The sequence below is a fragment of the Empedobacter sp. UBA7620 genome, assembly GCF_002484185.1.
In the GTDB taxonomy this organism is placed as follows: Bacteria; Bacteroidota; Bacteroidia; order Flavobacteriales; family Weeksellaceae; genus Empedobacter; species Empedobacter falsenii_C.
The window spans coordinates 28111-120273 of sequence record NZ_DLJI01000032.1; the positions used below are offsets into that span (position 1 = coordinate 28111).

Consider the following 92163-nt stretch of genomic DNA (forward strand, 5'->3'; position numbering starts at 1 on the left):
GAACTTTTTTACGATTAATCGCAACATACGAAGTGGTATCTTTTACCTCAATAATTCCGACATCATTTTTCTCTAAACCTCCTTTTTTGAACAAAAATCCGACAATATCAACTTTATTGACTTTGTCTTTTTTTCCTGCAGAAATATAAATCGTTTGGTAAGGTGTACGTTCTGGAATTTTATATGTTCCACCTAAATTTTCGATCGGTAAATTTTCATTTACAAATGGAAAATGTTCTTCATTACTGATAATTAAATATACAAAACCTTTCGCATTCATACGCGCTGTACGTCCATTACGGTGAATAAAAGCAGCTTCTTTTGCAGGTAATTGATAATGAATAATCGAATCTACTTCTGGAATATCCAAACCACGCGCAGCCAAATCTGTTGTAATTAAAACTCTAACCGAATCATTTCTGAATTTCAGTAACGCACGTTCACGTTCGTCTTGTTCCATTCCTCCATGAAAACTTTCGCGCGCAATTCCTTTTTCATGCAACAAATTACTTATACGGTCAACAGCATCGCGGTGATTACAAAAAATCAACATACGTTTGCTTCCAATTTTACAAATCAAATTGAATAATGTATCCAATTTTTCTTCTGAAATGGTATTAACCACTTTCATATGTAAATCTGGTTTTACCTCGATTTGTTTTAGATAACTCACAATTTTTTCGTCATTCAATCCAACAAATTCTGGAATGTTTTCCATTTCTGTAGCAGAAGTCAAAATACGTTGTTTCAAGCCAGAAAGTTGCTCAACAATAAAACTCATGTCTTCTTGAAAACCTAATTCTAACGCTTTATCAAATTCATCTAAAATTAAAGTCTGAACAGTTGAAGGATCAAAATTTTCGTTACGTAAATGATACGCAATACGTCCAGGAGTTCCGATTAACACAGCTGGAGCTTCTAACAAAGTATTTTGCTCAACTTTTGTATTATGTCCACCATAACAACACGTTACTTTATAATCAGATTTCATCGATTTGAAAACTGTTTCGATTTGTAAAGCTAACTCACGAGCAGGAACTAAAATTAAGGTTTGAACACCTTTTACATCTGGATTTAAATCTCTTAAAGTCGGAAATAAAAACGCCAATGTTTTACCAGAACCTGTTGGTGATAATAGAATTAAATCTCGTTGATTTTCGGACATTTTGAATGCTGAACGTTGCATTGCATTCATATCTTTAATGCCCAAATTTTTATAAAGTAAATCGATTTGCATGCTGCAAAAATAGTCTATTCTTTCGAATTAATCATTTTTTGATGCTGTAGAAATCTTATAATCTTCCATAAATTCATCAAAAAGATTCATGATTTCGAAGTGATTTTTATCTAATGTATTTGCATCAAACGAAACAACAGCACCATACATTTTATTCCAAAATCTCATGCGTGCTTGTAAGAATTTTTGAGATTCATTATTGATAAAATCATCAGCACCAACAACTTTTATATTGATGACACGCTGACGAGGTAATTTCAGTTCTTCAATTTCCAGAATTTTTCCCCATTCAATATAATTCAATTCATCAGAAGGTTTGTAAACGATTCCTTTTTTATCGATCAATAAAATCGATTGTTTTTTCATCAACTTTTTGATTGAAATTATGATAAATAGTAAACTTGGAAGAAATAAACTTCCACTTAAAACTTTTGCAGTTTGCGGAGAATTAACTTGATTGGCATTTAAAAATAAATAAATTGAACAAGCAAAAAATAAAAGACTACCAAATAATAATCCCCAATTGCTTGTCTGTTTTGCGTAAACTTTAACTGAATTCAACTGATTTTGTTTTTACAAAAATAAAGATTTAATATTTAAGTTATTTTTAAGAATAAACTCTTTTGAGTCTATAAAATATTAAAAGTGTAAAAATACCAAAACACATAGAAGTTATTAGGAAAAAATAGAAATTACTAAAATGTGAAAAATTCAAAAATGACAATAAATTATATCCATTAAAAGTTTTTAAAATTTTCAAGAAAATAAACGACAATAGAATAATTAAAACAAAATTTATTAAACTTATTTTTTTCTTTATTAATAATAAACCAAATAAAAGAAAACCCAAAAATAAACCTAAATAAGTTGATAATTTAATCCATAACAAATAATAGAAGATATCTCTAGGAAAACTCTGTTTCGAAGAAAGTTTAGTAAAAGTTTCATCTGTCCCTAAATTAGATACATTTCTTAATAATTCGATATTTGTTAAAAAAGAAAATTGATTAATTGTTATTGTTAAAAAAACAGTTATAACAATACCTACTATTAGTTGTCTTAAATCTTCTTTTCCCATAATTCAAAATAAGATATATAAATTTGTTTCAATAAATATACAAAAAAAAGAGCCTCAAAAACTGAGACTCTTTCTAATTATCCAAAAATTTCTTGGTATTGTTTCTTATATTTTTCTAAAATTATTTTACGTTTAAACTTTAACGTTGGCGTCAACTCTCCTCCTTCTACAGTCATTTCATTTGGAATAATTGCAATCTTTTTGATTTGCTCCCAATGTCCAAAATTAGTATTCAGTTGATTAATTTCTTCTTCTAATTTCTTTTTGACAACATCACTTTTCTGAAATTCATCATGAGGAAGATTTACAATTTCTGGAGCATTTGACTGTGCCCATTTTTTGAGATTTGTATAACTCGGAACCACGAAAGCTCCAGGAAACTTCTCTCCTTCTCCAACAACCATCAATTGCTCGATGAATGGCGATTCTACCATTTTCATCTCAATTTGTTGCGGAACAATATATTTTCCTCCCGAAGTTTTGTACATTTCTTTTTTACGGTCAACAATTTTCAAGAATTTATTGTCTACCCATTCTCCAATATCGCCCGTATATAGCCAACCATCTTTTATTGTTTCGGCAGTTTTTTCTGGTAAATTATGATAACCCATCATCACAATATCACCTTTTACTAAAATTTCACCATCATCGGCCAATTTTACTTCAACACCTTTCAATGGAGGTCCAACAGTTCCAATCTTTTTCCCTCGACGAAAACAATTCACCGCAATTACTGGCGAAGCTTCTGTCAATCCATAACCTTCATAAATTGGAATTTCAGCGGCTAAAAAAACGCGAACAATTCGTTGTTGAATCGCTGCACTTCCCGTTACAATTGCTTTTAATTCGCCTCCAAGTCCTTCGTACCATTTGTGTAAAACTAATTTTCGAGAAATTGTTAATTTCAAATTATAAAATGTAGAACGCTTATCATCTTCTAAAACAAACTCATCGCCAATTTTTACAGCCCAATCAAAAATAGATTTCTTAAAACCTGATAATTGCGCTCCCGTTTGCATGATTTTTTCATACACTTTTTCAATCACACGAGGAACTGCCGTAATCATATGCGGTTTGATTTCTTTTAAATTATCGCCAATCTTCTCCATCGATTCTGCAAAATATATCGAAATTCCCATGTAAACATACAAGTACTGAATTGTTCGCTCATATGCATGACAAGCTGGAAGAAAGGTCAAAGCACGATCGTAAGGATCAAGTGGTGTTGAATATTCGCATGCCATAACATCTGCAATAATGTTTTTGTGCGACAACATTACGCCTTTCGGATTTCCTGTTGTTCCTGATGTATAGATTAAAAAAGCTAAATCTTCGTGCTTTACATTTGCGGCACGTTTGTCTATTTCTTCTTGTTGAATTGTTTTTCCTTTTTCGATTAAAACATTCCAACTTTCTGTATTTTCAAATTCATCAATCGAGTACAGTTGCTCTAATGAAGGCAATTTTGTTTTGAGTTGATTGATTCGCGTATACAAATCGAGATTACTTGTAAAACACAATTTTATAGCCGAATCGCTAAAAATATATTCGTAATCGCTGTCAGAAATATTCGGATAAATCGCTATCACAACAGCTCCGATTTGTTGTATCGCATAATCTATCATATTCCATTCGACACGATTTTCTGAGATTAATCCCACTTTTTCACCTGGTTGAACTCCACAAGCGATCAATCCTTTTGAGATTGCATCAACATGTTCTAAAAAAGTTGTGGTTTTCATTGGTTTCCATTCTCCATTTTGTTTGGATACAAACATGGATAAATCAGGAAACTTTTCCAGCTGACGTTTTGGTAAATCAAAAATTCTGGTTGCTTCCATAGCGTACTTATAGTTTTGTAATTTTGAAAAGAATTCGTCGAAAATAGCGTAAAATGATGAGTTTTTCAAAAATTTTATCTTCAACTTAAAAAGAATTATATTCGTCATAACTATTACAATTATGAAATATCTAATTTTATTTCTCTTATTATTTTACTCTTGCAGTTCTGATTTTAAAAAGTCTTATATAATTGGAGATATTAAATTATATGAATTACAATGTTCTGGACACTATTATTTAAGCACTGATAATTGTGATTGTAAACATTTACCAACTAATTATTTTATTCCAAAAGGAGAAAATGATTCATTTTTTGAATTATTCTTAAGAGAGAATAATGGTAAACTTCAAGTTAATTCACTTTATAATGAATTTGAAACTCATGGAAATAGCTAAGAGAAAGTAGATTTTATTATATATACCGATAACGCTTCTTTTATGGATAGTATTGAAAAAGTAGATTATACTGTGATTCGTGGTTATACTAACGAAAGAATGAATCCATAAAAAAATCCCTCAACTCATTATGAATTGAGGGATTTTTTTATTTATAAATTTCTTCGAATTCTTTCTGATATTTCTTTAGAATAACTTTACGTTTTAATTTCAAAGTTGGAGTTAATTCTTCACCTTCAATCGTAAATTCATGCGCTAAAATTGCTGGTTTCTTAATCTGTTCCCAATTTCCAAAAAACTGATTTGCTTTACGAACTTCTTGATTAATTACTTTATGAACTTCTGTAGATGCTATGAATTCATCGCGAGAAAGATTACTAATTTCAGGTGCATTTTCTTTTGCCCATTCTTTCAGATTTGCATAATTCGGAACAATAAAAGCTGACGCAAATTTTTGCGCATCACCAACAACCATTGCTTGCTCAATAAAATTTGATTCGACAAGTTTTGTTTCAATTGGTTGAGGAACAACATATTTTCCACCAGAAATTTTGAACATTTCCTTTTTACGATCAATGATTTTCAAGAAATGACCTTCTCCTTCCTCCCAAACTCCAATATCACCTGTGTGCAACCATCCATCAATAATGACCTCATCGGTCGCTTTTTGATTTTTATAATAGCCCATCATCACATTAGGACCTTGAACCAAAATTTCTCCATCTTCGGCTAATTTTACCTTAACATCTTTTATTGGTAAACCCACAGTCCCTATTCGAACACCTAATTTATGCGGATTATTTACAGTGATTAAAGGCGAAGTTTCCGTCATTCCATATCCTTCAAAAAATGGTAATCCAGCCGCCATAAAAACACGCGCAATTTTACCTTGCAACGAAGCACTTCCCGAAATAATATATTTGAAATTACCTCCTAACGCTTCATAAAATTTATTCAAAACTAATTTTCGAGCTAAAGCTAACTTCACATTATACACCAAAGATCGTTTCTTCGCATCAGGTTCATATTGAGAAGCAATATTAATCGCCCAATCAAAAACTTTTCGTTTTTTTCCTGTTAAAGCGCTACCTGTTTTTAGGATTTTCTCATAAACTTTTTCCATCACTCGAGGAACAGCAGTCATGATATGAGGTTGTACTTCATTGATATTATCACCAATTTTTTCAAAACCTTCGGCGAAATAAACCGTTACACCAATATATAAATAGGTATAAATTACAGTTCTTTCGTATGTATGACAAGGCGGTAAAAAAGTCAAACCTCTTGTTCCTTCTTCTAACACAACAATTTCTTTTGCCGCAATAAAATTCGAAACCAAATTATTATGAGACAACATTACACCTTTCGGTTTTCCTGTTGTTCCAGACGTATAAATTAAAGTTGCTAAATCTGAATTTCGAACAATTGAACTAAGATTATTTACATATTCGTCTGTTATATCTTTTCCAATTTCTTTTAATTCTGACCAATTTCTAGAATCTGGGAACTCATTAATTGCAAAAACATATTCTAAACTATAAATTGTCCCAAACATATTATTGATACGTTCATACAAATTTTTTGTACTTACAATACACAATTGTATTTCGGCATCATTGAAGATAAATTGATATTCAAAATCTGTAATATTTGGATAAATCGCTACCACAACCGCACCAATTTGCTGAATTGCAAAATCAATCACATGCCATTCATAGCGGCTTTCACATACAAGTCCTACTCGATCACCAGGTTTAACTCCCAAAGCCAATAAACCTTTAGAAATTTCTCTTGTTTGCGCAATAAATTCGGCTGGTTTTGTAAACTTCCATTCGCCATCAATTTTACTTGCAAACATATTATGATTGGGGTAAAGTTCTTGTTGACGATAAGCTAAGTCAAAAATTCGTGTAGGATTATTCATTTTCTAAATACTAAACTTTATAAAAAAGAGTGCAAATTTGGTGCAAAATTTTCATAAATCAGTTTTATTTCATGAAAAAAGCAAGATTAATAAAAATCTTGCTTCATTATTTTTCTAAAAAATTGATGTTTTTATTGATAAATTCCGTCAATTTCTTTTTTATATTTTTCTGAAATGATTTTACGTTTCATTTTCAAAGTTGGCGTTAATTCTCCAGCTTCAATTGTAAATTCATAAGGTAATAAATGAAATCTTTTAATCTTTTCCCAATTTCCAAAATTGACATTTAATTTATTGATTTCATTTCCTATCAATTCATAAATTTTTGGATGCGTTAAAAACTCTTCACGAGGTAAATTAATCAATGAAGATTCATTTGCTTTTGCCCAATCAATGCAGTTTTCATATGAAGGAATAACCAAAGCAGCTGGGAATTTTCGTCCTTCTCCAACAACCATAATTTGTTCGATATAATTAGATTCTGAAAGAATTTTCTCAATTTGTTGCGGCACAACATATTTTCCTCCAGAAGTTTTGAACATTTCTTTTTTACGATCGATAATTTTTAAGAATTTATTATCAACCCATTCGCCAATATCTCCCGTATATAACCAACCATCTTTCAAAACTTCAGCAGTCGCTACTGGATTTTTATAATATCCTTGCATGATATTTTTCCCTTTTGCTAAGATTTCTCCGTCTTCAGCTAATTTAATTTCAATATCAATCAAAGGAATCCCTACAGTTCCGATTTTCATTCCACGTTTGATACAATTTACAGATAAACAAGGCCCAGCTTCTGTTAAACCATAACCTTCGTAAATTGGAATTCCGGCAGCTAAATACAATTTCAATAAACGAGTTTGTAATGTTGCACTTCCCGAAGCAATTCCTTTTACATTTCCGCCAAGCGCTGCTTTCCATTTCGAAAAAATTAATTTTCGAGCAATGTTTAATTGAAATTTATACCAAGCAGAAAGTTTTGATTCGTCTAAATCATACTGTTCTCCTAACGAAATTGCCCAAAAGAATAAAGCTCTTTTTACTCCTGTCAATTGTTCTCCAGTCGCCATTATTTTATCGTAAACTTTCTCTAAAACACGTGGAACAGCCGAAAAAATATGTGGTTGAACTTCTTTCATATCTTGCCCAATCGTATCCATTGATTGTGCAAAATAGATTGGTAATCCCATTTTGATGTACACGTATTGAAAGACGCGTTCATACGCATGACAAGCAGGTAAAAAAGACAACGCTTTATCATACGCTTTTACAGGAAAAGAATATTCGGAACTATTGACATCAGCCAATAAATTTTCGTGAGAAAGCATAACACCTTTCGGGTTTCCTGTTGTTCCAGAAGTATAAATAAGAGTTGCTAAATCAGTTGGTTTTACATTGTCCATCTTCGTTTGTAAAACCTCATCAGAAATAGAAATTCCTTTCGAAATTAGCTCAATCCAATTTGGTGTATGCGGATAAGTATTAAATGTATAAACTTGTTCAAGATTTGGAATACGATCTTTGATTCCTAATAATCGTTGATACAACGCATCATTGCTCACAAAACAAAGTTTGATTTCGGCATCATTTAGAATAAATTCGTAATCATTATCCGAAATATTGGGATAAATTGCCACAACAACAGCTCCAATTTGCTGAATTGCAAAATCTACTAAATTCCATTCTAAACGATTTTCGCTGATTAACGCAACTTTATCATTTTGTTGAACACCATTTGCAATCAAACCTTTCGAAATATTATTTACTCGATTGATAAAATCTGTTGTCGAAATTCCCTTCCATTCTCCTTTTTCTTTGTAATTAAAAATCGAAATGTTAGGTGTATTTTTTTCTTGAAATCGAGATAAATCGAATACTCTTTGTGGTTGTTTCATATTCTTGAAATAAGGATACAAATTTCTGCTAATTCTTTCTACTTTAGAAATTATTTACTCATTCTTTTCTCAAAAAAATTAAGTTTATTATCAATAAAAATCATTTTATTTTTTTGCAATAATTATACTATACTCTCTTTCAACTTTTTCGCCAGCTTTGCTAATTACACTTTCTGAAAATGTTTTTCTATTTTCAATAGAAAATTTAGCTGATTTCAATAGTTTTATCACTTCGTCTTCTGTGTATAAATTGAAGCCAAATTGAGTAAAAGGTAAAGTTTCCATAAATTCCTTTTTAGCAAAAGTAAGAGCAAATTCCCCATTGAATTTCAAGACTCTATAAATTTCACTCAAGAAAAATTTAGGATTTTTCCAAAAATAGATTGTATTCACTGTGAAAATTTTATCAAAACGTTTTTCATAAAAATGAATTCTTTCATCCATAATTATTTCAAATCTAATATTTGCATTCAAATAATCAGAATTGTTCGTGATAGCACTATTTTTCATGACCTGTGAAAGTTCTAAACCAATATATTCTAAATCCTTTGCTTGATTTAATACATAAGGTAAATGCTTACAATTTCCATGACCTAACTCTAATATTTGTTCTTTATTTTGTAATTGTAAATGATCTATTGTCGTTTTTATCATACCAAAATTACTTTCATTCATTTGCTCACCAACTTCAATTCCTTCGTCTCCATTTGGACAACTCAATTGTTCCGCAAGATTTTGTAAATCAATATTATTTTTCATTAAATTTATTTATATAGAATAATTCTAAATTAATAAATATTAATCATTGTTCGCGTGATTTTAATCATTTAAAAATTACATCTTACCTTTGAAAAATAGTAAAATAGATGAAGGATATTATACGAACTGAAGACGAAGATGATTTCAAATTGTTTTGTTTGGAATCTGTAGCAGATATTGAAGAGCAAAATGATTCGCAATTATTGGAATTTTTGGAACATTTGGCTCGAGAATTTCAGATTACAAATGTTTATAAAACGACTGATAGCTTTGAAGGTTTCGAAGAAAGTTTGACCAATCTTCTTTATCATGATAAATATTTTAGAGATTATAAAATCATTTATTTAGTTTTTGAAGGCGAAGGAAATCAAATTCAAATTGATGATTATTACTATAGTTTGGAAGAAGTAGCAGAAATTTTTCAAGGAAAACTAACCGATAAAATTGTTCATTTTGCAAATACAATGAGTTTAAATTTGGAAGACGAAAGTTTTCAATATTTTATTGATGTTACAGGAGCAAAAGCCTTATCTGGATATGTAAACCCTTCTCCAATTTTGAGTACAATTTTAGATCAATATTATTTTTGTTTAGCAAAAGAAATTGATGACGAAGAAGAGCTTGTACATGCATTGTTTGATAAACACGCCAATATATGCCTGAAATTAGGATTTAGATTGTATCATTAATAAGATTTAACAATAAGCTAAAATACTTTTCAGAAATAATCTATTCATTTACAAAAACAATAAAATGGATAGACGTAAATTTCTTAGAGGATCGGCATTAGTTTCTACTGGTTTAATTCTAAATCCTTTCGATTTATTTGCTCAAAATAAAATCAAACCTAATCTTTCTACAAATACTACAAAGAATATTATTTTTATGATAAGCGATGGAATGAGTTCTGGGACTCTTGCTATGGCTAATTTATACAACAAACAATTACACGGAAAAAATGGTAATTGGATTAATCTTTATGAAGAAAATAAAGTAAAAAGAGCTTTGATGGACACTGCTTCTGCAAGTTCTATTGTTACCGATTCTGCGGCTGCGAGTTCTGCTTTTGGAGGTGGAATTCGTGTAAAAAATGGTGTATTGAACATTGGTGCGAATGGAGAAAATCATGTTCCGATTTGGCAAAAATTCAAAAAAGCTGGTAAAAGAACGGGTTGTGTGACAACGGTTACGATTACTCATGCAACTCCTGCTGGTTTTTGTGTGAATTCTGCTAGTAGAAATGCTGAGCCAGAGATTGCTGAAAAATATGCCGAAATTGGTATTGATGTTTTATTAGGTGGCGGTGACGAATTTTTTAATTCAGCCAAAAGAGAAGACAAGAAAGATCTGTATACGGTTTATAAGAAAAAAGGTTATCAAATTGCGAAAACAAAGGAAGAATTAGCAAAATCTCAAAACAATATATCTTTATTGGGAATTTTCAATACTGGAGCAATTCCTTATGCAATTGACCATAAAAATCTCTCAAAAAATAAATCTATTCCTACGCTTGCAGAAATGACTAAGGTTGCGATTGATAATTTGAAAAGTCATCAAAATGGTTTTGTATTGCAAGTAGAAGCGGGAAAAGTAGATTGGGCAGCGCATGCGAATGATGTTGCAGGATTAATTAATGATCAACTTGCATTTGATGAAACTATCAAAACTGTAATGGATTTTGCTGAAAAGGATGGAAATACATTAGTTATCATCACAACTGATCACGGAAATGCAAATCCAGGAACAATTTATGGAGCTGATGTAAACAAAAATTTTGAAAGTATTGTTAATTATAGATATACCAACGAACATATTTTGAATGAAATTCACGAAGATTTTAACTTACAAGAAATCAAAGATTGGATTGTCGAAACAAATGGTTTTAGTTTGACAGATGATGAAGCAAAACATATGTTAGATTTTTACAAAGGTTTGGATAAAGAAGAAGGATTGTATAATTTCAAAAAACTTCCATTCAAATTTTTCTCTGAAATTCAGAAAAAACGCAACAATGTTGGTTGGATAAGTATGGATCACTCGGGCGATTACGTAGAATTGGCAATGTATGGACCTGGAAGTGATTTGTTAAAGCCATTTGTAAAAAATACAGATCTTCATCAACTTATGTTACAAGCAACAAATGTAAATGTATAAACAAAAACCTCTCAAAGTTGAGAGGTTTTTGTTATTTATCTATCTTAATAATTACATCGAATGTGCTTTATTTCCTTCAAAATGAATCATCCAAGGTGTTCCAAATTGATCAATAAAAGACGCATAAAGCTCAGCAAAAAACTGTTCTGCCAAAGGCATTTCTAATGATTTTGCATTTACCGAAAGACGATCATATAATTGATGCGCTTCTGCAGGATTATCGACATCAAGCATAATGTAATTGTTATTTCCAGCTTTGTATTGATGTCCAAATTCTTCAATAATATCAGAACCCATTAACATTGTTGTTTCATTAATAAACAATGCCACATGCGAAACTTTATCCTTTGCACTATCTGGAATCTGAAATTCTGGACTTGGCGGCATATCACCCATTTTATACATCCCAATATTTTGCGTTTCAAAAACAGTTTCATAAAACTGAAATGCCTTTTCGCAATCTCCGTTAAAATTTAAGTAAGCGTGTACTTTAGCCATAATATTGTATTTTTTGTGATTATTTTTTTAATATAATGGTTGACCATTTTCATCGGTTGTTAAAACCTCGGTCATATAATCTAAAAATGGTTGAAGAACTTGAATTGATTTTGCTACTTTTTGTGGAAAATCTTTTGCTAAAACTTCTTCATCTGTAAAATTCTTAATAAACAAATATTGCTTTTTACGCAACAACTCAATTCTTTCATGATCTTTAGAAAATCCTTTTGGCGCAGATTTCACTTCATCTCCTTGCATTTCTCCAAATTCTTTCTGAATCATTTTTGATTGCAAAATCTTTGCTAATTCATCCGAAACTTCAATATCTTTTCTAATACGAAGCAAATCTTCACGTTCTGGTCCCCAAAAACCAACACCAATAAAATTATGATTCGGTTGAATATGAAAATAATATCCACCTCTATTAAGTGGTTTTTTACGACCTGTTTGTGCAGAAAAATGAGTTTTATAAGGAGTTTTATCGTGAGAAAAACGAACATCTCTGTAAATTCTATAAATTTTGAGCGGTTCTAATTCTTTCTTTTTAGTTAATTCTTGGTAAATCGCATTGAAAATTGAATCTGCTTCAGCTTTCGCCGTATCAAATTCAACTTTGTGCTCCGTAAACCATTCGCGGTTATTATTTTTTTCTAATTTTTTTAAAAATTTAACGATTTGTGACATGATTTATTTTTTTCGAGTAAGTAGTACTTTTTCATAATTTTCTATCCATTGTTGTGGCGTAATTCTTTGCGCTAATTCTCCGATTAATTCGAATGGAATATCCTCCACTTTTTTGAAACGAATACAACTTTTTCCCATATCTAATTTACGTTTCGAGTATTTTGGATATTCGGCGACAAACCAATTCAGCAATTTGTCGTCCATATAAATTCCCATGTGATATAACGCAATAAAATTCTTTTGAGAAGCGATATTGATAAACGGCAACGGCGATTTCGGATCGCAATGATAACCATTCGGATAAAGTGAATGCGGCACAACAAACCCAAGATGACCATAGCTCAACTGCAACTCGAAACCAACGGGTAAATTATCTGCCAAAATTTTAATTAATTTCTCAATAGCTTCTTTTCTTTCTACAGGAATTGACGTTAAATATTCTTCTAAATTTGCGACTTCGTATTGCATTATTTTCGGTATTTATCATTCAAACCTTTGCCTTCCATAATCATAGGTTTTATTTTTTCGATGCGAGAAATTTTCGTTTTTTCTTGTTTTGCTTCATCAATATATTCGATGTATTCTTTTTGCTTTCCAGGACTTAAAATTTTAAATGAAGTAAATAATTTATCATCCTGATTTAGAGTTTCTTTCAAAATTCCATTAACTTCTTTTGGTACAGATTTTTGAGGCTTTATTTCCTTTCCATCTTTCAGCAATTGAATCGCTTCTAAGACATATTCTCTTACTTTTTCGACATCAATTTCATCAGCAGAATTAAATCTCCATTGACGTAAAGCTTTCGTTTTTTCCACATTTGCGTTCACCAAAACTTTGTATTGATCTTTCAAGAAAACGCCATTGTGAAACCACAACGCAAAATGATTTTTAAAACCACTAAATGCCAACACATTTTTCTTGTTGAACGTATAAATATCTCCACCCCATTTAAACTCTTTTACCAATTCTGTTTCATTTACAACTTGTTGAATTTTCTCATTCGCTTCAACCCAATTACCATTGTATTTTGTCCATTCTCCAGATTTTTGATTCTTCATCAAATTAACTTTATACAACACAATTTCCTTCAATAACTTCTTTGGTAAAGCCTTATCCAAAGGAAGTTGTATTGCTCCTTTTGATGTTTTATAATCGGTTAAATCATTTTGAAAATGTTCGATTGTTTCTGCTCCAGGATAAATTCCTACATGATTTTTGAACATCGCAAAATGAATTACATTTCCATTCAATCGGAAAGTGGGCATTTTATAATTAATCGTTTCTGTTGCTTGTGGTACAGCTTCGTGAATAATTTTTCTTACGTTTTCTAAAATATCTTGTTTGGCTTGATCAAACCCAAGAATATATTCATCAATAGTTGTAAAATTATTTGTCATCATCATTAATCCTCGCAAATCTCTTTCAGCTTGCGTAGTGCATTTATCCACATTTCTCTGACTTGAGTTTCTGGAAAAACCTGATCATCTATTTCTACCGAACAAGTTAATCGTGTATGACCTTCTACATCTTCCAATTTATACGTTTCTTCTGTATTTTTCCACACATCAATTTCTGGTCCATCAAAAATCTCTTGACCATCTTCGTTCAGCTTTCCGATATGACGCATTTTGATTGATTTTCCTACAATATTTTCATCTATTGTAGCAATCATCGCAGCCGAACCTTTTTCGGTTTCATAAGTGAAATAAACATGAGAACCTTCGGACCAATCTCCTTTGAAATCTGAAGTTTCACTAAACGGCGTTGTCCAAATTTTATACGAATCTGGTGCAATCATTACTTTATGCACATGCTTAGGCTGCGCATAAATAACTTCTGTAAACGATACTTTTTTCATATTTTAAGCATTTGCTAATCCAAAAACAGCTCCAGCAGGATCTTCTACAATTGCAAATTGAAGATTTCCTTCTTTATTTTTAATCTCATGAATAGATTTCCCTCCCATTTCCAACGCTTTTTGCAAACTTTCCGCAACATTATCTACACTAATGTACATAATCCATTGTGATGGAATTCCTTTATTCATGCCACGTTTCGTACAAACTCCACCAGCCGCATTTTCTGAAGAAGACATCATTGTATAATCATTGTATTCCTCTTCATCATCTTTCATCGCAACATTTTTGACTTCCCAACCAACAACTTCTTTGTAAAAATCTTTTAATTCAGTCGAATTTTCAACAGTTAAATCAGCCCAAACCATTTGACCAATTTTCGATTTATTTTCATCCATCTTCAACTATTTTTAGCTTTTCGATTCAACATAATTCTTGAAACTATTCAAAATAGCTTGCCAACCTTGTGTCTGCATTTCAGTAGGATTTTGACTTTCTGGTTCAAATTTTTCTGTGATTTTGGTTAAATTATTCTCTTCATGAAAATTTATTTCAACCTTGCGACCATCTGCAATGTAATAACGAATAAATTTATTTGGAATGATTTCGTCATATTTAGCTTCAAATTCGAATTGAAAACTACCATCTTTTGCAGCCATCGTACTGTTTAATTTTCCACCAACTTGCAAATCATTTTCTGCTTTAGGACAATGCCAATCATCAGAAGCTTGATTCCATTTTACAATATCTTCAGGAGAATTAAAAGCTTTCCAAACCTGATCTATTGGAGCATTTATTATTGTTTCGATTGTAATCATACGTATAGTTTTTTGTTGATTTTTAAGGTTTCATAAAATCAAAAGCACCTTTGCGCAAATTAATTCCGTATTCGAGATAAGCTTTCAGACAAGCCAAGAAATTCGCCCAACCTTCTGTTTGTCCCATCAATTGCTTAATTCCAGCTTCATCATCATTCATTTCATGTTCAATGACTTTAACAATTGTCGAATCATTTTCTCCTTTTTCGAGAAAAATCTCCACCAGCATATCATCAACTCCACCGCTCCAATCAAAAGAAATGTATTCATCTTGTTTTAAATCGCCTCCCATTACAGGAAAAATATCATCAAACTCAGGAAATTTCCATTCAACAATTTTTCCAGTTTCGATAGCTCCTGATGAAGAAGCAATAAAATATTGATTCATTTTATTTGGATTAACAATCGCATCAAAAACTTCATTTTTAGATTTCTGAATTTGAATTGTTGCTTTTGCAGTTAACTTCATTTCAATTAATTTTGGCTAACTAATTTAATCAAAAAAAGTGTTCGAATTTTCGAATTCATAAAAAATAATTAAAACTTTATCGATATTGAAATCATTTATAGAAAATAATTCGATTTGTACTTTTAAAAAATAAAAGTTTTTTACATTTATAGTATTGTAAAATTGATAAACACGTGAAAAAATTTACTCAAAAAGCAACTCTACTTAGTCTTATTTTGATGAGTGGAATTAGCTATGCGCAAGATGCAAAAGCAGATTCTGCCTATGTTAGAGAGCATTATGAAAAGACCGAACAATTGATTCCGATGCGAGATGGAACGAAATTGTTTACAGCTATTTATACGCCAAAAGATCAAACCAAGAAATATCCTGTTTTACTTAATCGAACGCCTTATACAGTGGCGCCTTACGGAGCAAATGAGTATAAAAAATCGCTTGGAAATTTCCCTGCAGAAATGCGCGAAGGATTTATATTCGTATACCAAGATGTGAGAGGAAAATGGATGAGCGAGGGTGAATTTGAAGATGTACGACCAGTTAATAAAACGAAAAATAAAAAGGCAATAGACGAAAGTACAGATACGTACGACACGTTGGAATGGTTGGCAAAAAACATGAAAAATTACAACCAAAAAGCTGGAATTTATGGAATTTCTTATCCTGGTTTTTATTCGACAATGAGTTTGGTTAATTCGCATCCAACGCTGAAAGCTGTTTCACCACAAGCACCAGTTACGAATTGGTTTTTAGGCGACGATTTTCATCACAATGGTGTTTTATTTCTAAATGATTCTTTCAAATTTATGTCATCATTTGGTGTTAAACGTCCGCAACCAATTACACCAGATAAAGGTCCGAAATCTTTAGAATATCCAATCAAAGATAATTACCGTTTTTATTTGGAAGGTGGATCTGTAAAGGAATTGAAGGATAAATATTTCCAAGATAATATCAAATTCTACAATGATTTGTTTGCACATCCTGATTATGATCAATTTTGGCAAGATCGAAACCCTTTACCACATCTTACCAATGTGAAACCTGCTGTGATGACGGTTGGTGGTTTCTTTGATGCAGAAGATGTTTATGGTGCATTTGAAACCTATAAAGCAATTGAAAAGCAAAATCCGAATGCAACAAATATTTTGGTAGCTGGACCTTGGTTTCATGGTGGTTGGGTTCGCTCTAAAGCCGATACATTTGGTGATATGCAATTTGGAACGCCAACAGGAGAATATTATCAGCAACAAATTGAGTTACCTTTTTTCAATTATTATTTAAAAGACAAAGGAAATTTCAAACCAACAGAAGCGCAAATTTTTATCACAGGTTCTAATGAATGGAAACAGTTTGATAATTGGCCTCCAAAGAATGTGACAACGCAGAAAATGTATTTACAAGCTAACGGAAAAATATCTTTTCAACAGACTAATAACGCAAGTTTTGATGAATATGTAGCAGATCCAAATAATCCAGTTCCGTATCAAGGTGGTGTTTTAGAAAGTCGTCCGCGAGAATATATGGTCGATGATCAACGATTTGCGTCAACTCGTCCTGATGTTATGGTTTATCAAACCGACATTTTAACTGAAGATATGACGATTACAGGTCCAATTATCAATCATCTATTTGTTTCATCAACGGGAACAGATGCTGATTATGTAGTAAAATTGATTGATGTTTTCCCTGAAGACACACCAAAATATAATGGAAAATTGATGGCTGGATATCAAAATTTGATTCGTGCCGAAATTATGCGAGGAAAGTACCGCAATAGTTTTGAAAAACCTGAAGCAATGGTTCCTAATCAGAAAACAAATGTGACGTATTCTATGCCAGATGTTGGACATACTTTCAAGAAAGGACATCGTATCATGATTCAAGTTCAGAATACATGGTTTCCTTTAGCCGACCGTAATCCGCAACAATTTATGAATGTTTACGAAACAACTGCGAAAGATTTCTTGAAACAAACACAACGAATTTATCACGATTCTTATATCGAAATTCCAGTTTTGAAATAACAAAAAAATCCAACAAATTACTTGTTGGATTTTTTATTTTTGGACCCAACAATTTATTCAACTAAAACTGCCGAAACCAATACTTTTTCGAAGCTAAATGAAACACTTATCGGACAAGTTTCTTCTGCTTCTTTTGCTATTTTCTGAAATTCTTCATCTGTAATCGAAGGAATTTTTGCTGTTAAACTTAATTCTGAGCGAACAACTTTCCCTCCTTCAAAAACAATTTTACAATCGGTTTCTAATTTTTCTGCTGTATATCCTGCTTCTCCTAATAAACCTGATGTTTTCATTGTAAAACAACCTGCATGAGCTGCTGCCAAAAGTTCTTCTGGGTTTGTTCCTACTCCTTCTTCAAATCGACTTTTGAACGAATATTGTGTATTATCTAATACTGTACTTTGTGTGGTTAGTGTTCCTGATCCTTCTGTAACCGAACCATTCCAAACTGCTTTTGCACTTCTTTTCATTTTGAATATTTTTTAGATTGAATTTTATTAAAGTTAAAAATTATGAAATCATTAGAGGAATTAATTCTCAACTTTATGAATAATTTTAACGAAAAAAGTTCAGATAAAATTTATCTGAACTTTTACTAAAAAAACTACTAACCACCCTTTACTATGAATTGTATTAGGTTATTCAAATTTACAAAGAAACTAGTATTTATAAAATTGAAAATCAATTTCTAATCTAATTTTAATTTTAGAAACTTTTAAAACGTAATTTTTCCAATCTTTCCTTTATTTCCCACCAAAATCACATATTTCTTATCTGGCGAAACTGTACACGTATTGTAACTATCTTGTGTAATAGTTGTCCAATTATGTCCTCCATCTGCAGAATAATCTACTCCAGAATAACCACAAACCAAGACTTTATCTTTTGAAATAATTGTTACACCAGATTTATATCCTTTTGGATATTTCCATGAATCTTGAAAATCAATTTTACCATTTGTCAACTTAAATTTATAGAAATTATAGCTCGAATCTTCTGGTTTTGTAAAATCTCCACCAACCAAATATCCTACATTATTTGTTGCGTCATAAGCCATTCCATTAATTCCAGAAGTAGAACTTTTTGTTTTCTCTAACGCATACATTTGACCACCTTTTGGCGTATAATAGTATAAATTCGATAGCTCTCCTCCTGTCACAATCAAGGTTTGCTTTGCATCTACATACAAATTACTTCCACTTGAAGCAAAAAAAGCTTCTTTCGGATTTTTTAAACGCAAAGGTTGACCATGAAGCGATTTTGCAACTTCCCATTTTGTCGGATCAGTAATCGAAGACGTTAATACAAATGGTTTATCTGGCGACATTGGATCGCCCAAGACAATAATCTTTTTCGAAGTTTTATCCACATAAATTGCATCTAAAAAAATACCTTTTTCATTATTTTCATACACTTTATTCCATGATTTTCCGCCATCTTTCGTTTGCAAAACATAAGCAGGAGAATCAATTCCTAAAGCTAAATAGTTATCTTTTCCTAAAACTTCTACATCTCTAAAATCTCTATTTTCAACAACTTTCGGGTTAATCCAACTAAATGTTTTACCACCATCTATCGTTTTACCAATTGTATTTTTTGAGCCAGAAACAATAAACGTTTTTGCATCCTGAAAAGCCAAACCTCGGTAACTAACAGACGAATTTTCCTCATTAATCACTTGATAGGTTTGCGCAAAAGACAAACTCGATAACAATAGGACGAAATATTTCATTTTTTTATAAATTTTAGATTCTACATTTTATATAAAACTATTTTATCTCGGCGAATCAACCAAATATTTTTTAAGTTTGTGTTTTACATCAAATAAAATGAAACGATATACATTCTCAACATTACTTCTAAGTCTTACTTTAACATGTTTTAATCCAATTAATCAAACTGTTTATGGACAAAATATGTCAAAAAATAGTTCGAGAAGTTTACAGATTAATGAAAAAACATTAAACGATATTCTTGAGAGAAATAAAGCTTTTTACAAAGAAGGAAAAGTTGCCGATTATATTCCAGAATTAGGAAAAATGCAAGCGGATAAAATTGCTTTTTCTGTAGTTAATGAAAATGGTAAAGTGATAAATGTTGGCGATATCAATCAAAAATTTACAATTCAAAGTATTTCTAAAATCATTGCGTTGATGATTGCTGTTACAGAAAAAGGGGAGAAAAATGTATTTTCTAAAATGGGTTATTTCGGAACAGATAAACCATTTAATCATTACGCAAACCTTGAAACGACAGGAAAACCTCTGAATCCAATGATGAATGCTGGTGCGATTTTAACAACTTCTATGATTGATGGTGAAGGTGAAATTCCTTTCAAAAAAATCCTTGAAATGGTTCGCTACATCACCAAAAATAATTCGATAGATTATAGCAAATCCGTTTATAATTCTGAAAAAGAAACGGGACACAAAAATCGTGGAATGTTTTATTTGATGAAAAATAATGGCTTGATTGAAGGTGATGAAGAAAAGTTGAACAACTATTTCAAACAATGTTCTATCGAAGTAACTGCCGAAGATTTAGCTAAAATTGGTTATTTCTTTGCGCATCAATGCACACGTTTTGATGGTGATACAACGTATAAAAATCCAGAAATCTCACAGTTAATTCAATCTCAAATGTTGACTGCTGGAATGTATGAATTTAGTGGCAAATATTCACGCACCGTTGGTTTACCAAGTAAATCTGGCGTTGGTGGCGGAATTACCGTTTCCGTTCCAAACAAAATTGGTATCGGCGTTTTCAGTCCTGCACTTGACGAACATGGGAATTCCGCAGCTGGATATCATATGATTTTGGATTTGGTAAAGCAATACAATTTAAGCTTATTTCAATAATTTCTTATGTTCGATTTTAGATTAAAAGTTTTTGATACGGTTGCTAAACGATTGAATTTCACGAAAGCAGCAAACGAATTAAACATAACACAACCAGCTGTTACAAAACACATTAAAGAAATTGAATTAAATCTTAACATTAAGTTATTTGAACGAAATGGGACGAAAATAAAATTGACCAAAGCTGGTGAAATTCTATTAAAATATACAGAAGAAATTTTTTCTGTTTATCAAAAAATAGAATTTGAAATTGGGCAATTACAAGAAAAACAAAAAGGAATTTTACGTTTGGGTGCAAGTACGACAATTGCGCAATATGTATTACCTCCTATTTTGGCAGAATTTCGAAAAAGATTTCCTGAAATTCAATTGAGTTTGGTGATTCAAAATTCTGAAAGAATTGAAGAATTATTAGGAAATCATAAAATCGATGTCGGTTTAATTGAAGCTCAAATCAAAAATAGAACGTTTCATTATTTTCCGTTTATGAAAGATGAAATTGTGTTAGTTTCTCGTCAAAATCATTCTATTTTTACCAAAAATAATATCAAATTAGATGATTTAAAGAACATTCCGTTGGTTTTTCGGGAACCTGGTTCTGGAACTTTAGAAACCATTGATTTAGCTTTAAAATCGAAAAATATAAAGCTAAATGAACTCAATATCGAAATTCAATTGGGAAGTACAGAAAGTATAAAATCGTATGTGTTACATTCTGATGCTTTAGCGTTTTTATCAATTCAATCTATTTTACAAGAACTTAAAAATCAAACTTTAACTATTATTGACATTAAAAACCTTGTGATAGAACGTAATTTCAATTTTATCATTCCAGAAGGTGATCAATCTAAATTGGTGAATTTGTTTATTAATTTTTGCAATAGTTATAACTTAAAGTAATAATAGATTACTTTTTATCATTTCTTTTTGAATAATAAGTACAAGAAATTTGTACCATAAAATTATTCAAATCATGAAAATTATACATTCAGAAAAAGGCTTATTTCAACAATTCACTACACAAAAAGTTATCTTTTTAATTTGTGCATTTCTATGTTTAATGCCTTTTATAAGCTCTCCTATCGCATTAGTTTTAGGATTTGTTGTTGCGCAAATATTTGGAAATCCATACGAAGTACAATCACGAAAAGTATCAAACACTTTACTGAAAGTTGCTGTGGTAGGTTTAGGATTCGGAATGAATATTTTTTCGGCTATACAAGCAGGAAAAGAAGGAATTGTATTCACCGTTGTAAGTATTTCTACGTTGATGATTTTAGGATTTTTATTTACCAAACTCTTCAAAATTGAAAAAGCTACAGGCTACCTAATTTCCGCTGGAACAGCAATTTGCGGAGGAAGTGCAATCGCTGCAATCGCGCCAATTACAAAAGCAAAACCCAATCAAATTTCGGTTGCTTTAGCAGTAGTTTTCACATTAAACTCAATTGCATTATTGATTTTCCCACCGCTTGGACATTTATTCAACTTATCTCAACACGAATTTGGTTTATGGTGCGCTATCGCAATTCACGACACAAGTTCTGTCGTTGGAGCAGCAAGTAAATACGGAGAAGAAGCTTTACAAATCGCTACAACAGTGAAATTAGCTCGCGCACTTTGGATTATTCCATTATCGTTTTTAACCTTATTGTTTTTCAAAAACAACACATCAAAAATTAATATTCCGTGGTTTATTGGTCTATTTTTAATCGCTATTTGTGTGAATACCTATGTACCTTTTGTCCATCAATTTAGTCCAATTATTATCGATCTATCTAAAGCTGCTCTTACGCTTACATTATTCTTAATCGGCACAAGTTTATCATTCAAAATGATGAAAAATATCGGCTACAAACCGTTATTAATGGCGATTATTTTATGGGTAATTATTGGTGTTGGAAGTTTAATTATGATTATGAATTTAGCTTAAAATCATTCAGATTTCTATATTTGTTGTTATCTTTAGAACAAGAAAATTTACAATGAATCATCGATTATTAAAAAATATTGCTCTCGGAATTGGATTTTCAATTTCGAGTTTTGTTTCTGCGCAAACCTATACTTTAAAATTCAAAACTAATTACGGAAAATTTGATGTAATGTTATATGATTTCACTCCCAAACATCGCGATTTGATTTTGAGTGAGATTAATAAAGGAACTTATACAAATGCACAATTTAACAGAGTTGTGAAAGATTTCGTCATTCAAGGAGGCGAATTAGATGATCCTATTTTGGCGCGAGAAGCCGAACATCCAGAACAAAAACCGATTCGTTTAGCACCAGAATTTAATCCGAAAGCTTTTCATAAAATGGGTGCTCTAGGCGCTGGTCGAGATGGAAATAAAGAGAAAGCATCGTATTACAATCAAATTTATTTTGTTGTTGGAAAGAGAATTACAGAAGAAGAATTAGATAACTTAGAAGCTAAAAAAGGAATCAAATTTACAGCAGAACAACGCGCTGAGTATTTGAAAAATGGTGGTCAGCCTCGTTTAGATCATGATTTTACAGTTTTTGGAGAAATTACAAAAGGCTTAGACAAAGTCATGAAAATTAGTAATGTTGAAACGAAAAACGAATTACCATTAGAACCTGTTATTTTTTCAATCAAAGTGAAAAAGAAAAAAACGCCTACGAAATATAACAAAACAAGTGTTTCTTTGGGCGGTACAGCGATTGGTTTTTAATTATTATTTTTGTACCTCAATTATAAATTATGCAACCATCAATTTTATTAACGACTTTAAACGCAAAATATATTCATCTCAATTTGGCGATTCGTATTTTGTACGATTTGAATCATCATCGAGGAAATATTTTTTGGAAAGAATTCACGATTAAATCTGACTTTGATGAAGTTGCAGAAAAATGTGCTAAATACGATATTATCTGTTTTAGTTGCTACATTTGGAATATTACGCAGACGTTAGAAGTTTGTAAACGTATCAAACAAATTTCTCCTGAAACTAAAATTTTGTTGGGAGGACCAGAAGTTAGTTACGAATATGATGATGTGATTGCAAATAATTATATCGACTATATTATTGTAGGTGAAGGAGAAATTCCGTTCGAAGAATTTGTTGCTAACTATCCATCAATAGAAAATGTACCGAATTTAGTTTACAAGAAAGAGAACAAAGTTGTTTTCAATGCGCAAAATATTCAGTTTGATATCAAACGATTAAAAGGTAGAAATCCTTATCAATACGATAATCCAGCGGATTTGGAAAAGAAGGTTTGTTACATCGAAACTTCTCGTGGATGTCCTTATAAATGTGAGTTTTGCTTGGCAAGTTTAGACAATAAAATGCGCTATTTGCCGATGGAAACCATCAAAGAAAATTTGTTGTATTTGATGAAACATGGGAAAACTATCAAATTTTTGGATCGTACATTTAACATAAAACGTGATTTTACAATTGAATTGTTTCAATTTATTTTGGATCATTATCGTGAAGGAAATGTTTTTCAGTTCGAGATTACAGCCGATATTGTTCATCCAGATATTATTAAATTCATCAACGAAAAAGTTCCGAAAAATCTTTTTCGTTTCGAAATTGGGATTCAAACCGTTAATCAACAAAGTAATCGAGAGGTTTCGCGCAAACAAAATTTTGAGAAAACATCAAATGTCATCAATCAATTAAAAGACAGAATTGAAATGCATTTGGATTTGATTGTTGGTTTGCCTTTAGAGTATATTGATGATTTGAAGTTTAGTTTCGAAGAAACTTTCAAGCTTTATCCACCCGAATTACAATTAGGTTTTTTGAAATTTTTGAAAGGAACGCCAGTTCGTCAAAAATACGAGAATTATGGCTATCATTTTGATCAATTACCTCCGTATCAAATTATAAAAAGTGATTTTTTAAGTGAAAAAGATTTAGAAAATATTACGGCTTTAGAAAATGCTTTGGAGATTTATTGGAACAAACCAAGAACACCCGAAACGTTGAAATATATTGCACAAAAGTATTCTATTTTTGATTTTTTAATGGGATTAGGACAATATTTTGAGCAACATCATTTGTTCCACAAACATACATTGAATGATGTTTTTCAGACGATATTTGATTTTGCAAAAACATTTACAAACGATAAAATTGTGTTAGAATTGATCGCGATTGATTATTATAGTTTTCATAAATCAAAGCCAAAAGATTTGTTTGAAATGGAACAAAAAATAGAAGAAGATTTGAGTGAACTTGCCTCGCATCCGAAAAGTAAATTCGTTTCGATTCCGATTTCATTTGATTATCAAATTTGGAAAGACGAAGATCGTATCGAAAAAACAACAGAAAATTGGTTAATCGAATTTGTAGGAACTTCACATAATATTATTCATTGCGAAGTGTTTGAATAACAAAAAAGATGTCTTTGCAGACATCTTTTTGATTTTTATAAAATCCCCATCAATTCTACTTCGAAAATCATAGTAGAATAAGGTCCTAATTCTTTAGAAATTTCACGATCTTTGTAACCTATTTCTGGTTTAACAACGAACCTAAATTTGCTTCCGACAGGCATTAATTGCACTCCTTCTGCCCAACCTTTTATTACATTTTCCAAAGGAAAAGCAGCAGGTTTCTTGCGTAGAACCGAACTATCAAAAACTTCTCCATTGATATTTGTTCCATGATAATGACACAAAACGGTATCTGACAAAGTTGGTTTCACTCCTTCTCCCATTGTGATTACTTCGTACAATAATCCACTTTCGGTTTCGGTTACACCTTCTTTCAATTTATACTCTTCTCGAAAAGCTAAACCTTCAGTTTTGTTCTTTTCAATCAATTCTTGTTTACGTTTTAATAATAATTCAGCTACTCCCATAGCGCAAATTTAAAAGGAAAATTTTTAATTATAGTATATTAATCGTTACTACAAATTAGTTTACTTTTAAAGAAACAATACAACTAAATGAAAAAGACAATTTTCACATTACTTTTTACTATTATTTCAATTGTAATTTTCGGGCAGAATATGGTAAAAGAGATTCCATTTCAATTAACAAAATACAATAATATTTTAGTGCCAGTTATCATCAATCAAAAAGATACGGTGCAATTGATGTTACATACAGGTTCTGATTATATTACGATTATTGAAGATTCATATAAAAAAATGAAATCGATTTCGATTTCTGATACTTTAAACAATGTGACATCTTGGGTGGGATATTCGGATATGAAAATGAGTCAAAACAATGTAATTAAATTTGGTAATGAAGGGTTTAGCAAAATTCCGATTTTTATCGATAAACAATCTGGACATGAGAGTGATGGGAAAATTGGTTTGAAGTTTTTCGAAGGAAAATATTTAGAAATCAATTTTGATGTGAATAAATTATTTGTCTATGATATAGCTCCTAGCAAACTAAAAAAGTATACAAAATTAAATTCGAGATATTCTCAAGAAACGCTGTATATAAAAGCTTTTCCATTCATTGACAAAAAACCGGTTGAAACAGAATTTATGATACACACAGGTTTTTCTGGTGCTTTGATGATTTCAGATGATTTTGCAAAAGAATATAAATTATTAGAAAAATTTGAAATTATTGGAGACTCTAAACTAAGTGATGCTGCTGGAAATGTAATTCTTTCCAAAAAATCAATTTTACCAAATTTCGAATTAGCAAATCAAACATTCAAAAATGTACCTATGTCATTTTTTGATAGCACAATAAAAATTCAACACAAAAATATTATGGGAGGCGATTTGATCAAACGTTTCAATCTAATTCTCAATTCAGAAAAAGATATTTTATATGTAAAGAAAAGTAAATATTATAAAGATGAGTATTTTAAATTGTAAAACTATAAAAATTAATTCTTAATCTCAATGTAGCCCTCGTCAATTAATAAAGAATTGTCATCAATTTGCTTAAAATTCAATAATGAGATTGGTAAAGAATCTACCAAAACAATATTTTTAGCACTGACTTTATATAAATCTGAACCCAATGGTAATTCAGCCCATTCTTTGGTAAGATGATAACCACTTTGTATTATTTTATCTTTTACTTCAATTATCATTAAATCATGAAAGTCCTTGAATTTTCCAGTAAATGATTCTCCTTTAAATTGAGCAACAAAATGATAAACAGTATTTTTTCCTTTCTTTACTTTTAATTTATTATCTTGAAAATCATTATAACATTCAAAATTCATTGAATTCAAACATTTTATTGAAGCAAAATCAATTTCCGAATTATCTTCTTTTGCAATCAATTTATAAACCTTTGTTTTTGGAGTATATTTAATCTTTACAGTTGCATTAAGTTTATTTTAATGCAAATCTTTTGAATTAATGAAAAGAACTTCTTCAATTAAATCTGGATTTTCATCTAAATAATTAAAAACTTCACTTACATAAATACTATCACTCTTAGAAAAGTATTTATCATTTATAATAAACTTCCCGTAATTCGTACTAAGATGTTTTAAGTCATTCTGACTAAATCCATATATACTTAAAAATAAACTAAGAAGTAATAAATATTTCATGAGTTTTCATTTTTAACTAATTTATAGAAAATTTATAAATCATTAGTGATCTTTACTATAAAAAAATCCACTTCAAATGAAGTGGATTTCTTATATAAACTACAGTTGTCTTTTATTTTGCTTTGAATTTGTTAATCGCGTTAATCGTAAATTCCGATAAAACTAATTCACCCGAAATTTTTGCACGATCAATTAATAATTCGTCCCAATTTTCTGTTCCTTCCCACGCAACACGTTTTAAATATTTCATAGCTTCTGGATTTGAATTGGCTAATTTTTTAGCTAAAATATCGATTCCTTCGTCCATTTCAACTGCATTTGCAAAAACTTCTGCATACAAACCTTTTTCTTTCGCCCAATCAGCTGATTGAAATTCAGTTGCATTAATCGCCATTTGTGTAAAAGCAGAATTTCCAACTTTACGTTCTACTGCTGGTCCAACTACAAATGGTCCGATACCTACAGCCAATTCTGATAATTTTACAGATGCAAATTCTGTTGCAAAAGTATAATCTGCTGCCGATGCAATTCCAACACCACCGCCAACTGCTTTTCCCTGAATACGAGCTAAAACAAATTTTGGTGCTTTGCGAATCGCATTAATAACGTGTGCAAATCCAGAGAAAAATTCTAATCCTGTTTCACGATCTTTGATTGAAATTAATTCGTCAAAAGATGCACCAGCACAAAATGTTCTATCTCCAGCACTTCTCAAAACAATAACTTTTACTTCGTCATCGTTTCCTAATTTTTCAATTTCAGTTGCTAAATTTCTTAATTGAGAACCTGGCATTGAATTACTTTGTGGATGAAAGAATTCAATTGTACCAATTCCGTTTTGTATATCTGATTTTACGTAAGCTTTCATAGTAATTTGAATATATGTTAATGTGATAATTTGAAAATTATTAGCTAATTAACAAATTATCACATTATCTAAATAAATTAATCTTGATTTAATTTTTTAACCATTGTTAAGATCGTTGCAATACCAACTGTTTCTCCTGTTTCGTCGTAAATATCAACCAACCAACGAACAATTCCTTTTGCCACATCGTTTTCGTCTTTTTTCTCTTGATCGATTTTTTCTTTACATGTAAAACGAACTCCAATTGTAGAACCTGGATAAACAGGCTTCACAAAACGACATTCATCTAAACCATAGTTTAACAAAACAGGACCTTTTTTAGCTAAAACGAATAAACCAGCTGCTTTAGATAATAAATAGTATCCGTGTGCAACATTACGTTCAAAAATAGTTCCTTCCAAAGAAGTTGCATCAACGTGAGCATAGAAATTATCGCCAGATAAAGCTGCAAATGCATTAATATCTGATTGTTGAATCGTATGTTTCGCTGTGATTAATGTATCACCAACTTTTACTTCTTCAAAATATTTCGCGAATGGATGTTTATCTTCTTCGATATAATCTGCTCCGTATTGGTATTGTTGCGTAACTGCCGTCAATTTATTTGGAGAACCTTGGATTGCTGTACGTTGCATATAGTGTAATACACCACGCTTCCCTCCCATTTCTTCTCCTCCACCTGCACGACCTGGACCTCCGTGAACTAATAATGGAAGTGGTGATCCGTGACCTGTTGATTCTTTGATACATTCAGCATCTAAAATTACGATACGCCCGTGTAAAGAACCTGCATTTAATACAAATTCTGTAGCGATATCATTATCAGCAGTAACAATCGAACAAACTAAAGATCCTTTCCCCATACGAACTAACTCAATTGCTTCAGCAGTTCCGTGGTAAGGAATAATTGTAGAAACTGGTCCAAAAGCTTCGATGTTGTGAACATCAGTTTTATTGAATGGATCGTTGTTTAAAAATAAAATTGGAGAAATGAAAGAACCTTTGTTTTTATCAGCACCTTTCACTTCGAAATTATCTAAGTTTCCAAAAATAATTTCTTGCGAGTTAGCTAATTCTTCTACTTTCTCACGAACTTCTTTAACTTGCGCTGCTCCCGCCAAAGCTCCCATACGAACACCTTCCACATTTGGGTCTCCAATTGTAGTCGTTGCCAAACGTTGTCCTAAAGCAATTTGTACATCCTCAACCAAATGAGCTGGAACCAACGCACGACGAACCGCAGTACACTTTTGCCCTGCTTTTGTTGTCATTTCACGCGTAACCTCTTTAATGAAAATATCAAACTCTGCTGATCCAACTTGTACATCTTCTCCTAAAACACAAGCGTTCAAAGAGTCAGCTTCTAAATTGAATGGTACACCTTCTGAAGTAATTCTTGGATGCGCTTTTAACATTTGTCCTGTCCAAGCAGAACCTGTAAATGTTACAACATCTTCTGACTCAACATTATCTAAAATTCCGTTTGCAGAACCTGTGATTAATTGTAAAGCACCGTCAGGTAAAATTCCAGATTCGATGATTGCACGAACAACAGTTTCCGTTAAGAAAGATGTGATTGTCGCAGGTTTTACGATAGCGGGAACTCCAGCCAATAAGTTAACCGCAACTTTTTCTAACATTCCCCAAACTGGAAAATTGAATGCATTAATATGAATTGCAACACCTCGTTTTGGTGTTAAAATATGTGTACCTAAGAATGTTCCATTTTTTGATAATTTATGCGTTTCACCTTCCACATAAAATGGTTGATCTCCGAATTGACGGCGTAAAGATGCATTGGCAAATAAGTTCCCAATTCCTCCTTCAATATCAACCCAAGAATCTGCACGTGTTGCTCCTGTTGCCCAAGATACTGTGTAAAATTCTTCTTTACGATCCATTAAGTATAAGGCTAATTTTTTCAACATTAAACCTCTTTCTTGGAACGTCATTTTACGTAAAACTGGTCCACCAACTGTACGTGCATAATCCATCATCGCACCGAAATCTAATCCAGCTGATGATGCAGTTCCTATTTCTTCGCCATTGATGGCGTTATATAACATTTGCCCTTCAGACGAACCTTTTGTCCATTGTCCTAAAGCATAATTTTCCAATTGTTTAGCCATTTTTATGTTGTTTGTGTATTTTATTATACGTTCAACGAAATTCGAATTTCGAAATCCGTTTTACTTTGTTTCGTTCCAAGTCTTGTAATTACTTGCCATTGACTCGTAATAATAATCTGGAACTTCTGTTAATGGTTCACAAGCTTTCAAACTCTCATGACAATCACTTGGTAATTGCATATATTGTTGAGTACCTTGATCTTTCCATTCTATCATTTGATCCGAAACTTGTTTTACGATTTTGGCAGGATTTCCAACCACAACACTTCTTGTCGGAATATGCGTATCAGCTTTTATAAATGTTAAAGCACCAACGATACATTCGTCCTCCACTACAACATTATCCATTACAACGGCATTCATCCCTACCATACAATTACGACCAATTGTTGCGCCGTGAATAATTGCTCCGTGACCAATATGTGCTTTTTCTTTTAATCGAACAGTAGTTCCCGGAAACATATGAATCGTACAATTTTCTTGTACATTACAATTATCTTCGATAATAATTTGTCCCCAATCACCACGTAATGCACAACCTGGACCGATATATACATCTTTCCCGATAATCACATTTCCTGTTACCACTGCCTGTGGATGAATAAAAGCTGTTGGATGAACAACGGGTTTATATCCTTTGAATTCGTAAATCATAATTTATAGATTTGAGATAGTAGTATTGAGTAATGAGATTTTGTTTAATTGTCATCCTGAATTCATTTCAGAATCTCATTAAATTGATATGATGATGAAACAAGTTCAACATTTCTAAGATCTAATTTCTCAATACTAAAATCTATTTTATGCTCTTTCAATAATTACGGCATAACCTTGCCCTAAACCGATACACATTGTAACTAATGCATAACGTTTTCCTGTTGCTTGTAATTCGTAAGCTGCAGAATTTAAGATACGAGCTCCAGACATTCCAAGTGGATGTCCTAAAGCAATTGCTCCACCATTTGGATTAATACGAGAATCGTTATCCGCTAAACCTAAGGCACGCGTACATGCTAAAGACTGTGCTGCGAAAGCTTCGTTTAATTCGATAATATCAATATCATTCATTGTTAAACCAGCTTTTTCTAACGCAATTTTCGTTGCATTAACTGGACCAATCCCCATGATACGAGGCTCAACACCTGCAACACCAGAAGAAACAATACGAGCCATTGGTGTTAAACCAAAATCTTTAATCGCTTGTTCTGAAGCTAAAATATTAGCAGCTGCACCATCATTAAGACCAGATGCATTACCAGCAGTTACTGTACCATCTGCTTTGAAAGCTGGACGTAACTTTGATAAAATCTCCATAGTTGTATTATTCTTTGGGAATTCATCAGTATCAAAAATGATTGCATCACCTTTACGTTGTGGAATAATAACAGGAACAATCTCTTTCGCTAAACGTCCATTAGCTTGTGCAGCAGCCGTTTTTTGTTGCGACCAAACGGCAAATAAATCTTGATCTTCACGCGAAATATTATCACGCTCCGCCAAATTTTCTGCTGTATTTCCCATTCCATCAACACCCCACATTTCTTTCATTTTAGGGTTGATAAAACGCCAACCAAAAGTTGAATCATAAATTTGCGCATCACCACCAAATGGAGAAGCTGATTTAGAAACTACTAAAGGGGCACGTGTCATCGATTCTGCTCCACCAGAAATCATTAATTGTGCATCACCAACTTGAATTGCTCTTGATGCAGCAATTGCAGCCGATAATCCAGAAGCACATAAACGGTTTACCGTTTCACCCGGAACTGTATAAGGTAATCCTGATAACAAAGCCGACATACGTGCAATATTACGGTTATCCTCTCCTGCTTGATTTGCATTTCCTAAAATTACATCGTAAAATGCAGCAGGATCGATTGATGGATTTCTTTTTAATAATTCGGCGATTACCATTGCGCCCATATCGTCTGGACGAACAGCTGATAATCCACCTTTTAATTTACCAATTGGAGTTCTAACTCCATCTATAATATATGTTTGGTTCATTTTTATACGTTTTACGTGATACGTTTTACGCTTAACGTTCAAAGAACTTATAACGTAGAACTTATAACATTTTACTCTTCAATCAAAGGTTTACCTGTTCTGAAACAAGTTCCTTTAAATAAAGCAATTAACTCATTGTTTTGATTCGTAACTTTGATATCGTAAATACCTGTTCTTTTTGTCGAAGAAACTTCTTGCGATTCGATTGTAAATACATCACCTTCGTGTCCAGCTTTCGTAAATGAAATATGAACATCTAAAGCAACTGAAATATTATTGTACATATTGCACGAAAAAGCAAACGCAGAATCTGCCATCGCAAAAGTAACGCCTCCGTGAACAGAACCTACTCCGTTCATCATTTCTGGACGAATTGCTGCTTGTAATTTTGCATATCCTTCTCTAACTTCAATTACTTCTAAACCTAACCATTCACTAAATTTATCGTGATCAAGCATTGCATTTAATAACTTTTGTGGTTCCATGTTTTGATATTTTTTTAGTAGAATGTTTTGTTTTCTTTGACGTAATTTCTGATAATTGGACTTAAACGATAACGGTCTTCGTGGTAATAATTGTACAATTCATCTAAATCGTCTTGTACTTTTTCCAAACCATATTCATCCGCCCATTTCAATAATCCTTTTGGATAATTTACACCTTTTGTCATCGCTGTATCTAAATCTTCACGGTTTGCAATGTTTAAAAATAAAGCATCAGCTGCTTCGTTGATTAACATCACTAAAACGCGTTTGTAGATTTTTTCTAATAAAGCTTGATCTTGAGATGGTGCTTTTTTCTCCACTCCTTCTGCATAATTGTAGAATCCACGACCAGATTTACGTCCGTAATATCCCGCTTCGAATAAACGTTTTTGAGAAAAAGATGGTTTGAAACGAGGATCATAAAAGAATGATTCGAAAACAGATTCGGTTACACGATAATTCACATCATGACCGATAAAATCCATTAATTCGAAAGGTCCCATACGGAAACCTCCAACAGAAGTCATTGCAAAATCGATTGTTTCTGCATCGGCTACGCCTTCTTCTAATAAACGAATCGATTCGCTGTAGAATGGACGAGCCACACGATTTACAATAAATCCTGGTGTATCTTTTGTGATGACTGGTAATTTACCAACAGATTGAATCAAGGCTTTTACTTCGTCTGCTACTCCTTCACGTGTTTGTACGGCTGGAATAATTTCTACCAAAGCCATTAATGGCGCAGGGTTGAAAAAGTGAATTCCAATTACACGTTCTGGTTTTGAACAAGCAGATGCGATTGATGCGATTGATAATGAAGAAGTATTTGACGCTAAAATACATTCGTCAGAAACGATTTCTTCCACTTGTTTGAAAACCGATTTTTTGATATCTAAGTTTTCAATAATTGCTTCAATCATTAAATCGATCGATGCAAAAGCTGTTAAACTATCTGCATATTCGATATTATTTTGAATTTCTTGTGCTTTTTCAGCAGTATATTTTTCTTTCGCCACTAACTTCTCGAAAGTCTTCGCTAAGTTTTGTTTTGAACGATCTAAAGCTTCTTTATTTGTGTCATATAAAACAACTGGATGACCAGATTGAGCAAAAACTTGCGCAATTCCAGAACCCATTGCTCCACCACCAATAATTCCTATTTTTTTCATTTCTTACTCTCCTTTAAAAACAGGATTTCTTTTCTCGATAAATGCGTCTACACCTTCTTGATAATCCGATGTATTCCCTGATTTAGCTTGAAATAATCCTTCTTGTATTAATTGTTCTTCGATCGAATTATTAAATGTTTGATTCAATAATTTCTTTGTATAAGCCAAACCTTTTGTTGGAAGATTCACTAATTTATCAGCAATATTTGCAACTTCAGCATCGAAAATATCATCAGCAAAAAACTCATAAATCATTCCGATTTCTTTTGCTTGAGCTGCAGAAACTTTATCAGCAAGCATCATTAAAGCTGTTGCTTTTTGAAGTCCAATTAAACGTGGTAAGAAATAAGTTCCCCCACAATCTGGGATTAAACCGATTTTAGAAAAAGCTTGAATAAAATTTGTCGATTCTTTCGCGACAACAATGTCACAAGCCAAAGCTAAATTTGCTCCTGCACCGGCAGCAACACCATTTACAGCAGCAACAACTGGTTTATCCATGTTTCTAATTTTAAGAACCAATGGATTGTAATTTTCTTGAACGATTTTATTGAAGTCGATTTCTTTTTCTTCTAAAACTTCGCCTAAATCTTGACCAGCGCAAAATGCTTTCCCCGTTCCAGTTAAAACCACTGCACGAACAGAAACATCTTGAGCTGCAACATCCAAATGATGTTGAAGAGATTTAATCATTTCCTGATTAAAACTGTTAAAAACAGAAGGACGATTCAACGTAATCGTAGCAATTCCTCCCTCTTGTGTGTATAGGATTGATGTTGAATTTTCCATAATTTTTTAGTGATGACATTTGAAATAATCAAATGGTTCGTGGCAACTATTGCATTGATACATAGCTTTGCAGGCCGTAGAACCAAATTGACTGATAAGTCTGGTATCTGTAGAGCCACATTGTGGACATTCTACATTTTGTTCATCCGAAAAAAGCGCATCAGACGAAGGATTTTTGGTTGGCGGTGCAATTCCATAAGCCTTCATTTTTTGCTTTCCTTCTTCTGTCATCCAATCAGTTGACCACGAAGGGCTCAACTGATTAATGACATTGATATTTTTGAATCCTTTTTCGATTAATTTTAAACGAACAGAAATTGAAATTGCACTCATAGCAGGACATCCTGAATAGGTTGGCGTAATTGTAACGTTGACACTTTCTTGGTCAATTAATTCAATTTTACGCACAACACCAAGATCGATTACACTAATCACAGGAATTTCTGGATCAGCAACTTCCTCCATGTATTGCCAAATTTCTTTTTCGGTTACCATTGCGAATTTGGATAAGTTCTTTGTAAATATTGTAAATCTGTTAAGATAAATCCTAAATGCTCTGTGTGAACACCTTCTTTACCTCCTTTTTGTACAAATGCATTTTCTACATCAGCTTCGATTGTCGCTTCTTCTAAAATTGCTTTTACATTTGCTAACCAAGTTGCCTGAAATTCTTCTGGACTTGAAATTAATCCTTCTTCAACTAAAGCTTTTTGGTAAGGCGCTAATAAAAATGCTTCTTTTACGTAAGGTAAAATATTGTTTACAGCTTCCTGAATTTTATCGTGAGATTCTTGTGTTCCGTCTCCTAAACGAATCATCCATTCTGATGACCATTTTAAGTGATATTTTACCTCTTTCAATGATTTTTCAGCGATGGCTTGTAATTTAAGATCTTTCACTTTCAAGAATTGCTCTAACAATAACGCGTGGTAAGAATCGTAAAAGAACTGACGTGCAACTGTGTCTCCGAAATGTCCGTTTGGTAATTCAACTAACAATAAGTTTTTATATTCACGCTCTTCACGTAACATTGCTAACGTATCTTCAGTTGCTCCATTCCCGATCATTTCAGCCGCATAGTCATAATAATTAGATGTTTGACCTAATAAATCCAACGCCATATTAGACATTGCAATGTCTTGTTCTAAAATTGGACCATGACCACACCATTCGCATAAACGTTGTGCCAAAATTAGATTTGTATCCGCTAAATGCAAGATAAAATCGATGTAATTTTGATTGTTTTGATAAACTGTACTTGTCATAAATTACATGTTTTTAATTTCTTCTGGTACATCATAAAAAGTTGGATGACGGTAAACTTTGTCTTCTGCAGGATCAAAAAATTGTTCCGCTTCATCAGGATTAGAAGCATGGATATTAGCAGATTCTACCACCCAAATACTCACACCTTCTAAACGACGTGTATATACATCACGTGCATTTTCTAGTGCCATTGTAGCATCAGCAGCATGTAAGCTCCCAACGTGTTTGTGGTCTAACCCTTGTTTACTTCTAATGAATACTTCCCATAAAGGCCAATCTCTATTTTCCATCTTTTTATGCGTTTTTGCGTTGTTCTTTTTCTAATTCTCTTTGTTTTCTTTTTTCGTGGTAAGCTGTAGCAGCATCACGAACCCAAGCTCCTTCGTTGTGTGCGTTACGGCGAGCATCCAAACGTTGTTTGTTACATTTACCGTTTCCTTTCACAACATTCCAGAATTCTTCCCAATCAATTTCTCCGAATTCGTAGTGACCTGTTTCTTCGTTGAATTTTAGATCTGGATCTGGAATAGTTAATCCTAAATATTCGGCTTGAGGAATAGAAATATCTACGAAACGTTGACGTAATTCGTCATTCGAGAAACGTTTGATTCTCCATTTCATTGATAATTCTGAGTTTGATGATTCTTCATCTTTTGGTCCAAACATCATTAATGTAGGCCACCACCAACGATTCATTGCATCTTGCAACATCGCTTTTTGTTCTGGTGTTCCTTTTGATAATACCACTAATGCTTCGTAACCTTGTCTTTGGTGGAAAGATTCTTCTTTACAAACACGTACCATTGCGCGAGCATAAGGTCCATAAGAAGTTCTACATAATGGAACTTGATTCAAAATCGCAGCTCCATCTACCAACCAACCAATCATTCCAATATCTGCCCAAGTAAGGGTTGGATAATTGAAGATTGATGAATATTTTGCTTTACCTGAATGTAAATCATTTAAAGTTTGGATACGAGAAACACCTAACGTTTCTGCTGCACAGTATAAGTATAATCCGTGACCAGCTTCGTCTTGAACTTTCGCTAATAAAATTTTCTTTCTATTTAACGAAGGTGCTCTTGTAATCCAGTTTGCTTCTGGTAACATCCCAACAATTTCTGAGTGAGCATGTTGAGAGATTTGTCTAATTAATGTTTTGCGGTATGCGTCTGGCATCCAGTCTTTTGGTTCGATACGAACTTCATTTTCAATCTTATTATCGAAAATTTCTTGAAAATCAATTTCTTTTGCACTCATTTCTAAACGTTTTTAAAGTTGATTATTTGGCATCAAAATCTACCACTACTTCTGCAGAACGAGGATGCGCTTGACACGCTAATACAAATCCTCTTTCTAATTCATCTGGCTCAAGTGAGTAGTTGATGTCCATTTCTACCTCACCCTTCTCTACTTTACACTTACAAGTTGCGCAAACACCACCTTTACAAGCATAAGGTAAATCAGCTCCGTTTTGTAAAGCCGCATCTAAGATTGTGTCGCCATTGTAACCCAAATCAATCTGTAAAGCTGTTGCATCTAATTTGATGGTAACTTTACTCATTGTGTCATCTGATTGTTTTACAGCTTTTTGACGCTCTACCTTTTTCGCTTCTGCAGATGCACTATAGAATAACTCGAAATGCAAATGTTTTGCATCAACTCCTGCTTCTACAAAAGCGTCACGACCGCTTAAAATCATTTCTTCTGGTCCACAAAGGAAAACTTCGCTTACTTCTTTTGGATCGATGATATTTTGCAAGAAATATTCAATTTTTGCTTTATCAATACGACCACTCAAAATCTCAGCATCAGCCGTTTCGCGACTCAAGATATTGTAAACGCTAATGCGTTCCATGTATCTATTTTTTAATGCTTCAATTTCTTCTTTAAAAATAATCGAACCTTTGTTTCTGTTTCCATATAACAGCACAAATTGACTGTTAGGTTCTGTTTGTAGAACTGTTTTGATAATCGAAAGTACTGGTGTAATTCCTGATCCCGCCACAATTCCTACATATAATTTTTTGTTGTCTTCGTGTACTTCTGTAAAGAAATTTCCTTGTGGAGTCATTACATCAAGAACATCGCCAACTTTGATTGTATCGTTAACAAATGTCGAGAAAATTCCATCCTCAATTTTCTTTACAGCAACTCTTAATTCATTATCCAAAGGACTTGAACAAATTGAGTAAGAACGTCTAATTTCTTCGTTATTGTGAAGATTTTTGAACGTTAAATATTGACCATGTTTGAATTTGAATTCTTGGTTTAATTCTTCTGGCACTTCAAATGTAACGGATACACAATCTGGTGTTTCCTTTTTTACATTTTTAACGCGTAATTGGTGAAAATTTATAGCCATATTATTTTTGAAATCCGTTAATTAATAGTGTCATTAAGTCATTTTCTAATTGCTCTGGTGAGATATCTCGTCCAGGTTTGTACCACAATTCTATCCAACGTAATGATGATAATAAAGTAAATAAAGCAACCGAAACATTCAAGTCTTTAAATTCGCCTGCTGCAATTCCTGCTTTAATAAGATTAGCGATTCTTTTTTCGTATCCTTTTCGAATTGTTTTGTACAATTCTTTTTTCGTATCCGAAAGATTTTTCCAATCATTATTTGCAACAGAAACTTCGTTTGGCTCATCAATAATCATTCTGACGTGTAATTGAATTAAATCTCTCAATTTCTGAACATTTGATTCGTCAGTATCTTCAATCGAACTAATGTGAGAAACATATTGATTGGCAACTTTAAAACAAATCTCTTCTAAAATTTCGTCTTTCGAACGAATGTGATTGTATAAACTTGCCGCTTCCATTCCAACTTTTTCAGCCAGTTCGCGCATTGATGTAGCCGAATATCCTTTTTGTTTAAAGATTAATGCAGCTTCTTGAATAATCAGTTCTTTTTTACTTTGTTTAGGCATATATTTATAAATGTCTGTTATCGATGATTCGGTTTAATTTTCCTCCTTCACTTTTCGGAAGTCCATCAACTTGATACAATTTAACATTCATTCCTAATCCAATATTGTCTCTAATCTTTTTGTGAATGTTAGAGATTAATTTGCAACATGCATGATTAGATTCGTCGTTCAAATTATCACAAGTGAAACCTTGGCTTGCAAAATAGTCAGGATTAATTTCAAATCCAACTTCTACAGCATCCATATTTTTAGGTTTTGTTAAAACTACTTGATAATTTGGTGATAATTCTGGGAATTCTGGAATAAAATCAGCGATTTGCGTGTGAAAGAAATTTACACCTCTAATAATCATCATATCATCTGCACGACCAATAATCGGTCCCATTTTGATATGTGTTCTTTTCTTAGAATGTTCGTACGTAAGGGTTGTAATATCTCCAGTCCAATAACGCACCAATGGTAAAGCTTCTTTTGTTAACGTTGTAATCACTAAAACTCCAGGTTGTCCGTAAGGTACAGGCTCACCTGTTTTCTCGTCTACAATTTCTGGAAAGAAATGATCTTCCCAAATGTAAGATCCTGTTCCTTGCTCTTCGTAATCTTCGTTAGACACACCAGGTCCGATAATTTCGCTCAATCCATAGATATTAGACGCTTTGATGTTTAAACTTCCTTCTACTTCTTGACGTAATGCTTCTGACCAAGGTTCTGATCCTAAAATCGCAAACTTAAGGTTTAAGCTTTCTAACGATTCTCCTCTTTTTTTGATTTCCTCTGCTACTGTTAATGCATACGATGGTGTTGCACAAATAGCATCAGCTTGAAAATCTTTCAACAACATGATTTGTTTTTCAGTATTTCCACCAGAAATAGGAACAACTGTCATTCCTAATTTTTCTGCTCCATAATGTAATCCCAAACCTCCTGTAAACAAACCATAACCATAGGCATTTTGTAATGTCATTCCTGGTTCGCATCCAGAAGCTGCTAAAGAACGTGCTACTACTTCTGAAAATAATTCGATGTCGTTTTTGGTATAACCTACAACAGTTGGTTTTCCTGTTGTGCCGCTTGAACAATGTAAACGGATTACGTTGCTCTTTGGTTCTGCAAATAATCCGAACGGATAGTTCTCTCTTAAATGTGTTTTTTTGGTGAAAGGTAATTTGTGTAGATCTTCAACACCTTTGATGTCTTCTGGCTTTATTCCAGCTGCATCAAATGCTTCTTTGTAAAAAGGTACTCTGTTATACACTTTTTGTAACATGTTTTGAAGTCTTTCGTTTTGAAGAACGCGCAATTTTTCAATTGGCATTTGTTCTATCTCGGGATTAAATATCATAATTTTTGCAGATTTTGATTTTTGATAATAACAAATTTAATCAAAAAAAACAAAAAAACTAACAAACGTTAGTTTTTTTAGTGTAAAAAATACAATTATTATTAATTATTGCCTTTTTAATAGGATAAAATACTATTAATCAATGTTTTTAATTTTTCAGCATTTGGTAACATTTCTGCTTCTAAAGTGGAATTTAATGGAATTGCTGGCATATCTTGTGCTCCTAACACACGAATTGGAGCATCTAAGTACTCAAAACATTCTTCATTAATTAAGCCTGCAATGCTCTGTGCAAAAGAGTTTTGCTTCGCTTCTTCTGTCAAAACAATACAACGATTGTGTTTTTTTACACTATTAAAGATTGACTCCTCGTCTAACGGAACTAAAGTTCTTAAATCAATAATTTCGACTTGATTAGGAAAATCTTTTGCCGCTTGTTTCGCCCAATACACTCCCATTCCGTATGTAATAATTGAAACAGAATTATGATTTTGAGAAGATTCAGCTGTTAAAACTTCACGTGCTTTACCAAAAGGCAATACATAATCTTCGTCTGGCTCAACAGTCGCCGCATCTTCTGTTCCTTTTATTTTACTCCAATACAACCCTTTGTGTTCTAACATTACCACAGGATTTGGATCATAATATGCTGCTTTCATCAAGCCTTTCAAATCCGCTCCAGTAGATGGATATGCAATTTTAATTCCTTTGATATTCGTCAAAACACTTTCTACTGAACTTGAATGATAAGGACCTCCGCTTCCGTACGCACCAATTGGTACACGTAAAATNNTCGAAACTGGCCATTTACCGTTTGATAAATAATTAGAACGCGCCACTTCTGTAAACAATTGATTAAGACCTGGCCAAATATAATCTGCAAATTGCACCTCAACAATTGGTTTTAAGCCAGCTGCAGACATTCCAACTGTAGATCCAATTATAAACGCTTCTTGAATTGGTGTGTTAAATACACGATTTTTACCATATTGTTTTGCTAAAGTTGCCGCTTCACGAAAAACTCCACCTAAACGCAACCCAACATCTTGTCCATATAATAAAGCTTCTGGATGCTCTGCCATTAATTCACGAATCGCAAACAATGCAGAATCTACCATTACTGTTTTTTCTTTTCCTTCTGGAGAACGATTTCCTTTTTCTTCTGTAATCGGTGTTGACGCAAAAACATGCGTATATAAATCTTCAGGACGAGGATCTTCTGCTTTTAAGGCTTCTTGATATTCAGTCTGTACTTGTTCTCTTATCTTATTCTCAATTTCGATTAAATCATTTTCATCGAAACCTTCATTTAATAACGTATTTTTTAATTTATCATAAGGATCACGAGATTGTGCTTCCTCCAAATCATCTCTGTACCATTCTTTACGAACGCCAGATGTATGATGATTCAATAAAGGAACTTTTGCATGAACTAAAATCGGACGACGTTCTGTACGAATAATTTCAATTGCACGTTGAACCGTTTCATAAGAAGCCAAGAAATCTGTTCCATCAACCACAAAAACTTCCAAACCATTGAAACCTTTCGCATAATGAGAAATATCCTGCGCACGAATTTCATCTGCCGATGCCGAAATATCCCATTCATTATCTTGAACCAAATATAAAATTGGTAATTGTTTCAAAGCTGCCATTTGGAAAGCTTCTGCCACTTCGCCTTCTGTACAAGACGCATCTCCTAACGAACAAACCGAAATTGGTTTTACTTTTTCGTCACAAAGACCTTCTAACTCTTTGTATTGCATTCCCATCGCAATTCCTGTTGTTGGAATCGCTTGCATTCCAGTTGCACTACTTTGATGCGGAATTTTTGGCATATTATCACGACGCAAACTAGGATGAGAATAATACGTTCTTCCTCCAGAAAAAATATCATCACGTTTTGCCAATAATTGCAACATCAATTCATAAGGTGTTATTCCTATTGATAATAACATTGCATCGTCTCGGTAATATGCACTTAAGTAATCTTGTGGTAATAATTGTAATCCTGTTGCAATTTGAATTGCTTCGTGTCCACGCGCAGTTGCGTGTACATATTTGCTTGTTACAGCTTTATTTTCTTCGTATAATTCGGTTAAAGATTTTGCAGTAACCAATAATTCGTATGCTTTTTTAAGTAATATTGTTGTTGATAATATGGTTTCCATTCTGATTAAATTTGCGTGTTAACATCCCAATTCTCCATATAATCTGAAATTCGTTTCAAGAAAACGCCTCCCAAAGATCCGTCTATCACACGATGATCAAACGAAAGTGACAAATACATAAATTGTCTTGCCACGATAATATCTCCAAATTCAGTTTCCAAAACCGCAGGTTTTTTCTTGATCACACCAGTCGCTAAAATTGCCACTTCTGGTTGATTGATGATTGGCGTTCCCATTAAATTACCAAAAGTTCCCACGTTACTTATTGTGAACGTTCCTCCACGAACATCATCTGGCGAAAGTTTGTTGTTTCTCGCTTTATCTACAATAGAATTTACAGCTTTTGCTAAACCTTCTAAATTCAATTCATTAGCTTGATGAATAACAGGAACAATCAAATTATTACTTGGCAAAGCAGTTGCAATTCCAATATTTATCTCATTGTGTTTGATGATTTTAGTCTCAGTTTCATCAACCGATACATTAACCATTGGAAAATTTTTTATTGCACGAACAACACAATCTACAATTAACGGCGTAAACGTTAATTTTTGTTTATATTTTGCTTCAAAAGCAGCCTTATTTTCTTCGCGCCATTTCACAAAATTAGTAACATCAGGTTCTACATAAGCCGTCACATGAGGCGAAGTTTGTTTACTCTTTTTCATGTGTTTCGAAATCAATTGACGCATTTTATCCATCTCAATGATTTCATCTTTCGCTCCAAAAGAAGAGCTTGAAACTACATTATTCTCAATTAAAGTATTGCTTGAATTATTAGATGTAAATAGTTTATTTTGGATATAATTCAATACATCATTCTTCGAAATTCTCCCATCACGACCAGAACCTTTTATTTGTAAAATATCAGATGATTGAAGATTTTCTTTTTGCATGATACTTTTTACCAAAGGTGATAAAAATTGATTTGTATCGATTGAATTTATAGTTTGTGAAGTTGTAACAGTCTCAATCTTTTTTTCTTCAACATTTTCAGTTTTTTGAGCTGATTGTTGTTGATTTTCTGAAGGCTCAATTAAAGCGAAAACTTCTCCGATTTTTATTTCATCTCCTTCATTAAATCTAAACTCAATAATCTTTCCAGTAATTGTAGAAGGCACATCAGAATCTACTTTATCCGTCGAAACTTCGGCAATTACTTCATCCTCTTGAATGAAATCACCAATGTTTTTTGTAAAACGAACCAATTGTACAGACTCAACACTTTCTCCCAATTTTGGAATCGTTAGTTCTATATTCTTCATTTTATTTGTTTGCAGTTTTGAGCGTTGAAGATAATGATTTTTTATAAAAACTAATGAATGTTAGTTGAAATATTCATTAGTTTTATGCAAATTAATTAAACAATGGAAGATATTTTTGTTGGGATATGGTTTCTTTTTGCATTAACAATGGCCTTTTTACCAATAATGTGTTTAATACATATTATTACACATCAGTTTAGAAATTTAAAAACAAAATTTCTATGGATTTTTGTTGTAGTATTAATTCCGTATTTAGGTTCTATTTTATATTATTTAAAAGGTCGAAATATGGTTATAAATAACTAAAATCTCATCACCAAACCAATTCCCGCTTGATTATTTTGATAAACAGGAAAAACCATTGTTGCGACTTTAGATTCTTTATTTTTTGGAGAAAACCAATTGTTAATCGTAGGAAATAACCAATACGCCAATTCCGTCGATAAAATTCCTATTCCCGCTCCAGCAACAACATCTCCAACCCAATGACGATTGTTGATAACACGATAAACACCCGTAAAAGCAGCCAAAGGAAATCCAGCTAAACTCAACCAAAAATTAGAATCTTGATATTCTCGAAACATAAATTGAGCCGTAGAAAACGCATTTGCCGTATGTCCAGAGGGAAAAGAAAGATTGTTTGTACCATCGGGTCTTTCTTCTTGTACAGTGTGCTTTAATCCCATCACCAAACCTGTATTAATGATTTGAGAAGTTGCAAAAATTATTGTCCGATCTCGTAAATTATGTTTCCCTTGAACGCCAGCTAAGTTCAATCCATAGACCGCTGCAGCAGGTAAATATTGTGTATAATTATCAAATTTATTTCCTTTTGTTTTATCTTCTAAAATTTCATTTTGAGTAGATTTATTCAAATTATCCAACGCTGGAATTGCCAAACTCAAACTTCCATATGTAATTAAAGTCGCAGGAATAATCAACTTTTTGGCGTTAAAATGATAAACTTTATCTTCTGGATTAAATGTTTGCTTTGGAATAGAATCAAGTTGAATTGAATCCGTTTTAGTTTGCTGAATTGTATCTTGTGCATTTCCTTTTATCGAAAATATTGAAAGTAATACACAATTCATTAGTATCGTTTTTGTTTTAATTTGGTTCATTTTCACATTCATTTTATTGAACAAATGTATTTGAAACCTGCTTACGCAAAACTTAAGATTTGATTAAGAAAAAAGCCATTAGAAATAATCCAATGGCTTTTAAAAATATCTATTTATAAATTTCCTCGACGTTCTTGTTCTCTTTCTAAGGCTTCAAACAATGCTTTGAAATTTCCTGCTCCAAACGATTGCGCTCCATGACGCTCGATAATTTCGTAGAATAATGTTGGACGATCTTCGACTGGTTTTGTAAAAATTTGTAACAAATAACCTTCTTCATCACAATCAACCAAAATTCCTAAATCTTGTAACTTCTTGATATCCTCATCAATTTCACCCACACGTTCTGGAATCATATCGTAATAAGCCTCTGGTGGCGCAGATAAAAACTCAACTCCGCGAGATTTAAGCTCTGTAACAGTTTTTACAATATCCTTAGTTGCAACTGCAATATGCTGCACACCTTCTCCTTCGTAAAAATCTAAATATTCTTCAACTTGAGATTTCTTTTGACCTTCTGCAGGCTCATTAATAGGGAATTTTGAATAACCATTTCCGTTACTCATCACTTTCGACATTAATGCTGAATATTCTGTATTGATTTGTTTGTCATCAAATGATAAAATATTTACAAATCCCATTACATCTTGATACCAAGCAACTGCCTCGTTCATGCGATTCCAACCTACATTACCAACGCAATGATCCACATACAATAAACCACAATCTGTTGGTTGATATGTTGATTCAGATTTCACATAACCGGGCATAAAAGGACCTTCATAATTTTTACGCTCAATAAACATATGAATCGTTTCACCATATGTATAAATTCCAGACATTTTTACTTCACCAAACTCATCTGTAATCGTAGTTGGCTCCATATACGGTTTTCCTCCACGTTTCGTTGTTTGTTCAAAAGCATCGTATGCATCATCCACCCAAAGTGCCAAAATTTTAACCCCATCGCCATGTTTCATTGCATGTTGACAAATTGGAGAATCTGATTTTAAACCAGAAGTTAATACCAAACGAATCTTCCCTTGTTGTAAAACATAAGAAGCTCTATCTCTCACTCCTGTTTCTGGCCCTGCATACGCAACTTCCTGAAATCCGAAAGCTGTTTTGTAATAATGTGCAGATTGTTTTGCATTACCAACATAAAACTCGATATAATCTGTTCCATTAATTGGAAGAAAATCTTGTGCTAATGCTATTTTTTCTGCAAATGTTTGTGTACTCATTTTTATTGTGTTTTTATTTTTATGTATTATGTAAAAAGTAAAATGTATTAAGTTTTACTGTATATGATTTATTCAGCTTCTATTTATTTAAAATATTTGATTTTGAATCAAGTTCATAATGACTTTTATTAAATCCTGTCTTAGATTCTTCGACAAGCTCAGAATAACAACGAACTTAGAACTTAGAACTTAGAACTTAGAACAAAATTAAAATCTCTTAATAAAGCCAAGATTTATAATAATTTGGATCTTCTATTTCTAACGCTTGTTCAGTTAACATCAATGGACGAAAAGGATCAATCATCACTGCTAATTCGTGTGTTTCTTTCGCTCCAATTGATTTTTCAACTGTTCCAGGATGTGGTCCATGTGGAATCCCAGCTGGATGTAATGTAATTTGCCCTTTCTCAACCGATTTTCTAGACATAAAATCTCCATCCACATAATATAAAATCTCATCAGAGTCTACGTTACTGTGATTATAAGGCGCTGGAATCGCATTCGGATGATAATCAAAAAGACGTGGAACAAAACTACAAATTACAAAACCTGCACCTTCGAAAGTTTGATGAACAGGTGGCGGTTGATGAATACGTCCTGTAATTGGCTCGAAATTATGAATAGAAAAAGCCCATGGATAATGATAACCATCCCAACCTACAAAATCAAAAGGATGGGTTCCATAAACATATGGATAAATTAATCCTTCTTTTTTGATCATAATCTTGAAATCTCCGTGTTCATCATTGGTTTCAAGATTTTGAGGACGTTTAATATCGCGCTCACAAAAAGGCGAATGTTCCATTAATTGACCAAAATGATTGCGATAACGACGAGGTGTTTCAACTGGACTAAATGATTCTGTAATAAACAATCGGTTATTAGAATCATTAAAATGAAGCTGATAAATGATTCCGCGTGGAATCACTAAATAATCTCCATATTCAAATTCAATTTGTCCATAACCAGTTTTCAGAACTCCAGAACCTTCGTGTATAAAAATTACTTCATCCGCCATCGAATTTTTATAGAAATAATCAGTCATTGATTCTTGTGGCGCAGCCAATGAAATATGCAAATCATTGTTAACCAAAACTGGCACACGAGATTCTAAATAATCTTTCGTTGGTTTTACTTTGGAACCTTTTAAAGATGTATGTTTTAAATGTTTTGCGCGAGCAATCTTAGGTTCTACCGAATAAGGTTCGCTAATCGCTTTTACCAAAGTTGGCGGATAACAGTGGTAAACATTGGAATACGTACTCGAAAATCCATGCGTAGAAACTAATTCTTCTGCATATAATTCTCCATTTGGTTTTCGGAATACCGTATGTCGCTTTTGTGGGAATTCTCCCAAATGATGATAAAGTGGCATATCGTATTTTGTTTGTTATTTTGATGAAAAGGTAGATAGATGACGAGATTCGTCAACAAATAATCTGCAATATTCTAGTGTGAATATTGAGCAAATACAATTTTGGAAAGTAAAGCAGAAGTTTGCTTATTCATTCCAACAAATAAAGGTTTAATATTTTCCTTAATTTTTTGCATTTCTTTTCTGTGGTTATCTCAAAGATAGAAACATTTTTTGATTGTACAAAATACACTTTAAATATATTATCAACTTTAAGGCACAATACAAATTAAACAAACTCCCTATTTTCAGTGATTGTATAACGTTATTTAGCAAATTAGATTTGTAAGTATAAAAACACAAACATATGGTTCTTTAAAATCATTTGATCAAAATTAATACAAATTCATATTTACCAAAAAAACCTTGAATAATTCAAGGTTTTTTTTATGTTTATACAATTAGTAAAACTGTTTCTTTTAATTTTTCGGCTTGTTTTGAATAGATAAAAATCTCAAAATCAGTTTGTATTTTTTCTTCAAAACTTTGTTTCATTTGTAGATACGAAACTGCTTTTGGACTTTCTTTTAGATGTTGTACAAAATCAACCAACCATTCTCCAATCTCTTTGTCCACAACAATTTCAAGACAATCTTGTTTGGTATGAAATTGTAAAACAGTATTCTCAAAAGTCTTCCCTTTTTTGGTTTTCGTAACAAATTCTATTTGAGGCTTCCCTCCTAACCAAACTACTTTTTGCGTTGGTTTATGCGTTATGAAAGTTTCATTATTTAAAACTGTTTCAATATAATTTGGTTGAATTGACGTTCTCGGAACTTTAAAATCAAACCATTCATTCAGCGACAACTCAAAACCAACACCGTGCATATAGTTAAACAATGATTTCTTTAATCCATACGAAAATTGATCATGAATTAAGCCTGATTTTTCTTCGTGAATCATATCATTATTCGCAAAAGTTCCTAATTCAGTACTGTGATTAATCACTTGATATTTCTCTGGATTCAATCCAACTGGACTATGTGCTGTCATCGCAAATTGATGCCAAAATCCTGATTGAAGAATTCCCAATTCGAACATTTGACGAACCATTTCCAAACTATCAATAGTTTCTTGCTTCGTTTGCGTTGGAAAACCATACATCAAATACGCATGAACCATAATTCCAGCTTCTGTAAAATTGCGATTTACAATGGCAACTTGTTCCACCGTTACACCTTTATCAATCAGTTTTAACAATCGATCCGAAGCCACTTCCAAACCTCCAGAAACCGCAATACAGCCCGAAGCTTTTAGTAATCGACACAAATCGTATGTAAAACTTTTCTCGAATCTTATATTTGTCCACCACGTTACGGTCAATTTTCTTCGAAGAATTTCTAACGCAACTTCTCGCATTAATGCTGGTGGAGCAGCTTCATCCACAAAATGAAAACCTGTATTTTGAGTTCTTTCAATCAACTCTTCCATTCTGTCCACAATTTGTTTTGCTGCAATTGGTTCATAAATTTTGATATAATCTAACGAAATATCACAAAACGTACATTTTCCCCAATAACAACCATGCGCCATCGTCAGCTTATTCCAACGTCCATCACTCCACAAACGATGCATTGGATTAACCACTTCGATGACAGAAATATATTGATCTAATTTGATATCCGTATAATCTGGCGTTCCAACTTCGCTAAATTTATAATCGCGAACAGTTTGATTGTTGATATAAGAAACTTGTTGATTTTGAAGGGCAAAAGTTCTTTTCAAATCAGAAATTTCAACTTCTTGATTGATGTATTTTAACAATTGTTCAGTTGGTGCTTCACCATCATCTAATGTAATAAAATCGAAAAACTCAAATACTCGTAGATCGCTTAAAGAACGTAATTCCGTATTCGGAAAACCACCTCCCATATCCACCACAATTTCAGGATAATTTGCTTTAATATATTGTGCACAACGGAAAGCTGAATATAAATTTCCAGGAAAAGGAACCGAAAAACCAATCATTTTTGGATTCGTTTTCTGAATTAATTTCTCTAATTCCGAAAGTGTTATTTTATCAATATAAGTTGGATCTTTCGCTAATTCTTGATACAATTCATCAAAAGAATTTGCTGATCTTCCCAAACGTTCAGCATAACGAGAAAAACCAAAATTTTCGTCAACCGCTTCAATAATTAAATCGGATAAATCTTCTAAATATAAAGTTGCCAAATGCTTCGCTTTATCTTGAAAAGACATCGAACCAAAGGCCCATTCCAAATCTTCAACCTCAGCAAAACGAGAAGCTTCTGGTAAATATCCATCTTGAACAATAGAATCAGCTAAAGTCGAATTTTTACCTTGTAGAAATCGAATAACAGGATCAATAGTTGCGATATATTCATCGCTTAACATCACCATTCTTTTACTATTATCACCTAATTCAATTTCTTGATTTTGAATAAATTGAAATAAATCAATTAAACCTTTTCTTGAGAATAATTGTAAGATGACATCTAAACCTAAATCAGCTTGAAAAGTTGAATATGAAAGTGTGTTTAGAAATCCTTTTAAATAAACTGTTCCAGGATATGGTGTATTTAATTGCGTAAAAGGTGGTGTGATTAATAAAAGATCCGTTTTCAATCGTTGAAATTTGTTGCAAAAATACGGATTGAAAAAAAATAATTTTAGATTTTTATCAATTATTTTTCAGTTTTATCAGTGCTTCTAAATGGCATTGTTTCAATTTTGAAACTTCCTTCAATCACAGCTTTTTCGAGATTAAGAATTCCTTTCAACGATTCATAATCTACTTTATCTGCATCATCTGTTGGTTTGTGATAATCGTCGTGGCCGCCTGTATGAAAAAATAAAACTGGAATATCTTTCTCATAAAACGAAGTTTGATCCGAGCCGCCTCTACCTTCATAACCTGTATAAAATTTGACAAAATCAGTCGGATTAATTTCGTTAAAAATCGTTTCAAAAGCTGGAGAAGTTCCATAACCTATAATAGAAACACCAGATTCTTTGTTCAAACGACCAATCATATCCATGTTTAACATCCAATGTACTTTCGATAAATCATACGTTGGGTGTTTCACAAAATAACGTGAACCGACCAAACCTAATTCCTCAGCACCAAAAGCAATAAATAAAAAATTAACAGGTTCTGTCACTTTATTTTTACTGTAAAATCTTGCCAATTCTAACAAGCCTGCAACGCCAGAAGCGTTATCATCAGCACCATTGTGAATCATTCCATAGCTATCTTTCGCCAAAGAACTTCCTTGCTTTCCTTCTCCCAAATGATCGTAATGTGCACCAATCACAATCGTTTTATCCGCTTTATTATCTAAAAAAGCAATCACATTTTTTGCAGAACGAATACTGTCAACAACTTTCACTTTTTTCACTTTCGCCTCAAATCCCTGAAAATAACCATCTTCTCCTAAAGGTTGAAGTTTATATTTTTTAAATTCTTTCGCAATATATTTTGCAGCTTTCAAATTTTCTTCACTTCCGGTTCCTCTCCCTTTCATTTTGTCATCTGCCAAAAAATAAACGTGTTTTTTAAGGTTTTTGACTTCAATTTCTTGCGCAAAAGACTTGGTTCCTACAACCAAAGATAAGATGATAACTATTTTTTTCATATTCAATTTCGACTAAGTATACGTCTAACAAAAATAGAAAAATAATCAAGAATATAGTATTGTGCATTTTGAATTAAAATTCGTCAATTCGAGTGATTTTCAGGAATGAAATGAATAAAAATTGTATCGAGAATAGAATTTTATCAACTAAAACCTTTTTCTCGATACAAAATTCTAAACGAATTTCACTCGAAATGACGGTTTTATTATAAGCAAATTAAAAATATACAATAAAGACCATTTTAAAATTTATATTCAAAATTTCGTTTATTATCACTGAAAATCAGGGTGAATAATTCAATAATTGTTAAATTTCAAAAACTTTTTTAAAAATTGATGCAACATTCAAAAACTTACTGCGTCTATACAATAGAAACAACAATGAAACCTTGAAAATTTTGGAGAAAGAAAATTTTTCAATAAATGATAAACAACTATTAGATTGGTGCGAATCTGGTGTAGAGGCTGGTTATACTCAGCTCTATCATCGCTATTCGAAATCAGTTTACAATTCTGTTTATCGTTTGGTGACAGAAGTTTCTGATGCGGAAGATTTGACACAAGAAATTTTTATTTCACTTTTTTCTGATATTCAAAAGTTGAAAAACATCGAGAATTTAGGAGCTTGGTTCAGTAGAGTTGCGATTAATAAATCGATTTCACATTTACGAAAAAACAAAGTTTATTTTTCGGATGTTGAAGGAGCAAATATTATTGATGACAGTGAAGAAAGTTTGGAAGAAAAACAAATGTTGGATGGTAAAATTGAAGAATTGCAACAAACGATTGAAGAATTACCAACGGATACAAGAACAATTGTGAATCTATTTCTGTTCGAAGACATGCCGCAAGAAGACATTGCTCAACTTTTAGGATTGAGCCACAACACGGTGAGAAGTAAATATCATCGTGCAAAAAAGAAAATTTACGAAACCTTACAACAAACCGTTTGCAATGAATGATTCTTTAAAAAAACATATTGATAATAACAGAGAAGCCTTTGAAAACAAAGAACCTTCTGCAGAATTATGGAAAAGAATTCAGGCTGAGATTCCTAAACAGGAAGAAAAAACTTTGGTAATTGAACAACCTAAGAAATGGAGAATTCAGAATTGGAGTATTGCTGCTTCTGCGCTTGTTCTATTGAGTGTTGGTGGATATTTTTTCTTGAAAAATGATGAAGTAAATTCGCCTAAAACAATTGAAGTTGTTAAGGAAAAACAGGTTAAAAAAGTAGAAGAAATTCAGCCAGAAATTATTCATCCAACTGATATTAATACTGAACAAAATGAAAAAGAAATTCAGTTTGTAAGAGTTCAGAAAGAGAAAAATTTCGAAAAAATTGTTCAACCAAAAGAAGAACTAATTGGTATAGATGAAAACCTTAAAAATGAAATTTTAAGTTCATTAAACGATCAAGAATCAACAAGTAATCGTATTAATGCAATTGCAAAAATAGCTGATTTACCAAGTATTGATCACAATTTAAAAGAGAGTTTATACAATTTAGCTTTAAATGACAACAATACAATTGTGCGACTAAATGCACTCGAAGCGCTTGCTTCAAAATTACCTAAATCAGACGTTTCAAAAGAGTTAACAGACATTTTTATGAAGCAAGATGATCCGATGGTACAAATGGAATTAATAGGAATGATTGCGCATATCAATAACGATCAAATCGATTTGAAATTAACAAATAAATTACAAGAAATGGTTTTGGATCCTACAACAAAAACGTTTGTGAAAGACGAAGCGTACGCGGTTCTTTTTAGAAAATAATAATTAACAAAAAATCAAAAAATGATAAGAAAAATATTTTTGGTAGCTACATCTGTTATGATGATGTCTACGTACACTTTTGCACAAAATGAATCGAAAAGTGCGAATGAAGATAATTCGAAAACGTACAAATTAGCTGTAAATAAAGGAAAACTGAACCTTGATCTTGGACGTGTAACAGTCGAAGGTTACAACGGAAACGAAATTGTTTTTTCTACAAAAACAAGATCGCGAGATAATGACGAAAGAGCAAAAGGATTGCGATCAATCAACTCATTAGGGCTTGAGGATAACACAGATTTAGGAATAAATGTTGTAGAAAAAAATGGTGTAATTGAGGTAAAACAACTTCAACAAATGACACCTCCAAATGTCAAAATATTAGTTCCAAAAGGTGTGAAAATTTCATTTAACCATCAATCTCAATTTGGAAGTACCATTACATTCAAAAATATCGAAAACGAACTTGAAGCAACTGCAAGTTACAACAATGTAGTGTTAGAAAATGTAACGGGACCTGCAACAATCAACACGATTTATGGTTCTATCGATGCGAAATTTAGTCAAAATGTAAAAGGTCCTTTGTCACTTGTGTCGATCTATGGTCACGTGGATGCTTCAATTCCGAAATCATCTAAGGCAAATGTAAAATTAACGACTTCGTTTGGTGATATTTTGATTGCACCTGAATTATCATTGAAATTAGAAGCGAATAATAGTTCGTCTGATATGATAAAAATTAACAACCAAGCAACTGGTACGTTAAATGGCGGTGGAACAAGTTTCCTTTTCAGATCAGATTATAGTAAAATTTATTTGAGAGCGTTATGAGAACAGTAGTTTTATCCTTAGCAATGGGCTTATTGGCAAATTTATCAATCGCTCAAACAAAAATTCAGAAGAGTTTTTCAGTTGAGAAAGGTCAAGAATTAACATTAAAATTTGATTATCCGCAAATCGTTAAAATCACCACTTGGAAACAAAACGAAGTGAGTATTTCTGGAAATGTAAATATCAATAATGGTAAAAATGACTCGAATTTCAGCTTAACTGAAAGCAAAAACGGTCAAGGAAAAACGATCGAAGGCAAAGTTGTTAACCTAAAAGATATTCCGCATCAAGTGACAGCGACTTTTGGAAGTGAAAAAAAACAATTTCAAACCAAAGAGGATTATCAGAAATATGTTGATGCAAATGACATCAAATCTTCTTCGGTTTCTACAGGAGTACAAATGGATATTGTATTGGAAATTAAAGTTCCTGAACATATGAAAACAACTATCGAATCAACGTATGGAACAATTGAAGTTATTAATTTTGAAGCACCAATTATCGCACAATCAACATATGGAAGTGTGGATGCAACAATGAATGCAAAACAAATTGGAGAAATAAAAGTGGAAACTTTTTTTGGGAAGATGTACACGAATTTAGATTTTGCAATCAAAACTATAAAATCAGATAATTTTCATTCAGTAATTGCGGCAAACGTAGGTAAACAGCCATTGCAAGAATTTTCTTCTAAATATGGAAATATCTATTTGAGAAAATAAATAGTAGATAAATTATAACATTTTTTGAAAGCACAATTGAGGATTCTCAGTTGTGTTTTTCTTTTAGAAAAGATTATTTTTGATAAAAATTAAGCCTTGAATCATTTATTTAAAGTTGCGCTAAATTGGATAAAGAAAGAATCGAAAATGGATTCTTCAACCAGAATTTATACAAAAAGTCATCACATTTCGATTGAAAGAAAACCTGATTTAGAGGTTTCTGCTGCGAAAGCTTTCAAAGGTGATCCAAATTTATACAATCCAGAAGATTTACTTTTGAGTAGTTTGACTTCTTGTCACATGATGTCGTATTTATATTGTTGTATACAACATAAAATTGATGTAATTTCTTACGAAGATCATTCAGAAGCTACACTGCAAGTGAATCCTGATGGAAGCGGAAAGATTATAAAAGTAGATTTATTTCCTAAAATTGTAATTGCAGATTCATCACAAATTGAGTTGGCACTTTCGCTACACAAAAAGGCAAACGAATTGTGCTTTATTGCGAATTCGTGCAATTTTCTTGTATATCATCACGCAAAATGTAGCGCAAAATAAAACGAGCTAAACTCGGTTTTAATAATTTATTATATTTCTAAAAATATCTGAAAAATTATTAATAAAATAATTTTCCTCATAAGACGTAATAAATTCTGGAGATTTAGTTAATGTTGTATTATTTAACTCAAAATTTCTTTGCTGAGAAAATAATAACTCTCTATTTTTTAAATTAAGAACCTGTAAAGCAATGTTATATCTACTTTTACCTTCTTCAGGTAATTTCGCTTTATTAAGACTTAGATAATGAGCTACTTGAATATACGGTTCTACTTTTAACTCTACAATAAATGCATAATCATAGTAAGTATCATGATTTATAAAATTCATAAATTCATCCGACTTATAGTATTTATCGTAAAACTCTAATGAATTAACAATCGTATTTTCATCATTGAATAATCCTTTTACAGATTGGTCAATTTTTTCATGAAGTTTATCTGACCCCTCAGGAAAATCATTTTTTATAATGACATAATTTTTTCGTTCCTCTAAATTAAGCTGAACAGTATTATTTTCATTTAAAGAAACATTTTTTTCGAGACGATTTACATTATACGAATTACACGAAGTAAAAATAATTATTAAAAGTAAAAAGCTATATTTCATAAACATAAATATAGCTTTTTTTATTATTATTTCAATTTCTCTTTCAAGAATTGAGCAGTATACGATTCTTTTACTTTGATAATCTCTTCTGGCGTACCTTCGGCAACCAAATAACCGCCTTTCTTCCCTCCTTCTGGACCAAGATCTATCACCCAATCTGCTACTTTGATAATATCCATATTATGTTCGATCACAAAAACCGAATGTCCCAAATCAATCAAAGCACGTAATGCTTTAATCAATTTCTGAATATCGTGGAAATGCAGACCAGTAGAAGGCTCATCGAAAATAAACAAGGTTTTGTTAGTCGTTTCTCCTTTCGTCAAAAAGAAAGCTAACTTCACACGCTGCGCCTCTCCACCAGAAAGTGTATTCGACGATTGCCCAAGTTTTACATAACCCAAACCAACATCTTGCAATGGTTTTAGTTTTTCGACAATTTTATTTTGTTGATGAGTTGTAAAAAAGTCAATTGCTTCATCAATTGTTAGATTTAAAATATCTGAAATAGATTTTCCTTCGAACTTAACTTCTAAGATTTCTTTCTTGAAACGTTCTCCATGACAATCTTCACAAACCAGCTCAACATCAGCCATAAACTGCATTTCGATGGTAATCGTTCCTTCTCCTTTACATGTATCACAACGTCCTCCATCTACGTTAAACGAAAAATGTTTTGGTTGAAATCCCATCACTTTACTCGCTTTTTGATTAGCAAATAAATTTCGTATATCATCGTAGGCTTTTACGTAAGTCACAGGATTAGAACGCGAAGATTTTCCAATTGGATTTTGATCGATTAACTCAACACCTTCTAATTGTTTCAAATCACCAACTAACTCATCAAAATCACCGATTTTATTTCCAAAAATCTCGAAATGACGCTGAACGGCTGGTGCTAAAATATCTTTCATCAACGTCGATTTTCCTGAACCCGAAACTCCTGTAATCACAGTTAATTCGTTCAAAGGAAATTTAACATCAATATTTTTTAGATTATTTTCTCTTGCTCCAATAATTTTTAGATAATTAGGAGATTTTAGACGTTTTTTAGGAACTTCAATTTCTAATTTTCCGTTCAAATATTTAGATGTTAATGTATCACCTTTTAATAATTCATCATAGGTTCCTTCAAAAACTACTTCACCTCCATTTGTTCCTGCTTCAGGACCAATATCGATGATATAATCGGCAGCTTTCATAATATCTTCATCATGTTCTACCACAATCACTGTATTGCCTAAATCGCGTAAACGATGTAAAATCGTAATAAATTTCGCTGTATCACGCGAATGTAAACCAATCGAAGGCTCGTCTAACACATACATCGAACCAACCAAACTACTTCCCAAAGAAGTTGCTAAATTGATACGTTGTGATTCTCCACCAGACAACGTATTCGAAGCACGATTTAGCGTTAAATATTCTAAACCAACATCTAACAAAAACGTTAAACGCGACTTAATTTCGTATATAATTCGACCCGCTATTTGCTGGTCATATTCATTAAATGTAATACTTGTGAAGAAATCATTCAACTCATTCAAAGGTAAATCAACCAAATCATTAATTGATTTATCTGCAATTTTCACGTAATTTGTTTCTTTACGCAAACGCTTTCCTTTACAAGTCGGACAAGTTGTTTTACCACGATAACGCGACAACATTACACGATATTGAATTTTGTATGTATTCTCCTCAACCATTTTGAAGAAACCATCCAATCCTTCCCAATCATTATCTCCGTGCCACAAATAATCTTTTTGCTCTTCGGATAACTCAAAATAAGGTTTATGAATTGGAAAATCTACTTTTTGAGAAAGTTTGATAAAATGATTTTTCCACTCACCCATTTTCTCACCTTTCCAAGCTACAACTGCATCTTCGTAGATTGACAACGATTTATTTGGAACGACAAGATTTTCCTCAACTCCGATTACTTTCCCATAACCTTCGCAAGTTGGACAAGCCCCATAAGGATTATTGAAACTAAAGAAATGAATCGTTGGTTCATTGAAAATCAGACCATCTGATTCGAATTTATTAGAAAAATATTTTACCGAATTATCTTCTGCATTTACAATCGCTATTTCTCCTTTTCCTTCGAAAAAAGCTGTCTCGATAGAATCTGCCAAACGATGATAAAAAGATTCTTCATCTTCTGTTGGCAAAGCGATACGATCAATGACAAGATGAACATCATTTTCGGGTTGAGGTTCGAAATTAAATGAAATTAAATCTTCAATTTTCACTTGATTTCCATCGACACTCAAACGTGTAAACCCCTGTTGTTGAAGAATATTCAAATGCTCTGCAAACGAACGTTCCTCTGGCACAACCAATTTTATTTGAAGAATAAATTTAGTTTCAGCCCCAAAAGTTTGTAAATAATCAATCGCATCCGTTACCGAATCTTTTTGAACTAATTCTCCTGTAATCGGCGAATATGTTTTTCCAATTCGTGCGTACAACAACTTTAGATAATCATAAACTTCTGTTGTTGTCCCAACTGTAGAACGTGGATTTGTTGAATTTACTTTTTGCTGAATCGCTATTGCTGGTGCTATTCCTTTGATATAATCAACTTGCGGTTTATCTAATTTTCCTAAAAACTGACGTGCATAAGACGACAAACTTTCGACATAACGACGCTGACCTTCCGCATACAGCGTATCAAAAGCCAAAGTAGATTTGCCAGAACCAGACATCCCAGTAATCACGACCAATTTATTTTTTGGAATCGCTAAATCAATGTTTTTTAAGTTGTGCAATTTTGCACCTTTAATCAGAATAAATTCTTTCGGATCAAGTTGATTGATATCTTTTTTCATCGTGGCGCAAAGTTAAGTTATTTTAGAAAGTTAAACTTAATTACCACAGAAATTAGTCATATAAAATATAACGAATAAAAAAGAATAGATTTAGTTAAAATATAAAAGCGCATCAACATGTTGACGCGCTTTTTTCAATAAAAAAATAAAAATTTATTCCTGAAATAATAAATAATTTTCTTCGTTTAACTCTTGGTATCCAACATCGTACACATAAAAAATCGTGCCGTTTTTTGATTCATCTACATTTGTAATGTACTTAAAATCAAAGTTTCTCAAACTCAATTCGGTTTTATTTACCGAACGAATTCCTTCATCTAATAAAGTTTTCAATATACGATTATTCTTTCTTAATCTGTTATTAATATTACGAACAATTTCAACTTTATCTCGATTAAGATTATTATTATAAGAATTACGACAAAAATCATTGCAGAACTTTTTGTCTTTTCGACCAAATAGTGTTTGGTTGCACTGTAGGCATGTATTCATAAGTTAGTTTTAAGGTATGTAAGTACAAATATAAAAAAAAGTTATTGAATTTACAAATAGTTAACGTTATACAGTTACTGTGTTTAAGTAAAGTCATAAATATTTAATAAATGTTTATAATCTTATTTATTATTTTTGTTTAAATTTTATTGATTTTGAAAATTTTAAACAAATTACCCGACCCTTTTATTCTATTTTTATTTCTAGCCATTGTTGTTGCCTATTTTTTCCCTGATATTAGTTTGTGGTCTTACAAAGATTTTAATCTGAACACAGTAATTGATATTGGCGTTATTCTAGTATTCTTTTTTTATGGGTTAAAACTTAATTGGAAAGAAGTTTTCAAGGATTTAGCAAATTGGAAAATGCATGTCTTGATTCAATCTATTACATTTATCTTTTTCCCATTATTAGTCTTGTGTTTTTATCCGTTGGTAAAAAGTTACCCAGTTTATTTTACACTTTATGTCGCAATATTTTATTTAGCCGCGTTACCAAGTACCGTTTCTTCGTCAGTTGTAATGGTTTCGATTGCAAAAGGAAACATACCAAGTGCTATTTTTAATGCAAGTATTTCTGGATTAATAGGTATTGTTGTTACACCACTTTGGATGAGTTTGTTTTTATCAAAAAATAATGGTGAATTTGATTTATTAGCTACTTTTTTGGATTTGGTTCTTAAAATTATTTTACCTGTTTTTGTTGGCGCACTTTTACAACCTTATTTAGGATTCTTTTATAATAAATATAAAAAGCAATTCGGGAATTTAGATAAACTTACCATTGTACTTATTGTTTACAACAGTTTTAGTCATACTTTTTTAGATGGATTATTTACAAAATTAGGCGTTCTTCCGTTGTTGGCTGTTTTCATAATTGTAGTTGCGTTGTTCTTTTTCTTTTTTAATCTTTCAAAATGGATTGCTAAGAAAATGAATTTTAATCGAGAAGATGATATCACCATTCAATTTTGTTCGACAAAAAAATCATTGGTTCATGGCTCGGTAATTGCAGCAGTTATTTTCACGGGAGATATCGGTATTTATTTGATTCCGATTATGCTTTACCACACTTTTCAGTTAATTTATATCAGTTATATCGCCAATCAATATGCTAAAGAAGTTGAATAAAACTTATCGAAGTATCCTTATCTTTCTATTTCAAATTATTTTATTTTCGGTACTATTTTCAATAGAAAGCGTTGAAGATTTTATCGTGAATCATCTTACATTTCCAATTTCAGGATTTATTGCAAAAATCACGAATTCAGTTCATTTTCCTGTTGGAGAATTATTTTATTTAATCATTGGAATAATCGGCTTTGTACTGATTTTTAAATTGATTCGAAGTTTTTTTAAATCAAAAGAAAAAGTTTCGCATTCAATTTATTACATTATGATTTTTGTAAATTGTATTTACTTTATTTACACGTTTGCTTGGGGCGTGATGTACAAAAAAGAAACATTAACAATTGACAAAGAAAAAATCGTTATTCAACCTAAAATTCTGAAAGAAATCTATTGCTACGAACTTGATAAAGCAATATCAGCAAGAAATTTAATCGAACACAATGATTCGACAACCACTATAAAATTCAAATCAGATTTAGAAGAATATAACCAAGAGTTTTTTGCTTTACAATCTCAAGTAAAAAATGTAAAATGGTTGAAAAATTATCGATTATTAAGTGATACACATTACAAATTATCTTGGATTTCGGAAATGCAAAATTATATGGGAATTTTGGGATACTATAATCCTTTTACGGTAGAAGCAAATCTGAATCGATACAATACAAATTTAAAACAACCTGCTACACTTTTTCACGAATATGGGCATCAAATGGGATTTGCATCAGAAAGTGAAGCTAATTTTTTGGCTTATTATTTAGGCACAAAATCTAAAAATCCTGAAATTAATTATTCAGTTTATTACAAAAGTATTTACACACTTTTAGGCGCTATTTACAAATCTGATCCGTATTTTGTAAAAATGGAATTGGATAATATGCATTCTAAAATAAAGCAAGACAGAAAAGCCGAATTAAAACATTATTTGAAATATGAAGGCGCTACGAGCGATACTTTTTCTGAATTAAATAATCAGTTTTTGAAGGCAAATAACCAAGAAGGAACGATAAGTTATAGCAAATATGTCGAATTGATTTACTTGTTATATCAAACAAAAAAAGCAACGAATTAATCGTTGCTTTTCTATTATTGTTAAAGTTCTAATTATTTAAAATTAATTTTTCCGCCAGCTAATTTTTTCTGATTACGCTGCGTAGGATTACCATAAATATCAATCACTCCACCTGCTCTAGTTTTTGCATCTACAGATTTCTCTGCTCTCGCTTCTATTACTCCTCCAGCATTTGTTGTTAAACTTGCTGTATCAGAATTTAATGTTTTCGAATAATATTTTCCTCCAGAATTTGCAATTACAGTCTGAAATTCAGTATCACCAGTTAAAATTACTTCTGCACCAGAATTTATTTTGACTTCTAATTTTGAGGTTTCGATTGGTAATTTGATAGATGAACCTTCGTTAGATGTCAAATACAATGCTTGTGATTTTACGACATCATCAGAATAAATACGAGAACCTTGACTTGCCTGAATTTCGTATAACGATTTGTAATAAACCTTAACCGTTGCTTCTCCTCCTTGCATCAATTTGGTTCCTGTCATTTTCAATTTCAGTTCACCTTTGTTATTTTCAACTTGAACATCGCTCGCATTAACTCCATCTATTTTTACTAAGTTTTCGTTCGAAGAAATTAACTCAACCGGAATTTTATCATAAACTTTTAAGATATTAAAATCTCCAACATTTATCTCTTCTTGCGCAAACGCAAAAGTTGAACAAAATATAGCGGCTGCTGACAATACGATATTTTTCATAAAAAAAGTTTTCTAATTTGATTTGAAATTACACAAAATTTAAACCAAAAAAGAAAACTTAAGTTATTTTTAAGATATATTGTAAGAATTATTTCGCTCCTTCAGCTGTTAATTCTGCAATACGTACAATAATTTCTGTCGCTTTTTCCATAGATTCTACTGGAACATATTCGTAAGGTCCGTGGAAATTGTGACCTCCAGCAAAGATATTAGGACAAGGTAATCCCATAAAAGATAAACGAGCTCCGTCTGTACCACCACGAATTGGTTTGATATTTGGCGTAACTCCACAATCTTTCAAAGCTTGTTCTGCGATTTCAACTGATTGAAATTTCTCTTTTACTTTCTCAATCATATTAAAATATTGATCAGAAACTTCTGCTGTAATTACTTCATGATCAAAACGCTCTTGAATATCAGCAGCAATTTGTAAAAATAAAGCTTTACGCGCTTCATATTGCTCCATATCGTGATCACGGATAATGTACACCATTTTTGCTTCAGATACATTTCCTGTAATTTTAGCTAAATGGAAAAATCCTTCGCGACCATCAGTTAATTCAGGAACTTCGTCGTTTGGTAATTGTGCAGCAAACTCCATTGCAATATTAGATGCATTAATCATCTTATCTTTCGCATAACCTGGGTGAACAGATTTACCTTTGATTGTAACAATACCAGATGCAGCATTAAAGTTTTCGTACTCTAATTCTCCAATTTCAGAACCATCCATTGTATACCCCCATTCAGCTCCAAATTTCTCTACATTAAAAAAATCTGCTCCACGACCAACTTCTTCGTCAGGTGTAAATCCAATAGCGATACGTCCATGTTTAATTTCTGGATGAGCAATCAAATATTCTGCAGCTGTTACAATTTCAGCAACACCAGCTTTATCATCAGCACCTAATAATGTTGTACCATCAGTTGTAATGATTGTTTGACCTTTATATTGAGATAATTCAGGGAATTCGTTTGGTGATAAAATCATTGATTCGTTCAATTTGATATCTCCACCATCGTAATTTTCCCAAATTTGAGGTTGTACATTTTCTCCAGAAAAATCTGGCGATGTATCCATATGAGAAACAAAACCAATAGTAGGCACTTCGTGATCAACTGTAGAAGGAACATATCCAAAAACATACCCGTTTTCATCTATTGAAACATCTTCTAAACCGATTTGTTTTAACTCTTCAACCAAATAATTTGCTAAATCCCATTGACGGTCTGTACTTGGAAATTTATCTAAAAAAGCTTCACTTTCAGTGTAAGTTTTAACATATTTCAAAAAGCGTGTTACCAACTTTTCTCTCCATTCTGTTTGCATTGCGTTTTAATTTTTGTCAAAATTACTAAATTATCTACCTTTAAGGCGCAAATAAACCAAAAAAATGAGTGAGCTAACTTTTAAAATTATTGAATGTCCACGTGATGCGATGCAAGGACGCAAAGATTTTATACCAACTGACAAGAAAATTGATTACTTAAATCGTTTATTGACTGTTGGTTTTGAAGCGATAGATTGTGGAAGTTTTGTTTCGCCAAAAGCGATTCCACAGATGGCGGATACGAAAGAAGTTTTAGATAATATTGATAAAACCAATTCAAAATCGAAATTGTCTGTTGTTGTTGCCAATAAAAGTGGCGCAATAAAAGCTGCTGAACACGAAAAAGTTGATATTATTGGATTTCCTTTTTCTATTTCAGAGAATTTTCAGCAATTCAACACGAATAAAAGTCGTGAAGAAGCATTTGAAATGGTGAAAGAAATCAACCAAATTGCAAATGATAATGGTAAACATATGTTAATTTATTTATCGATGGCGTTTGGAAATCCTTATGGAGAAACTTGGAATGAAGAAATCGTAAAAGAATGGTCGAAAAAAATGGCTGATATCGGAATTTCTTCAATCAATTTATCAGATACAATTGGCGTTGCAGACGAAAAAACAATTGTTGATTTGTTTCAAAATTTGATTCCTCATTATCCAGAAATTGAATTTGGTGCACATTTTCATACCGTTTATACCGAATGGCATTCTAAAGTACAAGCCGCTTATGATAATGGTTGTCGTCGTTTTGATGGTGCTATAAAAGGTTTGGGCGGTTGTCCAATGTCAAAAAGTGATATGGTCGGAAATATGCCAACCGAAAAGTTAATTAGTTTCGCAAATGAGCACAAAGAAAAACATGGTTTGAATCTTTTTGATTTCGAATCTGCTTGGAATGTTTCTTTGCGTACATTTGGCTTAGTTTAATCTTAACAATAAACTAAAAAATCAATTCTTTTGTTAAAGGAAATTAAAATATGTTGGACTTTAACAAAAAAAGTTAAATTTGCTCATCGGTAAGTTTTTTTATCGAGCTTAGAATATTAAAATGAAATTAAAGTATATGAAATTTAAATCGAGTATGATGTTGCTAATTGCAGCATTATTTACGGTAAATACTTTTGCACAAACAGCAAAACCAACACCAAAACGTCTTGCTAAAGTAGATGGTATAGCTGCTGTTGTCGGAGATCAGATTGTTTTAGAGTCTGATGTAGATCGAGATTATTTAATGTCAAAACAACAAGGGATGCAAGTCGAAGACAAATGTGATTTCCTAAACGACATTATGTTAGACAAAATGTTGGTTGATCGTGCAAAACAAGATACTTTAATCAAAGTGACACAAGATGAGGTAACTCGTCAATTAAATAGCCAAATCGAAGGTTGGATTGCTCAAGCTGGAGGAGAAAAACAAATTTTAGACTATTTCGGATTCCGTACAATGGCGGAAATGAAAAACGAAACTAAATATATCGTTGAAGATAATATTTATGCGCGTAACAAAAGAGAAATGGTTGTAAAAGGTGCTGATGCAACACCAGAAGAAGTTCGTATGTTTTTCGAAAAACACCAAGGTGAATTACCAGACGTGAAAGACGAAGTTTCGATTAGCCATATTGTAACTTATCCTGAAGTTTCACAAGAAAATCAACAAAAGATTATCGATCAATTAAAAGAAATCAAAAAAGAAATTGAAGAAGGTGCCTCTTTTGCAACGAAAGCAATTTTATATTCAGAAGATCCAGGTTCCGCAAGTAACGGAGGTGAATACAAAAAAGTTTCTCGTGGTAAAATGGTAAAAGAGTTTGATGCGGTTGCGTTTAACTTACAAGAAGGTGAAATTTCTGATCCATTCAAAACTGATTTTGGATATCATATTATTAAGTTAGAAAAACGTCGTGGACAAGAATTAGATTTGCGTCATATCTTGATTACGTTGAAACCAACGGAAGAAGAAATAAAAAAGGCTTATAATAAATTAGATTCGATTCGAGTTTTAATTAACGACGGAAAAATGACATTTAAAGATGCTGCATTAAGATTTTCTGATGATAAATACACAAAATTTAACTCAGGAAATATCATGAACCAAAATTCTGGTGACGATCGTTTCGAGAAAATGGCTTTACCTCTACCAATGTTTACAGCGATTGCAACATTGAATGAAGGAGATATTTCTCAAGTTTTCGAAGATGATTTTGATAACAGAAAAGCTTTAAGAATCTTAAAAATCAATAAATTTTATCCAGAGCATAAAATCAATTACCAAGATGATTACTATAGAATTCAAAAATTTGCAGTTCAAGATAAAGAACGTACATTGTTGATGGATTGGGTAAAACGTCAAGTTGGTGATGCTTACATTAAAATTGGAAAAGAATACCAAAGTTGTAATTTCCCGATCGATTGGGAAAAGAAAAACCAAAAATAATAGAACAAAAAACCTCGAGAATTTCTCGAGGTTTTTTTATGTCTAAAAATAAATAATCTTATTTCGCAATCGGAACTTGAGAAGGCCAAATTAATTTACTTGGATCAAACCCTACTTTCTTTGCCGAATCAGAAAATCTGTCTTTTACCTTATCCGAAATCTCTTTCTTACGTGATAGAATCCATAACTTTTTATAATCTTCACTTGCAACTAATACATTATTGTAATCTTTATCAAAATCGATAACATATAATTTCTTTGCAAAAATTGGTAAAAACGTAGTCGAGAACAACCCAACATTTTCGATGTCTTGCGTTGCAATTCCTTCAATCTTTTCCCACCCTTTTTTCTTTGCATTATATCCTCGCACAATTACTTCTAACTGTCCATTTTCTTCGTTCAAATTAAAACGATGCGTCACATTTGTTTGTCCTTTTTGCGCTTTATTTTCTAAACGTGCAATTTCGTACCAACGTCCTAAAAATCCACCTAAATCAAAATTTTGAGCAGGTTTGTATTTTACATTTTTCTTATTGTGATTAACGATATATGCTGTTGTCCCTAACGCCAATGCTGCAAGGGCTAATTTCTTAAAATTCATTTTACTAAAACTTAGGTTGCAAATGTATCAATAATATTAAAGTTGAAAAAATATGATTTTACATTTTGAATTAATTAAAGTTTTATTTAATTTTATTAAAACTAATTTTAATATTATTTAATCAAATGAAAAAACTTCCTGTTATATGCCCCAGCTGTGCCGAAGAATTAGCGGTCGAAAAATTAATTTGCAACCATTGCGAAACACAAGTTGTAGGAAACTATGAACTTCCTTTATTTCTGAAACTTACAAATGAAGAACAAGCATTTATTATGCAATTCTTTGTCAACTCAGGAAGTTTAAAAGACATGGCAAAAGAATTTGAAGTCAGCTATCCAACCATGCGAAATAAAGTAGATGATTTGATTAATAAAATAAAAACAATGTCTGATGAATAAAGAATTTTCAGCATCGATGTCGCTTTTTTTCAAGGTTACAACTACAATTTTAATCATATTAATAATCTTAATTGGAGGAATATTGTTTAAAGAAACAGAAGTATATGTTGCGGTGATTTATGCAATCATTATTTATCCATTGTTTGCGTATTATTATTTAATCTCATTAAATAAAATTAAAGTTGATTTGAATAATATTTATTTTATTTCAAAAATTAAAACGAATATTATTCCGATAAATGAAGTAAAAATTATTACAAGAAAATCTCAAAATAATTTGATTATTATAGGTGCACGAGGCATTTATGGATTGATGGGAATTTCTATGGATAATTATCGATGCAATATAAAAAATCGTACAAAACTTATTGCGATAGAATTAGAAAATGTAAAATATTTGGTGAGCTGCGACGAGCCTGATGAATTTGTTAACACAATAAATACACTAAAAAATGATAAAGAAACTCCTTAATCCATTTGCATATTTCGATGAAAAAATCTTGTTCATTATTGGGCTATTTTCCCATTTCTTTTTCACATACATCGCTAAAATAACGGAATCTTTTTTCCCTGATTTTTTAAGCATCAAGAAAAATGGAATTTCTTATTCTTATCTCGATTTGTTGTATCAAAACACAAGAAATTTAGCAATTGCAATCCTCCTATTTTACATTTTAGGAAAAATCATCAATAACAGAACACGAATTATAGACATTGTAAACGTCGTTCTAATCTCAAGAATCGCTTATTACATTGTATTCATCACCGATTTTATTCCAATTGTAAACAAAAGTATGGACAAGGTTTTGAAAGGAATTACAGCAAATAATCTCGAAGTTTTGCACGAAGCTTCTACAATGATTGTCATTGTAATTGTAGCTTTTATCGCAATATTTTTCTTGTGTATGATGTTCTATTATTTATACATCGGTTTCAAAACGGTTACAAACATGAAAAGCATCAAACAAGTTCTTGCTTTCATTGCTGTCTTATTATTCATCATTATTTCAACCTCAATATTATCATTATTAATACCACAAAAAATATGAAAAAAGTTTTATTTGTTTTTATAATTATTTGTTCTACAGTTTTTGGTCAATCAACAAATAATTTCACAGAATCAGATATTCAACTTAACGAAAATCAAATTAAATTATTTGGAACATTATGTTTACCTCAAAACGTAAAATCTAAAACAACAATTGTTTTATTAATTTCTGGCTCTGGACCAACGGATAGAAATGGAAATAATAATATGATGATTAATAACTCTTTGAAATATTTAGCTCATAGTTTAGCTGAAAAAGGAATTGCATCTATTCGCTATGACAAAAGAGGAATTGGAGAAAGTTCTATTGCTAATTTGGACGAATCTAAACTTACATTTGATGATTACGTTGAAGACGCAAGTAATTGGGTAACTTTCTTAAAAAAAGATAAAAGATTTAGTTCTATTTCAATAGCTGGACATAGCGAAGGTTCATTAATTGGAATGCTTGCTTCAACAAAAAATGTCGACAAATTCATCTCAGTTTCTGGTCCTGGAGAACCTATCGACCAAATACTTAAGAAACAATTAACTCAACTTCCTGAAAAATTAAAAACTGAATCGTATGCTATTATAGATTCTTTGAAAAATGGAAATACTGTAAATAATATTAATCCTAATTTATCAGCATTATTTCGTAAAAGTGTACAACCTTATTTAATTTCTTGGATTAAATATAATCCTGTAAATGAAATCAATAAATTAACTATTCCTTTTTTAGTGATTCAAGGTGATATGGATATACAAGTTGATACGGACAATGCTAAAAACCTTTCTCCTAAATCTGCTGTTATTATCAAAGGGATGAATCACGTTTTAAAAAACGTTACTTCAAAAGATGATTTATCTTCTTACAATAACCCAAAACTTCCAATAAATACAGAATTAGTCGAAGTCATTTCTAATTTTATCTTCAAAAAATAATCATAAAAGACAAAGCAAATTGCTTTGTCTTTTATAGTTAGTGACTAACAAGCAGTTCCTCCTTCAAAGTTTATAGTTGTAGTTTCTTTATCCGATTTTCGAGTGATTGTCATTGTTCCATTAGCTAAAGCTGAATCAGATTCAATATTTTGTTCTCCAATTTTTGCATGAATTTCGATTATATAATCATCATTTTCTAAACGCAACGTATATCCATTGTCATTTTCAGTAGATTTGGTATCATCATTTTTAGAAGAAAAAACTTCTCTTTTTCCATTAATCGAAATATAATTTACCCAAGTTAACTCGTCTTTAGAGCTTGTTTGTAAATAGATTTCGTCTTTCATTTTACTTCCTTTTTTATAATATTCAGTCACACAACCTACTCCATAATCTGATTCGGAAACCGAAAGTTTATCAACTACAATTTCTTTATTTGAAGGAGTTTTAAGATTAGTTTTGAGCTCTTTTTTCTCGCAAGAGTTCAACATTAGAATTGCAAAAGTTAAAACGAAACATTTTATTAGTTTATACATAATTAGTTTATTAAAAATTATCTCTTTGATTGTTATTTCTTGATCTACATCAATTTAAAAAATCAATTGTATTTCTAAATTTACAATTCTTATTTGTGATTCGTAACAAAAGAGTTTAAAGATTATACAGATTTTTCATAGTATAAGGTTGGTTAGTTTTTTTAACAAAGAGCAGAAGAAATTTTGCTCTTTGTTTTGTATAGTACTAATAATAACAAAAATCCGAGTTGTTGGCTCGGATTTTTGTTATTTATTCTCTAAAACAGTTTCATTCTCTGCTTCAACTTTCTTCTCATATTTTTTTCGGATATACTCTGCTGCCAACGTCACAGCAATCCCTCCAATTATTCCATAAATAGACCTTTTTCCTAGAAATTTAGCAACAGTGACGCCTGTTGTAGCTGCAGTTGTTAAAAGACCTATTTTAGTTCCTTTCTCGGTGTGATTTTTTGTTAATGCTTCTAAAATTTTCATAGCTTTTTATGTTTAGTTTTAGAAATACTAACAATTATCAAACCAATTTTATTTAATAAAATCTACTACTAATTCTTTTGGACGACCTACTACTCCACTTTTTTCATCAGTTACAATCGGGCGTTGAATCAATTTTGGATATTCGACCAAAGCATTCAAAACTTCATCATCAGAAAGTTCTTTTCCTTTGAAATTTGCTTTCCAATCTTCCTCATTTGTACGCACAATATCAATCGGTTTTAAATTTAGTTTAGTCAAAATTTCCTTCAATTCATTTTTCGTTAAAGGTTCTTTCAAATATTCTCTTACTACAAAATCTTTTCCAGATTCTTCTAAAACTTTCATCGCATCTCTGCTTTTCCCACAGCGGGAATTATGTAATATTGTGTACATTTTAATTATCTTTTTTAAAAAAATAAAGTTAATAAAATAAGATTTACAAGTAAGTATCATTAGAAAAAAACAGATAAAAGCTATCAATAAAGTTTTCTAATCATTAAAATCTTTATCTTCTATTCTTAATACTTGTGGATAATTTCCTGCTCCTTTTATTGGTTCGAGAATATAACTTGCTCTTTGAGATTTTGTAGAGGAAACAGTTCTGTAAAAATCAATAGGTTGAAAGAAGTTCTTCGCAAGATAAAATCTTTTTGTAACAATTCCTTTTTCAAGAATTCGATAATCATTATTTTGATAATGATTCATATTTGTAGTTCCTTGACTTATTAATAACGGAAAAATAGTTGTATTCTCTGTATTAATCGTAATATCACAAGGATAGAGTCTTATAAATGAATGATTGTAGGTAAAAGATTTTCCAATATTATTAATCACTACATCACGAACATCTCCAAAATAATCTTGTGTTAAAATTGGAGCTCCAGTAATACTTAATCTATATTCTCTACCTGCACCTGTTGTATAAAACGTTTTCTCGTACTTTCCTTCAGAATTTGTAAATACAGAATCAACAATTTTCACAAATTCACCCATTCCCATTACGCCTCCTTTTTTATATTCATTCACGAGAATTCTAACATTTACAAAAGGTTTATTTTCTTCGTCTGTTATTTCTCCACTTATTTTAGTCGCTATTCCAGCTTTCAAATTGTATTTATTATCATCATCTTCACATGAGAAACAAATAATAAATAAGGTAAGTAAAAGTAATTTTTTCATCAGAATGTATATGTTTTAAATATGTAATAAAAATAATAGAAAAATATCAAAAACAACATTGGACAAATGTTACAAATAGTTTAATTTTCTATTATTCCTCTGAGTTCATCGAAGTATAATTACTTGTTTTACAAAATATTATATTTAGGTAAAACATTATAAGACACTATTTTTATCAAACATTTTTGACTGTTCTCTTTTAAAAGTTAAAACTAATTTGTTTCAAGAAACTAAACAAAATCTATTTCATTCAACAACAACTAATATACACAAATTAAAATACTCGCAACAACCTATAAAAAAAGCTCTTATCAAAGAGCTTTTTGAGTTATTTTTCTTTTAAATAGTTATTTAACAATTTGAAAAAAATTATAATAGCAGTTTTATTAATAATTATCAGCTAGAAAATAAATCTTAGACTTATTCTTTATACATTCTTCACAAAACTTCATCAAATATTCATATTCTTTCCTTACTAAGTTTAATTCTTCATTTTTTTTATCAATCGTAGTTAAATGATTTAAAAACTCATGTATATTTTCAATTAAAACTTCAGAATATACTGCCCATTCCTCATTTTCTCCTACATAATCCCTATCAAAGTATTTATATAGTAAACTATTTGTATTTAAACTTCTAAATTTTTCCCAATGATAATCCACAATATTATTAAACTGATTTGTTGACATTATTATTTTACGCAAGGTTTTATTATTACTATCTTTTTCAGTAAAAATAACTTTACCCAATCCAAATGCAAAACTACGTTGCCAATCAGATAAAAAATTAATTCTATTATTCTCCATTATTAATAAATTTATTCTAGGACGAAACTATTTTAAAAAAAACTATTAACTCTATCATAATAAGTAATGGTGTACAGATTCTCAATTATAATTCATATTAATAATCGATTCTAAACAACATTTTTATATTTCTTTCGTCAATTTATCAAGTTCTTTTAATAATGTTGGGAATCTATATTCTCCAGACATTTTTGAAATGTTTTCCTTTGCTTCCTCAATATCAATTCCAATCGAAGTTATATAAAGTGGTTTCATACTTTTCCCTCTCAATAGTTCTACTTTATTTTCTTTGTTAGACGCAAAGTTTGTTTTTGCCACCCCAATAACGGGGATTTTTCTATTTAGACTTTCGTATAAATGCCCACCTAAACCATATGTATCAAAGTCATCTAAAAAAACGTATCCATCAATTACAATTGCTTTAATAAAATCTAAGTCGAAGTTTTTCAACATACTTAATATACAAGGCAATTCTCTTTTATAGAATTCTCCAGGAATGTATTCTTCTGATATTTCTAATTCTTGGGAATAATGTTTTGAATAATTAGAATCTTCCCAATTATTGAATGTAATTGCAATTGTTTTAGCCTTGTTATCGTAGTAATATGTATCAACAGCTACAAACATTTACGAAAGCCATTTTTTAAATTTTGAGAAAAGGTTTCTATTTTCATTGTTGTTAAATTTTTCATTTTTTTTATTTATTTCTTCAACTAACTGTTGATCAGAAACATTTTCATTGATGTGAACTCTTTTAGGTTCATCTGTTTTAGTATTTGTAATTTTTTCTAATAACTCTTTAGCTTTCTTATAAACTTTAATTTCATTCTCATTTCTGTCATCAACTTGTGTTATTTCTGGAAATAATTCACTACTTAATTTTACAGATTCAGATTCAAAATCGTTCATCACTCCTTGATAAATATTTTTTGACATCTGGATTTCATTAATTTGTTCATAACTAATTCCCATTTGTAGCATATCATTTCCAAATTCTGCTTTAGTAATTTGATTGAAAATAGCTTGAGAAACTCTTGTTTTTGCAGCAGCAATATTTGCTTTTGGTACTAAATAGTTCTCATCCATAGAATTGTAAAACTCCTGCATTGAATTTCTAAGACGTGCATCAATTTTGAAATTTGATATTTCCGAAAGATATACACCTTTACTCATTGCCGTATTGGACAATAAATGAATAAACTCACCTGTTTTATAACCTAAAAAAACCAAAACAGTAGAAAACATCATTGCTTCCATTTGTAAATCAGCTTCAACCAATGTTTTGAAAATCTCTACACCTTCAATAAATTCCTCTTGGTATTTATCAGATTCAAAATCAATATTTTCGTAGTCATCAATTAAATTATCTTTTAAAACATTAACAAATAATTCGTGAATTTTAAATCTCGATTCAGAATAATTTTGAATTATTTCTTCAGTTTTATTTTCTTTGATAAGTTTGATTATTTCAGTCATTTGTTATAAAATTATAATTACAGGTTTATAAATCTAATAGTTATGTAAACATTTTTCTTGTACAACGAAATTCGTGTATTTAACCTTTGATACATTTAACAAATTCACTCTCTCGTTTCGGATATCGGTTTTTGGTTTTTAGTTATTAATGAAATCTAGTTTGAGTTTAGCTATAGTCGTTATTTTATTCTTTCATAAATTCTTCCAAAGATCTATTTTGAGAGTCATAAATTAAAGTAAGATTTAGAGCAAATGCTGGTTGTGTTATATCTATACTCCAATTTTTATTTGTAATATTTAAACTTTTATTTAATTGGTCTATAAAATAAAACCAACCTAGAGTTTCTTCATTTACTTTATATACATTATTATCTGTAATAATTTCAACAACAATTAAATCTGTTGTTAGTAAATCTTTTTTATAAGCAATAATTGACTTAATTTTCTTCCATTGAATCAATTCTGGATTTTCCATTTTATCAATATAAAATCCGTCACCATAAAATTCAAAAACTCCTTCATCATTAAAAAAATCGTAAAAGTTTTGTTTATACAGTTCTTCTTTTTCATTATAGTTCATTAAAATTCTTGTAGTAGGAAAAATTATTTTTAAGATTCCAAGAATTAATCCTATAATTCCAAATATTAAAATTATCCAATTTAAAAATCTTGAATCTTTATTTATAAAATAAAATCCCAAAAAGCTAATGAATATTGAACCAAACAAGAGTTTATATGATTCTTTCACGATATTGTTTTTACGTTACAGCAAATATGACGAAACTTGGTTCTTCTAAAATATAATAAACCTTATGATTAACCAAAACTAAGTAACATCTTTTTCTTTTTAAATTTAATAAATTAAAATAACGATTGCCACTTTGCCTTTACTTGCCATTGCTCCAAACTTATATTAGTGGCTGGCTATTTTATTTACTTGATTTAATAATTCTGATAAATTATCGTATTTAAAATAATTATGAATAATATTTTTCTCATCTCGTTCATTTAGTTGTCACTAACATAATAGTCCACGAAATTGAATACAAAAATTTAATAAATAATCACAATCAAACCCTTTATTGTAAAACTACAACTCTATAAATTCCCCTCTAATTTCGCTTACGTTATTTCAGAACTTTTACCTCTCCATTTACATATTCATAATCCCAACTAGATTCTGAAATATTTAGAGTAGGTTTCCCTTCTTCGTCATATTCTCTTGTTTGCGTTTTACGGAAGTTATTTTTAGACAAAGATTTATAATACAAGTCTGTAAAAACACCTAAGTTTTGAAATGGGTTTTGCGATTGATCATAATTAGAGAAAGTGGTTACTTTGCGCTCTTTCTTCTTGTAGTTAATATATGGAGGGACACCTTCATCATAAAAATCATAGTCAGCATCTCTGTAAACCAAACTATCTAAATTTCCCTTTGCATTAAAGTGAAAATCTCTACGACTTCTTAAATCATTTGTGTAATAATGGTCGGTCACCAGAAAATCGATGTATTTTATCTGGTTGTTTTCATAAGTATAAACATATTTTTCTGTATAGTTTGGTCTTGCCTTGTAAGTTAAAGTAGCCTCAGAAATTTGTTGACCATTCAACGTATATACGTGTGTATCATTTGGATATTGATACCAATCTAATTTAGAAAACTTAGTTAGACTTGCAGTTTTATCTGTGTAGCTAATATTAGTTTCCAATGATTTAGAAAACTTGTAAACGTAGCTTGTATACGGATCTATAATATACCATTCACCAATTCGTTTGGTTACTTTATTGTTTTGATATTCAAATTTTATTGTATCATATCCATTTACAGTAGCTATAAAATAACCTTTTGGATAGGCAGTAAACGAATTATTTTCAACAGGTGTAATGATATCATCTTCATTATTGCACGACCATAATAAAATAAGTGGTAATAAGTAAAGGAATTTTTTCATCGTGTTATTTTTGTTCAGATTATTCAAGATAAATATTGAGTTTATTTCTTTCCCAAATATACCAAAAAAACATAATTAAACCCATTATTGTAAAAACTACAACTCTACAAGTTTCCTCCCACTTTCCTCCCACTTTCATCCGTGTTTTCTTCGACCGTTCTTCGACGAGAATGCCGTTTTTCCGAAGTTTCGTCGAACAATGGTCGAACGATGGTCGAACAAGCTAAAAATCGATCAAAAACACGAATCTTATCTACCTATGATGAATAGAGGTTTAGCGAGGATTTTATTTTGCTATAATACTATTATTGAATAAAAAGCAACCGGACAAAAGTGGACAAATGTGGACAGAACCGGACAAATGTGGACACAAAATTGGGTTTTTGTAAATGTTGTTGTTTCTGTTGCTAACTTTATGAATATTAATCATAAAAACTTGCAATTATGGCAGAAATTAAAAAAGGAATCCTTGGTGGATTCTCAGGAAAAGTGGGAACTGTAGTAGGGGTTAATTGGCGCGGTAAGGACATTATCCGCAGTTTACCAAAAAAATCGAAAAGGCGACCAACTGATTTGCAACTGATGCAACAGATCAAATTCAAGCAAGTGATTGGTTTCTTGCAACCAATTCGTCCTATTCTTAATCTGTATTTTGGGAATAGAGTTGGGCTAAAATCGCGCTACAACATTGCGACGTCTTATACGCTGAGCAATGCATTGGAAATGGTGAATGATTTGCCTGTTATTGTGTTGGAGCGTGTGTTGGTATCAAAAGGTGATCTGGTTGGCTTTTTGCAACCTACGATAGATACGGCTGGTGGGGATACTTTCCAAATGAATTGGGAAGATAATTCTGGGCAAGGTAATGCGCAACCTTCGGATCTTGTGAATGTTATTTGCTATTGTGAAGAACTAAATTCGTTTGAAGTATTTCAAAGTATTGAGACTCGTAATTCTATGATTATAGATATTGCTTTACCAACGTATTACAATGGCAAAAAAGTGAATTTTTGGGCATTTCTGAATAGTGAAACAAAGACGATGGCGAGTACCAGTATCTACCTTGGCGAGCATACAGTTGTGTAAGCTTAGTTGTGAAATGCAGTTCGTTGATTGGAGTAATTTTTCGGTACAATACTCTGATTAACGACGTAAAAGAGTGAAGAAAAATTGTATCGGAAATAGAATTTTATAGATGTTGTTCAAATTTATTTTAACCACATAGAAACATAGTTTTTGCAATGATGACTTGTAAAGATTAGTTGAAAATACAAATAGATAAGCAACTAATTTCAACAGAAAATCATTTGGTTCTATGTTTCTATGTGGTTATTTTTTTGGGAATATATCATAGAGACGGATAAATATTTACACTTTCTCTACTTAATATTTAATCCCGCATTTTGTCATTACTATGATAGGCAACGTTTTTATTTTATTAACCAACTTTTTAACTTATCGTAAAATTTTTTTTTTTGTTATCTCGTAAGTTTACCTTATTTTCTTCAGAAGTATTTTTGTTTAAATTAGAATCTAATGAGTTAATATTTTTCTCATAATTTTCATTTTGTGATGAATGTTTATGATTTATTAAATATAATTCTTCATAAGATTGAAAGTCAAACTCAATTTTTCCTTGAGACGGAAAATAAATTTTTGCATTGTATTCTTTCGTTGCAAAATCACATATTTCAACCGCCAAATCATTGACTTTTTTATAATAGTCTTTGATATTATTTGGAATAAATGTTACATATCCTATATATTTTTTCTCTAAAATATTATTTTCATTTTTAAAGTACCCATAGCAACACAATGTTGCTGAATCTCCATAACTACTAATATCATAATCCCATAAAAATTCAATAATTTTAGGAATTTCTCCAAAAGATAGAATTCGCTTTTCAAAAATCTCTACACTAATTAATATCCAATAATTGTTCATAAAATATAGCCTAACATTGTTTTTTCACGAAATCAAGTTTCGTATCATTATACTCAAATATAATTATTTTATTGATAGTTAAAAGCTTAGTATTTGAAATTATTAATAAAAAAACCGTTGTATATTTTGATAATTTTATCAATGAAAACCGTCAATTCGAGTGAAATTCTTTTAGAATTTTGTATCGAGAATAAGGTTTTAAAAGATAAAATTCTATTCTCGATACAATTTTTATTCATTTCATTTCTAAAAATCACTCGAATTGACGAATTTTTATTCAAGATGCGCAACGGATTAATAAAAATAGAAAATCTTCAAAACTTTCAATCATCAAACTAAATAGAATCAAGCTTCTCATTAATTTTCAGTATATTTAATTAAATTAAAGATTATGAAAAAGCTATTTTTATTCATCAGCGTTTCTCTCCTATTTTTTGCTTGTACAACCAATCAATCCACACAAAATTCAGTTCCGAATAAAGATGAGAATTCATTAAAATTCGAGCCGAATGAAGATGGAGATTATGATATTGTTGTATTTGATCCTCAATATGATATTTATTTAAAAACAACTGCATTACCCAAAGAATATTATTCGAAAGAATATTACGAACAAAAAAATCGCCAATATGTGATGATTTGGAATCAACGACATATGCAACCTATGACATATAATCCTGATTTGTATGCGGTGAGTATAGATTTGGATCCTTCTATTGACTATGGTTATGATTTTGAATACAAATTATTTAACTTTTTTCGATTTATTGAACATAAATATCGTGTCAGAATTAGATAATATCGTTTATTTTTGCAAGCTAATTTCAGAAAGATGAACGATTTTTCAATCAAAATATACAATCAAATCATTGAAGCAATTCCAGATTTCATAGGGCTTCACAAGAAAGATACCGAATTATTAGAATTTCATATCGAGAATGAATACAAATCGACTTTTGGAGATCTTTATATTCAGACTTCGGATGATGATAAGATTTGGATCAAATCTTCTTTTCCTTTTACAACTTACGAAGTAGATTCTGTGGAGGAACTTTTGTATATTTTAGAAGGTTTATTGTTCAACCAATTATTCTGGGTAATTAGTTATGATGAGGGCGATTGGGACGATACTTTTTTGATGCTGAAAGACCAAGAAATTAAAACGGAAGAAGGTTTTACTTATAAAATTCTTTCTTGGAACGGAAAAGATGATAAAGTGATTAATGCTTAACCTCCTATTTTTATACATTTGCAATTATGTTTAACAACGAATTACTAAAAGACATCCAAAAACGTACACAAGATTTGCACGAATATTTGGAAATCGAACAAAAAGAAATCGAAGTTCAAAATGAAGAAGAACATGCTGCTTCTCCTGAATTTTGGAATAACCCGAAAGAAGCCGAAGCTTTTATGAAAGTTTTGCGTGGTAAAAAGAAATGGATCGATGAATACCAAACTATTGCAAATGCAGTAAATGATGTCGAAGTTTTAGTAGAATTTAACCGAGAAGGTGAAGTAAGTGACGAAGAAGTAATGGAACAATATACTGTTGTTGCTAAGCTTTTAGAAGATATAGAATTCAAGAATATGCTTTCAGAAGAAGGAGATAATCTTGGTGCAATTCTTCAAATTACTGCTGGAGCTGGAGGTACAGAATCTTGTGACTGGGCTTCTATGTTGATGCGTATGTATTTGATGTGGGCCGAAAAACATGATTATAAAGTAAAAGAATTAAACTATCAAGCGGGTGATGTTGCAGGTGTAAAAACAGTGACATTAGAAGTGGATGGCGAATTTGCTTTTGGTTATCTAAAAGGAGAAAATGGTGTGCATCGTTTGGTGCGTATTTCCCCTTTTGATAGTAATGCAAAGCGTCACACAAGTTTCGTTTCGGTTTATGTTTCGCCAATTGTGGATGATACAATCGAGATTGAAATCAATCCTGCAGATATCGAATTGCAAACGTCTCGTTCTGGTGGAGCTGGAGGACAAAATGTAAATAAGGTAGAAACGAAAGTTCAATTAACACACAAACCTACAGGAATTGTAGTTGTTTGTCAGGTTGAACGTTCTCAGTTAGCCAATCGTGAGCGTGCAATGGAGATGTTAAAATCTGAATTGTACAAGATTGAGTTAGAGAAAAAAATGGCTGCACGTAATGAGATTGAAGCAAATAAGATGAAAATTGAATGGGGTTCTCAAATTCGTAATTATGTGATGCATCCATACAAATTGGTAAAAGACGTCAGAACAGGAACTGAAACAGGTAATGTGGATGCTGTAATGAACGGTGATATAGACGAATTCTTGAAATCGTTCCTAATGTTAATGGGACAAAAAGAAACGTCAAAATAGTTTTATCCTAAATTTCTTTCATGAAAATATTAATCGGAGGCGCTGGAGAAGTTGGTTTTCATTTGGCTAAATTGCTTTCTAATGAAATGAATGACATCGTCATCATGGACATGGACAAGGACAAATTGTTGATGATCGAAAACTCGTTAGATGTAATGGCTTATCGTGGTGATATAACTTCTTTCAAGGCTTTGCGCGAAGTTGGAATTGATGATACAGATATTTTTATATCGGTCACTCATCTTCAAAACACAAACCTTACTAGTGCTTCGATTGCGAAAGATTTAGGGGCAAAACGTACATTAGCTCGAATTTCGAATCCTGAATTTCTTTACAAAGAAAATCAATTTTGGGTGCAAGGAATGGGAATTGATGCATTAATTAGCCCTGAGAAATTAGCGGCTGATGAGATTTATTCACTTGTTCAACAATCTGCTTTCAATGCGATGCATCCCTTTGCAAATGGTCAACTTTTTATGGTTGGAACTGTTTTGGATGCGGATTGCAAGATTTTGGACAAGCAATACAAAGACATGTATTTGACGACAAAAGGTGGTGAAGACAATCTTTTGATGCCAATTGCAATTATCCGTAGCAACGAACGCGGCGAATATCAAACCATTATTCCTGAAGCTGATACTGAATTTAGAATAGACGATCACGTTTATTTTATTGTAAAAAAAGCTGGAATTTTAGAAGTTTATAAAATCCTAGGAAAAAAACAAGAGTATTTCAAAAATGTAATTGTTTTGGGAGGAGGAAGTATTGGTGTCAAAGTTGCCAAACTTTTAAAAGATAACAAGCACAACGTTAAGTTATTAGAAATCAATCGAAACAAAGCTTTTGATTTAGCTGATGATTTAAATAACATTTTGATTATCAATGGTGATGGTCGAGATGGAGAATTGTTATTGGAAGAAGGTATTTCTGATTCAGATGCTTTTATTGCTGTGACAGGAAGTTCGGAAACGAATATTATGTCGTGTCTTTTAGCAAAATCAAAAGGTGTTAAAAAAACAATTGCTTTGGTCGAAAATATCGACTATATTCATCTTAGTCAAGAAGTTGGAATTAACGCTTTTATCAATAAAAAACTCTTAACCGCAGATAGTATTTTCCGTTATATTCGACAAGGTTCTGTGATGGATGTAACAGGAATTTCTGATTTAGATGCCGAAGTTTTAGAATTCCGTATTCACGAAAATTCTGAAATCGCATTCAAAAAAGTAAGCGATTTTCCATTTAAAGAAGGTGCTATTATTGCTGGAATTGTTCGTAGAAATGATGGATTTATTCCAACCAAAGATTTCATTATCGAACCAAAAGATCATGTTGTTGTTTTTAGTCAAGCGAATTTAATTCCAAAAGTGACCAAATATTTTAAATAATGAAATCACTTAACATCAAAGTAATCCTGAATCTTTCGGGTGTTTTATTACTATTAAATGCGCTCTTTATGTTTATTGCAACATGTGTCAGCATTTATTTTAATGATCATCTACTCTACCCTTTTTTAGTTTCGGGGAGTTTAGTGGGATTGTCGGGAGCTGCAATGATGTATTTTACGCGTGACAGAAGAAAACACATCAACAAACGCGAAGGTTATATCGTGGTTTGTGTCGGATGGCTTTTCTTGATTCTTTCGGGATGTTTGCCATATGTTACGTCGTTAATATTTTTACCAAACGATCATATCATCAATGAGAATTTCAGTTTTGTGAACATTGTTTACGAAACCGTTTCTGGTTATACAGCGACTGGAACATCGATTTATGATGATGTAGAAAGTCTCCCAAAAAGCATATTGTTTTGGCGAAGTACAACCAATTGGATTGGTGGTATGGGAATTATCGTTTTGACGATTGCGATTTTACCGTTTCTTGGAATTGGTGGTCGACAACTTTTTATGGCAGAAGCGCCTGGAATTTATACGGATAAAATTCACCCTCGAATTACAGAAACAGCGAAAAACCTTTGGTTAGTTTATTTAGGATTAACTGCTTTTTTTGCATTGTTGCTTTATTTTGGTGGAATGAATTTATTTGATGCTGCAAACCATTCGATGAGTGTGATTGCAACCGCAGGTTTTTCTACTAAAAATGAAGGTTTGATGTATTGGAATAACAATGTTTTTATTCAATATGTACTAATCGTGATGATGTTTTTGGGCGGAACAAACTTCGCTTTGATTTATTTATTGATTAAAGGACAATTCAAAAAAGTGTGGAAAAATGAGGAATTTCGCTGGTGGGTTGGCTTACTTGCTGTCGTTACATTTATCGTTTTTGTCGTATTATTTTTTAATATTTACCCTAGCTATTCCGTCGAAACTTATTCCTGGTTTAACTTCGAACATTCATTCAGAAGCTCATTATTCCACGTCGTTTCTATCGCATCTACAACCGCTTTGGCAATGGAAGATTACACAAGTTGGTTAACCGTAACCACACTTATTTTCTTCTCTTTGTTCTTCATCGGAGGTTCGGCAGGTTCTACATCTGGAGGAATTACAGTTATCAGACACGTCATTTTATTAAAAAATAGTTGGATCGAATTTAAGCGTATTTTACATCCAAACGCAATTATTCCAGTTCGTTACAACAATCGTTCGCTGAATCAATCTATTGTTTTCCACGTCATGGCATTCTTTGTTATGTTTATGTTTACATGGATTGTGAGTTCTATTTTGTTTGCGCTTTTGAATTATGGTATAACAATGAGTTTCCAAGATATTTTGGCCTCTTTAACATTAACTGCTTCCACTTTAGGAAACGTAGGTCCGGGAATTGGCGAATTTGGTCCGGGTACCTCAATGAATTCTTTAACGGATAGTGCAAAATTATTATGTTGTTTTTTAATGGTTTTAGGTCGATTAGAGCTTTATACAATCTTAATTTTATTTACGCCTGCTTTCTGGAAAAATAATTAATGAGAAGCTTCTAAAATTACTTTCTGAATGATTTCTTCAGTTTGATCTGGGAAATCTTTCTCAATAATTTTATTCGAATCCACCCAACGTTGCAATTGTTCGACATTCAAATCATACGAATAATCAACGCCAATCATTTTTAAAGCCTCGCAGTTACACAATTGTTCGTATTGACCTTTGATCGGAATCACAAAAAGTTTCTTTTGAAGATAAATACTTTCAGCAGGCAATTCGAAACCAGCACCACACAAAACTCCTTTACAATTTTCTAAAGTTTTGGTAAAAAGGCGTTCATCAATTGGATAAATTTCAACATTAAATTGACGCATAACTTCTTTCACAAAAGGTGAAAAAACTTTCCATTTTGAATCTTTAATAAATGATAATTTCTCCATAATTTCAGTTGGATGAAAACTTGGTAAATACACCAAATAATAATCTTTTTGTTTTGGATGCAATGCTCTAATTTTATCTCGAATGATAGGTAAAAAAATAGCATCATTATATTCTTCGAAATGAAAACCGTAATGCTTAGAAGTTGGTGCGTAATATTTCAAAATCGTCTCACCTGTTTTATTTTTTACTTTTGGCGTTTCATCAAATAAAAGCGAAGCTTGATGACTCAAACCAACAATATTTATCTTTTTCTTTCGTGCTGCATGTGCTGTAATTGGTTCAAAATCATTAATAATCAAATCATATTTTTCAATTGGAAAATGATTCACTTCATTCCAAAAAGATTTAAAACTATTCTCCTTAAAAATTCGTTTATACGAAACTTTTCCCATCTGATTATAAAATAATGACAATCCATTGTGATGTTTGAATTGATAATTTTCAAGTTGTAATTGCGAATTAGAACCGCTTACAAAAACATCCAAATCTCCATATTCTTCAAGGATTGGTAACATTTTTTGCGCACGAGCCAAATGTCCATTTCCCGTTCCTTGTAAAGCATATAAAATTTTCATTTACTTCTTATTGAGAATTGAAACAATCAGTTCATCCAACGAATAATTGAACTCGATTTCTTCTAAATTTTGCATCAAAGTATGTTTGTGTTCTTCAAAATAAAACACTGACCAATTTCCGTCGACACATTCTAAAGCCGATAAATTCTCAATCCAATCTCCCGAATTCATATACACACAAGTTCCTTTATCCGTTTTTACTTTTCGCAATTGTGGCTGATGAATATGTCCACAAACCACGTAATCATATTCATTTTCGATCGCTAATTCAGCAGCAGTTTGTTCAAAATCATTGATATGCTTCACCGCTTTTTTAACTGAGTTTTTAATCTTTTGAGACAGTGAATAACGTTCCCTTCCAAAAAACTCTAAACATTTATTGATAAAATAATTCAACTGAATTAATTTATCATAACCCCAACCTCCTAATTTCGCAATCCATTTCGAATGTTGAATTGAGGCATCAAACACATCTCCATGAAAAATCCATGCGACTTTATCATTTTGTTTCAACATATATTTATCCGTTAAAAGAATATTCCCAAAACGCATTGTCGTAAATTTACGCAACAGTTCATCATGATTTCCAGTGATATAAACGATTGGAATTCCTTGTTCAGATAAATTCAATAAATAACTAATGATTTGAAGATGCGTTTCTGGAAAATAACTTTTCTTGAAATTCCAAATATCCACAATATCACCATTGAGAATAATTTTTTTTGGATTGATTGACTGTAAGTAAGCCAACAATTCTTGTGCTTTGCAACCAAAAGTTCCTAAATGCACATCCGAAATAACAACAACATCAAGATTACGCTTCATTGATTTTTATTTAAATTTCGAAATCAAATATTACTTAAACGTTTTTTTAATCTTATGAAATCTTTATAAATTTGAGTCTAAATTGTAAAGTTATGAGCGAATTGAAATTCAAAACAAATATAAATTGTGACAGCTGTATCAAATCTGTAAAACCTTTTTTGGACGAAGCTGTAGGTAAAGACAATTGGAAAGTTGATACTTCTGATGAACGAAAAGTACTGACTGTGACAACAACCGAAGATGAAGAAGAAGTTGTAGAAGCTGTGACAGATGCAGGTTTTAAGATTCAGAAATTAGAAGAATAAATAAAAGCGATTCAGTAAACTGAATCGCTTTTTTGTTAGATTAAGAATATATTCTTTCTTATTTTTTTACTACTTTTTGAGTAGAAGATTTTCCGTTAGAAGTAGTTTTAACTACATACGTCCCTTTAACTAATGAAGAAACATCTACATTTTGAACACCTTTAACTTCGAAAGATTTTACCAATTGTCCGTTAATATTGTAAACTTCTACAATTGTTTTATCTTTTACATTGAAAGAAGCTGTATTTGTCCATAATGTATTAGAAACTGCTTTAGTAGAAGTTAAATCATATACATTCATATTAACATCCCATAATTGAATGTTATCAATATCCAATGCATAAGCAGCATCTTTACCTACTTTTAAAGCAAAAAAGTCTTTTGTTAAATCAGCAACATTTAAATCTTTTTTATCAGATAAATCCAATGTTACCTTTACCCAATTTCCTTTTGTATCAATAACACCTGTATATTGATTACTTGCAGATGAAGAAATTTTTGAATCTGAAGATAAATCTCCTACATTATATGCGTAATATCCTCCATCACTTTTATATACATTTAATGATAAAGTTTTCCCTGATGTTCCTTTAACCCAAAAAGTAATTTCTTTTGGTTGAGTAGAAACAGTACCTCCTAATAATGATGTAAAAACATAATCATTTGCAGTTGGCGTTGTTGTAATATTTAAAGAATTAGATCCATTAACACCTTTACCAACTCCCTGAACAGCATACGATTTAAGACCGAATTTATTAACTCCTGTAGTAAACTTAGCCCAATCTTCAAAATCAGACCCAGGGATTGCGTTTACTTGAGCAAAAGATAATGTTGATAATGCAGCAACTGCTACTAAAGAATAGAATTTTTTCATATTGTATTTTTTTAATTATTTCTATAAAGATAATTAAAAAACTAAATGAAAACATATCTGTTATAAAATTAACGATTTGGTAAAATAAAAAAGCAGCCAAAAGGCTGCTTCAACTATAAATTTTAATTTTATTTCTTAGATATGAATTGCATGTCCATATGCATCTTCTACCGCTTCCATAATAGCTTCTGCCATTGTCGGGTGAGCGTGTACAGATTTCATAATTTCATGAGCTGTAGTCTCTAATTTACGTGCAACAACTGCCTCAGCAATCATTTCAGTTACTCCATCACCAATCATATGACATCCCAACCATTCACCGTATTTCGCATCAAAAACAACTTTTACGAATCCATCAGCAGCTCCATTTGCAACAGCTTTTCCGTTTGCAGAGAATGGGAATTTACCAACTTTCACTTCGTAACCTGCTTCTTTAGCTTTTGCTTCTGTAAGCCCAACAGACGCAATTTCTGGTGAACAATATGTACAACCTGGAATATTTCCGTAGTCGATTGGTTCTACTTTTTCACCAGCAATATGCTCAACACATAAAATACCTTGTGCAGATGCTAAGTGTGCTAAATCTGCTCCTTTTACAACATCACCAATTGCATAATATCCTTTTACAGATGTTTCACAAAAATCATTGATAACAATTTTACCTCTTTCAGTTGCAATACCAACTTCTTCAAGACCGATATTTTCTGTATTTGGAACAACACCAACAGCAGATAAAACAACTTCAGCTTCGATGATTTCTTCACCTTTAGCAGTTTTAATTGTTGCTTTTACTAAATCTCCAGTTGTATCAACTCCTGTAACTTCTGCATTTGTTAAGATATTGATTCCAGATTTTTTAAGAGATAGTTGTAATTGTTTCGAAATATCTTCATCTTCAACATTTACAATGCGTGGTAAAAACTCTACAATTGTCACTTTTGTTCCTAATGTATTGTAGAAATGAGCAAACTCAACTCCAATCGCTCCAGAACCTACAACAATCATTGATTTTGGTTGTTTTTCCATTGCTAATGCACCACGGTAACCAATTACTTTTTTACCATCTTGTGGTAAAGCTGGTAACTCGCGAGAACGTGCACCTGTTGCAATAATTATATTTTCTGAAGATAATTCACTAACAGAACCATCTGCTGCAGTAACTTTTACTTTTTTTCCTGGTAAAACTTTTGCTTCACCTTGAATTACTTCAATTTTGTTCTTCTTCATTAAGAATTGAACACCTTTACTCATACGATCCGCCACTCCTCTACTACGAGAAACAACATTTCCAAATTCGAATGAAATATCTGAAGGTAAGTTAATTCCAAAATCTTCTGCATGATTTAAGTATTTGAATACTTGAGCAGATTTTAATAAAGCTTTTGTAGGAATACATCCCCAGTTAAGGCAGATTCCACCTAATTCAGCTTTTTCTACGATTGCTACTTTTTTACCTAATTGTGCTGCTCTAATTGCTGCAACGTATCCTCCAGGACCACTTCCAATAACTATAATGTCGTAACTCATTTTTTCCATAATTTGAATGCTAATTTAATAATTATAACCCGAAAAAAAAGGAATTCCTTAAAATAGATTAAAATTTCTTACTTTTGCACTGTGAAAATATTCTTTGAAAATTACGCTGACGACTTACAGGTCGAAACTGAATTACCTTTAGAAGGTAGTTTATCACAAGCTATTGAGATTTTTCATAACCTACCTGATTATGACGGAAGTTATATTGGTTTGATGAATCAAGATGGGAATACTGTTCAGATTTCGAAATATGATCGATTTTTATTTTTAGTAGAAATCCCTGTTTATCAAGAACAAGCTTCATATTCAGTATTATTTACTTATTTTCAAGTAATGCAATTATTAGAAGATTTATACAAAGGATTTGATCCTTATAACATAAAAGGACTAAAATTTGAACAGTATTTAAATCAAAAAGCAACGAAATAATCGTTGCTTTTTGATTAATACTATGTATTAATTCGCTAAATCAGTATATTTTTTTCTTGACTTTTTCAAACGAATTAATACATAAATTAAAGAGATTACAGAAATTGTAAACGTAGTATTCAATAATAAATCTGCAGATTCAAATTCTAAAATCTTAGTAAAACCAGCAATCACAACTAAAATAAAACTAAATACATAAATAAAAAATGGGTGTCTAACATTCATTTCTATTATTTTTTAACTTAAACTTAACATTGATAAAAATAAAAATAATTTTATAATTTCCAAATTATTTATCATCAATCAAATAAAATTTAACATAACTTAGTTCCATGGATCTTTTTAACGATTTATTTGAGGAACAAGAAAATCTACTTCCTAAAGATGGAACTGTAAATTATTTTGGGCAAATTATGAGTGACGAGGAAGCGCATCATTATTATTCTGTTTTATTAAATGAAATTGAATGGAAGAATGATCAAGCGATAATATTTAGAAAATTAATCGAAACTAAACGAAAAATTGCTTGGTACGGAGATTTTCCATTTGCGTATACCTATTCCAAAATCACTAAAACAGCTTTACCTTGGACTGATACTTTACTTGAATTAAAAAAATTAGCTGAGAAAAAAACAGGCGAAACTTATAATTCTTGTTTGGTAAATTTATATCACGATGGTTCCGAAGGAATGGCTTGGCACAGCGATGGCGAAAAACAATTGAAACGTCATGGCGCAATTGCGTCGCTTAGTTTTGGTGCTGAACGTAAATTTGGTTTTAAACACAAAGAAACAAAAGAAGTAATTGCTTTAAATCTTGCAAGTGGGAGTTTATTGGTAATGAAAAATGAAACGCAAGATTATTGGCTGCATCGCTTACCTCCTACTAAAAAAGTAAATTCGCCACGAATTAATCTAACATTCAGAACAATCGATTTGGAGCAATAATTATTTTTGCTTGGAGATTTCAACTTTATAAAAAGTCAAACTTTGTTGATTAAATTTATTCAGAAATGCATCATTAAAATCATTCAAAGAAATAACATCCAAATCAATTTTGGTTTTTAACGTTGGTAAAGCAATCACTTTATTTGATGATTTATCCAAACTATTCCATTTCGCAATAAACTCTTTTGTAGCTGTAATAAAAGTTGATTCGCCATTTTCTTTCGAATAATCATCCGAAACTATTGAACGTTTTATAGCAGATAATTCAATCTTTTTTGTCTGACGATTGTATCGAAAATAAGATGTAAACAAAACATCTCCTATTTTATTGATAATCTTAAAACCTTTCTTTGTTTCTTCAATTTTCGCATTGCGATCCAATTCATGAAAAGCTAAACTACTCTGCTTTTTATATTCGGTATCAGAAAGTAAAAACTCTATTTTATTCGTTTCAAAATTAATCGAAACCTTGTCAAACTTTCCATCGCCGTCCAAATCTTTCACAATCGATTGTTTTGCAAAAGTCAGTAGACTCATGCTCAAAAACAACGATATGAAAAATATTAACCTCATCAGAAAGTATAATGTTTTAATTTTTATCTAAAGATACCACAAAAAAAGCTCCAAAAAGGAGCTTTAACTATTTAATAACAGGATTTATATCCAAAATATTTTCTTTTCTATATTTTTCGATAAAATCATCTGTAAAATTTTCGCTTCCTAACAATTTATTTTCTTGCAAAACTTTTTTGATATCTAGCTTTTTGTAGGCTTGTAACATCGGTTCAGAAATCGCTTTGTACGTAAAATGCCACGGTTCATATTTGAATCCTTTTCTCGCTGAATTATCCGTGTACACCAAATAAAAACCATATTTCGAAGCGTTTTCATCTAACCAAAGCTTAAACTTATGCATTGATCCTCCTTCATTAAAATGTTTCTCATTCAACGGATCTGCTGGTATTCCACGCGTTCCATCTATAATATCCAAATCAGTTCCCCAGTGGTGACGAGAAGTTCCTGGAATGGTAGAATATTCAATAATCTTTTCGATGTTTTCTTTCGCTGCAATTTTTTTCGCCTGATTCGCTTTATACTTACGCTCCCAAATTCCATTTTGGTAAGTATAATTTCTATAACTCGAAATCACTTGTATTTTAAAGCCTGCTTTTTGCGCATCAGCTTTCATTAATTCAAATTGTTTTGCAACTTCTGGCAATAATTTATACCCATTCCCCACCATCGTAGGATTTCCTTTACCAATCAATTCAGCGGTTGTAAAAGCAGGTAAAATAGTATCTGTTTCTTCTGGTGTTTGATCGCTGCTACCGAAAGCACAACCAGCATTTAGCATAAAAGCAAGTAAAATTAAATAAGAAAATTTCATAATATTAAATTGAGACATTATGGTAGGTATTAGATTTTGGTTTATTTTTATCAAAATTAAAAACATTACTCTTAATAATTTGATAATTAACACTTTATAAATGTTAAAATTTGTAGGGGTGAGATTTAGGGTTAATCATGGTTCTCACTCTATTTCTATAACAAATATAAGAATAAGTTTATACATAAATAAAGCCGTGAAATAAGATTTTTATTCCACGGCTCAAAAACCTCTTAATCTTGACTATATGAATTCAGTCTATACTAAATTAATTACTAAAATTTCAATAGTCGGTTGTTAAATACTTTTAAAAATTTTATTAAAAATTAATTTATTAATTATGATTGTAACTAATAAACTTGGTATCATAAAAAATAATTTATTACAAAATAAATCTCCATCATAAGACATTACAATTATTTTAGTATAAAACTGTGAAGTAAATAATAATACTAAACAGTTTACACAAAAGACTGATACAACTGATACCATATAAATTCTAAAAACTGGAGAATTTACTTTTGATTGCAGAATTAAATAAAATATTACTGGCGAAAACAAATATAGAAGATAATAGTAATCAATAAATAATAATCCAATTGGACTAAGTAATAATTGAAGAATAAAGTCTTTAAAAATAAAGAAATCTGTTTTTACAAAAATAAATATATTATAAAATAAAATATAAAAAATACAATATAAATATATATGTAAAAGAAATAATAAAATTATGTTTAATTTATTTTGCTTCATACTTTCTTATTATTTTTTTATATTTCTCTAAAAGATAACCGTTTTTATCTACCTTACCGTAAAAAGGTGAATTTTTGTCTTTTATTGTTGGTTTATGCTTATCTAACCAAAGCATTAACATAGGTAAATCTATTCTAAATTGAGGATCTGTTACTTTTCCATTCCAAGGATCATCAAATTCAGGTGTAACTCTATTAAAAATACCCGTAGCTCCATGCCATCCACTTTGACCATCTTTATCAGCCATATTTTGAAATTTTTCAATTGTATTTTTTGAAACTTTTGCGTAAATAGGTAAAGCTACAGAACCTTGTTCGTGTTGAACAAATGATAAATCCCACTTATATGCTTTATCAAATGTATCTAAAGGACTATTTTTATACTTGCCATAAAACAAATCATAGAATTGTGTTATAGCATAATCGCATATCCCTATATTTAATTCATTCAAGATTATTTCAACATCGTTAGAAACAAATGCACTACCTCCATCAACAATATTCAAAGCATCAACTAATTTATACGCACCTTTTAACCAGCGTGTCTTATGTTTAGATTGCGCAACTTTTTCTTTAAGTAATCCATAAAAATCTGCAATTTGTGAAAATGGAGCTATTACTCCTTGTAATTTATGCTCTACAATGTACATACATGCATTTTTCCAAGTATCGTTTTTACTTTTTCGGTCTTTAGTCAACCAACAACCATTTTGTAATTTTGTATTACCAGTAGCAAGTTCATAAAAATCTAAATCCGGAAATTCACCATATTTTACTGCTTCAGCTGTACGAGATCCATTAGTTAGAAAATCATAAAGAGTTTCAAAATAATTTACCCCAATTAATGTTTCTTTTGGTAAAAATATTTTTATTTTACCATTATCAATACTAATATAAGTTGATGAAATATTTTTATTATTAAATTTTTCAAGCTCAGCTTTAGACAAAGTATCTTTTTTTATATTACTACAATTAGCTTTATTTTTTTTTGTATAATCGGAGTATTCTTTACTATATCTTACGTCTATTGATGAAAATATTTTCCCACCTATAAAAATTCTTGATCTTGTAACTAAAGCATATGGATTAGTATATGGATCATATTCAATACTATCTTTTAAACGATTTTTTTTCCTTATCTGATACAAAAATTTCACTAATTCTGTTTCAACTTTATTAACACCGAATGTGCTATCAGGAGAAGCATCTTCTTTTAGAAAAAGAAATTCTTCATCCATAAAAGGCATAAAAGCAACACCTAGGTTCATGCAAACAGGTTCGTCTAAAATATCGATAGAAGCATTTAAATGTGTTACATCTTCTCCGTTTATATCAATTACTGTTAATGTTCTTGCCATAATCTAAGCCAATTGAGAATTAAGATGAGTTAATTTATCGTAATACGTTATTTCTTGTAGTATAGCTTCATTGTTTGCATCAACAAAACCCATTAATTGGATATTATTTTCTCCATCTTCAGCTACAGTTAAATAAACAACTTCACCTACATCATAGTTTTTAGTTGAAACTTTTAACGTTAACAAATCACCTCTTTTTGCAGTATCTATTTGCTTGTTTTCGCTATCTAACCAAACAACATTGGTAATTGTTTTCTCTTCTGGAGCTTCATAATTTCCATGTACTATACCTTTTTCAATTCCATTCGAAACAATTTTTTTATTTGAATTGAAAGACAAATTTTCTTTAGTCGAAACAATAGAAATTTTATCAGCAATATTATTTATTTCTCCTGCATAAATAAAATGTCTATTCTTTATTTTGATCGTAATATTTTTTGCTATTTTTATGATTGCCATTCCTAGAAAATTAATGATTATTACTTTTTTCTCCACTATTCATAAAAACAGTTTTTGCACTTTGAATTAATATATCTTCTTCTGAACTAGATGCTGTTATTTTCTTTGCTATGACATCAGATACAGAAGAACGAGTTGTATAATTCTCATCAATCATTTCGGTTTTATTATTAGAAAATTCTTGTATATTTCCAGTAGCATTCAAACTATAATCTACACCAGCAGTTGTCACAATATTCTTTCCAACCGAATTAGTTTGATTATTACCAATAGTATTACTTTGATCTTGTCCAACCGAAGTATTCATATTTTCTGTAACATTGAAATTCATGTTTTTTGCAGTAAATGTCATTGTTTCAGGAGCGGTAATATTG

The 92163-nt window shown here is 31.4% G+C and carries 98 protein-coding genes and 1 pseudogene; 32 read left to right on the plus strand and 67 right to left on the minus strand.

What is annotated here, in order from left to right; all coding sequences use genetic code 11:
- The 7 genes from B2217_RS07510 to B2217_RS07540 all read right to left on the minus strand — a co-directional run.
- The coding region (locus B2217_RS07510; protein WP_291122247.1) for a DEAD/DEAH box helicase at positions 1–1237 on the minus strand (1237 nt) is incomplete at its 3' end.
- Between the two features lie 27 nt (positions 1238–1264).
- The gene (locus tag B2217_RS07515) at positions 1265–1798 is read right to left on the minus strand and encodes an STM3941 family protein (RefSeq protein WP_291094336.1); all 534 of its coding nucleotides are present in this window, start codon (positions 1796–1798) and stop codon (positions 1265–1267) included.
- A 46-nt stretch (positions 1799–1844) separates the two neighbouring features.
- Positions 1845–2315: a hypothetical protein gene (locus B2217_RS07520; protein ID WP_291094333.1), complete on the minus strand. Its 471-nt coding sequence runs from the start codon at positions 2313–2315 to the stop codon at positions 1845–1847.
- Positions 2316–2392: 77 nt separating this feature from the next.
- Positions 2393–4156 (minus strand): AMP-dependent synthetase/ligase, encoded by a 1764-nt coding sequence (locus tag B2217_RS07525; RefSeq protein WP_291122249.1) that lies wholly within the window; start codon positions 4154–4156, stop codon positions 2393–2395.
- A gap of 545 nt (positions 4157–4701) precedes the next feature.
- Positions 4702–6477, minus strand: a complete 1776-nt coding sequence (locus B2217_RS07530) for an AMP-dependent synthetase/ligase (protein WP_291122251.1) — start codon at positions 6475–6477, stop codon at positions 4702–4704.
- A 131-nt stretch (positions 6478–6608) separates the two neighbouring features.
- Positions 6609–8375 carry an AMP-dependent synthetase/ligase gene (locus B2217_RS07535; RefSeq protein WP_291122252.1) on the minus strand — a complete coding sequence of 589 codons (1767 nt, stop codon included), beginning with the start codon at positions 8373–8375 and terminating at the stop codon, positions 6609–6611.
- A gap of 105 nt (positions 8376–8480) precedes the next feature.
- Positions 8481–9134, minus strand: coding sequence for a class I SAM-dependent methyltransferase (locus B2217_RS07540; protein WP_221855054.1), 654 nt, complete (start codon positions 9132–9134; stop codon positions 8481–8483).
- Positions 9135–9241: 107 nt separating this feature from the next.
- On the opposite strand from B2217_RS07540, the gene B2217_RS07545 reads away from it, so the two are divergent.
- Complete coding sequence (locus B2217_RS07545) at positions 9242–9823, plus strand: DUF6642 family protein (RefSeq protein WP_219033962.1); 582 nt, start codon at positions 9242–9244, stop codon at positions 9821–9823.
- Positions 9824–9887: 64 nt separating this feature from the next.
- Entirely contained in the window at positions 9888–11288 is a 1401-nt protein-coding gene (locus B2217_RS07550; protein WP_180906713.1) for an alkaline phosphatase, read from the plus strand.
- 51 nt (positions 11289–11339) lie between these two features.
- Here B2217_RS07550 and B2217_RS07555 read toward each other — a convergent pair whose 3' ends face one another.
- The 8 genes from B2217_RS07555 to B2217_RS07590 are packed head-to-tail and all read right to left on the minus strand — an operon-like array spanning position 11340 to position 15613.
- The gene (locus tag B2217_RS07555) at positions 11340–11786 is read right to left on the minus strand and encodes a VOC family protein (protein WP_135836490.1); all 447 of its coding nucleotides are present in this window, start codon (positions 11784–11786) and stop codon (positions 11340–11342) included.
- 27 nt (positions 11787–11813) lie between these two features.
- Positions 11814–12470: a DUF2461 domain-containing protein gene (locus B2217_RS07560; protein ID WP_180906712.1), complete on the minus strand. Its 657-nt coding sequence runs from the start codon at positions 12468–12470 to the stop codon at positions 11814–11816.
- A gap of 3 nt (positions 12471–12473) precedes the next feature.
- On the minus strand, positions 12474–12938 hold the full coding sequence (locus B2217_RS07565) for a DUF1801 domain-containing protein (protein ID WP_180906711.1): 465 nt from the start codon (positions 12936–12938) through the stop codon (positions 12474–12476).
- On the minus strand, positions 12938–13918 hold the full coding sequence (locus B2217_RS07570) for a DUF1801 domain-containing protein (RefSeq protein ID WP_180906710.1): 981 nt from the start codon (positions 13916–13918) through the stop codon (positions 12938–12940). Before B2217_RS07570 ends, B2217_RS07565 begins: the two co-directional genes overlap by 1 nt.
- Positions 13873–14328, minus strand: a complete 456-nt coding sequence (locus B2217_RS07575; protein ID WP_180906709.1) for an SRPBCC domain-containing protein — start codon at positions 14326–14328, stop codon at positions 13873–13875. The genes B2217_RS07570 and B2217_RS07575 overlap by 46 nt, the downstream gene beginning before the upstream one ends.
- Positions 14329–14331: 3 nt before the next feature.
- On the minus strand, positions 14332–14724 hold the full coding sequence (locus tag B2217_RS07580) for a VOC family protein (RefSeq protein ID WP_180906708.1): 393 nt from the start codon (positions 14722–14724) through the stop codon (positions 14332–14334).
- A gap of 12 nt (positions 14725–14736) precedes the next feature.
- Entirely contained in the window at positions 14737–15144 is a 408-nt protein-coding gene (locus tag B2217_RS07585) for an SRPBCC family protein (RefSeq protein WP_180906707.1), read from the minus strand.
- Positions 15145–15166: 22 nt separating this feature from the next.
- Positions 15167–15613, minus strand: a complete 447-nt coding sequence (locus tag B2217_RS07590; RefSeq protein WP_180906706.1) for an SRPBCC domain-containing protein — start codon at positions 15611–15613, stop codon at positions 15167–15169.
- A gap of 173 nt (positions 15614–15786) precedes the next feature.
- On the opposite strand from B2217_RS07590, the gene B2217_RS07595 reads away from it, so the two are divergent.
- Positions 15787–17637: a CocE/NonD family hydrolase gene (locus B2217_RS07595; RefSeq protein ID WP_244958047.1), complete on the plus strand. Its 1851-nt coding sequence runs from the start codon at positions 15787–15789 to the stop codon at positions 17635–17637.
- 53 nt (positions 17638–17690) lie between these two features.
- Here the strand turns inward: B2217_RS07595 and B2217_RS07600 are convergent, their stop codons facing one another.
- Both B2217_RS07600 and B2217_RS07605 read right to left on the minus strand, forming a co-directional pair.
- Positions 17691–18107: an OsmC family peroxiredoxin gene (locus B2217_RS07600; RefSeq protein WP_125350069.1), complete on the minus strand. Its 417-nt coding sequence runs from the start codon at positions 18105–18107 to the stop codon at positions 17691–17693.
- Positions 18108–18352: 245 nt separating this feature from the next.
- Positions 18353–19369 (minus strand): YCF48-related protein, encoded by a 1017-nt coding sequence (locus tag B2217_RS07605; protein WP_291122254.1) that lies wholly within the window; start codon positions 19367–19369, stop codon positions 18353–18355.
- Positions 19370–19553: 184 nt separating this feature from the next.
- On the opposite strand from B2217_RS07605, the gene glsA reads away from it, so the two are divergent.
- The 5 genes from glsA to B2217_RS07630 all read left to right on the plus strand — a co-directional run bounded on the left by glsA (position 19554) and on the right by B2217_RS07630 (position 24864).
- Positions 19554–20495 carry a glutaminase A gene (gene glsA, locus B2217_RS07610; RefSeq protein ID WP_376741536.1) on the plus strand — a complete coding sequence of 314 codons (942 nt, stop codon included), beginning with the start codon at positions 19554–19556 and terminating at the stop codon, positions 20493–20495.
- Positions 20496–20501: 6 nt separating this feature from the next.
- Positions 20502–21395 (plus strand): LysR family transcriptional regulator, encoded by an 894-nt coding sequence (locus B2217_RS07615; RefSeq protein ID WP_115000365.1) that lies wholly within the window; start codon positions 20502–20504, stop codon positions 21393–21395.
- A 73-nt stretch (positions 21396–21468) separates the two neighbouring features.
- Positions 21469–22428, plus strand: coding sequence for a YeiH family protein (locus tag B2217_RS07620; RefSeq protein ID WP_115000367.1), 960 nt, complete (start codon positions 21469–21471; stop codon positions 22426–22428).
- 52 nt (positions 22429–22480) lie between these two features.
- Positions 22481–23188, plus strand: coding sequence for a peptidylprolyl isomerase (locus tag B2217_RS07625; protein ID WP_291122256.1), 708 nt, complete (start codon positions 22481–22483; stop codon positions 23186–23188).
- Between the two features lie 29 nt (positions 23189–23217).
- Complete coding sequence (locus tag B2217_RS07630) at positions 23218–24864, plus strand: B12-binding domain-containing radical SAM protein (RefSeq protein WP_180906700.1); 1647 nt, start codon at positions 23218–23220, stop codon at positions 24862–24864.
- A 35-nt stretch (positions 24865–24899) separates the two neighbouring features.
- On the opposite strand, the gene B2217_RS07635 is transcribed toward B2217_RS07630, so the two are convergent.
- Positions 24900–25334 carry an FKBP-type peptidyl-prolyl cis-trans isomerase gene (locus B2217_RS07635; RefSeq protein ID WP_180906699.1) on the minus strand — a complete coding sequence of 145 codons (435 nt, stop codon included), beginning with the start codon at positions 25332–25334 and terminating at the stop codon, positions 24900–24902.
- 87 nt (positions 25335–25421) lie between these two features.
- On the opposite strand from B2217_RS07635, the gene B2217_RS07640 reads away from it, so the two are divergent.
- Entirely contained in the window at positions 25422–26318 is an 897-nt protein-coding gene (locus tag B2217_RS07640; protein ID WP_180906698.1) for a hypothetical protein, read from the plus strand.
- An 11-nt stretch (positions 26319–26329) separates the two neighbouring features.
- Here B2217_RS07640 and B2217_RS07645 read toward each other — a convergent pair whose 3' ends face one another.
- The 18 genes from B2217_RS07645 to B2217_RS07730 form a co-directional block, all read right to left on the minus strand.
- Positions 26330–26734, minus strand: coding sequence for a hypothetical protein (locus tag B2217_RS07645; RefSeq protein ID WP_180906697.1), 405 nt, complete (start codon positions 26732–26734; stop codon positions 26330–26332).
- Positions 26735–26791: 57 nt separating this feature from the next.
- The gene (locus B2217_RS07650; protein ID WP_180906696.1) at positions 26792–27010 is read right to left on the minus strand and encodes a hypothetical protein; all 219 of its coding nucleotides are present in this window, start codon (positions 27008–27010) and stop codon (positions 26792–26794) included.
- Positions 27011–27122: 112 nt separating this feature from the next.
- Positions 27123–27878, minus strand: coding sequence for an enoyl-CoA hydratase/isomerase family protein (locus B2217_RS07655; RefSeq protein ID WP_180906695.1), 756 nt, complete (start codon positions 27876–27878; stop codon positions 27123–27125).
- 77 nt (positions 27879–27955) lie between these two features.
- Positions 27956–30007, minus strand: a complete 2052-nt coding sequence (gene paaZ / locus B2217_RS07660) for a phenylacetic acid degradation bifunctional protein PaaZ (protein ID WP_180906694.1) — start codon at positions 30005–30007, stop codon at positions 27956–27958.
- 60 nt (positions 30008–30067) lie between these two features.
- Positions 30068–30661, minus strand: coding sequence for a transferase hexapeptide repeat family protein (locus tag B2217_RS07665; protein WP_180906693.1), 594 nt, complete (start codon positions 30659–30661; stop codon positions 30068–30070).
- A gap of 147 nt (positions 30662–30808) precedes the next feature.
- Positions 30809–32014 carry a 3-oxoadipyl-CoA thiolase gene (gene pcaF / locus B2217_RS07670; RefSeq protein ID WP_280045698.1) on the minus strand — a complete coding sequence of 402 codons (1206 nt, stop codon included), beginning with the start codon at positions 32012–32014 and terminating at the stop codon, positions 30809–30811.
- 71 nt (positions 32015–32085) lie between these two features.
- Positions 32086–32499, minus strand: a complete 414-nt coding sequence (gene paaI, locus B2217_RS07675; RefSeq protein WP_180906691.1) for a hydroxyphenylacetyl-CoA thioesterase PaaI — start codon at positions 32497–32499, stop codon at positions 32086–32088.
- A gap of 14 nt (positions 32500–32513) precedes the next feature.
- Positions 32514–33671 carry a 3-hydroxyacyl-CoA dehydrogenase NAD-binding domain-containing protein gene (locus B2217_RS07680; protein ID WP_280045702.1) on the minus strand — a complete coding sequence of 386 codons (1158 nt, stop codon included), beginning with the start codon at positions 33669–33671 and terminating at the stop codon, positions 32514–32516.
- 3 nt (positions 33672–33674) lie between these two features.
- A complete protein-coding gene (locus B2217_RS07685) occupies positions 33675–34460 on the minus strand; it encodes an enoyl-CoA hydratase-related protein (RefSeq protein WP_280045705.1) in 786 nt (261 codons plus the stop codon).
- 6 nt (positions 34461–34466) lie between these two features.
- Positions 34467–34955 carry a 1,2-phenylacetyl-CoA epoxidase subunit PaaD gene (paaD, locus tag B2217_RS07690; RefSeq protein WP_125350273.1) on the minus strand — a complete coding sequence of 163 codons (489 nt, stop codon included), beginning with the start codon at positions 34953–34955 and terminating at the stop codon, positions 34467–34469.
- Positions 34949–35725, minus strand: a complete 777-nt coding sequence (gene paaC / locus B2217_RS07695) for a 1,2-phenylacetyl-CoA epoxidase subunit PaaC (RefSeq protein ID WP_280045708.1) — start codon at positions 35723–35725, stop codon at positions 34949–34951. The genes paaD and paaC overlap by 7 nt, the downstream gene beginning before the upstream one ends.
- 3 nt (positions 35726–35728) lie before the next feature.
- Complete coding sequence (gene paaB / locus B2217_RS07700; protein ID WP_038335709.1) at positions 35729–36016, minus strand: 1,2-phenylacetyl-CoA epoxidase subunit PaaB; 288 nt, start codon at positions 36014–36016, stop codon at positions 35729–35731.
- 4 nt (positions 36017–36020) lie between these two features.
- Positions 36021–36986: a 1,2-phenylacetyl-CoA epoxidase subunit PaaA gene (gene paaA, locus B2217_RS07705; RefSeq protein WP_038335708.1), complete on the minus strand. Its 966-nt coding sequence runs from the start codon at positions 36984–36986 to the stop codon at positions 36021–36023.
- A gap of 22 nt (positions 36987–37008) precedes the next feature.
- Positions 37009–38091: a 1,2-phenylacetyl-CoA epoxidase subunit PaaE gene (paaE, locus tag B2217_RS07710; RefSeq protein ID WP_180906686.1), complete on the minus strand. Its 1083-nt coding sequence runs from the start codon at positions 38089–38091 to the stop codon at positions 37009–37011.
- A gap of 1 nt (position 38092) precedes the next feature.
- Entirely contained in the window at positions 38093–38665 is a 573-nt protein-coding gene (locus B2217_RS07715) for a TetR/AcrR family transcriptional regulator (RefSeq protein ID WP_115000316.1), read from the minus strand.
- 4 nt (positions 38666–38669) lie between these two features.
- A complete protein-coding gene (locus B2217_RS07720; protein ID WP_180906685.1) occupies positions 38670–40007 on the minus strand; it encodes a phenylacetate--CoA ligase family protein in 1338 nt (445 codons plus the stop codon).
- Positions 40008–40123: 116 nt separating this feature from the next.
- The gene (locus B2217_RS07725) at positions 40124–42178 is read right to left on the minus strand and encodes an alpha-ketoacid dehydrogenase subunit alpha/beta (RefSeq protein ID WP_291122260.1); all 2055 of its coding nucleotides are present in this window, start codon (positions 42176–42178) and stop codon (positions 40124–40126) included.
- Positions 42179–42183: 5 nt separating this feature from the next.
- A complete protein-coding gene (locus tag B2217_RS07730) occupies positions 42184–43443 on the minus strand; it encodes a dihydrolipoamide acetyltransferase family protein (protein ID WP_180906683.1) in 1260 nt (419 codons plus the stop codon).
- Positions 43444–43608: 165 nt separating this feature from the next.
- On the opposite strand from B2217_RS07730, the gene B2217_RS16975 reads away from it, so the two are divergent.
- Entirely contained in the window at positions 43609–43749 is a 141-nt protein-coding gene (locus B2217_RS16975) for a PLD nuclease N-terminal domain-containing protein (RefSeq protein ID WP_350324676.1), read from the plus strand.
- On the opposite strand, the gene B2217_RS07735 is transcribed toward B2217_RS16975, so the two are convergent.
- The 5 genes from B2217_RS07735 to B2217_RS07755 form a co-directional block, all read right to left on the minus strand.
- Entirely contained in the window at positions 43746–44534 is a 789-nt protein-coding gene (locus B2217_RS07735; RefSeq protein ID WP_244958046.1) for a phosphatase PAP2 family protein, read from the minus strand. The two genes, B2217_RS16975 and B2217_RS07735, sit on opposite strands and share 4 nt — an antisense overlap.
- A 143-nt stretch (positions 44535–44677) precedes the next feature.
- On the minus strand, positions 44678–45808 hold the full coding sequence (gene hppD, locus B2217_RS07740; protein ID WP_125350265.1) for a 4-hydroxyphenylpyruvate dioxygenase: 1131 nt from the start codon (positions 45806–45808) through the stop codon (positions 44678–44680).
- A 217-nt stretch (positions 45809–46025) separates the two neighbouring features.
- Positions 46026–47183, minus strand: a complete 1158-nt coding sequence (locus B2217_RS07745) for a homogentisate 1,2-dioxygenase (RefSeq protein ID WP_291122262.1) — start codon at positions 47181–47183, stop codon at positions 46026–46028.
- A gap of 432 nt (positions 47184–47615) precedes the next feature.
- Positions 47616–49811 carry a B12-binding domain-containing radical SAM protein gene (locus B2217_RS07750; RefSeq protein WP_280045714.1) on the minus strand — a complete coding sequence of 732 codons (2196 nt, stop codon included), beginning with the start codon at positions 49809–49811 and terminating at the stop codon, positions 47616–47618.
- Positions 49812–49870: 59 nt separating this feature from the next.
- On the minus strand, positions 49871–50821 hold the full coding sequence (locus tag B2217_RS07755) for a M20/M25/M40 family metallo-hydrolase (RefSeq protein WP_180906681.1): 951 nt from the start codon (positions 50819–50821) through the stop codon (positions 49871–49873).
- 398 nt (positions 50822–51219) lie between these two features.
- Here B2217_RS07755 and B2217_RS07760 point away from each other — a divergent pair, with 398 nt between their 5' ends.
- The 5 genes from B2217_RS07760 (at position 51220) to B2217_RS07780 (ending at position 54717) form a co-directional block, all read left to right on the plus strand.
- The gene (locus B2217_RS07760; RefSeq protein WP_180906680.1) at positions 51220–51783 is read left to right on the plus strand and encodes an RNA polymerase sigma factor; all 564 of its coding nucleotides are present in this window, start codon (positions 51220–51222) and stop codon (positions 51781–51783) included.
- The gene (locus B2217_RS07765; protein WP_180906679.1) at positions 51776–52603 is read left to right on the plus strand and encodes a hypothetical protein; all 828 of its coding nucleotides are present in this window, start codon (positions 51776–51778) and stop codon (positions 52601–52603) included. The genes B2217_RS07760 and B2217_RS07765 overlap by 8 nt, the downstream gene beginning before the upstream one ends.
- Before the next feature lie 21 nt (positions 52604–52624).
- Complete coding sequence (locus tag B2217_RS07770; RefSeq protein WP_180906678.1) at positions 52625–53434, plus strand: DUF4097 family beta strand repeat-containing protein; 810 nt, start codon at positions 52625–52627, stop codon at positions 53432–53434.
- Positions 53431–54156 (plus strand): hypothetical protein, encoded by a 726-nt coding sequence (locus B2217_RS07775; RefSeq protein ID WP_180906677.1) that lies wholly within the window; start codon positions 53431–53433, stop codon positions 54154–54156. The genes B2217_RS07770 and B2217_RS07775 overlap by 4 nt, the downstream gene beginning before the upstream one ends.
- 147 nt (positions 54157–54303) lie before the next feature.
- Positions 54304–54717: an OsmC family protein gene (locus B2217_RS07780; protein ID WP_180906820.1), complete on the plus strand. Its 414-nt coding sequence runs from the start codon at positions 54304–54306 to the stop codon at positions 54715–54717.
- A gap of 18 nt (positions 54718–54735) precedes the next feature.
- Here B2217_RS07780 and B2217_RS07785 read toward each other — a convergent pair whose 3' ends face one another.
- The 3 genes from B2217_RS07785 to B2217_RS07795 all read right to left on the minus strand — a co-directional run bounded on the left by B2217_RS07785 (position 54736) and on the right by B2217_RS07795 (position 58649).
- Positions 54736–55332, minus strand: coding sequence for a hypothetical protein (locus B2217_RS07785; protein WP_291122265.1), 597 nt, complete (start codon positions 55330–55332; stop codon positions 54736–54738).
- Positions 55333–55352: 20 nt separating this feature from the next.
- Entirely contained in the window at positions 55353–58157 is a 2805-nt protein-coding gene (uvrA, locus tag B2217_RS07790) for an excinuclease ABC subunit UvrA (RefSeq protein ID WP_180906675.1), read from the minus strand.
- Positions 58158–58310: 153 nt separating this feature from the next.
- Positions 58311–58649: a hypothetical protein gene (locus B2217_RS07795; RefSeq protein WP_180906674.1), complete on the minus strand. Its 339-nt coding sequence runs from the start codon at positions 58647–58649 to the stop codon at positions 58311–58313.
- 155 nt (positions 58650–58804) lie between these two features.
- Here B2217_RS07795 and B2217_RS07800 point away from each other — a divergent pair, with 155 nt between their 5' ends.
- Together B2217_RS07800 and B2217_RS07805 are read left to right on the plus strand one after the other, a co-directional pair.
- On the plus strand, positions 58805–59779 hold the full coding sequence (locus tag B2217_RS07800) for a bile acid:sodium symporter family protein (protein WP_180906673.1): 975 nt from the start codon (positions 58805–58807) through the stop codon (positions 59777–59779).
- An 85-nt stretch (positions 59780–59864) separates the two neighbouring features.
- Positions 59865–60851 carry a DUF3810 family protein gene (locus tag B2217_RS07805; protein WP_180906672.1) on the plus strand — a complete coding sequence of 329 codons (987 nt, stop codon included), beginning with the start codon at positions 59865–59867 and terminating at the stop codon, positions 60849–60851.
- A 32-nt stretch (positions 60852–60883) separates the two neighbouring features.
- Here the strand turns inward: B2217_RS07805 and B2217_RS07810 are convergent, their stop codons facing one another.
- Together B2217_RS07810 and pepT are read right to left on the minus strand one after the other, a co-directional pair.
- Positions 60884–61552: a head GIN domain-containing protein gene (locus B2217_RS07810; RefSeq protein ID WP_038331627.1), complete on the minus strand. Its 669-nt coding sequence runs from the start codon at positions 61550–61552 to the stop codon at positions 60884–60886.
- Between the two features lie 88 nt (positions 61553–61640).
- A complete protein-coding gene (gene pepT / locus B2217_RS07815) occupies positions 61641–62882 on the minus strand; it encodes a peptidase T (protein ID WP_115000674.1) in 1242 nt (413 codons plus the stop codon).
- Positions 62883–62946: 64 nt separating this feature from the next.
- On the opposite strand from pepT, the gene B2217_RS07820 reads away from it, so the two are divergent.
- Positions 62947–63813, plus strand: a complete 867-nt coding sequence (locus tag B2217_RS07820) for a hydroxymethylglutaryl-CoA lyase (RefSeq protein WP_115000675.1) — start codon at positions 62947–62949, stop codon at positions 63811–63813.
- Positions 63814–63949: 136 nt separating this feature from the next.
- A complete protein-coding gene (locus tag B2217_RS07825; RefSeq protein WP_244958045.1) occupies positions 63950–65320 on the plus strand; it encodes a peptidylprolyl isomerase in 1371 nt (456 codons plus the stop codon).
- Between the two features lie 58 nt (positions 65321–65378).
- Here the strand turns inward: B2217_RS07825 and B2217_RS07830 are convergent, their stop codons facing one another.
- Entirely contained in the window at positions 65379–65921 is a 543-nt protein-coding gene (locus B2217_RS07830; RefSeq protein WP_038331617.1) for a lipocalin family protein, read from the minus strand.
- A gap of 125 nt (positions 65922–66046) precedes the next feature.
- Here B2217_RS07830 and B2217_RS07835 point away from each other — a divergent pair, with 125 nt between their 5' ends.
- The 4 genes from B2217_RS07835 to B2217_RS07850 are packed head-to-tail and all read left to right on the plus strand — an operon-like array spanning position 66047 to position 68291.
- Positions 66047–66319 carry a DUF2089 family protein gene (locus tag B2217_RS07835; protein ID WP_038331614.1) on the plus strand — a complete coding sequence of 91 codons (273 nt, stop codon included), beginning with the start codon at positions 66047–66049 and terminating at the stop codon, positions 66317–66319.
- Positions 66312–66791: a PH domain-containing protein gene (locus tag B2217_RS07840; RefSeq protein WP_291122268.1), complete on the plus strand. Its 480-nt coding sequence runs from the start codon at positions 66312–66314 to the stop codon at positions 66789–66791. Before B2217_RS07835 ends, B2217_RS07840 begins: the two co-directional genes overlap by 8 nt.
- On the plus strand, positions 66772–67368 hold the full coding sequence (locus B2217_RS07845; RefSeq protein WP_180906669.1) for a hypothetical protein: 597 nt from the start codon (positions 66772–66774) through the stop codon (positions 67366–67368). Before B2217_RS07840 ends, B2217_RS07845 begins: the two co-directional genes overlap by 20 nt.
- Positions 67365–68291, plus strand: a complete 927-nt coding sequence (locus B2217_RS07850) for an alpha/beta hydrolase (protein WP_180906668.1) — start codon at positions 67365–67367, stop codon at positions 68289–68291. The genes B2217_RS07845 and B2217_RS07850 overlap by 4 nt, the downstream gene beginning before the upstream one ends.
- Before the next feature lie 44 nt (positions 68292–68335).
- On the opposite strand, the gene B2217_RS07855 is transcribed toward B2217_RS07850, so the two are convergent.
- The 9 genes from B2217_RS07855 to B2217_RS07895 all read right to left on the minus strand — a co-directional run bounded on the left by B2217_RS07855 (position 68336) and on the right by B2217_RS07895 (position 74714).
- A complete protein-coding gene (locus B2217_RS07855) occupies positions 68336–68782 on the minus strand; it encodes a hypothetical protein (protein WP_286485171.1) in 447 nt (148 codons plus the stop codon).
- A 291-nt stretch (positions 68783–69073) separates the two neighbouring features.
- Positions 69074–69301, minus strand: coding sequence for a hypothetical protein (locus tag B2217_RS07860; protein WP_038331196.1), 228 nt, complete (start codon positions 69299–69301; stop codon positions 69074–69076).
- Between the two features lie 48 nt (positions 69302–69349).
- On the minus strand, positions 69350–69694 hold the full coding sequence (locus B2217_RS07865; protein ID WP_180906666.1) for an arsenate reductase family protein: 345 nt from the start codon (positions 69692–69694) through the stop codon (positions 69350–69352).
- A 96-nt stretch (positions 69695–69790) separates the two neighbouring features.
- A complete protein-coding gene (locus B2217_RS07870; RefSeq protein WP_291122271.1) occupies positions 69791–70480 on the minus strand; it encodes a hypothetical protein in 690 nt (229 codons plus the stop codon).
- 386 nt (positions 70481–70866) lie between these two features.
- A complete protein-coding gene (locus B2217_RS07875; RefSeq protein WP_180906664.1) occupies positions 70867–71286 on the minus strand; it encodes a hypothetical protein in 420 nt (139 codons plus the stop codon).
- A 123-nt stretch (positions 71287–71409) separates the two neighbouring features.
- Positions 71410–71913 carry an endonuclease V gene (locus B2217_RS07880; protein ID WP_180906663.1) on the minus strand — a complete coding sequence of 168 codons (504 nt, stop codon included), beginning with the start codon at positions 71911–71913 and terminating at the stop codon, positions 71410–71412.
- Entirely contained in the window at positions 71914–72762 is an 849-nt protein-coding gene (locus B2217_RS07885; protein WP_180906662.1) for a hypothetical protein, read from the minus strand. It lies immediately after the preceding gene.
- Between the two features lie 184 nt (positions 72763–72946).
- Positions 72947–73510 carry a hypothetical protein gene (locus B2217_RS07890; protein ID WP_180906661.1) on the minus strand — a complete coding sequence of 188 codons (564 nt, stop codon included), beginning with the start codon at positions 73508–73510 and terminating at the stop codon, positions 72947–72949.
- Between the two features lie 379 nt (positions 73511–73889).
- Positions 73890–74714, minus strand: coding sequence for a hypothetical protein (locus B2217_RS07895; RefSeq protein ID WP_291122273.1), 825 nt, complete (start codon positions 74712–74714; stop codon positions 73890–73892).
- 444 nt (positions 74715–75158) lie between these two features.
- Between B2217_RS07895 and B2217_RS07900 the strand changes: the two genes are divergently transcribed.
- A complete protein-coding gene (locus tag B2217_RS07900) occupies positions 75159–75800 on the plus strand; it encodes a DUF6266 family protein (protein WP_180906658.1) in 642 nt (213 codons plus the stop codon).
- 364 nt (positions 75801–76164) lie between these two features.
- Here the strand turns inward: B2217_RS07900 and B2217_RS07905 are convergent, their stop codons facing one another.
- Positions 76165–76659, minus strand: coding sequence for a hypothetical protein (locus B2217_RS07905; protein WP_180906657.1), 495 nt, complete (start codon positions 76657–76659; stop codon positions 76165–76167).
- A gap of 391 nt (positions 76660–77050) precedes the next feature.
- Between B2217_RS07905 and B2217_RS07910 the strand changes: the two genes are divergently transcribed.
- From B2217_RS07910 to B2217_RS07930, 5 genes are read left to right on the plus strand one after another with little or no spacing between them, the layout of a single operon-like run.
- Positions 77051–77458, plus strand: a complete 408-nt coding sequence (locus tag B2217_RS07910; RefSeq protein ID WP_221627904.1) for a DUF6146 family protein — start codon at positions 77051–77053, stop codon at positions 77456–77458.
- Between the two features lie 33 nt (positions 77459–77491).
- The gene (locus tag B2217_RS07915; RefSeq protein WP_280046510.1) at positions 77492–77890 is read left to right on the plus strand and encodes a hypothetical protein; all 399 of its coding nucleotides are present in this window, start codon (positions 77492–77494) and stop codon (positions 77888–77890) included.
- 26 nt (positions 77891–77916) lie between these two features.
- On the plus strand, positions 77917–79017 hold the full coding sequence (gene prfB / locus B2217_RS07920) for a peptide chain release factor 2 (RefSeq protein WP_280046509.1): 1101 nt from the start codon (positions 77917–77919) through the stop codon (positions 79015–79017).
- A 20-nt stretch (positions 79018–79037) separates the two neighbouring features.
- A complete protein-coding gene (gene trkA / locus B2217_RS07925; RefSeq protein WP_115000923.1) occupies positions 79038–80405 on the plus strand; it encodes a Trk system potassium transporter TrkA in 1368 nt (455 codons plus the stop codon).
- Positions 80405–81946: a TrkH family potassium uptake protein gene (locus B2217_RS07930; protein WP_280046507.1), complete on the plus strand. Its 1542-nt coding sequence runs from the start codon at positions 80405–80407 to the stop codon at positions 81944–81946. The genes trkA and B2217_RS07930 overlap by 1 nt, the downstream gene beginning before the upstream one ends.
- Here B2217_RS07930 and B2217_RS07935 read toward each other — a convergent pair.
- A complete protein-coding gene (locus tag B2217_RS07935; RefSeq protein WP_180906654.1) occupies positions 81943–82917 on the minus strand; it encodes a glycosyltransferase family protein in 975 nt (324 codons plus the stop codon). The two genes, B2217_RS07930 and B2217_RS07935, sit on opposite strands and share 4 nt — an antisense overlap.
- Positions 82918–83742: a UDP-2,3-diacylglucosamine diphosphatase gene (locus B2217_RS07940; protein ID WP_180906653.1), complete on the minus strand. Its 825-nt coding sequence runs from the start codon at positions 83740–83742 to the stop codon at positions 82918–82920. It lies immediately after the preceding gene.
- Between the two features lie 92 nt (positions 83743–83834).
- Here B2217_RS07940 and B2217_RS07945 point away from each other — a divergent pair, with 92 nt between their 5' ends.
- Positions 83835–84047, plus strand: a complete 213-nt coding sequence (locus tag B2217_RS07945) for a hypothetical protein (RefSeq protein ID WP_180906652.1) — start codon at positions 83835–83837, stop codon at positions 84045–84047.
- 58 nt (positions 84048–84105) lie between these two features.
- Here B2217_RS07945 and B2217_RS07950 read toward each other — a convergent pair whose 3' ends face one another.
- Together B2217_RS07950 and lpdA are read right to left on the minus strand one after the other, a co-directional pair.
- Positions 84106–84921 (minus strand): T9SS type A sorting domain-containing protein, encoded by an 816-nt coding sequence (locus B2217_RS07950; protein ID WP_180906651.1) that lies wholly within the window; start codon positions 84919–84921, stop codon positions 84106–84108.
- 135 nt (positions 84922–85056) lie between these two features.
- On the minus strand, positions 85057–86448 hold the full coding sequence (lpdA, locus tag B2217_RS07955) for a dihydrolipoyl dehydrogenase (RefSeq protein WP_180906650.1): 1392 nt from the start codon (positions 86446–86448) through the stop codon (positions 85057–85059).
- Positions 86449–86538: 90 nt separating this feature from the next.
- Here lpdA and B2217_RS07960 point away from each other — a divergent pair, with 90 nt between their 5' ends.
- The gene (locus B2217_RS07960; protein WP_180906649.1) at positions 86539–86886 is read left to right on the plus strand and encodes a hypothetical protein; all 348 of its coding nucleotides are present in this window, start codon (positions 86539–86541) and stop codon (positions 86884–86886) included.
- A gap of 27 nt (positions 86887–86913) precedes the next feature.
- Here the strand turns inward: B2217_RS07960 and B2217_RS07965 are convergent, their stop codons facing one another.
- Positions 86914–87111, minus strand: coding sequence for a hypothetical protein (locus tag B2217_RS07965; RefSeq protein WP_038335852.1), 198 nt, complete (start codon positions 87109–87111; stop codon positions 86914–86916).
- Between the two features lie 107 nt (positions 87112–87218).
- Here B2217_RS07965 and B2217_RS07970 point away from each other — a divergent pair, with 107 nt between their 5' ends.
- Positions 87219–87833: an alpha-ketoglutarate-dependent dioxygenase AlkB family protein gene (locus tag B2217_RS07970; protein WP_180906648.1), complete on the plus strand. Its 615-nt coding sequence runs from the start codon at positions 87219–87221 to the stop codon at positions 87831–87833.
- On the opposite strand, the gene B2217_RS07975 is transcribed toward B2217_RS07970, so the two are convergent.
- The 5 genes and pseudogenes from B2217_RS07975 to B2217_RS07995 form a co-directional block, all read right to left on the minus strand.
- Positions 87834–88370, minus strand: coding sequence for a hypothetical protein (locus tag B2217_RS07975; RefSeq protein WP_180906647.1), 537 nt, complete (start codon positions 88368–88370; stop codon positions 87834–87836).
- 103 nt (positions 88371–88473) lie between these two features.
- Positions 88474–89220 carry a M15 family metallopeptidase gene (locus B2217_RS07980; protein ID WP_236688214.1) on the minus strand — a complete coding sequence of 249 codons (747 nt, stop codon included), beginning with the start codon at positions 89218–89220 and terminating at the stop codon, positions 88474–88476.
- A gap of 739 nt (positions 89221–89959) precedes the next feature.
- Positions 89960–91330 carry a hypothetical protein gene (locus B2217_RS07985; RefSeq protein WP_180906646.1) on the minus strand — a complete coding sequence of 457 codons (1371 nt, stop codon included), beginning with the start codon at positions 91328–91330 and terminating at the stop codon, positions 89960–89962.
- A gap of 3 nt (positions 91331–91333) precedes the next feature.
- Positions 91334–91789 (minus strand): hypothetical protein, encoded by a 456-nt coding sequence (locus tag B2217_RS07990; protein ID WP_180906645.1) that lies wholly within the window; start codon positions 91787–91789, stop codon positions 91334–91336.
- A gap of 10 nt (positions 91790–91799) precedes the next feature.
- A pseudogene (locus tag B2217_RS07995) lies at positions 91800–92163 on the minus strand (hypothetical protein); the annotation flags it as partial.

Coding starts and splice junctions, on each gene's coding strand:
- B2217_RS07520 (WP_291094333.1), bottom strand. CDS start 2,315: ATGGGAAAAGAAGATTTAAGACAACTAATAGTAGGTATTGTTATAACT.
- B2217_RS07525 (WP_291122249.1), bottom strand. CDS start 4,156: ATGGAAGCAACCAGAATTTTTGATTTACCAAAACGTCAGCTGGAAAAG.
- B2217_RS07530 (WP_291122251.1), bottom strand. CDS start 6,477: ATGAATAATCCTACACGAATTTTTGACTTAGCTTATCGTCAACAAGAA.
- B2217_RS07535 (WP_291122252.1), bottom strand. CDS start 8,375: ATGAAACAACCACAAAGAGTATTCGATTTATCTCGATTTCAAGAAAAA.
- B2217_RS07540 (WP_221855054.1), bottom strand. CDS start 9,134: ATGAAAAATAATATTGATTTACAAAATCTTGCGGAACAATTGAGTTGT.
- B2217_RS07545 (WP_219033962.1), top strand. CDS start 9,242: ATGAAGGATATTATACGAACTGAAGACGAAGATGATTTCAAATTGTTT.
- B2217_RS07550 (WP_180906713.1), top strand. CDS start 9,888: ATGGATAGACGTAAATTTCTTAGAGGATCGGCATTAGTTTCTACTGGT.
- B2217_RS07555 (WP_135836490.1), bottom strand. CDS start 11,786: ATGGCTAAAGTACACGCTTACTTAAATTTTAACGGAGATTGCGAAAAG.
- B2217_RS07560 (WP_180906712.1), bottom strand. CDS start 12,470: ATGTCACAAATCGTTAAATTTTTAAAAAAATTAGAAAAAAATAATAAC.
- B2217_RS07565 (WP_180906711.1), bottom strand. CDS start 12,938: ATGCAATACGAAGTCGCAAATTTAGAAGAATATTTAACGTCAATTCCT.
- B2217_RS07575 (WP_180906709.1), bottom strand. CDS start 14,328: ATGAAAAAAGTATCGTTTACAGAAGTTATTTATGCGCAGCCTAAGCAT.
- B2217_RS07580 (WP_180906708.1), bottom strand. CDS start 14,724: ATGGATGAAAATAAATCGAAAATTGGTCAAATGGTTTGGGCTGATTTA.
- B2217_RS07585 (WP_180906707.1), bottom strand. CDS start 15,144: ATGATTACAATCGAAACAATAATAAATGCTCCAATAGATCAGGTTTGG.
- B2217_RS07590 (WP_180906706.1), bottom strand. CDS start 15,613: ATGAAGTTAACTGCAAAAGCAACAATTCAAATTCAGAAATCTAAAAAT.
- B2217_RS07600 (WP_125350069.1), bottom strand. CDS start 18,107: ATGAAAAGAAGTGCAAAAGCAGTTTGGAATGGTTCGGTTACAGAAGGA.
- B2217_RS07605 (WP_291122254.1), bottom strand. CDS start 19,369: ATGAAATATTTCGTCCTATTGTTATCGAGTTTGTCTTTTGCGCAAACC.
- glsA (WP_376741536.1), top strand. CDS start 19,554: ATGTCAAAAAATAGTTCGAGAAGTTTACAGATTAATGAAAAAACATTA.
- B2217_RS07615 (WP_115000365.1), top strand. CDS start 20,502: ATGTTCGATTTTAGATTAAAAGTTTTTGATACGGTTGCTAAACGATTG.
- B2217_RS07620 (WP_115000367.1), top strand. CDS start 21,469: ATGAAAATTATACATTCAGAAAAAGGCTTATTTCAACAATTCACTACA.
- B2217_RS07625 (WP_291122256.1), top strand. CDS start 22,481: ATGAATCATCGATTATTAAAAAATATTGCTCTCGGAATTGGATTTTCA.
- B2217_RS07630 (WP_180906700.1), top strand. CDS start 23,218: ATGCAACCATCAATTTTATTAACGACTTTAAACGCAAAATATATTCAT.
- B2217_RS07635 (WP_180906699.1), bottom strand. CDS start 25,334: ATGGGAGTAGCTGAATTATTATTAAAACGTAAACAAGAATTGATTGAA.
- B2217_RS07640 (WP_180906698.1), top strand. CDS start 25,422: ATGAAAAAGACAATTTTCACATTACTTTTTACTATTATTTCAATTGTA.
- B2217_RS07650 (WP_180906696.1), bottom strand. CDS start 27,010: ATGAAATATTTATTACTTCTTAGTTTATTTTTAAGTATATATGGATTT.
- B2217_RS07655 (WP_180906695.1), bottom strand. CDS start 27,878: ATGAAAGCTTACGTAAAATCAGATATACAAAACGGAATTGGTACAATT.
- paaZ (WP_180906694.1), bottom strand. CDS start 30,007: ATGGCTAAACAATTGGAAAATTATGCTTTAGGACAATGGACAAAAGGT.
- B2217_RS07665 (WP_180906693.1), bottom strand. CDS start 30,661: ATGATTTACGAATTCAAAGGATATAAACCCGTTGTTCATCCAACAGCT.
- pcaF (WP_280045698.1), bottom strand. CDS start 32,014: ATGAACCAAACATATATTATAGATGGAGTTAGAACTCCAATTGGTAAA.
- paaI (WP_180906691.1), bottom strand. CDS start 32,499: ATGGAACCACAAAAGTTATTAAATGCAATGCTTGATCACGATAAATTT.
- B2217_RS07680 (WP_280045702.1), bottom strand. CDS start 33,671: ATGAAAAAAATAGGAATTATTGGTGGTGGAGCAATGGGTTCTGGAATT.
- B2217_RS07685 (WP_280045705.1), bottom strand. CDS start 34,460: ATGGAAAATTCAACATCAATCCTATACACACAAGAGGGAGGAATTGCT.
- paaD (WP_125350273.1), bottom strand. CDS start 34,955: ATGGTAACCGAAAAAGAAATTTGGCAATACATGGAGGAAGTTGCTGAT.
- paaC (WP_280045708.1), bottom strand. CDS start 35,725: ATGACAAGTACAGTTTATCAAAACAATCAAAATTACATCGATTTTATC.
- paaB (WP_038335709.1), bottom strand. CDS start 36,016: ATGGAAAATAGAGATTGGCCTTTATGGGAAGTATTCATTAGAAGTAAA.
- paaA (WP_038335708.1), bottom strand. CDS start 36,986: ATGAGTGCAAAAGAAATTGATTTTCAAGAAATTTTCGATAATAAGATT.
- paaE (WP_180906686.1), bottom strand. CDS start 38,091: ATGGCTATAAATTTTCACCAATTACGCGTTAAAAATGTAAAAAAGGAA.
- B2217_RS07715 (WP_115000316.1), bottom strand. CDS start 38,665: ATGCCTAAACAAAGTAAAAAAGAACTGATTATTCAAGAAGCTGCATTA.
- B2217_RS07720 (WP_180906685.1), bottom strand. CDS start 40,007: ATGATATTTAATCCCGAGATAGAACAAATGCCAATTGAAAAATTGCGC.
- B2217_RS07730 (WP_180906683.1), bottom strand. CDS start 43,443: ATGAAGAATATAGAACTAACGATTCCAAAATTGGGAGAAAGTGTTGAG.
- B2217_RS16975 (WP_350324676.1), top strand. CDS start 43,609: ATGTGTTTAATACATATTATTACACATCAGTTTAGAAATTTAAAAACA.
- B2217_RS07735 (WP_244958046.1), bottom strand. CDS start 44,534: ATGAATTGTGTATTACTTTCAATATTTTCGATAAAAGGAAATGCACAA.
- hppD (WP_125350265.1), bottom strand. CDS start 45,808: ATGAGTACACAAACATTTGCAGAAAAAATAGCATTAGCACAAGATTTT.
- B2217_RS07745 (WP_291122262.1), bottom strand. CDS start 47,183: ATGCCACTTTATCATCATTTGGGAGAATTCCCACAAAAGCGACATACG.
- B2217_RS07755 (WP_180906681.1), bottom strand. CDS start 50,821: ATGAAAAAAATAGTTATCATCTTATCTTTGGTTGTAGGAACCAAGTCT.
- B2217_RS07765 (WP_180906679.1), top strand. CDS start 51,776: ATGAATGATTCTTTAAAAAAACATATTGATAATAACAGAGAAGCCTTT.
- B2217_RS07770 (WP_180906678.1), top strand. CDS start 52,625: ATGATAAGAAAAATATTTTTGGTAGCTACATCTGTTATGATGATGTCT.
- B2217_RS07775 (WP_180906677.1), top strand. CDS start 53,431: ATGAGAACAGTAGTTTTATCCTTAGCAATGGGCTTATTGGCAAATTTA.
- B2217_RS07780 (WP_180906820.1), top strand. CDS start 54,304: ATGGATTCTTCAACCAGAATTTATACAAAAAGTCATCACATTTCGATT.
- B2217_RS07785 (WP_291122265.1), bottom strand. CDS start 55,332: ATGTTTATGAAATATAGCTTTTTACTTTTAATAATTATTTTTACTTCG.
- uvrA (WP_180906675.1), bottom strand. CDS start 58,157: ATGAAAAAAGATATCAATCAACTTGATCCGAAAGAATTTATTCTGATT.
- B2217_RS07795 (WP_180906674.1), bottom strand. CDS start 58,649: ATGAATACATGCCTACAGTGCAACCAAACACTATTTGGTCGAAAAGAC.
- B2217_RS07810 (WP_038331627.1), bottom strand. CDS start 61,552: ATGAAAAATATCGTATTGTCAGCAGCCGCTATATTTTGTTCAACTTTT.
- pepT (WP_115000674.1), bottom strand. CDS start 62,882: ATGCAAACAGAATGGAGAGAAAAGTTGGTAACACGCTTTTTGAAATAT.
- B2217_RS07820 (WP_115000675.1), top strand. CDS start 62,947: ATGAGTGAGCTAACTTTTAAAATTATTGAATGTCCACGTGATGCGATG.
- B2217_RS07825 (WP_244958045.1), top strand. CDS start 63,950: ATGAAATTTAAATCGAGTATGATGTTGCTAATTGCAGCATTATTTACG.
- B2217_RS07830 (WP_038331617.1), bottom strand. CDS start 65,921: ATGAATTTTAAGAAATTAGCCCTTGCAGCATTGGCGTTAGGGACAACA.
- B2217_RS07835 (WP_038331614.1), top strand. CDS start 66,047: ATGAAAAAACTTCCTGTTATATGCCCCAGCTGTGCCGAAGAATTAGCG.
- B2217_RS07840 (WP_291122268.1), top strand. CDS start 66,312: ATGAATAAAGAATTTTCAGCATCGATGTCGCTTTTTTTCAAGGTTACA.
- B2217_RS07845 (WP_180906669.1), top strand. CDS start 66,772: ATGATAAAGAAACTCCTTAATCCATTTGCATATTTCGATGAAAAAATC.
- B2217_RS07850 (WP_180906668.1), top strand. CDS start 67,365: ATGAAAAAAGTTTTATTTGTTTTTATAATTATTTGTTCTACAGTTTTT.
- B2217_RS07855 (WP_286485171.1), bottom strand. CDS start 68,782: ATGTTGAACTCTTGCGAGAAAAAAGAGCTCAAAACTAATCTTAAAACT.
- B2217_RS07860 (WP_038331196.1), bottom strand. CDS start 69,301: ATGAAAATTTTAGAAGCATTAACAAAAAATCACACCGAGAAAGGAACT.
- B2217_RS07865 (WP_180906666.1), bottom strand. CDS start 69,694: ATGTACACAATATTACATAATTCCCGCTGTGGGAAAAGCAGAGATGCG.
- B2217_RS07870 (WP_291122271.1), bottom strand. CDS start 70,480: ATGAAAAAATTACTTTTACTTACCTTATTTATTATTTGTTTCTCATGT.
- B2217_RS07875 (WP_180906664.1), bottom strand. CDS start 71,286: ATGGAGAATAATAGAATTAATTTTTTATCTGATTGGCAACGTAGTTTT.
- B2217_RS07880 (WP_180906663.1), bottom strand. CDS start 71,913: ATGTTTGTAGCTGTTGATACATATTACTACGATAACAAGGCTAAAACA.
- B2217_RS07885 (WP_180906662.1), bottom strand. CDS start 72,762: ATGACTGAAATAATCAAACTTATCAAAGAAAATAAAACTGAAGAAATA.
- B2217_RS07895 (WP_291122273.1), bottom strand. CDS start 74,714: ATGAAAAAATTCCTTTACTTATTACCACTTATTTTATTATGGTCGTGC.
- B2217_RS07900 (WP_180906658.1), top strand. CDS start 75,159: ATGGCAGAAATTAAAAAAGGAATCCTTGGTGGATTCTCAGGAAAAGTG.
- B2217_RS07905 (WP_180906657.1), bottom strand. CDS start 76,659: ATGAACAATTATTGGATATTAATTAGTGTAGAGATTTTTGAAAAGCGA.
- B2217_RS07910 (WP_221627904.1), top strand. CDS start 77,051: ATGAAAAAGCTATTTTTATTCATCAGCGTTTCTCTCCTATTTTTTGCT.
- B2217_RS07915 (WP_280046510.1), top strand. CDS start 77,492: ATGAACGATTTTTCAATCAAAATATACAATCAAATCATTGAAGCAATT.
- prfB (WP_280046509.1), top strand. CDS start 77,917: ATGTTTAACAACGAATTACTAAAAGACATCCAAAAACGTACACAAGAT.
- trkA (WP_115000923.1), top strand. CDS start 79,038: ATGAAAATATTAATCGGAGGCGCTGGAGAAGTTGGTTTTCATTTGGCT.
- B2217_RS07930 (WP_280046507.1), top strand. CDS start 80,405: ATGAAATCACTTAACATCAAAGTAATCCTGAATCTTTCGGGTGTTTTA.
- B2217_RS07935 (WP_180906654.1), bottom strand. CDS start 82,917: ATGAAAATTTTATATGCTTTACAAGGAACGGGAAATGGACATTTGGCT.
- B2217_RS07940 (WP_180906653.1), bottom strand. CDS start 83,742: ATGAAGCGTAATCTTGATGTTGTTGTTATTTCGGATGTGCATTTAGGA.
- B2217_RS07945 (WP_180906652.1), top strand. CDS start 83,835: ATGAGCGAATTGAAATTCAAAACAAATATAAATTGTGACAGCTGTATC.
- B2217_RS07950 (WP_180906651.1), bottom strand. CDS start 84,921: ATGAAAAAATTCTATTCTTTAGTAGCAGTTGCTGCATTATCAACATTA.
- lpdA (WP_180906650.1), bottom strand. CDS start 86,448: ATGAGTTACGACATTATAGTTATTGGAAGTGGTCCTGGAGGATACGTT.
- B2217_RS07965 (WP_038335852.1), bottom strand. CDS start 87,111: ATGAATGTTAGACACCCATTTTTTATTTATGTATTTAGTTTTATTTTA.
- B2217_RS07970 (WP_180906648.1), top strand. CDS start 87,219: ATGGATCTTTTTAACGATTTATTTGAGGAACAAGAAAATCTACTTCCT.
- B2217_RS07975 (WP_180906647.1), bottom strand. CDS start 88,370: ATGAGTCTACTGACTTTTGCAAAACAATCGATTGTGAAAGATTTGGAC.
- B2217_RS07980 (WP_236688214.1), bottom strand. CDS start 89,220: ATGAAATTTTCTTATTTAATTTTACTTGCTTTTATGCTAAATGCTGGT.
- B2217_RS07985 (WP_180906646.1), bottom strand. CDS start 91,330: ATGGCAAGAACATTAACAGTAATTGATATAAACGGAGAAGATGTAACA.
- B2217_RS07990 (WP_180906645.1), bottom strand. CDS start 91,789: ATGGCAATCATAAAAATAGCAAAAAATATTACGATCAAAATAAAGAAT.